This is a genomic window from Pseudomonas sp. TH39(2020) (genome assembly GCF_016650715.1).
Taxonomy (GTDB): domain Bacteria; phylum Pseudomonadota; class Gammaproteobacteria; order Pseudomonadales; family Pseudomonadaceae; genus Aquipseudomonas; species Aquipseudomonas mandelii_C.
This window is the reverse complement of sequence record NZ_JAEKFF010000003.1, coordinates 55,984-170,563: the sequence shown is the minus strand read 5'-3', so window position 1 is coordinate 170,563 and position 114,580 is coordinate 55,984. Positions and strand designations below refer to the sequence as shown.

General features: G+C 59.0%; 103 protein-coding genes and 4 pseudogenes (2 of these 107 running past the window's edge). 67 read left to right on the top strand and 40 right to left on the bottom strand.

The window, feature by feature from the left end:
• Together JFU47_RS03250 and JFU47_RS03245 are read left to right on the top strand one after the other, a co-directional pair.
• Nucleotides 1-1,091: the 3' portion of an AAA family ATPase gene (locus JFU47_RS03250; RefSeq protein WP_201180793.1), read on the top strand. Its footprint begins 2,551 nt before the window's first position; 1,091 of the gene's 3,642 nt are visible here — the last part of the coding sequence; its start codon lies off the left edge, out of view; its stop codon occupies nt 1,089-1,091.
• Nucleotides 1,088-1,684 carry a glutathione S-transferase gene (locus JFU47_RS03245; RefSeq protein WP_201180791.1) on the top strand — a complete coding sequence of 199 codons (597 nt, stop codon included), beginning with the start codon at nt 1,088-1,090 and terminating at the stop codon, nt 1,682-1,684. Before JFU47_RS03250 ends, JFU47_RS03245 begins: the two co-directional genes overlap by 4 nt.
• Before the next feature lie 181 nt (nt 1,685-1,865).
• Here JFU47_RS03245 and JFU47_RS03240 read toward each other — a convergent pair whose 3' ends face one another.
• Nucleotides 1,866-3,017 carry a PQQ-dependent sugar dehydrogenase gene (locus JFU47_RS03240; RefSeq protein WP_201180789.1) on the bottom strand — a complete coding sequence of 384 codons (1,152 nt, stop codon included), beginning with the start codon at nt 3,015-3,017 and terminating at the stop codon, nt 1,866-1,868.
• 51 nt (nt 3,018-3,068) lie between these two features.
• Entirely contained in the window at nt 3,069-3,425 is a 357-nt protein-coding gene (locus tag JFU47_RS03235) for a hypothetical protein (protein WP_201180782.1), read from the bottom strand.
• 203 nt (nt 3,426-3,628) lie between these two features.
• Between JFU47_RS03235 and ku the strand changes: the two genes are divergently transcribed.
• Nucleotides 3,629-4,477 carry a non-homologous end joining protein Ku gene (ku, locus tag JFU47_RS03230; RefSeq protein WP_201180779.1) on the top strand — a complete coding sequence of 283 codons (849 nt, stop codon included), beginning with the start codon at nt 3,629-3,631 and terminating at the stop codon, nt 4,475-4,477.
• Between the two features lie 120 nt (nt 4,478-4,597).
• Here ku and lpxO read toward each other — a convergent pair whose 3' ends face one another.
• Nucleotides 4,598-5,497, bottom strand: a complete 900-nt coding sequence (lpxO, locus tag JFU47_RS03225) for a lipid A hydroxylase LpxO (RefSeq protein WP_201180771.1) — start codon at nt 5,495-5,497, stop codon at nt 4,598-4,600.
• A 496-nt stretch (nt 5,498-5,993) separates the two neighbouring features.
• On the opposite strand from lpxO, the gene JFU47_RS03220 reads away from it, so the two are divergent.
• Nucleotides 5,994-7,583 (top strand): ABC-F family ATPase, encoded by a 1,590-nt coding sequence (locus JFU47_RS03220; RefSeq protein WP_123365020.1) that lies wholly within the window; start codon nt 5,994-5,996, stop codon nt 7,581-7,583.
• A 245-nt stretch (nt 7,584-7,828) separates the two neighbouring features.
• Nucleotides 7,829-9,016, top strand: coding sequence for an MFS transporter (locus tag JFU47_RS03215; RefSeq protein WP_201180769.1), 1,188 nt, complete (start codon nt 7,829-7,831; stop codon nt 9,014-9,016).
• 127 nt (nt 9,017-9,143) lie between these two features.
• On the opposite strand, the gene JFU47_RS03210 is transcribed toward JFU47_RS03215, so the two are convergent.
• Both JFU47_RS03210 and JFU47_RS03205 read right to left on the bottom strand, forming a co-directional pair.
• On the bottom strand, nt 9,144-10,181 hold the full coding sequence (locus tag JFU47_RS03210) for an alpha/beta hydrolase family protein (protein ID WP_201180768.1): 1,038 nt from the start codon (nt 10,179-10,181) through the stop codon (nt 9,144-9,146).
• A 179-nt stretch (nt 10,182-10,360) separates the two neighbouring features.
• Nucleotides 10,361-10,972: an FMN-dependent NADH-azoreductase gene (locus JFU47_RS03205; RefSeq protein WP_201180767.1), complete on the bottom strand. Its 612-nt coding sequence runs from the start codon at nt 10,970-10,972 to the stop codon at nt 10,361-10,363.
• 129 nt (nt 10,973-11,101) lie between these two features.
• Between JFU47_RS03205 and JFU47_RS03200 the strand changes: the two genes are divergently transcribed.
• A complete protein-coding gene (locus JFU47_RS03200) occupies nt 11,102-12,010 on the top strand; it encodes a LysR substrate-binding domain-containing protein (protein WP_201180765.1) in 909 nt (302 codons plus the stop codon).
• Nucleotides 12,007-12,366, top strand: coding sequence for an MmcQ/YjbR family DNA-binding protein (locus JFU47_RS03195; RefSeq protein ID WP_201180764.1), 360 nt, complete (start codon nt 12,007-12,009; stop codon nt 12,364-12,366). Before JFU47_RS03200 ends, JFU47_RS03195 begins: the two co-directional genes overlap by 4 nt.
• Here JFU47_RS03195 and JFU47_RS03190 read toward each other — a convergent pair.
• Both JFU47_RS03190 and JFU47_RS03185 read right to left on the bottom strand, forming a co-directional pair.
• Complete coding sequence (locus JFU47_RS03190; RefSeq protein WP_201180763.1) at nt 12,363-12,791, bottom strand: DUF1294 domain-containing protein; 429 nt, start codon at nt 12,789-12,791, stop codon at nt 12,363-12,365. The genes JFU47_RS03195 and JFU47_RS03190 overlap by 4 nt on opposite strands.
• A complete protein-coding gene (locus JFU47_RS03185) occupies nt 12,788-13,618 on the bottom strand; it encodes an undecaprenyl-diphosphate phosphatase (RefSeq protein ID WP_201180762.1) in 831 nt (276 codons plus the stop codon). The genes JFU47_RS03190 and JFU47_RS03185 overlap by 4 nt, the downstream gene beginning before the upstream one ends.
• A 293-nt stretch (nt 13,619-13,911) precedes the next feature.
• Between JFU47_RS03185 and JFU47_RS03180 the strand changes: the two genes are divergently transcribed.
• The 9 genes from JFU47_RS03180 (at nt 13,912) to JFU47_RS03140 (ending at nt 22,527) form a co-directional block, all read left to right on the top strand.
• The gene (locus JFU47_RS03180) at nt 13,912-15,546 is read left to right on the top strand and encodes a methyl-accepting chemotaxis protein (protein WP_201180761.1); all 1,635 of its coding nucleotides are present in this window, start codon (nt 13,912-13,914) and stop codon (nt 15,544-15,546) included.
• Nucleotides 15,547-15,689: 143 nt separating this feature from the next.
• Nucleotides 15,690-16,253 carry a nicotinamide riboside transporter PnuC gene (gene pnuC, locus JFU47_RS03175; RefSeq protein ID WP_201180760.1) on the top strand — a complete coding sequence of 188 codons (564 nt, stop codon included), beginning with the start codon at nt 15,690-15,692 and terminating at the stop codon, nt 16,251-16,253.
• Nucleotides 16,250-16,774: an AAA family ATPase gene (locus JFU47_RS03170; protein ID WP_140678541.1), complete on the top strand. Its 525-nt coding sequence runs from the start codon at nt 16,250-16,252 to the stop codon at nt 16,772-16,774. Before pnuC ends, JFU47_RS03170 begins: the two co-directional genes overlap by 4 nt.
• A 328-nt stretch (nt 16,775-17,102) precedes the next feature.
• Entirely contained in the window at nt 17,103-17,540 is a 438-nt protein-coding gene (locus tag JFU47_RS03165; protein ID WP_201180759.1) for a hypothetical protein, read from the top strand.
• A 1-nt stretch (nt 17,541) separates the two neighbouring features.
• Nucleotides 17,542-18,114, top strand: a complete 573-nt coding sequence (locus JFU47_RS03160) for an adhesin (protein WP_201180757.1) — start codon at nt 17,542-17,544, stop codon at nt 18,112-18,114.
• Nucleotides 18,115-18,165: 51 nt separating this feature from the next.
• A complete protein-coding gene (locus JFU47_RS03155; protein ID WP_201180756.1) occupies nt 18,166-19,683 on the top strand; it encodes a heme utilization protein in 1,518 nt (505 codons plus the stop codon).
• A 61-nt stretch (nt 19,684-19,744) separates the two neighbouring features.
• On the top strand, nt 19,745-20,425 hold the full coding sequence (locus JFU47_RS03150) for a C39 family peptidase (protein ID WP_201180754.1): 681 nt from the start codon (nt 19,745-19,747) through the stop codon (nt 20,423-20,425).
• 34 nt (nt 20,426-20,459) lie between these two features.
• Entirely contained in the window at nt 20,460-21,200 is a 741-nt protein-coding gene (locus tag JFU47_RS03145) for a hypothetical protein (protein ID WP_201180752.1), read from the top strand.
• A gap of 46 nt (nt 21,201-21,246) precedes the next feature.
• The gene (locus tag JFU47_RS03140; RefSeq protein ID WP_140678531.1) at nt 21,247-22,527 is read left to right on the top strand and encodes a transporter; all 1,281 of its coding nucleotides are present in this window, start codon (nt 21,247-21,249) and stop codon (nt 22,525-22,527) included.
• Between the two features lie 96 nt (nt 22,528-22,623).
• On the opposite strand, the gene JFU47_RS03135 is transcribed toward JFU47_RS03140, so the two are convergent.
• Nucleotides 22,624-23,949, bottom strand: coding sequence for a sigma-54 dependent transcriptional regulator (locus JFU47_RS03135; protein ID WP_123365003.1), 1,326 nt, complete (start codon nt 23,947-23,949; stop codon nt 22,624-22,626).
• A 342-nt stretch (nt 23,950-24,291) separates the two neighbouring features.
• On the opposite strand from JFU47_RS03135, the gene JFU47_RS03130 reads away from it, so the two are divergent.
• The 3 genes from JFU47_RS03130 (at nt 24,292) to nhaB (ending at nt 27,671) form a co-directional block, all read left to right on the top strand.
• Nucleotides 24,292-24,561 (top strand): hypothetical protein, encoded by a 270-nt coding sequence (locus tag JFU47_RS03130; protein ID WP_008149930.1) that lies wholly within the window; start codon nt 24,292-24,294, stop codon nt 24,559-24,561.
• A gap of 239 nt (nt 24,562-24,800) precedes the next feature.
• A complete protein-coding gene (locus JFU47_RS03125) occupies nt 24,801-26,090 on the top strand; it encodes a hypothetical protein (RefSeq protein ID WP_201180750.1) in 1,290 nt (429 codons plus the stop codon).
• Between the two features lie 78 nt (nt 26,091-26,168).
• A complete protein-coding gene (gene nhaB, locus JFU47_RS03120) occupies nt 26,169-27,671 on the top strand; it encodes a sodium/proton antiporter NhaB (RefSeq protein ID WP_201180748.1) in 1,503 nt (500 codons plus the stop codon).
• Between the two features lie 117 nt (nt 27,672-27,788).
• Here nhaB and JFU47_RS03115 read toward each other — a convergent pair whose 3' ends face one another.
• Genes JFU47_RS03115 through gnd form a run of 3 tightly spaced genes read right to left on the bottom strand, consistent with a single transcriptional unit; the run spans nt 27,789 to nt 31,107 of the window.
• The gene (locus JFU47_RS03115; RefSeq protein ID WP_201180737.1) at nt 27,789-28,610 is read right to left on the bottom strand and encodes an HAD family hydrolase; all 822 of its coding nucleotides are present in this window, start codon (nt 28,608-28,610) and stop codon (nt 27,789-27,791) included.
• Nucleotides 28,607-30,130 (bottom strand): glucose-6-phosphate dehydrogenase, encoded by a 1,524-nt coding sequence (gene zwf / locus JFU47_RS03110; protein WP_201180736.1) that lies wholly within the window; start codon nt 30,128-30,130, stop codon nt 28,607-28,609. The genes JFU47_RS03115 and zwf overlap by 4 nt, the downstream gene beginning before the upstream one ends.
• Entirely contained in the window at nt 30,127-31,107 is a 981-nt protein-coding gene (gene gnd, locus JFU47_RS03105) for a phosphogluconate dehydrogenase (NAD(+)-dependent, decarboxylating) (protein ID WP_201180731.1), read from the bottom strand. Before gnd ends, zwf begins: the two co-directional genes overlap by 4 nt.
• A 271-nt stretch (nt 31,108-31,378) precedes the next feature.
• On the opposite strand from gnd, the gene JFU47_RS03100 reads away from it, so the two are divergent.
• Together JFU47_RS03100 and JFU47_RS03095 are read left to right on the top strand one after the other, a co-directional pair.
• Nucleotides 31,379-31,561 carry a DUF6026 family protein gene (locus tag JFU47_RS03100; protein WP_008149922.1) on the top strand — a complete coding sequence of 61 codons (183 nt, stop codon included), beginning with the start codon at nt 31,379-31,381 and terminating at the stop codon, nt 31,559-31,561.
• 400 nt (nt 31,562-31,961) lie between these two features.
• Entirely contained in the window at nt 31,962-32,168 is a 207-nt protein-coding gene (locus JFU47_RS03095; RefSeq protein ID WP_201180723.1) for a hypothetical protein, read from the top strand.
• A 48-nt stretch (nt 32,169-32,216) separates the two neighbouring features.
• Here the strand turns inward: JFU47_RS03095 and JFU47_RS03090 are convergent, their stop codons facing one another.
• The 5 genes from JFU47_RS03090 to JFU47_RS03070 all read right to left on the bottom strand — a co-directional run bounded on the left by JFU47_RS03090 (nt 32,217) and on the right by JFU47_RS03070 (nt 35,677).
• A complete protein-coding gene (locus tag JFU47_RS03090) occupies nt 32,217-32,708 on the bottom strand; it encodes a GNAT family N-acetyltransferase (RefSeq protein ID WP_201180722.1) in 492 nt (163 codons plus the stop codon).
• 115 nt (nt 32,709-32,823) lie between these two features.
• Entirely contained in the window at nt 32,824-33,405 is a 582-nt protein-coding gene (locus tag JFU47_RS03085; protein WP_123364996.1) for a DinB family protein, read from the bottom strand.
• A gap of 16 nt (nt 33,406-33,421) precedes the next feature.
• Nucleotides 33,422-34,540 carry a cell division protein ZapE gene (gene zapE / locus JFU47_RS03080; RefSeq protein WP_201180720.1) on the bottom strand — a complete coding sequence of 373 codons (1,119 nt, stop codon included), beginning with the start codon at nt 34,538-34,540 and terminating at the stop codon, nt 33,422-33,424.
• Between the two features lie 26 nt (nt 34,541-34,566).
• Nucleotides 34,567-34,908, bottom strand: coding sequence for a nuclear transport factor 2 family protein (locus tag JFU47_RS03075; protein WP_140678508.1), 342 nt, complete (start codon nt 34,906-34,908; stop codon nt 34,567-34,569).
• Nucleotides 34,909-34,960: 52 nt separating this feature from the next.
• Entirely contained in the window at nt 34,961-35,677 is a 717-nt protein-coding gene (locus JFU47_RS03070; RefSeq protein WP_201180719.1) for an HTH domain-containing protein, read from the bottom strand.
• Nucleotides 35,678-35,881: 204 nt separating this feature from the next.
• Here JFU47_RS03070 and JFU47_RS03065 point away from each other — a divergent pair, with 204 nt between their 5' ends.
• The gene (locus JFU47_RS03065) at nt 35,882-36,934 is read left to right on the top strand and encodes an aldo/keto reductase (RefSeq protein WP_201180718.1); all 1,053 of its coding nucleotides are present in this window, start codon (nt 35,882-35,884) and stop codon (nt 36,932-36,934) included.
• Between the two features lie 115 nt (nt 36,935-37,049).
• Here JFU47_RS03065 and speB read toward each other — a convergent pair whose 3' ends face one another.
• Both speB and JFU47_RS03055 read right to left on the bottom strand, forming a co-directional pair.
• Nucleotides 37,050-38,009 carry an agmatinase gene (speB, locus tag JFU47_RS03060; RefSeq protein ID WP_140678502.1) on the bottom strand — a complete coding sequence of 320 codons (960 nt, stop codon included), beginning with the start codon at nt 38,007-38,009 and terminating at the stop codon, nt 37,050-37,052.
• A gap of 13 nt (nt 38,010-38,022) precedes the next feature.
• Nucleotides 38,023-39,114 (bottom strand): polyamine ABC transporter substrate-binding protein, encoded by a 1,092-nt coding sequence (locus tag JFU47_RS03055; protein ID WP_201180716.1) that lies wholly within the window; start codon nt 39,112-39,114, stop codon nt 38,023-38,025.
• A gap of 102 nt (nt 39,115-39,216) precedes the next feature.
• Between JFU47_RS03055 and JFU47_RS03050 the strand changes: the two genes are divergently transcribed.
• The 3 genes from JFU47_RS03050 (at nt 39,217) to JFU47_RS03040 (ending at nt 42,439) form a co-directional block, all read left to right on the top strand.
• Nucleotides 39,217-40,110 carry a LysR family transcriptional regulator gene (locus tag JFU47_RS03050; protein WP_140678498.1) on the top strand — a complete coding sequence of 298 codons (894 nt, stop codon included), beginning with the start codon at nt 39,217-39,219 and terminating at the stop codon, nt 40,108-40,110.
• Nucleotides 40,111-40,280: 170 nt separating this feature from the next.
• Nucleotides 40,281-41,729, top strand: coding sequence for a nucleobase:cation symporter-2 family protein (locus JFU47_RS03045; RefSeq protein ID WP_201180715.1), 1,449 nt, complete (start codon nt 40,281-40,283; stop codon nt 41,727-41,729).
• Nucleotides 41,730-41,782: 53 nt separating this feature from the next.
• Nucleotides 41,783-42,439, top strand: coding sequence for a TetR/AcrR family transcriptional regulator (locus tag JFU47_RS03040; protein WP_201180714.1), 657 nt, complete (start codon nt 41,783-41,785; stop codon nt 42,437-42,439).
• Between the two features lie 95 nt (nt 42,440-42,534).
• Here the strand turns inward: JFU47_RS03040 and JFU47_RS03035 are convergent, their stop codons facing one another.
• The 4 genes from JFU47_RS03035 to JFU47_RS03020 all read right to left on the bottom strand — a co-directional run bounded on the left by JFU47_RS03035 (nt 42,535) and on the right by JFU47_RS03020 (nt 48,402).
• Nucleotides 42,535-46,089: a molybdopterin cofactor-binding domain-containing protein gene (locus JFU47_RS03035; RefSeq protein WP_201180713.1), complete on the bottom strand. Its 3,555-nt coding sequence runs from the start codon at nt 46,087-46,089 to the stop codon at nt 42,535-42,537.
• A gap of 16 nt (nt 46,090-46,105) precedes the next feature.
• A complete protein-coding gene (locus tag JFU47_RS03030; RefSeq protein WP_140678490.1) occupies nt 46,106-46,582 on the bottom strand; it encodes a (2Fe-2S)-binding protein in 477 nt (158 codons plus the stop codon).
• Between the two features lie 161 nt (nt 46,583-46,743).
• The gene (locus tag JFU47_RS03025; protein WP_201180709.1) at nt 46,744-47,226 is read right to left on the bottom strand and encodes a MarR family winged helix-turn-helix transcriptional regulator; all 483 of its coding nucleotides are present in this window, start codon (nt 47,224-47,226) and stop codon (nt 46,744-46,746) included.
• A gap of 123 nt (nt 47,227-47,349) precedes the next feature.
• A complete protein-coding gene (locus JFU47_RS03020; RefSeq protein ID WP_201180708.1) occupies nt 47,350-48,402 on the bottom strand; it encodes a 2,5-dihydroxypyridine 5,6-dioxygenase in 1,053 nt (350 codons plus the stop codon).
• 312 nt (nt 48,403-48,714) lie between these two features.
• On the opposite strand from JFU47_RS03020, the gene JFU47_RS03015 reads away from it, so the two are divergent.
• From JFU47_RS03015 to JFU47_RS02980, 8 genes are all read left to right on the top strand, one after another.
• Entirely contained in the window at nt 48,715-49,863 is a 1,149-nt protein-coding gene (locus JFU47_RS03015) for an FAD-dependent monooxygenase (protein WP_123364983.1), read from the top strand.
• Nucleotides 49,860-50,666 carry an alpha/beta fold hydrolase gene (locus JFU47_RS03010; protein ID WP_201180700.1) on the top strand — a complete coding sequence of 269 codons (807 nt, stop codon included), beginning with the start codon at nt 49,860-49,862 and terminating at the stop codon, nt 50,664-50,666. The genes JFU47_RS03015 and JFU47_RS03010 overlap by 4 nt, the downstream gene beginning before the upstream one ends.
• Nucleotides 50,667-50,684: 18 nt before the next feature.
• Nucleotides 50,685-51,437 carry a maleate cis-trans isomerase family protein gene (locus tag JFU47_RS03005; protein ID WP_008149891.1) on the top strand — a complete coding sequence of 251 codons (753 nt, stop codon included), beginning with the start codon at nt 50,685-50,687 and terminating at the stop codon, nt 51,435-51,437.
• A gap of 12 nt (nt 51,438-51,449) precedes the next feature.
• Nucleotides 51,450-52,082, top strand: coding sequence for an N-carbamoylsarcosine amidohydrolase (locus tag JFU47_RS03000; protein ID WP_201180697.1), 633 nt, complete (start codon nt 51,450-51,452; stop codon nt 52,080-52,082).
• A 164-nt stretch (nt 52,083-52,246) separates the two neighbouring features.
• Nucleotides 52,247-53,557, top strand: a complete 1,311-nt coding sequence (locus JFU47_RS02995) for an MFS transporter (RefSeq protein ID WP_140678478.1) — start codon at nt 52,247-52,249, stop codon at nt 53,555-53,557.
• Between the two features lie 152 nt (nt 53,558-53,709).
• Entirely contained in the window at nt 53,710-54,789 is a 1,080-nt protein-coding gene (locus tag JFU47_RS02990; protein ID WP_201180695.1) for a nucleoside hydrolase, read from the top strand.
• 136 nt (nt 54,790-54,925) lie between these two features.
• Complete coding sequence (locus JFU47_RS02985) at nt 54,926-55,399, top strand: LEA type 2 family protein (protein ID WP_201180693.1); 474 nt, start codon at nt 54,926-54,928, stop codon at nt 55,397-55,399.
• A 27-nt stretch (nt 55,400-55,426) separates the two neighbouring features.
• A complete protein-coding gene (locus tag JFU47_RS02980) occupies nt 55,427-55,972 on the top strand; it encodes a GNAT family N-acetyltransferase (RefSeq protein ID WP_201180690.1) in 546 nt (181 codons plus the stop codon).
• 104 nt (nt 55,973-56,076) lie between these two features.
• On the opposite strand, the gene JFU47_RS02975 is transcribed toward JFU47_RS02980, so the two are convergent.
• Entirely contained in the window at nt 56,077-57,000 is a 924-nt protein-coding gene (locus JFU47_RS02975) for a carbon-nitrogen hydrolase family protein (protein ID WP_201180688.1), read from the bottom strand.
• An 85-nt stretch (nt 57,001-57,085) separates the two neighbouring features.
• Here JFU47_RS02975 and JFU47_RS02970 point away from each other — a divergent pair, with 85 nt between their 5' ends.
• Entirely contained in the window at nt 57,086-58,000 is a 915-nt protein-coding gene (locus JFU47_RS02970) for a LysR family transcriptional regulator (protein WP_201180686.1), read from the top strand.
• A 100-nt stretch (nt 58,001-58,100) separates the two neighbouring features.
• Here JFU47_RS02970 and JFU47_RS02965 read toward each other — a convergent pair whose 3' ends face one another.
• A complete protein-coding gene (locus JFU47_RS02965) occupies nt 58,101-58,352 on the bottom strand; it encodes a hypothetical protein (protein ID WP_008155229.1) in 252 nt (83 codons plus the stop codon).
• Between the two features lie 165 nt (nt 58,353-58,517).
• Between JFU47_RS02965 and JFU47_RS02960 the strand changes: the two genes are divergently transcribed.
• The gene (locus JFU47_RS02960; RefSeq protein WP_140678468.1) at nt 58,518-58,835 is read left to right on the top strand and encodes a DUF883 family protein; all 318 of its coding nucleotides are present in this window, start codon (nt 58,518-58,520) and stop codon (nt 58,833-58,835) included.
• Nucleotides 58,836-58,929: 94 nt separating this feature from the next.
• On the opposite strand, the gene JFU47_RS02955 is transcribed toward JFU47_RS02960, so the two are convergent.
• Nucleotides 58,930-59,970 (bottom strand): Ldh family oxidoreductase, encoded by a 1,041-nt coding sequence (locus tag JFU47_RS02955; protein WP_201180684.1) that lies wholly within the window; start codon nt 59,968-59,970, stop codon nt 58,930-58,932.
• A 232-nt stretch (nt 59,971-60,202) separates the two neighbouring features.
• Between JFU47_RS02955 and JFU47_RS02950 the strand changes: the two genes are divergently transcribed.
• Together JFU47_RS02950 and JFU47_RS02945 are read left to right on the top strand one after the other, a co-directional pair.
• Entirely contained in the window at nt 60,203-65,044 is a 4,842-nt protein-coding gene (locus tag JFU47_RS02950) for a dermonecrotic toxin domain-containing protein (protein ID WP_201180682.1), read from the top strand.
• Between the two features lie 98 nt (nt 65,045-65,142).
• Nucleotides 65,143-66,144 carry a FecR family protein gene (locus JFU47_RS02945; RefSeq protein WP_201180680.1) on the top strand — a complete coding sequence of 334 codons (1,002 nt, stop codon included), beginning with the start codon at nt 65,143-65,145 and terminating at the stop codon, nt 66,142-66,144.
• Nucleotides 66,145-66,199: 55 nt separating this feature from the next.
• Here the strand turns inward: JFU47_RS02945 and JFU47_RS33270 are convergent, their stop codons facing one another.
• Together JFU47_RS33270 and JFU47_RS02940 are read right to left on the bottom strand one after the other, a co-directional pair.
• The gene (locus JFU47_RS33270) at nt 66,200-66,328 is read right to left on the bottom strand and encodes a hypothetical protein (protein ID WP_274609980.1); all 129 of its coding nucleotides are present in this window, start codon (nt 66,326-66,328) and stop codon (nt 66,200-66,202) included.
• A gap of 17 nt (nt 66,329-66,345) precedes the next feature.
• Nucleotides 66,346-66,621 (bottom strand): annotated as a pseudogene (locus tag JFU47_RS02940) (penicillin acylase family protein); the annotation flags it as partial.
• Between the two features lie 271 nt (nt 66,622-66,892).
• Here JFU47_RS02940 and JFU47_RS02935 point away from each other — a divergent pair.
• Nucleotides 66,893-67,264: a fe2+ zn2+ uptake regulation protein gene (locus tag JFU47_RS02935; protein ID WP_123364972.1), complete on the top strand. Its 372-nt coding sequence runs from the start codon at nt 66,893-66,895 to the stop codon at nt 67,262-67,264.
• Between the two features lie 19 nt (nt 67,265-67,283).
• On the opposite strand, the gene JFU47_RS02930 is transcribed toward JFU47_RS02935, so the two are convergent.
• Complete coding sequence (locus tag JFU47_RS02930; protein WP_123364971.1) at nt 67,284-67,472, bottom strand: hypothetical protein; 189 nt, start codon at nt 67,470-67,472, stop codon at nt 67,284-67,286.
• Nucleotides 67,473-67,629: 157 nt separating this feature from the next.
• Between JFU47_RS02930 and JFU47_RS02925 the strand changes: the two genes are divergently transcribed.
• The 6 genes from JFU47_RS02925 (at nt 67,630) to JFU47_RS02900 (ending at nt 75,114) form a co-directional block, all read left to right on the top strand.
• Nucleotides 67,630-67,767 carry a hypothetical protein gene (locus JFU47_RS02925; protein ID WP_008155215.1) on the top strand — a complete coding sequence of 46 codons (138 nt, stop codon included), beginning with the start codon at nt 67,630-67,632 and terminating at the stop codon, nt 67,765-67,767.
• 246 nt (nt 67,768-68,013) lie between these two features.
• Nucleotides 68,014-69,255 carry an MFS transporter gene (locus JFU47_RS02920; protein ID WP_201180678.1) on the top strand — a complete coding sequence of 414 codons (1,242 nt, stop codon included), beginning with the start codon at nt 68,014-68,016 and terminating at the stop codon, nt 69,253-69,255.
• 21 nt (nt 69,256-69,276) lie between these two features.
• On the top strand, nt 69,277-70,407 hold the full coding sequence (locus tag JFU47_RS02915) for a LuxE/PaaK family acyltransferase (RefSeq protein WP_201180676.1): 1,131 nt from the start codon (nt 69,277-69,279) through the stop codon (nt 70,405-70,407).
• A gap of 1 nt (nt 70,408) precedes the next feature.
• Nucleotides 70,409-72,811: an acyl-CoA reductase gene (locus tag JFU47_RS02910; RefSeq protein ID WP_201180674.1), complete on the top strand. Its 2,403-nt coding sequence runs from the start codon at nt 70,409-70,411 to the stop codon at nt 72,809-72,811.
• Nucleotides 72,812-72,871: 60 nt separating this feature from the next.
• Nucleotides 72,872-74,161, top strand: a complete 1,290-nt coding sequence (locus tag JFU47_RS02905; protein ID WP_201180672.1) for an AMP-binding protein — start codon at nt 72,872-72,874, stop codon at nt 74,159-74,161.
• Nucleotides 74,161-75,114, top strand: a complete 954-nt coding sequence (locus JFU47_RS02900; protein WP_201180670.1) for a GNAT family N-acetyltransferase — start codon at nt 74,161-74,163, stop codon at nt 75,112-75,114. The genes JFU47_RS02905 and JFU47_RS02900 overlap by 1 nt, the downstream gene beginning before the upstream one ends.
• Here JFU47_RS02900 and JFU47_RS02895 read toward each other — a convergent pair.
• Complete coding sequence (locus JFU47_RS02895) at nt 75,103-76,029, bottom strand: LysR family transcriptional regulator (RefSeq protein ID WP_201180662.1); 927 nt, start codon at nt 76,027-76,029, stop codon at nt 75,103-75,105. The two genes, JFU47_RS02900 and JFU47_RS02895, sit on opposite strands and share 12 nt — an antisense overlap.
• Before the next feature lie 118 nt (nt 76,030-76,147).
• Between JFU47_RS02895 and JFU47_RS02890 the strand changes: the two genes are divergently transcribed.
• Nucleotides 76,148-77,143, top strand: coding sequence for an aldo/keto reductase (locus tag JFU47_RS02890; protein WP_201180661.1), 996 nt, complete (start codon nt 76,148-76,150; stop codon nt 77,141-77,143).
• 49 nt (nt 77,144-77,192) lie between these two features.
• Here the strand turns inward: JFU47_RS02890 and JFU47_RS02885 are convergent, their stop codons facing one another.
• Nucleotides 77,193-77,723, bottom strand: coding sequence for a hypothetical protein (locus JFU47_RS02885; RefSeq protein WP_140893029.1), 531 nt, complete (start codon nt 77,721-77,723; stop codon nt 77,193-77,195).
• Nucleotides 77,724-78,035: 312 nt separating this feature from the next.
• Here JFU47_RS02885 and JFU47_RS02880 point away from each other — a divergent pair.
• The 5 genes and pseudogenes from JFU47_RS02880 to JFU47_RS02860 form a co-directional block, all read left to right on the top strand.
• Nucleotides 78,036-78,230, top strand: a pseudogene (locus JFU47_RS02880) (hypothetical protein); the annotation flags it as partial.
• A gap of 263 nt (nt 78,231-78,493) precedes the next feature.
• A pseudogene (locus JFU47_RS02875) lies at nt 78,494-78,939 on the top strand (DUF411 domain-containing protein).
• Complete coding sequence (locus JFU47_RS02870) at nt 78,939-79,373, top strand: YqaA family protein (RefSeq protein WP_201180659.1); 435 nt, start codon at nt 78,939-78,941, stop codon at nt 79,371-79,373. The pseudogene JFU47_RS02875 and the gene JFU47_RS02870 overlap by 1 nt, the downstream one beginning before the upstream one ends.
• Before the next feature lie 85 nt (nt 79,374-79,458).
• A complete protein-coding gene (locus JFU47_RS02865; protein WP_201180657.1) occupies nt 79,459-80,484 on the top strand; it encodes an alpha/beta fold hydrolase in 1,026 nt (341 codons plus the stop codon).
• Nucleotides 80,485-80,497: 13 nt separating this feature from the next.
• Nucleotides 80,498-81,451, top strand: a complete 954-nt coding sequence (locus JFU47_RS02860) for a D-2-hydroxyacid dehydrogenase family protein (protein WP_201180655.1) — start codon at nt 80,498-80,500, stop codon at nt 81,449-81,451.
• A 120-nt stretch (nt 81,452-81,571) separates the two neighbouring features.
• On the opposite strand, the pseudogene JFU47_RS02855 reads toward JFU47_RS02860, so the two are convergent.
• Nucleotides 81,572-81,987: pseudogene (locus tag JFU47_RS02855) on the bottom strand (hypothetical protein).
• A 206-nt stretch (nt 81,988-82,193) separates the two neighbouring features.
• Between JFU47_RS02855 and JFU47_RS02850 the strand changes: the two are divergent.
• The 4 genes from JFU47_RS02850 to pncA are packed head-to-tail and all read left to right on the top strand — an operon-like array spanning nt 82,194 to nt 84,735.
• The gene (locus tag JFU47_RS02850) at nt 82,194-82,730 is read left to right on the top strand and encodes a tetratricopeptide repeat protein (RefSeq protein WP_201180653.1); all 537 of its coding nucleotides are present in this window, start codon (nt 82,194-82,196) and stop codon (nt 82,728-82,730) included.
• Between the two features lie 54 nt (nt 82,731-82,784).
• A complete protein-coding gene (locus JFU47_RS02845; protein ID WP_201181516.1) occupies nt 82,785-83,282 on the top strand; it encodes an RNA polymerase sigma factor in 498 nt (165 codons plus the stop codon).
• The gene (locus JFU47_RS02840) at nt 83,279-84,055 is read left to right on the top strand and encodes an anti-sigma factor family protein (protein WP_201180651.1); all 777 of its coding nucleotides are present in this window, start codon (nt 83,279-83,281) and stop codon (nt 84,053-84,055) included. Before JFU47_RS02845 ends, JFU47_RS02840 begins: the two co-directional genes overlap by 4 nt.
• A gap of 50 nt (nt 84,056-84,105) precedes the next feature.
• Nucleotides 84,106-84,735, top strand: coding sequence for a bifunctional nicotinamidase/pyrazinamidase (pncA, locus tag JFU47_RS02835; RefSeq protein ID WP_201180650.1), 630 nt, complete (start codon nt 84,106-84,108; stop codon nt 84,733-84,735).
• 81 nt (nt 84,736-84,816) lie between these two features.
• Here pncA and JFU47_RS02830 read toward each other — a convergent pair whose 3' ends face one another.
• Complete coding sequence (locus JFU47_RS02830) at nt 84,817-86,118, bottom strand: ATP-binding protein (RefSeq protein WP_201180649.1); 1,302 nt, start codon at nt 86,116-86,118, stop codon at nt 84,817-84,819.
• 4 nt (nt 86,119-86,122) lie between these two features.
• On the bottom strand, nt 86,123-86,824 hold the full coding sequence (locus tag JFU47_RS02825) for a response regulator transcription factor (RefSeq protein WP_008155184.1): 702 nt from the start codon (nt 86,822-86,824) through the stop codon (nt 86,123-86,125).
• Between the two features lie 266 nt (nt 86,825-87,090).
• On the opposite strand from JFU47_RS02825, the gene JFU47_RS02820 reads away from it, so the two are divergent.
• The 6 genes from JFU47_RS02820 (at nt 87,091) to JFU47_RS02795 (ending at nt 94,412) form a co-directional block, all read left to right on the top strand.
• The gene (locus JFU47_RS02820) at nt 87,091-88,248 is read left to right on the top strand and encodes an efflux RND transporter periplasmic adaptor subunit (protein WP_201180648.1); all 1,158 of its coding nucleotides are present in this window, start codon (nt 87,091-87,093) and stop codon (nt 88,246-88,248) included.
• A 14-nt stretch (nt 88,249-88,262) separates the two neighbouring features.
• Nucleotides 88,263-91,361, top strand: coding sequence for an efflux RND transporter permease subunit (locus JFU47_RS02815; RefSeq protein WP_201180647.1), 3,099 nt, complete (start codon nt 88,263-88,265; stop codon nt 91,359-91,361).
• A gap of 190 nt (nt 91,362-91,551) precedes the next feature.
• The gene (locus JFU47_RS02810; RefSeq protein ID WP_201180646.1) at nt 91,552-92,193 is read left to right on the top strand and encodes a DUF1345 domain-containing protein; all 642 of its coding nucleotides are present in this window, start codon (nt 91,552-91,554) and stop codon (nt 92,191-92,193) included.
• Between the two features lie 76 nt (nt 92,194-92,269).
• Complete coding sequence (locus JFU47_RS02805; RefSeq protein WP_201180645.1) at nt 92,270-93,109, top strand: AraC family transcriptional regulator; 840 nt, start codon at nt 92,270-92,272, stop codon at nt 93,107-93,109.
• 51 nt (nt 93,110-93,160) lie between these two features.
• Entirely contained in the window at nt 93,161-93,784 is a 624-nt protein-coding gene (locus tag JFU47_RS02800; RefSeq protein ID WP_201180644.1) for a LysE family translocator, read from the top strand.
• A 199-nt stretch (nt 93,785-93,983) separates the two neighbouring features.
• A complete protein-coding gene (locus tag JFU47_RS02795; protein WP_201180643.1) occupies nt 93,984-94,412 on the top strand; it encodes a hypothetical protein in 429 nt (142 codons plus the stop codon).
• 148 nt (nt 94,413-94,560) lie between these two features.
• On the opposite strand, the gene JFU47_RS02790 is transcribed toward JFU47_RS02795, so the two are convergent.
• The 3 genes from JFU47_RS02790 to JFU47_RS02780 form a co-directional block, all read right to left on the bottom strand.
• Nucleotides 94,561-96,930, bottom strand: coding sequence for an autotransporter outer membrane beta-barrel domain-containing protein (locus JFU47_RS02790; protein ID WP_240050496.1), 2,370 nt, complete (start codon nt 96,928-96,930; stop codon nt 94,561-94,563).
• 345 nt (nt 96,931-97,275) lie between these two features.
• Nucleotides 97,276-99,444, bottom strand: a complete 2,169-nt coding sequence (locus JFU47_RS02785; RefSeq protein WP_201180641.1) for a hypothetical protein — start codon at nt 99,442-99,444, stop codon at nt 97,276-97,278.
• 313 nt (nt 99,445-99,757) lie between these two features.
• Entirely contained in the window at nt 99,758-100,624 is an 867-nt protein-coding gene (locus JFU47_RS02780) for a hypothetical protein (RefSeq protein WP_140678409.1), read from the bottom strand.
• Between the two features lie 236 nt (nt 100,625-100,860).
• Here JFU47_RS02780 and JFU47_RS02775 point away from each other — a divergent pair, with 236 nt between their 5' ends.
• The 5 genes from JFU47_RS02775 to JFU47_RS02755 all read left to right on the top strand — a co-directional run bounded on the left by JFU47_RS02775 (nt 100,861) and on the right by JFU47_RS02755 (nt 106,198).
• Nucleotides 100,861-101,886, top strand: a complete 1,026-nt coding sequence (locus JFU47_RS02775; protein WP_274609979.1) for a LacI family DNA-binding transcriptional regulator — start codon at nt 100,861-100,863, stop codon at nt 101,884-101,886.
• Nucleotides 101,887-102,054: 168 nt separating this feature from the next.
• A complete protein-coding gene (locus tag JFU47_RS02770) occupies nt 102,055-102,837 on the top strand; it encodes a sugar phosphate isomerase/epimerase family protein (RefSeq protein WP_201180640.1) in 783 nt (260 codons plus the stop codon).
• Complete coding sequence (locus JFU47_RS02765) at nt 102,830-103,855, top strand: sugar kinase (protein ID WP_201180639.1); 1,026 nt, start codon at nt 102,830-102,832, stop codon at nt 103,853-103,855. Before JFU47_RS02770 ends, JFU47_RS02765 begins: the two co-directional genes overlap by 8 nt.
• Before the next feature lie 45 nt (nt 103,856-103,900).
• A complete protein-coding gene (locus JFU47_RS02760; RefSeq protein ID WP_140678402.1) occupies nt 103,901-105,199 on the top strand; it encodes an MFS transporter in 1,299 nt (432 codons plus the stop codon).
• A 21-nt stretch (nt 105,200-105,220) separates the two neighbouring features.
• Nucleotides 105,221-106,198, top strand: a complete 978-nt coding sequence (locus JFU47_RS02755) for an NAD(P)-dependent oxidoreductase (RefSeq protein WP_201180637.1) — start codon at nt 105,221-105,223, stop codon at nt 106,196-106,198.
• A gap of 121 nt (nt 106,199-106,319) precedes the next feature.
• On the opposite strand, the gene JFU47_RS02750 is transcribed toward JFU47_RS02755, so the two are convergent.
• The 4 genes from JFU47_RS02750 to JFU47_RS02735 all read right to left on the bottom strand — a co-directional run bounded on the left by JFU47_RS02750 (nt 106,320) and on the right by JFU47_RS02735 (nt 112,025).
• Nucleotides 106,320-107,507, bottom strand: coding sequence for a pyridoxal phosphate-dependent aminotransferase (locus tag JFU47_RS02750; RefSeq protein ID WP_201180635.1), 1,188 nt, complete (start codon nt 107,505-107,507; stop codon nt 106,320-106,322).
• A 41-nt stretch (nt 107,508-107,548) separates the two neighbouring features.
• Nucleotides 107,549-109,174 (bottom strand): methyl-accepting chemotaxis protein, encoded by a 1,626-nt coding sequence (locus JFU47_RS02745; RefSeq protein WP_201180632.1) that lies wholly within the window; start codon nt 109,172-109,174, stop codon nt 107,549-107,551.
• Between the two features lie 372 nt (nt 109,175-109,546).
• Nucleotides 109,547-110,689, bottom strand: coding sequence for a glycerate kinase (locus tag JFU47_RS02740; protein WP_140893053.1), 1,143 nt, complete (start codon nt 110,687-110,689; stop codon nt 109,547-109,549).
• Between the two features lie 223 nt (nt 110,690-110,912).
• Nucleotides 110,913-112,025 (bottom strand): sugar diacid recognition domain-containing protein, encoded by a 1,113-nt coding sequence (locus JFU47_RS02735; protein WP_201180631.1) that lies wholly within the window; start codon nt 112,023-112,025, stop codon nt 110,913-110,915.
• Nucleotides 112,026-112,195: 170 nt separating this feature from the next.
• Here JFU47_RS02735 and JFU47_RS02730 point away from each other — a divergent pair, with 170 nt between their 5' ends.
• The gene (locus JFU47_RS02730; RefSeq protein ID WP_201180629.1) at nt 112,196-113,506 is read left to right on the top strand and encodes an MFS transporter; all 1,311 of its coding nucleotides are present in this window, start codon (nt 112,196-112,198) and stop codon (nt 113,504-113,506) included.
• Nucleotides 113,507-113,704: 198 nt separating this feature from the next.
• A protein-coding gene (locus JFU47_RS02725) for an aldo/keto reductase (protein ID WP_111450105.1) crosses the window boundary here: on the top strand, nt 113,705-114,580 show its 5' portion. It continues 138 nt past the right edge of the window; 876 of the gene's 1,014 nt are visible here — the first part of the coding sequence; it begins with the start codon at nt 113,705-113,707; its stop codon lies beyond the right edge, outside the window.

The window sequence follows — 114,580 nt, the reverse complement described above, 5'->3', positions numbered from 1 at the left end:
AGCAACAGGCCTGCCAGCAAAAACTCACGCAATTGCTCGGCAAACACGCCAGCGCCGAGCAATGGCAGCAGCAACTGGATCAAGCCGTCGAACAGGCGCGCAATGCCGAAGCCACGGCCAATCAGGAACTGCAAACCGTGCGCACGCGGCTGGTGCAGCTGGGCGCCGAACTCAAGGCGCAGCAAGAACGCTCCCAGGCACTGGACACCGAAGATCGCGAGCTGAGCGGCAAGATTGCCGACTGGCGTGCATTGCATCCGGAACTGGATGACGGTGGTCTGGAAGATCTACTGACTGTCGACGACCAGCAGGTCAGCGAGCTGCGTCAGCAATTGCAGCAAAGCGAAAAAGCCATCGAACAGACCAAGGTTCTGTTGCAGGAACGCGATCAGCGTCTGCTCAATCATCAAGCACAGCACAACGGCAATCTCGACACCGAACAGCTGGCAACAGCGCTTGCCGAGTTGCAAAACCTGTTCACCGCCAGCGAACACCGTTGCGCCGAACTGCGCGCCGAACAGGCCGAAGATCAGCGCCGGCAAAACGCCAATCAGGCCCTCGCTCAGCAGATCGCCGACGCCTACACCGAATACCAGCGCTGGGCACGTTTGAATGCACTGATCGGTTCGGCCACGGGCGACACCTTCCGCAAGATCGCCCAAGCCTACAACCTCGACCTGCTGGTGCATCACGCCAACGTTCAGTTGCGGCAACTGGTGCGGCGCTATCGCCTCAAACGTGGCGGCAGCATGCTCGGGTTGTTGGTGATGGACACCGAGATGGGTGATGAACTGCGTTCGGTGCATTCGTTGTCCGGCGGCGAGACGTTCCTGGTGTCGCTGGCCCTGGCCTTGGGCCTGGCATCAATGGCATCGAGCACGCTGAAAATCGAATCGTTGTTCATCGACGAAGGCTTCGGCAGCCTCGATCCGGAATCCCTGCAACTGGCCATGGATGCTCTCGACGGCTTGCAGGCGCAGGGACGAAAAGTCGCGGTGATTTCACACGTGCAGGAAATGCATGAACGGATTCCGGTGCAGATTCAGGTCCGCCGTCAGGGCAACGGCCTGAGTACGCTGGAGGTGAAATGACTACGCTGTATTCTTTCCGCCGCTGCCCCTATGCGATGCGGGCGCGCATGGCCCTGCGCTACTGCGGCATAACGGTGAATATTGTCGAGGTCAGTCTGAAGGCCAAACCTGCCGAAATGCTGGCACTGTCGAGCAAAGGCACCGTGCCGGTGCTGAGCATCGACGGTCAGGTGATCGATGAAAGCCTGGCGATCATGCACTGGGCGTTGGCGCAGAGCGATCCGCAGGATTGGTTGCTCAAAGATGATCCTGTCGGGCAGCAACTCATCGCTGGGCTGATCGAAGAAAACGATCAGGTGTTCAAGGTGCATCTGAATCGCTACAAGTACGCCGAGCGATACCCCGAGCAGCCAATGGCGTTTTATCGCGCCGAGGGTGAAGTGTTTTTGCGCAGGCTCGATGAGTTGCTGGAGGGACGCGACTACTTGCTGGCCGCGCATCCGAGCCTGGCGGATGTGGCGCTGATGCCGTTCGTGCGGCAATTCGCCCATGTGGATCGCGAGTGGTTCGGGCAGTCGCCCTATCACCGTTTGCAGGCCTGGTTGCAGCGGTTTCTGGAGTCGGAGTTGTTTATTGGCGTAATGGTCAAGTAGCCGCACCGCCCCTGTAGCAGCTGGCGAAGCCTGCGTTCGGTTCGGGCCGCGTTCGGACGCAGCAGTCGCAAATCCGTTATGTCAGATTTATCTGGAAGACCGCGTGCTCTGGTTTCACGACTGCTGCGTCCGAACGCGGCCCGAACCGAACGCAGGCTGCGCCAGCTGCTATGGGAATCGGTTACTTCAGTCCGATCTTGTAAAGTGCCCCATCGTCCTCATCGGTCAGCACATACAAATACCCGTCCGGCCCTTGCCGCACATCGCGAATGCGCTTGTTGAGTTCACCGAGCAAGCGCTCTTCGTGAACCACCCTGTCGCCATCGAACTGCAAGCGGATCAACTCCTGGTTCACTAACGCGCCGATAAACACGTTGTGCTGCCAGGCCTTGAAACGGTCAGCGTCGTAGAACGCCATGCCGCTGAGGCCGGGGGACTTTTCCCAGACATGGTGCGGGGCGACGGTGCCTTCGGCGGACTTGCCCTTGGCTTCCGGTATCGGCTGGCCGGAATAGTTGATGCCATGGGTTGCCATCGGCCAGCCATAGTTCTTGCCTCGCTCGATGATGTTGATTTCATCGCCACCCTGGGGACCGTGCTCGTTTTCCCAGAGGGTGCCGGTCCAGGGATTGAGCGCCGCGCCTTGTGGATTGCGATGACCGTAGGACCAGATTTCCGGGCGTACGCCGGCCTGACCGACAAAGGGGTTGTCATCCGGCACCTTGCCGTCCGGGTAGATCCGCACGACCTTGCCTTGCAGCTTGTCGAGGTCTTGGGCGGTCGGCCGGTCATTGTTCTCGCCAAGGGTGATAAACAGATAGCCGTCGCGATCAAACACCAACCTGGAGCCGAAGTGGTTACCGACTGAAAGCTTGGGTTCCTGACGGAAGATCACTTTGAAATCCTTGAGGGCCGTCAGGTCGTCGGACAAATGTCCGCGCCCGACCGCCGTCCCGGCCTTGTCGCCCTCACCACCCCCTTCGGCATACGACAGATAGACTGTGCGGTCTTGCTTGAAGTCGGGCGACAACACCACATCCAGCAAGCCTCCCTGCCCTTTGGCCCAAACCTTTGGCACGCCACTGAGCGGAGCGGAAAGTTTACCGTCAGCGCTGACCACCCGCAGGTTGCCGGGCCGTTCGGTCACCAGCATCCCTTGGCGATCGGGAAGAAACGCCAAAGCCCAAGGATGTTCGAGCCCCTTGGTCATTGTCGTCACCTCAAGGGTGCCCTGTTCGCTTTTCAAATGCTGGGTCGGCGCCGCGAAAACGGGCGCCGCGACGATGATCAGTGCGCTGGCACACAGTGCGGCCAGAAGGGTTTTACGCAACATGCACGATTCCTTTTGTCGTTCGAATGGCTGGCAAGATCGCTGTCGTGCCGTTCAACGGTTGCTGGTGTCTGCGTCTCGATGAGGTGGGTTGGGAATGAATTTCGGTGGGGTGGCGGGAGGCGGCCGGTCCTGAGGATAACGGTTGCCGATGCCACCATTATCAAGGGTCGGTGGCCGCGGCATGGGCACTGTGTTCGGCCCACGAATGGCCGGCGCGCTGGGTTGCGTGCCTTGCATGCTGTTGGGATTGGCCCGGCGAATCGGGCTGTTGTAAGGATTGCTGGTCTGGCCCGTCGGGCTCTGGGCCAACAGCAATGAAGAAGGTGGCGATGCGGTGTCAGCCTGGGCCAGATCGCTCAGCACGCCACTCAACGCCAACGCGGTGCAGCCGAGCACAAATCTGTTCATGGGGAGCCTCTGGACATCAGCGTGGATAGGAACTTCGATATCACGCTACGCCCGGGGTTCGGATTTGTTAACTAAAACCTCCTTCACAAGATGTAACACGAGTTGACCCGACCGCCGATACGCCCGCAGGACCGGGTCGCAGCCCGCTGAAACTTTTGCACAGCGGCACGGGTCACCTGAACATCACTCGCGAGAAGACGACCATGGCACGGGCAATCTGGAAAGGCGCGATCAGTTTCGGTCTGGTGCATATCCCTGTGGCGCTGGTCTCGGCGACGTCCTCGCAAGGGGTGGATTTCGACTGGCTCGACAGCCGCAGCATGGACCCGGTGGGCTACAAGCGCGTCAACAAGGTCACCGGCAAGGAAGTGACCAAGGAACACATCGTTAAAGGTGTGCAGTATGAAAAGGGTCGGTATGTGGTCCTCAGCGAAGAGGAAATCAAGTCGGCGCACCCTCTGTCCACTCAGACCATCGACATCTTTTCCTTTGTCGACAGCGAGCAGATCCCCCTGCAAAACATCGATACGCCCTACTACCTCGCGCCGGATAAACGCGGTGGCAAGGTCTATGCGCTGTTGCGCGAAACGTTAAGCAAAACCAATAAAGTCGCCCTCGCCCATGTTGTGCTGCACACGCGCCAACACCTTGCCGCGCTCATGCCGCTGGAATCGGCGATGGTATTGGTGATGCTGCGCTGGCCTGCCGAAGTGCGAAGTCTGGATACGCTTGAGCTGGGCAGTGAAGTCACCAAGCCCGAACTGGCCAAAGGTGAACTCGACATGGCCAAACGACTGGTTCAGGACATGAGCGCAGACTGGAAACCCGAGGATTATCGCGACAGTTTTGAAGACAAGATCATGGCCTTGGTGGAGAGAAAGGCCAACGAAGGAAAAATCGAAGATGTCGAAACGGCGACTGGCGAAGAGGAGCGTAAAACTGCGGATGTTATCGATCTGACCGAGTTGCTTAAACGCAGCCTCGGCGGCAAGAGCACGGGAAAAACGAAGCCGGCCGCAAACAAAAAAGCCACGAAGTCTTCTCGTGGCTGATTGAAGGTTGTGCGGTGAATGTTAGGCCCTCTTCGCGAGCAGGCTCGCTCCCACAGGTGATCGCGATTAACTGTGGGAGCGAGCCTGCTCGCGAAGGCGTCATACGTCACGACACGGAAATCAGATCAAGACGATAATCGCCAGCAAGCCACCAAAAATCGCCCACTTTTCGAGGTAGTAAAGCTTGCGGTTACGCTTCTTGAGCGCTTTGCCGCGAAGGCGAATCTTGTAGATTTTGGCGAACAAGCGGTTGATACCGCCGGTCTTGTCACCCGTATCGTTCGGTGCGCCCGCCGCCGACATCACATTACGGCTGAACCAGCCATTGAACACCGCCGCCCAGCGATACTTCATCGGCCGCTCAACGTCGCAGAACAGAATGATGCGGTTCTGCTCGGTGGTGTTTTCGGCGTAATGAATGAAGGTCTCATCGAACATGACCGCTTCGCCGTCGCGCCAGTGGTAGTTCTCGCCATCGACGTTGATGTAGCAACCGGCAGAGTTCGGCGTTTCCAGACCCAGGTGATAACGGTAGGAACCGGCATACGGATCGCGATGACGGACCAGTTTGGAACCCTGTGGCAGCTCGGCGAACATCGCAGCCTTGACCGAGCCGATGCTTTGCACCAGTTCGGTGGTGCGCGGGCAAAGTTTCATGGCCGAAGGATGGCTGTCGCCGTACCACTTCAGGTAGAAACGTTTCCAGCCCGTCTTGAAGAACGAATTGAAGCCGACGTCGTCGTATTGATTCGAGCGCTTGATCTCCCCGGCCCTAAGCAGGTTCTGGCCCTCGGCGCGAATTTCTTCCCAATGGTCTTGCAACGGACTCAGATCGGGAAAGTCTGCCGGGTTCAGATAAGGCTTGTTGGGGATCTTCGAGAACAGATAAAGGAAGCAGTTGATCGGCGCCAGAAACGTCGAGTGGTCGCTCAACTGGCGGCCCAGCTTGTGGCGCACGCGTCCGCGCAGGTGGACGTATGCAATGGATACAACGTAAATAGCTGCAATGATCAATTTCACAAAAATCGTCACACGTCAGAAATGAACAAACTGCGTCCCTTGCCGGCCAATCAGCCCAAGGGTCTTGTGCAGTGTCTGAATACGAAACAACGGTCCCGATGGCGCGTCCTCGAGCCTATGCCGCCTGTCGGCATCGGGTGGATAGATGGCATTTTAGCCACAGTTTGTAACCAATAGTTAACCTTCAGATGTGAAAATCTGTCCACTGATGCTGCCAAAGTGGCCGTGCGGCCTTAACGCCCTATCGTTTAAAGAGCCAGACCAGTACAATCGCCGCCAAACATTACGCGCCCCCCTTGGTTGATGACGGGAATGAACCCCGTCTCAGCGCACTTCGACTCGGGCCAAGCGCTCCATATGCTGCTGTCCACTTATTGCCAGATGGACCTTCCGCTTCTGACCGGGATGCATTTCCTGTGGTTCGAATAACGGAAACGGGTACTGAATCGGTACTGCCGCAACCCTAGCTACTCTGAATGCTTCGCAGGAAAAACCTTTGATCTCTACAGCTAACATCACGATGCAGTTCGGCGCCAAGCCGCTATTCGAAAACGTTTCGGTCAAATTCGCCGCGGGCAACCGCTACGGCCTGATCGGCGCCAACGGTTGCGGCAAGTCGACTTTCATGAAAATCCTCGGCAATGACCTCGAGCCGTCCGGCGGCCAGGTCATGCTCGAGCCGAACGTGCGTCTGGGTAAATTGCGCCAGGACCAGTTCGCCTACGAAGAATTCACCGTGATCGATACCGTGATCATGGGTCACGAAGAGCTGTGGAAGGTCAAGGCCGAGCGCGACCGTATCTACTCGCTGCCGGAAATGACCGAAGAAGACGGCATGGCCGTTGCAGAACTGGAAACCGAATTCGCCGAAATGGACGGCTACACCGCCGAGTCCCGTGCTGGCGAACTGCTGCTGGGCCTGGGTATCGGCATCGAGCAGCACTTCGGCCCGATGAGCGAAGTGTCCCCAGGCTGGAAACTGCGCGTATTGCTGGCCCAGGCGCTGTTCTCCGATCCTGAAGTGCTGTTGCTCGACGAACCGACCAACCACCTGGACATCAATACCATCCGCTGGCTGGAAAACATCCTGACCCAGCGCTCCAGCCTGATGATCATCATCTCTCACGACCGTCACTTCCTGAACAGCGTGTGCACCCACATGGCTGACCTGGATTACGGCGAGCTGCGCCTGTTCCCGGGCAACTACGACGAGTACATGACCGTGGCGACCCAGTCCCGCGAGCAACTGCTGTCGGACAACGCCAAGAAGAAAGCACAGATCTCGGAACTGCAATCGTTCGTCAGCCGCTTCTCGGCCAACGCCTCGAAAGCCAAGCAGGCCACTTCCCGCGCGAAGGCGATCGACAAGATCCAACTGGCCGAAGTCAAGCCTTCGAGCCGTGTGAGCCCGTTCATCCGTTTCGAACAAACCAAGAAGCTGCACCGTCAAGCGGTCATCGTCGAGCGCATGGCCAAAGGCTTCGACGGCAAGACACTGTTCAAGGACTTCAGCTTCCAGGTTGAAGCTGGCGAGCGCGTGGCGATCATCGGCCCGAACGGTATCGGTAAAACCACCCTGCTGCGCACCCTGGTCAATGAACTGACCCCGGATGCCGGTACCGTGAAGTGGACCGACGCCGCGGAACTGGGCTACTACGCCCAGGACCACGCGCACGACTTCGAAGACGACTGCAACCTGTTCGACTGGATGGGCCAATGGACCCAGGGCGGCGAGCAAATCGTTCGCGGCACCCTCGGCCGTATGCTGTTCTCCAACGACGAGATCCTCAAGTCGGTCAAGGTCATCTCCGGTGGTGAGCAAGGTCGCATGCTCTTCGGCAAGCTGATCCTGCAAAAGCCGAACGTGCTGATCATGGACGAACCGACCAACCACTTGGACATGGAATCCATCGAGGCGCTGAACCTGGCGCTGGAGAACTACCCGGGCACGCTGATCTTCGTCAGCCACGACCGTGAGTTCGTATCGTCCCTGGCCACCCGCATCATCGAATTGAGCGCCAGCGGCGTGATCGACTTCAGCGGCACCTATGATGATTACCTGCGTAGCCAGGGCGTTGTGTTCTAAATAGCCCTGCAGCAACTGAAAAGCCCTGTCCTTGTGACGGGGCTTTTTGCATTCAAGGGTAAAGGGATACTTTGGTTCAGAAACCTTCGCGAGCAGGCTCGCTCCCACAGGGAAATGCGTTCCAACTGTGGGAGCGAGCTCGCGAAGAGGTCCTCAAACCCTACGAGTATAGTTAGCCTGCTTTCTTTTATTTAGCGCCCGCGCCATGATGCAGTTCTCCTACCGCCGCCCGCGAACGAGCCCTCATGTCCGTGCAGCAACTGCCACCGCAAAGCTCCATGACGATCACCCTACAGATCGTCTCCATCGTCTTTTATACCTTTATTGCCTTCCTCTGCATCGGTCTGCCGATTGCGGTGTTGCCGGGGTATGTCCACGAACAGCTGGGTTTCAGCGCGATCATCGCGGGGCTGACCATCGGCTCGCAATACCTGGCCACCCTGCTCAGCCGCCCGATGGCCGGGCGGCTGTCGGACAGCATCGGCACCAAGCGGGCGATTGTTTACGGGTTATCGGGGATTGTGTTGAGCGGCGTGCTGACGTTGATTTCAACGCTGCTGCAAAGCTTTCCGTTGCTGAGCCTGCTAATCCTGATCGCCGGCCGCTTGTTGCTGGGGATTGCCCAGGGCTTGATCGGGGTCGGCACCATCAGTTGGTGCATGGGTCAGGTGGGCGCGGAACATACCGCGCGATCGATCTCCTGGAACGGCATCGCCTCCTATGGCGCCATCGCCATTGGTGCGCCGCTGGGCGTGGTGATGGTTGGCGAGCTGGGATTTGCCAGTCTTGGGATCGCGCTTTCGGTGCTGGCGCTGGCGGCGTTGTTGCTGATCCGAAACAAACCCTCGGTGCCAGTGATTCGCGGCGAGCGCCTGCCGTTCTGGGCGGTGTTCGGGCGCATTGCGCCGTTCGGCGCGAGCCTGAGCCTCGCCTCCATCGGTTATGGCACGTTAACCACCTTTATTACCCTGTATTACGTCAGCCGTGGCTGGGCCGGCGCGGCTTACTGCCTGACGGTGTTCGGCGTATGTTTCATTCTGGCGCGACTGTTGTTCATCTCCAGCATCAGCCGTTTCGGTGGGTTCACCTCGGCCGTTGCCTGTATGAGCATTGAAACGGTGGGCCTGGTGTTGCTGTGGCTCGCGCCTTCGACCGGTTATGCGCTGATCGGCGCAGGCCTGACCGGGTTCGGTCTGTCGCTGGTGTATCCGGCGCTGGGGGTCGAAGCGATCAAGCAAGTGCCCAATTCCAGTCGCGGGGCGGGATTGAGTGCTTACGCGGTGTTTTTCGACCTGGCGCTGGCGATTGCCGGGCCGTTGATGGGCGCCGTGGCGTTGAATCTGGGGTACTCGTGGATTTTCTTCAGCGCGGCGTTGTTGTCGGTGACTGGCCTCGGTTTGACGTTGTTACTGAAACGCCGCGCGATGGCCTGACACTCACAATTCACTGTGGGAGCGAGCCTGCTCGCGAAGACGGAATCACATTCAACACATTAGTCGTCTGACACACCGCTTTCGCGAGCAGGCTCGCTCCCACAGGGGTTATGCAGTGTTCGATGCATTACTGATCGGCGGTCTGCATCCCGGCCCGGCTCGGCTTGGCAAGCGCGTGAGCGAAGAAACGCCCGGCCTCGGACACCATGGTGCGATGGATGTCTTTGCGGTCGACGCCATCGGCATCGGTGCACAGCGCCGGCATGGCGATGATTTGCTCTTCGTTGCAAGGCGCCAGGAACACGAAGTGCCCTGCCCCGGCCAGCAACTTGAAGTCCGGCGCGATCGGCAGTTTGCGCGCGAGGGCGGCGGCATTCTTGTCGAACGCCACCAGTTTGTCGCCGTCGCCGCTGTAGAGCAGCACCGGCACATGCACGTCGGCCAGGGTATGGCGGCCAAACTTCAGGCTCAGCGGCGCCATGAGCAGCAAGGCGCGAACCCGCGGGTCTGCCACCGGTTGCAAGTCATCACGGTCAGCAATCAATTCGCCTTGGGTGTTGCAGGCATCGCGGTCGTCCGGGCGTTCCTGACAATAGCGGCGCAGACGGTCCAGGTCTGGTGTCGCGCCGGACAGAATCAGCGCAGTCTCCCCACCCGCCGAATAGCCGATCACACCCACCTGATCGGCGTTGACGAAGGGCGCGAGCATACGGTCGCCCAGCGTCTCGGTAATGGCTTCGGAAATCTGGATGGGCCGACCATAAAGGTTACTTAACGTACCGAGACGGCTGTGGTCTTTGGAGTTGTCGCCGGGATGGATCACCGCCACCACCACAAACCCTTTGCGTGCCAGCGACGTGGCGAGGTCGTGCAAGGCCAGCGGTGTTCCGGTGTTGCCGTGGGACAGCATCAGCATCGGGAAACGACCGATGGCGACTCGGGTGTCTTCGCCCGCTTCGACCGTGTAGCCCTCGAGGATGCTGGAGTGCTCCTTGTCGCTGGAGGGATAGAAGGCGATGGCGCGCATCGGCTGCAAGTCCAGAGGGTCGAGAAAGCTCATCTCATGGAAGCCGACGCTCCAGTGAGGATGCGGCGCAGGCGCGGCGTGCACTGAGTTCAGGCTGCTGAGCAGGCAAATCAGTAAGGTTGCACAAAGACGCACCATGGAAGGCTCCACCTGGCTACTGACCGGGGACGTTAACCCTCGACTGCATAACTCGGGCCACTATTTAATGAAATTCAGAAACAGCCAGAAACAAAAAACTCCGCATCTGACACTTGCGTGATCAGAATACAGAGTTTTTTGGATGTTGCTCGAGCTGTTTGATTTTCTTTACACACGCCTTACGCGGCGGCGAACAGCTGCTCACTGATTTGTGTGTGTGCGTCGCTCATGGCTTTGGTGCGGACATCGTCACCGTAGGCCAGGCCATGGGCACGGACGAACTCGATGTCAGTGATACCGAGGAAGCCGAACAGGACTTTCAAATACTCTTCGTGTGCCACACCTGTTGCCTGACCAGCATGCAGACCGCCGGAAGTCGATACGATGACGACTTTCTTGCCACCGCACAGGCCTTCAGGGCCGGCTTCGGTGTAATGGAAGGTCTGACCGGCAACGGCGATGCGGTCGATCCAGGCCTTGAGTTGAGTCGGGATAGTGAAGTTGTACATCGGAGCTGCAATCACCACGGCATCGGCGGCGAGGAATTCGGCCAGGGTGGTGGCGCTCAGCTCGGCTTCGTGTTGCTGCGCGGCGTTACGCAGTTCAGCGGTGGTGCCGGCGGCAACCAGAGTCGTGGCGGAGAAATGGCTGATGGCATCGGCTGCCAGGTCGCGGTAGGTCACCACGGCAGTCGGCTCGGCGGTTTGCCAGGCTTTAACGACTTCGCTGCTCAGCTGACGGGAAGCCGAGTTGTCACCAAGAATGCTCGAATCGATATGCAGCAGTTTCATGTGGGATCTCCAGGTGAGGATCGCTACGAAGCGATCTGATGGGGAGAATCCTACAGGCGAAACCAATAGCTGATTAGACTGCAACAATGCGATAGTTCGTCCCACTGATAGAACAGTCGAGTTCCCACCATGCAAGACCTCAATGATCTCTACTACTTCGCCAAGGTGGTTGAAGCCGATGGCTTCGCCGCGGCCGGGCGTTTGCTCGGAATTCCCAAGTCGCGATTGTCGCGGCGCATCGCCGAGCTGGAAGAGCGTCTCGGCGCGCGCCTGCTGCAACGCACCACCCGACAACTCAAGCTGACCGCCGTGGGCGAACGTTACCTGCGGCACTGTCAGGCAATGCTGCTGGAAGCCGAGATGGCCGACGAAGCCGTTGCCAGTATGTCCAGCGAACCTCGCGGGCGTTTGCGGGTGTCCTGCCCCGTCGGGTTGGCCCACGAAATTCTGCCGCCAGTGATCAGCGATTTCCTTGAGAAGTATCCTCAGGTTCAACTGGAGGTCATGTTGCTCAACCGCCGCGTAGACCTGGTGACTGAGGGCGTCGATGTGGCGCTGCGGGTACGTGAGTTGGGCGATGAGGATCCGCTGTTGGTCACCCGACGTTTGCGCCAGGCGCAGATGGCGATGGTCGCCAGCCCCGGTTTTTTGCACGGACGTGAAATCAACCACCCCGAAGACCTGAAAAACCTGCCCGTGCTCGGCGCCCTGGAAGCCGACCGCCTGGTGCATATCCGCATGCTCGACCAACAGGGCAAAAGCTGCGATCTCACCCTCGAAGCGCGATTGGGCATCGATGACTTTATCGTGCGCAAGGCCTGCACCCTCGCTGGCCAGGGCTTTACCATGCTGCCGATGATGTATTGCGAGCAGGAACTGGAAAACGGCTCGCTGGTGCAGCTGCTGCCCGACTGGTCGTTGCCTGGCGGCTGGCTGCAAGCGGTCTACCCTCATCGACGCGGGGTGATGCCGGCCGTACGCGCCTGGCTCGACCATTTGATCGAATCTTTCAATGCCTGTGGGGACCGACTGATATGAAGGCTGGACGTATGAGCGAAGAGGATGTCGCGCAATTCTGTCTCGCGCTGCCGGGTGCGCGGGAAGATTACAAGTGGGGTGGCGTACGGGTGTTTTCGATTGCAGGGAACAAGATGTTTGCCTTGCAGAATCTGCGGGGCGAATCCCTGGCCTTCAAGGTCGACAAAGACTTGTTTCTCGGTCATTGCGACCGCCCGGGAATCCGCCCGGCGCCGTATCTGGCGCGGGCTCAGTGGATCATCATGGAAACGCCCTACCCGTTGGGCCTTGAAGAGCTGCAAGGATTGTTGCAGCGTTCCCATCAATTGGTGGTGAGCAAGTTGCCCAAGCGTGCCCAGGTCGGACTACTGCTTTAATACAGCGCCAGCAGATTTGCACCCAGAAACAATTGATCGATCCAGAACACCTGGTGCAGCAGCACAATCATCCAGAACAACAGCTGAAACGACACTTTGCGCGTCTTGTGCCGAAACAGCTGCTGCGCCAGCAAGGCTCCCGGCCAGCCGCCAGCGAGCTCTACCGCATGTAACACGTTCTCCGGTGTGCGCCAATGGTCGTCGCGCGCCTTGCGCTTGTCGCTCCAGTACAGCAAGAACGCCAGCAGGCTGACGACCCCGTACGCCGCCAGGGGAATCACGGAAACCCCACGCAGCCAAAACGACATCGAGCCGTACAGCGGCAGCGCGCACAGGACCGCAAACACCAGCAGTTTCAGCTGAAGATTGCGAATCTCTCCTGCGGGTTTGCGTCCGGGGTTGTTGCGCGCGCTGGCGTCATTCATGGCTTGACCGCGGCCCAGTCGACCCAGCCAAACTGCCAGGTGGCCAGGATGACCAGGCCGAATGCAATGCGATACCAGGCGAACGCTGCATAACTGTGGGTGGCGATGAACTTGAGCAAGCCCCTGACGGCAATCATCGCAAAGATGAACGCGGTGACGAAGCCAATCGCGAACACCGGAAAATCCGACGGGACGAACAGGTGGCGGTATTTGTAGCCCGAGTAAACGGCCGCAGCGACCATGGTCGGCATCGCCAGAAAGAACGAGAACTCGGTGGCGGTCTTGCGCGACAGCCCGAACAACAAGCCACCGATGATGGTCGAGCCGGAACGCGAAGTCCCGGGAATCATCGCCAGGCACTGGGCGAAGCCGACTTTCAGGGCGTCTTTCCAGGTGATCTCATCAACGGTTTCAGCATGCACTTCATGCTGACGCTTTTCGGCCCACAACATGATGATCCCTCCCACGACCAACGCCGCAGCGACGGTAATCGGGTTGAACAGGTACTCGTGGATCAAATCGGAAAAAATCACCCCCAGTACCACGGCCGGCATGAAGGCAATCAACAGGTTGGCGGTAAAGCGGCGAGCACTGGGCTGCGTCGACAAACCGGTCACGACATCAAGGATCTTGCGGCGAAACTCCCACACCACCGCCAGAATCGCCCCCAGCTGAATAATGATGTTGAAAGCGATAGCCCGTTCACCACCGAAGTTGAGCAAGTCCGCCACAATGATTTGGTGCCCGGTACTGGAAATGGGCAAAAACTCCGTCAGCCCTTCTACAACGCCTAAAATCAATGCCTGGAAGGCCGTCCAAAGATCCATCAATCCCCCAAAGGCAATGCGCAAAAGCATGCCCCATTAATATTTGTCTGAGCGTTTCACTGCGATCAGCGTAGCTGAATTCCCGCGCGCACAGGATCCAGACGAAACCGTAAAAATTCCGTGAAAAATCAATTTGGATTCAGGTTTTTCCGTGCGGGGCCGAAATCCTATCAGACAAGTCTGATTAACGCTCCCGCGTTATTGGACTTGGGTCGGATATGACCGATTGGCAAAGTGTGGTTGGATGCTGGCGATCATTTATTACAAGAAAAAGAAATCGGAGTGACAGCGTTATGAACAGCTTGCGCAGTATGTCGATCAGCCGACGTTTGTGGCTCATCTTGATCGTGGCCGTCCTGATGCTAATGACGTTGGGCGTCTTGATGCTCAAGCAGATTCACGATGACCTGTACCACGCCAAGGCCCAGAAAACCCAGCATGTGGTGCAAACCGCCAGTGGCATTCTGACCTATTACCACGACCTTGAAACCGCCGGCACGCTTACCCGCGATGCTGCGCAGAAGCAGGCACTTAGCGCCGTTCGCGGTCTGCGTTATGACCAGAATGACTACTTCTGGATCAATGACCTGACGCCGGTGATGATCATGCACCCGGCCAACCCGAAACTCGATGGCCAGAACCTCTCGGCGATCCGCGACCCCGACGGTTTTGCCCTGTTTAACGAAATGGTGGCCGTCGCCAAGACCAAGGGTGCCGGCACCGTCGACTATCGCTGGCCGAAACCGGGCGCCAGCGCGCCGGTAGAAAAAACCTCCTACATCAAACTGTTCGAGCCCTGGGGCTGGGTGATCGGTTCGGGTGTGTACATCGATGACATGCAGGCCGAGTTCTATGGCCAGGTCTGGAAGGCCTCGTTCGTGGGGCTGGTGATTGCCCTGATCATGGCGCTGCTGGTCATCCTGATTGCCCGCAGCATCGTGCGTCCCCTGCAGGAAACCGTGAACGCCATGGCCAACATCGCCAGCGGCGAGAGCGATCTGACCCGCAGCCTCGACACCCATGGCCAGGATGAAGTCACGGAACTGGCACGCCACTTCAACGCCTTCACCGCCAAGCTGCGACTGGTGATCAAAGAACTGCAAGTGTCCGCCAGTGCCCTGGGCCAGTCTTCCAGTGAACTGGGCAACGACGCCGCCCAGGCCCAGCAACGCAGTCAGCAACAGTCCCAGCAAATGGAACTGGTGGCCACAGCCATTAATGAAGTGACGTATGGCGTGCACGACGTCGCGAAAAACGCCGAGCACGCCGCCAGCGAAATGCGCGATGCCGAGTCTCAGGCGCAGCAAGGCCAGGTCAACATCGATGGCAGCCTGCAACAGATCGACAAGCTGTCGTCCACCATCGATCAGGCGGTGGAGGTGATTCGTACCCTGGCCGCCGAAAGCACGCAGATCGGCAGCGTTCTCGAAGTGATCCGCTCCATCGCCGAGCAAACCAACCTGCTGGCCCTCAACGCAGCCATCGAAGCCGCCCGGGCCGGTGAGCAGGGTCGTGGTTTTGCGGTGGTGGCCGACGAAGTTCGACTGCTGGCCCAGCGCACCCAGAAGTCCACGGCCGAGATCCAGTCGATGATCGAACGCCTGCAAAGCCACTCCGAAGCGGCGGTCAAAGTGATCGGCGACAGCAGCCGTGCATCGCAGTTGACCATCGAGCAGGCCGGCCTGGCCGGCGCAAGCCTGAATGCCATTGCCCAGGCGCTGCGCAACCTTAACGGGTTGAACGCCTCCATCGCCAGCGCGACTTTGCAACAGGCGCATGTGGTCGAGGACATCAACCAGAACGTCACCCAGGCGGCTGGTTTGTCCCACAGCACAGCGCTGGCGGCCGAACAGTCGAGCGTGGCCAGCGTTCATCTGAAGGAGTTGAGTGAGCAATTGAACGGGCTGCTCAAGCAGTTCCGGGTGTAACCCGAAAAGATCGCAGCCTGCGGCAGCTCCTACAGGGAAATGCGCTCGGCGTAGGAGCTGCCGCAGGCTGCGATCTTTTGATCTTCAAACTTCGCTCCTTCCCGTTACAATCCGCTCCTCTTCGATTTCCCCAAGGAACCTCCATGTCCGGGCTTGAACTGTTTGCCGCTGCCCTCGGTGTGATTGCCGTCTGGTTGACGGTCAAACAGAACCCTTGGTGCTGGCCGATCGGTCTGGTCATGGTGCTGCTCTATAGCTGGATCTTTTTTGAGGTGAAGCTCTACTCGGACATGCTCCTGCAGGTGATCTACGCCGCATTGCAGCTCTATGGCTGGTGGCAGTGGACGCATGCGGGGCGCGCGCGTCATGGTCGGCAGATCAGCCAACTCGACGGTAAATCGGTCGCTTTCAGTCTGGTCATTGGGGCGGTTGGCAGTCTGTTGCTAGGCGCTGCCATGGCGAACTGGACCGATGCTGCACAACCCTGGCTCGATGCGGCACTGACTGGCTTCAGCCTGGTGGCGCAGGTATGGATGGCGCAAAAACGCGTTCAATGCTGGCCGCTGTGGTTCACCCTGGATGTGATCTTCGTCGGGCTGTTTATCTACAAAGACCTGTACCTGACCGCCGGGCTCTACGCGCTGTTCGCCCTGATTGCCGTGCAAGGCTGGCGGGAATGGCGGGCCGATCCGGCGTTGCGCACATGAAAGTTCTGGTACTCACAGGCCCCGAATCCAGCGGCAAGAGTTGGCTGGCAGCCGAGTTACAACAGCATTTCAGCGGTGCCCTGGTAGACGAATATGTACGCTGGTTCATCGAACAAAACCCACGAGACACCTGCCTGGCCGACATTCCGGAAATCGCCCGAGGGCAGCTGAAATGGGAGGACGAGGCACGTGCCCGGCAGCCGCATTTGCTGATTCTCGACACTCACTTGCTGAGCAACATCCTCTGGAGCCAGACCTTGTTTGGCGCTTGCCCGACGTGGATCGAGCAAGCATTGCTGGCACGGCACTATGATCTGCATTTGCTGCTGAGCCCTGAAACCGTGGTCTGGCATGACGACGGGCAGCGTTGCCAACCGCAACTGGCAGAACGCCAAGCGTTTTTCCACGCCAGCCGCCAATGGCTTGACCTGCACCGCCAGCCTTGGCAGGTGCTGCAAGGTGATTGGCAACAGCGCAAGGACGCGGCATTCGAGGCTGTGACGCACTTGCTCAAGACCTGACAGCCCCCCCGCCCTGCCGAAAATGTCCATTCCTGAAACACCCACCTCCGCGCAAACCCGCGAGCTAAAGCGGCTCAAGCCCTCCAGCAAGAAAATGTTAAGCCACTGATACAACCTGCCTTCAGCGCCCTTAGCGAGCATTACCGCCAGCATCGACGGCGTTTTTGCGTGGCTCTGTCTCAGTGGCGTTACAAAACTTATTGACCACCTCGACAATTAAAGCCAACCAACTGTTTTTAAAAGAAAAACGAAAACCGGCACACCTTCTGCTCTCTACCTCGCAACGCTGATAAGGGCCAGCGTTCCACTTACAGAAGGAATTGCCGCCGTGGGGAAACTTGAAAACAACATTTATAGCCTCCTGCTGATCGGATGCGCACTGGGCTCAAGTGTGTGCCTGCCTGTACAAGCTGACAACGGCATCATCATTATCAAACGTGATGTCCAACCGCGCATGGCAACGCGTCCGTCGATGATTCCCGACCCTAGCCCCACGACCGCCAATGCCAACCCGTCCAAACAAATCATCAGTCAAACGAATGAGTTGAGCGACGGCGATTTTGCCGGTGTCGCCAGTGGTGCAGGCATCTCCAGCCTGGTTACTCAAAACACCAACAACCTGAGCGGCAGTATCAGCAACCAGACCCAGCTTTCCAACCTCCCCGCCGGACGTTCGGGAAATGCTGGCGGCGGTATTGCCAACATGGTCAATTCAAGCGTCCAGCAAGGCCTGGGGGCTCTGAAAGTCGTAACGGGAGACCGTTAAGATGAATCGTACGCTGCTGATAATCGCCATGTTTTGCAGTGCATCGACCTTCGCCCAATCCCCCGTCATCGATAACGCCAACATCGACGGTTCGGGCGCCCAGTACCAGGGCAACCTCGGGGTCAACCAGGCTGCCGGCGACCTGCAGCAGCAGGCGAACGCCCGGGCCATCGCCGTTGGCCATGAAGCCAGCGCGACCACACAGATTCGCCAACGGCTGCGTACGGTGGTCGACCCCAGGATCGATGCTCGATCCAGCATTCAAGGCGACTCCTTCAGCCACGGCAACGGCGTACTGGGCGTCAACCAGAGCGCGGGCGCCAGCAACCAGCAAGCCAATGCCCTGCGTATAAGCATCGGCACACAGCCGCAAAGTATCGACGACAGCGTCCTCAGGCAACAAAACGTGGCGCTGATCACTAACTCCGATCCAACTGACTCTGCACCAGGCTATCGCCAGGTCGCTACCAGCGATCAGGCCTTCACCGGTAGCCGTGGGGTGATCCAGTTGAATCAGAGCGCCGGGGTGGGAAACCGAACGGCCAATACCCTGAGCGTACGGGTCACGGATTGACCCAAACAGGTAGGTACAACACTTAACCTAAAATAAGTACGGAGAACCACCATGAAACCTTCGATGGCAATAAAACCTCTGGTTTTTGCAATCGCTGCGGTCTTGGCTGTTGCTGCACAAGCTGGACAGAACGATCGGCGTGGCCACCATAATGGTCATAACAACGATCATCACACTCCTCCTCCAACCTGGATCCATACCGACGCGACCGCCAATGCGAACGACAGGCAGAACAGCACCGGCAACCGCATCTACAACGAAGGGACTCAGAACTCAGCCGAAATGAGCAGCTCTGCCTCAGGCGCGAGCGGCAACGTCGGTGTCAACGTGGCAGCAGGCGCCGGCAACCAACAAGACAACGCGGCCGCCATCGCAAACGCTGGCTCCACCTCCAGTCTCGATAACAGCTTCGTGTTCGGCAATGCCGACGCCAGCGCTCGAGTCACGCAATACAGCAACAACAACAAGGTATGGAACTACGGCACCACAAACTCTGCGGTGATGAGTGGATCGGGCGATGGCAGCAGCGGCAACATGGGCATCAACATTGCTGGCGGCGACCTCAACCAACAGAAAAACACCATGGCAATTGCCAACTCCAACTCCCCACTGGGGAACGCATCGGCCACCGCCTCTGCCAATCAAAACGGTCCTGGCCTGACAGTGAATAACAACGCTGATCGGACCTACCGCGTCGATACGATTACGGTGACCAACACGGCCAGCGGTAGTTTCTCTAAAGATAAGTCGTTCGAGGCAAGCGGCAGTCAAAGCGCTTCTTCGAGCTGGGCCGCCGCCGGCTCCAGGAGCTCTGATTCCAGCGGTTCTCTAAGCATTGATGTAAGCGGTTCGAAGAGCAGCAATGCGAGCGGTTCCAATAGCAGTACTGCAAGTGGTTCTAACAGCAGTGCTTCGAGCGGTTCCAATAGCAGCAGTGCAAGCGGTTCCAACAGCAGCAGTGCTAGCGGTTCTTCGAGTGCATCGTTGAACGCTTCCTTGGGCGCTACTTTGGACGCCGCTGCGGCGACTTCCAGTTCCACTACCTTCAATAATGGCAATGGCGATCGCACCCGCAGCAGGAGTTCCGATGCATCGCTTACCGCATCGCTTGACGCAACGCTTGACGTATCGGTAGACAAATCGTTCGACAGATCGCGCGATTCCTCGTTCGACAGATCGCGCGACTCCTCGTACGACAGATCTCACGACTCCTCGTACGACAAGTCTCGCACCTCCTCGTACGACAAATCGCGCGATTCCTCGTTCGCAAAATCGTTCGATAAATCGTACGAGAAATCGTCCGCCTCCTCGTTCGAAAAATCGGGCTCGAAATCGTCCGAATCTGAGTACGCAAAAGCGAAAAGCTACAGTGAAAGCAGCTCGTATGATTTGAGCAACACCTACTCTTATCAAGTGCTGACTCCAACTGGCTGGGCAAACCCTGTGACCAACACTGCAACCCTGAGCGGTTCGGTGAATGGCGGCAGCGGCAACCTGGGCGTCAACGTGGCTGCTGGTGTGGGTAACCAACAAAGCAACTCGCTGTCCATTGCCAACCAGTCGTTCTAATTGCTGTCTCTGGAGGCCCCCTATGGGGGCCTTTTTCAACACAACCAGAAGGCATTCCACTATGCGCATTATCGCCTTGGCAATTTTGCTTTGCGTGGCCAGTGTGAGCGAGGCTGCACAACTGCCGTTTTCCGTCCTGCCGGGCGGCGCAGTGGTGTTCAAGCCGATCCAAAGTGTGCGTGAGCGCAAGTTTGCCGACCTGGTGCAACAGAAAACCGACTTCAGTTGCGGCGCAGCGGCGCTGGCGACGATATTGCGCCAGGCCTATTGGCTGGACGTGAACGAAGAACAAATCATCGAAGGCATGCTGTCACACTCCGATCAGGATCTTGTCCGCGTCCAGGGCTTTTCCATGCTCGACATGAAGCGCTACGTGGAAAGTCTCGGCATGCGGGCCCGTGGTTACCGGGTAGCGACGGAAACGTTGAGCGAGATCAAAATTCCGGTTGTGGTGCTCATGGATATCCGTGGCTACAAACATTTTGTGGTCATGCAAAGAGTCCATCAGGGCTGGGTCTATATCGGAGATCCGGTACTCGGTCATAAACGTTACAAAGTCGAAGACTTCGTAAAAGGCTGGAACGGCATCATCTTTGCCGTCATCGGCCAGGGCTACGACAAAGCCAATGCGTTGCTCGATCCACCCCTGCCACTGAGCGCAAAGAACCGCATCAACACCTTCAGCCCGGTGCAAGACGCAGAGTTGATGGATTTCGGATTCATCCAAAGCGACTTCTTCTAATAACAAGGGAGCACGACGCTCCGGGAGCATTCCAATGAAGACTCCAATCTGGCTGGCCGTGATTTGCCTGGCCGCCAGCCTGCCGACCCAGGCACAGCCCTTCAAACCCATCGAACTGAAAGATCAGGAATTGGCGACACTGCGAGGCCGCTATGTCATGCCGGGACGGATCGTCAGTTTCGGCATTGTCATGACCAGCACTTGGCAAAATGCCAACGGTGAAGTGATCGGGGCAACTTCCTCGATGCAAATTCAACAATCGACCATCCAGCCACAGTTCTATGTGTCGATCATCAATGAAAAAGGTAACGGCTCAGCGAGTTCGCAAGGCACCGGCACCGTCACTGGCGGTAGCGGCCTCAACAGCACCGAAGGCGTCACCCAAGTCGTGCGTGCTGCCGGCGACCATAACACTGCCTACAACAACGTTGATATCAACGTCACAAAGGCTAACCAAGCGCCGGATACGCAACAGCAGGGCCAGGCATTGGCCGCAGGCTCGACATTGGCCGACGCCAATGGCGCGGGTTCGCTGAGCATTTCCTCGACCGGTACGGGTGTGCAACTCAACATCGTGGCCAGCAACAACCAGGGCAGTACCGTACAACGCCTGGCCCAGGGTGGGCTGATGCAGAACACGACTTTGCTCGGTGGTGGCAACCAGGTCCGCAATCTCACGTCCCTCAATATCGTGCTGCGTGACAACGTGGCGACAGGCGGGTCGCTAAACGGCAATCTCGACCAGCTCAAAGGTCTTCGCACTCAAGGATTCTGATCTACGCTCAGTCTCATCAGATGAAGTCAGAAGGGACGGCTAACCCATGCACCGATCGTTAACGTTCAGAGCTATCGTTTGTTTGAGTAGCCTGGCCCCGGCGACACTGCTATACGCAGCACCGGACCCCCAGGTCGAGATACTAAAACAAGAACTCATGGAGTTGAAACAGCGTTACGAAGCACAACAGAACGCGTTGATGGTACTCGAGCAACGCGTTCGCCAAGTCGAAGAAACACCTGCAACACCGGCTCCCAAACGCCTGACCAAATCCCCTGCCGAAACGCCCAAGGGTGGCCAGACGGTGGCCGCCGGTGCGCCGGGAACAACAGGCAGTTCATACGGCCAATCGCTCAAGGATGATTCGGAGCCTGCGCAAAGCGTTTCCAACTTGTATGACGAAGCCAGCGGCTTCTTCGGTGGCGGCAAATTCAGCTTCGAAACCGGCATGACCTACACGCACTACGATACCCGTGCGCTGACGCTCAATGGCTTTCTGGCACTGGACTCGATTTTTCTCGGCAACATCAACATCGACCGTATCAAGGCGGATAACTGGACCCTGGACCTGACCGCCCGCTACAACACGGGACAACGCTGGCAGTTCGACATTAACGTTCCTGTGGTTTATCGCGAATCAACGTATTCCTCCGGTGGCGCCGGTGGCGCAGGACCGGTGACGTCGGACGCCACCGTTACCCGCGACCCGACCATCGGCGATGTGAACTTTGGTGTTGCTTATAAGTTTCTGGATGAGTCGGCCAACCTGCCCGATGCAGTCGTTACATTGCGCGTCAAGGCGCCGACCGGTAAGGATCCATACGGCATCAAGCTGGTCCAGGAACCGAACAACGATAACCTTGCGATTCCCGAGGACTTGCCTACTGGCAACGGTGTCTGGTCGATCACCCCGGGTATCTCGCTGGTCAAAACCTACGACCCGGCCGTGCTGTTCGGCAGCCTGGCCTACACCTACAACCTGGAAGACTCTTTCAGCGACATCAGCCCTCAGGTCAACTCCAAGGTGCCCGGGGACGTGAAACTGGGTAATTCCTGGCAGGTCGGCGCCGGCATTGCATTCGCCTTGAACGAGAAGATGAGTATGTCGTTCTCGTTCACCGACCAGTTCGCCCGCAAGAGCAAGATCAAGCCGGACGGTGGCGATTGGCAATCGATTACCAACAGCGATTACAACTCGGCCAACTTCAACATCGGCATGACCCTGGCAGCAACTAATAACCTGACGATCGTTCCCAACCTGGCCATCGGCCTGACCGACGACTCGCCAGACTTTTCCTTCAGCCTGAAATTCCCGTACTACTTCTAATCCGGTACCCACAAAAAACCCGCTTTTCAGGCGGGTTTTTTGTTGTTGATAGCTCCAGGTTTTCAGTCCTTTACCTTGCAGCTAAAAACATGCAGCTCAACGTATCTGATGCTTATGCAACAAACGGTAGAAGGTAGGCCTGGATATCCCCAGCACCTTGGCGGCGATGCTTAAATTATCGCTGTGGCGATTAAGTACATCGCACAAGGCCTGGCGCTCTGCCCGGTGCTTGTAGTTTTCCAGCGTGCCCATCGGCGCAGCAACGGCCTGCTGGCTGATCAGCCCCAGGTCTCGCGCTTCGATCTGCCGGCCTTCGGCCAGTACCAACCCGCGACGTACCCGGTTGGCCAGCTCGCGCACATTGCCCGGCCAGTCATGCTTGCCCATGGCAATCAAGGCGTCTTCACTGAAGCTGCGCGGACGGCGGCCGGTTTCATGGCTATAGAAATGGGAAAAGTGGTTGGCCAGCATCGACAGATCGCCATTGCGCTCACGCAGCGGCGCGGTCGCGACCTGCAACACGTTCAAGCGGTAGTACAGATCTTCGCGAAAGCGTTTCTTCTCGATCGCCGCCTCAAGATCGACATGGGTCGCGGCCAACACCCGCACATCCACGGGAATCGGCTGACTGCCGCCCACCCGCTCGATGTGCTTTTCCTGGAGGAAACGCAACAGGTTCGCCTGCAGCTCCAGGGGCAGATCACCGATTTCGTCGAGAAACAGCGTGCCACCGTTAGCCGCTTCGATCCGCCCGACCTTGCGTTGATGGGCGCCAGTAAAAGCCCCCTTCTCGTGGCCAAACAGTTCGGACTGGATCAAATGTTCCGGAATTGCGCCGCAATTGATCGCGACAAAAGGTTTGCTATGACGTTGGGATTGTCGATGGAGCGTGCGGGCGACCAGTTCTTTACCGGTACCGCTTTCACCACGGATCAAGACCGGAGACTCGGTAGGCGCCAGCTTGCTCAGCAACTTGCGCAGTTCGCGAATGGGTTTGCTGTCGCCAAGCAGTTCGTGTTCAGGTTGATCAATGTGAACCGTGCCCTGCCCACGCAGGCGTGCCATCCCGAATGCCCGGCCCAGCGTCACCTGAACCCGGGACACATCGAATGGCAAGGTATGGAAATCGAAAAACCATTCGCAGACAAAGTCCCCGACATTCTGCAATCGCAGGACTTCCTGGTTGAGTACGGCGATCCACTCGGTACCGCTACGGCTGATCAGCTCTTTGACGGCTTCCGGGCGTTCGAGGTGAAAAGGCTGCAAACGCAACAGGCCGACATCGCAGGTTTTGTCGGCAACGTTTTCCAGGGTACAGCTGTCAACGTCCCAACCCACAGAGCGCAAAACCGGCAGCAGACGATGACAGTCGTCGCAAGGGTCCACTACTAACAGACGTCGTAAGGCAGGCGCTTCGATCATGGCTGTTCCTTGGCGCCAAATTTATGAAATATTATTAAAAACAGTCGTTTGGCGGACCTGGCTGTAACGTTAGCAATAATTTGACGTGACCTTGTACCGTTTGACTATAGAGCAGTTGCGTTATTAGTTATAAGAAGCGACTTAGTTAGTTACCTAACGAGTCCTGCCTTTCATTCAGCTTTCAAACCCTGTCGAAACCTTGAGCCAATGAAAGAAAGTTGATATTTCTTTTAATTGTATGTGACCCGCCCCCCGGTTGCGGGCATCAGTACAAGTAACCAGCCGAACGGTAAGCCCAACCGACGGCACATAACTTGATTGGGCATACAGAGAGAAAACCCCATGAACGCCCCGCTCCGCATCAACGAAGCTCTTTTGATTGCCGACCGCGCATTCCAACCGTTCCAATGCGTGGCCTGGGCCCCACAAGACGGCAATGGCGAACTCAGCCTGACCGTTATCGATCGCACCAACACCCGCAGCATCGGCCGCAAGCAGATCCCAAGCAGTGCCTATACCGATCCTGCGCAACTTGAATGCCTGCTTGAAGCGGCACGTGCGGAATTGAGCGAGGAGGGTTACAAACTCCAATCGTGGTCGATGCCACACTAAGCGTTTTGCGGGTTACCAAACGGTAACCCGCGCCCTCCCCCGATTATTATTCGAACTTGTACGCGCCTAACTACTTGGCAGGCTTGTCAGTGGTTCGAAAAGACACTGTTCTGGCACACAGCGACCCTCCACCTGTTAGTTATGACAGTTGTGCATCCAGGCGTTCAGGGATTGAATGTTTCCTTATACAGTCGCCACCCAAACTCCCGGTTCAGGACGACTCGCAAGGAGCTGCGTGCATGTCAATCCAGACCGCGTTTGCATTACCGGCAACCCTGAACAACGCCGGCAAACTTGATACAACCTTTGCCTCGTCTGGCAAAACCCAGGTGTATTTCGCTGGCAGCCTCTCAAGCATGGCCAACGGGGTCGCGATTGATTCACGTGGCCGGTTGTTGGTGGCGGCGAAGGTCGGGACACCAGGCGGCAGCCGCTTTGGCCTCGCTCGGTTGCTTGAGGACGGCTCGGCAGATTTGGCGTTCGGTAATCAAGGCAGCGTCATCGGGCAGTTTGAACACGGCTTCGAGGCCATGGCCCGTAAAGTCCACGTACTGCCCGATGGGCACATTCTGGTGGCTGGCCTGCACTACGAAAATGCTCACCGGACACTGCCCGCCCTGGCCCTGTTTGATCAGCATGGCCGACCGGTTCAATGTTTTGGCGACAATGGCCGCTGCGTCGTGCGTCTGCCGGGCGATCTTTCCCAAGGCGTGCGTGACACCTGGCTACCACCCGGCGTACCGGGCGCAGAAGCCTGTGATGTCTGCGTGCAGGAGGATGGCCGAATCCTGCTGCAGGCCAATCATCACTTCGAACTGGCCGATCATGTCGGCATGCTGATACGGCTTAACACCGACGGTTCGCTGGACGATTCCTTTAACGGCCGTGGCTTCGTGATTGTCAGGCACTTGCTGATGAACACCTGGCTCAGCAGCCTGATGGTGCAACGAGACGGTCGGATCCTGGTGGGCGGGTCGATCAACTTCCCCGAAGAAGGTTTGCTGGCCCGCTATCACAGCGACGGCAGGCTCGACGATTGTTTCGCCGTCGATGGTTTCATGACCTTCAAGGCACGGGGGTATAGCGCTCAGGTCAGCCAGATCGTCCAACAGGAAAATGGCGATGTGCAGTGCTTTGGCAGCAGCCGCGACCCGATGCATTGCCTGGCACTGAAAGTACACAGCAACGGCCGCCCGGACATTCATTGCAATGGAGGTCAGGCCCAATTGCTGGAAATCGGTCACAGTGGCTGCCAGTGGAGCGACGCAAAGGCACTGCCGGACGGCAGCGTGGTGACGGTCGGAGCCACGATCGGCGGCGTCGAGGCGGATTTCATTCTGGCGCGGTATCTACCCGACGGGCAACTCGATCGCAGCTTCGGCAATGGCGCCGGCTGGGTTCGCACCCGCCTTGGCCGCAGCCTGGATACCGCGACTTCAGTGGTCCTGCAGGCCGATGGAAACATTGTCGTCGGAGGCTATTCACTGGACGGCAACTATCGAGCGATCGTCACACGCTATCTGGGGTAGGCCAGCACAGTTCTCCTACACTTGATCTTCCGTTCCGCTTACGGCAAGTTGCGCGCTTCTTAATACAAGGAGTAGCCGATGCCCGGTTCAATGGCTCAGGCGTTCGCGCACAATTTTCTCGGGCATTCACCCCGCTGGTACAAGGCAAGCATTGTCGGTTTCCTGATTCTCAACGCATTGACGCTGTGGACCGTAGGCCCGGTGGTGGCCGGCTGGCTGCTGGTGCTGGAGTTCATCTTCACCCTGGCCATGGCGCTCAAGTGTTATCCGTTAATGCCCGGCGGCCTGCTGTTGATCGAAGCACTGTTGCTGAAGATGACCACGCCCCAGGCACTCTACGACGAGCTGGTGCACAACTTCCCGGTGATCCTGCTGCTGATGTTCATGGTGGCCGGCATCTACTTCATGAAAGACCTGCTGCTGTTTCTGTTCTCACGGCTGCTGCTCGGGGTTCGCTCCAAGGCGCTGCTGGCGTTGATGTTCTGCTTCCTGTCGGCGTTTCTGTCGGCGTTTCTTGATGCCTTGACCGTGACCGCCGTGATCATCAGTGCAGCCGTCGGGTTTTACTCGGTGTATCACCGCGTCGCCTCCGGCAACGATCCGCGTCAGGACAGCGCGTTTGGCGATGACCAGCACCTGCCCACACTGCATCACGCCGACCTCGAACAGTTCCGCGCCTTTCTGCGCAGTCTGCTGATGCACGGTGCCGTGGGTACCGCACTGGGCGGTGTTTGCACATTGGTCGGTGAGCCGCAGAACCTGCTGATCGGCCACGAGATGGGCTGGCACTTTTCTGAGTTCTTTCTGAAAGTCGCCCCGGTTTCATTGCCGGTTCTGGTGGCCGGCCTGGTGACCTGCGTCCTGCTGGAGAAACTTCGCTGGTTCGGTTACGGCACGCTGTTACCGGACAACGTGCGTGCGGTTCTGGCCAATTACGCTACAGAAGACAATGCCGAACGCACCTCGCGCCAACGTGCAGCGCTCATCGTGCAGGGATTGGCAGCGCTGATTCTGATTGCGGGGTTGGCGTTCCATATTGCTGAGGTCGGCCTGATCGGCTTGATGGTGATCGTGCTGATCACCGCATTCACTGGCATCACCGACGAGCACCGTATCGGCAACGCGTTCAAGGACGCCATGCCGTTCACAGCGCTGCTGGTGGTGTTTTTCGCGGTGGTGGCAGTGATTCACGATCAGCAACTGTTCACGCCATTGATCCAGTGGGTGCTGGCGCTGCCAGCGGATCAACAGCCGGGCATGCTGTTTATTGCCAACGGCTTGTTGTCGGCCATCAGCGATAACGTGTTCGTCGCGACCATTTACATCACCGAAGTCAAACAGGCCTTCATCTCCGGCCACATGAGCCGTGAGCATTTCGAGACGCTGGCGATTGCGATCAATACCGGCACCAACCTGCCGAGCGTGGCGACGCCCAATGGTCAGGCTGCGTTTCTGTTCCTGCTGACCTCGGCGATTGCACCGCTGATTCGACTGTCGTACGGACGGATGGTGTGGATGGCGTTGCCGTACACCGTGGTGATGGGTGTACTGGGGTGGTATGCCGTGAGCTACTGGTTGTAACACCGACCAAAAAATGTGGGAGCGAGCCTGCTCGCGAAGAGGCCATGTCAGTCAACATTGATGATGAATGACACCGCCTTCGCGAGCAGGCTCGCTCCCACATTGGGTGTGGTGTGGTTATCGAGGGAGGATGTAGCGCTCGATTGCCTGGGCCGCACCGTCCTCGGTATTGGCGCCCGTCACCACGTCCGCCTGGCGCTTCACCGCCTCTTCCGACTGCCCCATGGCGATCGACAAGCCTGCGCGGTGAAACATCGCCGGGTCGTTGCCGCCATCGCCCAACGCCGCGGTCTGCTCCAGCGGCACACCGAGAAATTCAGCCAGTGTCGCCAGCGCTGCACCCTTGTTGGCTTGCATCGCGGTCACGTCGAGATAAATCGGCTGTGAACGGGAGACCTGTGCCTGGCCTTCCACTTTGGGCAGCAGGAGCGCTTCCAGCTCAATCAACAACTGCGTGTTGTTGCTGGTGGCGACGATCTTGTCGATGCGTTCCAGGTACGGCTCAAAACTCTCGACCACCACTGGCGGATAACCCAGGCCGTGCTGTTCACGAGGCACCATTGGGCCGTTCGGATCTTTGAGCAACCAGTCGCCACCACTGAACACCCAGATTTCGATGTCCGGACGGTCGGCAAACAGCGCCAATGCCGTCAGCGCAGCCGCCGCCGGCAAGTAATGCGCGACCAGCAAACTGCCGTCCGGATTGACGATGGTGCCGCCATTGAAGGCTGCCGTTGGCAGGTCGACGCCCAGGGCTTCAATCTGCTGCAACATGGCTTTGGGTGGACGGCCGGTGGCCAGGCTGAACAGCACACCCGCCTCGCGCAAGGAGCGGACCGCGGAGAGGGTGCGTTGGCTGAGGCTGTGATCGGGCAGCAACAAGGTGCCGTCCATGTCACTGAGCAGAAAACGGATGGGTTGCGACGTTGTATCACTCATCCGAGACCGTGCCAGACGCGACCATCGCGAGTCAGCAGATCTTCTGCAGCCTGCGGGCCGTCTTCGCCAGCGGCATAGCTCTGCACGCTCGAGTCCTGCTGCCAGGCGTCGAGGAATGGCTGCACGGCGCGCCAGCCATTCTCGATATTGTCGGCGCGCTGGAACAGCGTCTGATCGCCGGTCAGGCAATCGTAGATCAGGGTTTCATAGCCGGTGGACGGCTGCATTTCAAAGAAATCCTTGTAGGCAAAGCCCAGTTCGATATTGGCCATTTTCAAGGCCGGCCCGGGCCGTTTGGCCAGCAGGTCGAACCACATGCCTTCGTTGGGTTGAATCTGGATTCGCAGATAGGTCGGCTGCAACTCATCGACCTCGGTATCGCGAAACTGCGCATACGGCGCCGGTTTGAAGCAGATGACAATCTCGGTGTCGCGCACGCTCATGCGCTTGCCGGTGCGCAAGTAAAACGGCACGCCGACCCAGCGCCAGTTGTCGATCATGACCTTCAGCGCGACATAGGTTTCGGTATTGCTGTCGGGCGCCACGTTGTTTTCCTGGCGATAACCCGGCAATGGCTTGCCGTCGATTTCGCCGGGCGTGTATTGGCCGCGCACCGAATTGGCCAGCGCTTCCTCGACCGACCAGGGGCGAATCGCACCGACCACCTTGGCTTTCTCGCCGCGTACCGCATCGGCGCCAAAGGCGGCCGGCGGCTCCATCGCGACCATTGCCAGCAATTGGAACAGGTGATTGGGCACCATGTCCCGCAAGGCGCCAGTGTGTTCATAAAAACTGCCACGGGTTTCCACGCCGACGGTTTCGGCGGCGGTGATTTGTACGTGGTCGATGTAGTGGTTGTTCCAGAACGCTTCGAACAGGCTGTTGGAAAACCGGCTGATCAAAATGTTCTGCACGGTTTCCTTGCCCAGATAGTGATCGATCCGGTAGATCTGGTTTTCCGTCATCACCTTGAGCAAACAAGCGTTCAAGGATTCGGCAGTTGGCAAATCGGAACCGAAGGGTTTTTCGATCACTACCCTTCTGAACGCTTCTGGCGACTCTTGCAGCAAGCCGGCGGCGCCGAGACGACGCACCACTTCGCTGAAGAAACGTGGCGCGGTGGCCAGGTAGAAGACGGCGTTGCCAGTACCGCTGGCGGCGATTTTCGCCGCCAGCGCTTGATAGGTGCTGTCGTCCAGGAAGTCGCCCTGGACGTAGCTGATGCCTTTGGCCAACTTGGCCCACAAGTCCGGGTCAAGGGCTTGATCGCCCTTGCCGACCTTGGCGGCCACTTCGGCGCGAATGAAGTCTTCGAGTTTTTTCGCAAAGGCTTCATCAGTGATGGCGTTGTGGTCAACGCCGATGATCCGCAGTCCATCCCCAAGCAGACCGTCACGGCTCAGGTTGTACAGCGCAGGCATCAGCAGACGCTTGACCAGATCACCATGGGCACCGAATAGAAACAGCGTGGTCGGTGGTGCGGGTTCTGCCTTGGATTTATTGCGGATCAAGCGGGTCATTTTTTCGCAGTCTCCACATGGCCGCCGAAGCCGAAGCGCTGGGCCGAGAGAATCTTGTCGCCAAAGGTGCCTTGGCCGCGCGAACGGTAGCGGGAGAACAGCGAGTTCGACAGCACCGGTACAGGCACCGATTGCTCCATGGCGGCTTCGATGGTCCAGCGACCTTCACCGCTGTCAGCCACCGAGCCCGAGTAACCGTCGAGCTTCGGATCGCTGGCCAGCGCGTCGGCGGTCAGGTCGAGCAACCAGGACGACACGACGCTGCCACGACGCCAGACTTCGGCGATGTCGCCTACGTTCAGGTCGAAACGCTGGTCTTCCGGCAGGTTGGTGCTGGCCTTGGTCTTGAGGATGTCGAAGCCTTCGGCGAAGGCCTGCATCATTCCGTATTCGATGCCGTTGTGGATCATTTTCACGAAATGGCCCGAACCGGCCGGGCCTGCGTGGATGTAACCGCGCTCGGCACGATCGTCTTCGGACTTGCGGTCCTTGGTGCGAGGGATGTCGCCCAGGCCCGGTGCAAGGCTCTCGAACAGCGGATCAAGGCGTTTAACCACTTCGGCTTCGCCACCGATCATCATGCAGTAGCCCCGCTCCAGGCCCCAGACGCCGCCGGAGGTGCCGACGTCGACGTAGTGCAGGCCTTTTTCCGAGAGGGTTTTCGCCCGGCGGATGTCGTCCTTATAGAAGGTGTTGCCGCCGTCGATGATGGTATCGCCAGCTTCGAGCAAGGTGCTCAGGGTGTCGATGGTGTCTTCGGTCGGTGCGCCAGCCGGCAGCATGACCCACACCGCACGTGGTTTGGCCAGGCCAGCGACCAGCGCCGGCAGGTCGATGACGCCAGAGGCGCCTTCTGCGGCCAGGGTGTCGACAAAGGCGGTATTGCGGTCGTAAACAACGGTGGAATGACCGTTAAGCATCAGGCGCCGCGCAATATTGCCGCCCATGCGGCCCAGTCCAATAATCCCGAGTTGCATGTGCTGATGCTCCCTACTACAAATAATGTGTGTCAAAGGTTATAGCCCAACGCGACTCATTCGACTTAGTCCAGCGTTGGGGCACATAGTTTCCGGGCATTGTGCCCGATCAAGATTGATAGCGTCAGTAATCGCACCGAAGACACAACGACCATGAAAAATAAAAAAGTTCCCTTCCGGGGCAAAAGAAATCAAAATCAGCGCCGATAGTAAGTCAGCACCCGATTCCGGGGCAGGTTTACAGTTGAGGCAGCCATTTGCGAGGTGAGCAATGGGCACAGTACAAGCAGCACGGCCAGCACAAACCCTTTACGTCACGATCCGTCGTGATGAATTACGCCAGTTGAAAGACGAGCGCGACCAGTTGAAGCAGGAGCTCGCGCAATTGCGCTTGTTGACACAAAGCAATCAGGCCCAGCCTTTGCCCGTCACTCACCGTGTGCCTCACGCCTGATCCCTCGCTTGATTCGGGAGCAGCCCGCTGCTGCTTCCGACCCGCTGCCCCCCTTTACAAACCCAACAACTCCCCCCTTGGCCGACGCGGCGCCGCGCGAGCTGATCGTCGTGCATTCTGGTAAGTGGCAGTTTCTAGTCACGGCCATTGATGATCGGCAACCCTTTTGAGCGCGAGCAAAAGGCATTGATCGACTTCAGCCTGATGAAACCCAAGGCGGTGCCAGGCGCCCCGACAGTCGTTCAGAAGTAATCCTTTCAGGGGCCTGCGGACAATGACCCTGAGCCTGGACTGGAAGCTCCAGGCGCAGGTAATTCCCATTTGACGGAATCGGCGGATAATGTCCCTTCGACATTGCTTCATGGACGAAAGGACCCGACAACTCGTAGTGGGGCACACCATGAAACGTACAACCATGATCCTCGCCGGCCTGATGATGTTCAGTTCAACCGCTGCATTTGCCGAAGGTGGCGCTGAACGCATGCGGTACTACTTTGAGAGCCTGCGGTTCAGTCAACAACAGGCCCTGGGCCAGGTTACCCAGAGCAATGAACTCAGGGTTCCGGATGATCAAACCGCGCAAGTGACAGAGCACTACAAACCGTAACGACAAAGGGCGTCCTGATGGACGCCCTTTTTCTTTGCTCGTAATACCTTAAAGCGCCTTGGTCCAGAACAACATCCGACCGTGCGCCGGGTCGAACATGCCTGCGGCAAAACCGAACTTGCCATAGGAAGCCTGGGCGACTGCATTACCTTCCAGCACCTCCAGCGTGATTTTGCAGCAGCCGCGCTGGCGGGCGATGTCCTCGACCTTTTGCAGCATCTTCTGGCTCACCCCCAAGCCGCGAAACTTCTTCACCACCGCCACATCGTGCACGTTGACCAGCGGTCGACAGGCGAAGGTCGAGAAACCTTCAAAGCAATTGACCAACCCGGCCGGCTCGCCACCGACAAACGCCAGAACGCTGAACGCGTGGGGACGTTTGGCCAGCTCCGCCGGCAGTTGCTTCAACAAATCGGCGGGCAACGAGTGGCCGCCACCCATCGGGTCTTCGGCGTAAGCATTCAGCACCAGCCCAATCGCCTCGGCATGCACCGGGTTGGTGTAGCTGGCCTGAAGCACAAGAATTTCTGGGGATTCCATTTCCACCCTCGTTCGCACATTAATTTACCCCAGCACGCATCTCGCACTGAAAAGCCGACCGACAATATCGCGGGCACAGCCGTGTCGACAACCCGACCCTGCTGTAATTTTTCGCTCAAGCGCCCCAGATCAGCGCCTCGGTCCACCCCAGCTCGGCAAAATCCTCAACCCTCAAGCCTGACTCACCAGCACAGAAAAACTCGTCCAGTTGCGGCGGTTTGACCGAGGTGCCGCTGAGCATGGCGTGAACCTGTCCGCGATGATGAATCTGGTGCTCGAACAGATGGGACAGCAGGCGCAAGCGGCTGTCATGTTGCGGCGTGTCCCGGGCGATGGTCACTATCTTGCCGAGGTCGGCGTCGCGCATTTGCTCGCAGTAGGCGATCAGTCGAAGGTCCACCAGGGCTTGTTCGCGCTTGAGGTCTACTGCGTGCGTAAACGGCTCGTCCTGGTTGAAAAACACATAGCATTCGGGATGCGGGTCATCGCCGCGCAACTCCCGCTCCAGCGCATCCAGGTAAAACCAGTCGCAGGTCAGGATGTGATTGAGGGTAGCGCGCAGACTGGGAAAGAAGCTGACCCGCGGTGCCGCCAGCTCGGCCGGGCTCAACTGGCTCCAGGCCTTGGCGAGGCGATGATTGGCCCAGGCGTTCTGATAGGCCATGGTCAGCAAATGGTGCGACAGAGGCTGATTCATGTTCGCGGCTCCTTGTTCAAGCTTCGGCGAAACGTTGCAGCTGCATTTCCTGTAAACGGCTGAGGGTGCGGCGGAACGGAAACTCCAGATAACCCTCGGTGTACAACGATTCCATGGGCACCTGCGCTTCGAGGCACAGCGGCACCTTGCGGTCGTAGCACTCGTCCACCAGGGCGATGAAACGCCTTACACCGTCGTCATGCACCGACAATTGTGGCAACTCGCGATCGCCCGCCACCACCCGCTCGACGCCATCTTCAGTGCCTCGGGCAATGCGCCCTTCGCGCTTTTGCGCGCTGAGGTTGGGCACGTCACTCAACAGAATAGCGCTGAAGGTGTCGCACAGGGCGATGAAATCCATGGCGGCAAACGGCTGTTCACAGAGGTCGGCGTAACGAGTCCAGAGTACGGTTGGACTGGCCTGCACGACATTGAGTGAGCGGTAGCCCACCTTGACCGGGTCACTGGACACCGATTGGCCGACGGTCAGTGCCTTGAACACTTCACCCAGAGCGCTGGGTTGCCCCGGTGCCGACACCCAGTAACGTTGCAAACCTTTGCCGGGGTGCAGGCGATGATCTTCGCCGCCATCCACCGCAATCACCTGCATATGTTTCTTGATGGCTTCGATGGCCGGCACGAACCGGTCGCGGTTGAAGCCATCGGCGTACAGCTGGTCCGGTGGCTGATTGGAGGTGCAGACCACCACCACGCCCTGCTCGAACATCACCTGAAACAAACGCCCGAGAATGATCGCGTCGCCAATGTCGTTGACGAACAATTCGTCAAAGCACAGGACCCGCACTTCCTCGCTCAGTTCGCGAGCCAGCGCCTTCAACGGGTCGGCGGTGCCGGTCAGTTGAAACGAACGCTGATGCACCCAGCCCATAAAGTGGTGGAAATGTTGGCGACGGGCCGGGACCTTCAGGCTTTGGTAAAACTGGTCCATCAACCAGGTCTTGCCGCGCCCGACCGGGCCCCAGAGGTACACGCCAGTGATCGGCGTGCGCCCTTCATGCAGCGCTTCATAGCATTTCTGCAGCGCCCACACGGCATGTTCCTGGGCTTCGTCCTGGACGAAGCCCTTCTGTTCGATGGCCTGTTGCCAGGCGCTTAAGGGGGAGTCGACATTCATGCGCGGCAGTATGCCACGCGGTCTGGTTAGAGAGAGATGTCTAGCCGGGCAATCTTGCCCTGTTCATTCAGGCGAAACATGTAACGCAATTCCAGCGGGCTGCCGGGAAACGTTCCGGAGATCAGGTTATGCACCAGCACTTTGCCGGTGCGTAGTTGGACGTCGAGTACTTCAACCCGTGGCTGGTAACGCTGGGCAGTGTCTTGCATCCATTGCGCGATGGCGTGAGTGCCGACCTGGTGCTGGCCTTCATCGAACACATTGGCATCCTCAGCGAAAAAACTGGCGACCCGCGAGGTGTCGCGGGCGTTGGCGGCAGCAATGTAGGCGGCGATGGCGGGTGCCAGTGAAGAGGTGGGATTGGACATGGTTACGGCTCCTTGTTTGTTGATTCTGGAGCCATGCTAAAACAAGCCTGTGTCAGTTCTTGTCAGGAGTGAAGCGCCCTGCTTCGTCCAGTTGCATCTGCTTGCGCCAAGTGCGCAGCAGGTCGCTGCGCCGCCCCGGATAACGCTCGCCCTGCTCGTTCGCTGCCGAGATCCGGTCAGTGCGAAAGGTGCGATAGGCGCTGCGCAATTCACACCAGGCGACGATGATTCGCACCTCGTTCAGAAACCCCAGGGCCAGCGGCCAGATCAGCCGTTGACTCGGCACCTGATGGACGTCCGCATAATCGATGTGCAGCTTGATCTGATCGCGGATGGCCTGGCGAAACACATTCAGTGGCACCGCATTGGGCGCAAAGCCATAGCCGGGCGGTCCCGGCAACACCGTCGGGTTGCGTAACGCGTCCAGCGCTTCAGGCGCCAATACCGCCGCAATCTTGGCCAGCGCATCCGCCGCAGCCTTGCTCAACACCTCATCCCCGCGCTGATCCACATAGCGTAAACCCAGCACGATGGCTTCGGTTTCATCGGCGTTGAGCATCAACGGCGGCAGAAACAAACCGCTGCGCAGCACGTAACCGATCCCTGCTTCGCCGTAGATTGGCGCTCCAAGGGCGGTGAGTTCGGCGATGTCGCGGTACAGCGTGCGCTCGGAAATCCCCAATTCGCCGGCAAGCGTCGCCGCGGTCACCGGACGACTTTTGCCGCGCAGCACTTGCAACAAGGTCAGTAAACGAGTGGTACGCGACACGATCGGCAGGCTCTGTCCGTAAAAGTTGTCGGAGCTTAGCAGAGGACCCTGTCAGAAAGTGGCAGTAGCGTTGTGGCCGGTGGTCGGCCCTTTTTTTGCGAATGGAGAAGTACCTTGACGCCAGATATTACCGGCATCATATTAAATACATGTCGATAGACATTTATATTCGACCCCAACGTCTTTCCCTTCAGGAGTCATCCCATGCATTACAAAGTCTTCGGTCGCAAAACCGGCTTGCGGGTCTCGGAACTGGCGCTGGGCGCCGGTAACTTCGGCACCGGTTGGGGCCATGGCGCCGAGCGCGACGAAGCCAAACGCATTTTTGATGGCTACCTGGAGGCCGGCGGCAATTTCATCGACACCGCCAACGGCTATCAGGCCGGCCAGTCGGAAGCCATGCTCGGCGAGTTCATCGCAGCGGAACGGGATCGCCTGGTCATCGCCACCAAATACACCCTGGGGACCACGCCGGCTGCGGGCATTTCCCACACCGGCAACAACCGCAAGAACATGGTTCGCGCCGTGGAAGAAAGCCTGAAACGACTCAACACCGACCACATCGACCTGTTCTGGGCCCACATGAGCGATGGCGTGACACCGATGGAAGAAATCCTGCGCGGTTTCGACGACCTGGTGCGCGCCGGCAAGATTCATTACGCCGGGCTGTCGAACTTCCCGGCGTGGCGTATCGCTCGGGCCGACCTGCTGGCCGAGGTTCGCGGTTTTTCGCCGATTGCTGCGATTCAGGTGGAATACAGCCTCGCCGAACGCACCGCCGAACGTGAACAGCTGCCGATGGCCGAAGCCTTGGGCCTGGCCGCGACATTGTGGTCACCGTTGGGTGGCGGGTTCCTCACCGGCAAGTACCGCACCAACGATGGCGACAACCGCGCCGCCAAACTCGGCATGCTGATCCACGCTGAGAAAAGTGCCCGTGAAACCGCCCTGCTCGACACCTTGCTGGCCGTCGCCGCAGAACTGGGCGCCAGCCCGACGCACGTGGCCATTGCCTGGCTGCGGGAAAAAGCCAAACGTTCGACCACGGCACTGATTCCGATTCTCGGCTCTCGGACCCGTGAACAATTGGATGCGACCTTGGGTGCGTTGACTGTGCAATTGAGTGCGGAACAGGTGTCGCGGCTTGAGGGTGTCAGCGCTGTGGCGATGGGCGTGCCCCATGAATCCATTGCCGGGTCGACGGCGCGATTTACTGGAGCTGAAACTCTAGACCTGCCGATCATCCCAGTGGCCTGACACAGTTCAAATGTGGGAGCGAGCTTGCTCGCGATAGCGGCCTTTCATTCAACACATCTGTTGCATGTGCCGGCCCCATCGCGAGCAAGCTCGCTCCCACATTTTGTTTTGTGTATTACCGGTCGACCTTATGTTTAGCCGCATACAAACAAAGCATTTCCATCGCCAACGTCGCCGCCGCCAGTGAGGTAATGTCCGCACTGTCGTAGGCCGGCGCCACTTCCACAACGTCCATCCCCACTAGATTAATCCCGCGCAAGCCACCCAGGATTTCCAGCGCCTGCACCGTGCTCAAGCCGCCGCACACCGGCGTCCCGGTGCCTGGAGCGAAGGCCGGATCGAGGCAATCAATGTCGAACGTCAGGTACACCGGGTTATCACCGACCCGCGCGCGAATGGCCTCGACAATCGCATCAACACCACGTCGATGCACTTGCCGCGCATCCAGCACTTGAAAGCCCTGGTGATCGTCATTGGTGGTGCGCAAACCGATCTGCACCGAACGCGACGGATCCACCAACCCTTCCTTGGCCGCGTGCCAGAACATCGTGCCGTGATCGACGCGCTTGCCGTCTTCGTCCGGCCAGGTGTCGCTGTGGGCGTCGAAGTGGATCAACGACAGCGGACCATGTTTACGCGCATGGGCTTTGAGCAGCGGATACGTGATGAAGTGATCCCCGCCGAACGTGAGCATCGCGCTACCGGCGTTGAGAATGTGTTCGGCATGGGCTTCGATGCTTTCCGGCACCGACTGCGGAGTGCCGTAATCGAAGTCGCAATCGCCGTAGTCGATGACCGCCAGATGGTCGAACGGGTCGAACGTCCACGGCCAGTGACGTTCCCAGGCAATTCCGGTGGACGCGGCACGAATGCCGCGCGGTCCGAAACGCGCACCGGGGCGGTTGCTGGTGGCGGTGTCGAACGGGACACCGCTGACCGCTACGTCGACGCCGCGCAAGTCGCGACTGTAGCGACGACGCATGAAACTGGTGATACCGGCGTAGGTACTTTCGGCGGCAGTGCCATAGAGGCTGTCGCGGGTCATGGCCTGATCGTTTTGCATCGGGACGTCCATCTCAGGTTCCTTATTATTGGCGGCTACGGAAAGTGGTCCACAAGCGAGTGCGTTGACGCAGGTCCTTGAGGCTCATGCTGCGGTCGGCGTACAGCAGACCGCGAACGTCGGCGGGTGGGTAAATGTCCGGGTCGGTGCGAACCGCCTCATCCACCAGCGGCGTTGCTGCCTGGTTGGCTGTGGCAAAGAACAGGGTGTTGGTCAGCGCCGCGACGGAATCCGGGCGCAACATGAACTCGATAAAGGCGCGGGCCGCTTCGGGGTGTGGGGCGTCCTTGGGGATTGCCAGGTTGTCCTGCCAGACCAGCGTGCCCTCTTTCGGAATCCGGTACGCCACTTCGAACGGTTTATTGGCCTTGCGCGCCTGATCGGCCGCCATGCTGGCGTCGCCGTTGTAAGTCAACGCCAGGCATACGCTGCCGTTGGCCAGATCGCTGATCTGCCGACCGGTCGCGACGTACAGCACATTGGGTTGCAGCTGATGCAACAACGCCTCGGCAGCTGACAGATCAGCCTTGTCGGTGCTGTAAGGATTTTTACCCAGGTAATGCAGCGCCAGGCCGACTACTTCCTGGGGCGAATCGAGAATGGCGATGCCGCAATCTTTCAGTTTGCTGGCGTACTCCGGTTTAAACAGCAGGTCCAGGCTGTTGAGCGGCACGTCCGGCAAACGCTGTTTCACGGCTTCGACATTCATCCCCAAACCCAAGGTGCCCCAGGTGTAGGGCACGCCATAACGGTTGCCGGGGTCGACGGCGGCGAGTTTTTCCAGCAAATCCGGATCGAGGTTGGCGTATCCCTTGAGGCCTTCGTGGGGAATCTCTTTCAACGCTCCGGCTGCCAGTCCGCGGGCCAGCACACTGGACGACGGCACGACCACGTCATAACCGCTGCCACCGGTGAGCAACTTGGTTTCGAGCACCTCCGAGGAATCGAACGTGTCATAACGCACGTGGATGCCGGTTTCCTGCTCGAACCGCTGCAAGGTTTCAGGCGCTACGTAATCGGACCAACTGTAGAGATTCAGGACTTTTTCCTCGGCTTGGGCCGATACGGCCATGGCGAGGAACAGCGCGGGGAAACACAGCTTGAACATGGGAGCCATGACGGAACACCTGACCAGATGAAGTGGATGCAGAATGCGCCGTCGGATACATTGGAAAAATACCAAGTTAGTTATCCTGACTTTATCCAGGAGTAATGTTTGATGCTCAGCCAACTCCACGATCTCGATCTGCAACTGCTGCGCCTGTTCGTCAACGTGGTGGAGTGCGGCGGCTTCAGCGCGGCTCAAGGGGAGTTGGGCTTGAGCCAGTCGAGCATCAGCCAGCAAATGGCCAAACTGGAAACCCGGCTCGGTTATCGGCTGTGCAGTCGCGGTAAGGGTGGTTTCAAGATCACGCCCAAGGGTGAACAACTGCTGAGTGCGACTCGCAGCCTGTTCGAGTCGATCGAAGCGTTCCGTCATCAATCCAATGGTGTGGCCGGGCGCTTGATCGGCGAGGTTCGTCTGGGGCTGTCCGAAGCGCTCGATCAATCCGTGTTGCAACGGGTGGCCGATGCGATCCGGCGCTTTCGTGAACGGGACGAATCGGTACGTATCGAATTGATCAGCGCCATGCCCGGCGAAATGGAACGGTTGCTGCTGCAACAACGCCTGGACCTGGCGATCGGCTATTTCTCACAAGTGCAAAGCGCTTTTGACTACCGCGAACTGTTTACCGAAACCCAGCACCTGTATTGCGCCCCCGGACATCCGCTGTTCACCGACGATGCGCCTGATGATCTAGCGCTACAGGCTTGTGATCGGGTCGATCACCCTTACCGTTTCCTGCGCAGCGACGAGCCCTTCCAGGGGAAGATGTGTTCGGCGCGCTCGGAGCAAGTCGAAGGCACCCTCGCCTTCATTCTTTCCGGTAAGCATGTCGGTTATCTGCCCAGCCACTTTGCCCGCAGCTGGGTAGACAAAGGATTACTGCGGGCCGTGCGCCGTGGAGATATGAGTTTCGACGTGGCGTTTCATTTGGCCCGCCATCGCGCCCTGGTACCGGGGGATGCGCAAAAGGCCTTTGAAGAGGATTTGTTGGCGGCGTTCGCCTGAAGATCAAAAGATCGCAGCCTTCGGCAGCTCCTACATGAGATTGGCGTAGGAGCTGCCGAAGGCTGCGATCTTTTGATCTTGCTTCGATCGTTTTTTTGCCGTGGCCCGACCGTTCTGGCATCCTGCGCCTCCATTTTTGACCCGGCCCGCCTTCTGGCATGCACACCACCATGACCGCCTCTGAAAAAGCCCCTGCCCCGCGCAATAACGACCTGATTTACGGCCTCGACGATCGCCCGCATCTGACCGCCACCGTCTTCGCCGCCCTGCAACACGTGCTCGCCAGTTTCGTCGGCATCATCACCCCGACCCTGATCATGGGCGGCGCTCTCGGCCTGCAAAGCGAAGTGCCCTACCTGATCAGCATGGCGCTGTTCGTCTCGGGGCTGGGCACGTTTGTTCAGGCGCGACGTTTCGGCCCGATCGGCTCCGGCCTGCTGTGTCTGCAAGGCACCAGCTTCTCATTTATCAGCGTGATCCTCAGTGCCGGTTTCATGGTCAAGGCCCGGGGTGGCGGCACCGATGAGATCCTCTCGACGATCTTCGGTGTGTGCTTTTTCGCCGCCTTCATCGAAGTGGTGTTGAGCCGGTTCATCGGTAAATTGCGGATGCTGATCACCCCGGTGGTGACCGGCACGATCATCACGCTGATGGGCCTGTCCCTGATCAAAGTCGCCATGACCGACATCGCCGGCGGCTTCGGTGCGGCGGACCTCGGCGCGGCCAGTCATCTGGCCCTGGCGGCCCTGGTGCTCGGAACGATTGTGGTGTTGAACCGGGTCGATGTGCCGTTCCTGCGCCTCGGTGCGATCGTCATCGGCCTGACCCTCGGTTACGTCGTGGCCTGGCTGATGGGTGACGTCAATTTCGCCAGCCTGCCCGACGTACCGCTGATGAGCGTGCCGGTGCCGTTCAAGTACGGCTTTAACTTCGACTGGGTGGCGTTTGTGCCGGTGGCGGTGATTTTCCTGGTGTCGCCGCTGGAAGCCGCCGGTGACTTGACCGCCAACTCGATGATTTCCCGGCAGCCGGTCAAAGGCCCGATCTACATCCGCCGGATCAAGTCCGGCCTGCTCGCCGACGGCCTCAACTCGGCCATGGCCGCCGTGTTCAACAGCATGCCGATGGTGACCTTCGCCCAGAACAACGGCGTGATTCAGCTCACTGGTGTGGCCAGCCGCTACGTGGCGTTCTTCATTGCCGGTTTGTTGGTGGTACTGGGGCTGTTCCCGATGATCGGCGCAGTGCTGCAACTGATGCCCAAACCGGTACTCGGCGGGGCTGAACTGGTGATGTTCGGCACCGTCGCCGTCGCCGGGATCAAGATCCTCGCCGAAGCCGGCCTGCACCGGCGCAACATGCTGATCGTGTCGATTTCCCTCGGCATGGGCCTGGGTGTCGCGGCGGTTCCGGAAGTGTTGCGCGAGTTGCCGAAGGCGCTGCACAACATTTTCGAATCGCCGATCACCGTCGGCGCGTTGTGCGCAATCGTGCTGAATATCTTCCTGCCCGAAGAGTTCATTGAACTGGAAGAAGATGACTTCGATCCCGAAGCCTCGATCCTTCGGGTCATGGAAAATCCGCCGGCCACTGAAACAGCCGCCAGCCTGAACCGCTGAAGGGACCGTGCTACATTCGTTGCGACTCCGCTTGGTAGAAGGTTGATCGCACGTTGAACAAGAAAACCGGCATCCGGGCCGCTCAGGCCCTTCAAACCCGAACCCGGATTCTCGAAGCGGCCGTGAAGGTGTTCACCCGCGACGGCTACTCCGGGGGACGGGTGGAGAGCATTTCCCGCGAGGCCGATTCCAACGACCGCATGCTCTATTACTACTTCGGCAGCAAAGAGCAGTTGTTCATCTGCGTGCTGGAACACACCTACGAGCAATTCAATAAAGCCGAAAGCCAGCTCAAGCTGGACCTGAGTACGCCACTGGTGGCCCTGCAGGATCTGGTGGCGTTCGTCTGGAACTACTACGTCGAGCACCCGGAATTCGTCGCCATCCTCAGCAACGAAAACCTGCACAACGGCAAGCACGCCCAACAGTCCAGCGAATTACGCAGGTTGTCGGGAGAAGCGGTCGGTGTGTTGCGGCCAATCATTGAGGCGGGTCAGGTGCAGGGATTGTTTCGTCAGGATCTGGACATCAAGCATGTGTATCTGATGATCGCCTCGCTTTGCTACTTCTATAACTCCAACCGGCACACCCTCAGTTCCTTCCTGGGAGAGGATCTGGCGGACAAGGGTCAGCAGCAGGATTGGTTGGGGTTTATCAAGGATCTGGTGGTGCGGGGAGTGATGCGGTTGCCGGAGCAGGATCAGCGGTGACCGCGCCGGCCTCTTCGCGAGCAGGCTCGCTCCCACAAGGGTTGCGCTGAACCTGTGGGAGCGAGCCGGCTCCGGGCGGCGATCCGACAAAGCTTTTAATGGGTGCCCGGATTCGCCCGCAGATGCGCAACCTTCTGTTCCAACCCTTCCCAACCCGACGCATTTGAAGCAAACCGATGACGCAAGTACGCCGCCAGTTCCGCCACCTGCGTATTGGACAAGCTGTCCTTGAAACCGGGCATGTAGCCCAGGTCCTTGGTGGCCGGAGTATCGATACCTTGCAGGATGACCTTGATCAGGTTGTCCGGTTGGTCGCTGTGCACATTGGTATTGCTCGCCAGAGACGGACTCACGCCAAACAGTTTCGGCCCCAGGCCATCCGCGTGACAGGCCTTGCACGAACCTTCGAACACCCGCTGACCGTTGCTCAATGACAGGCTCGCGACCGGCGACGGCCGGGTGGCTTTCTCCACCACTTGCGCTTCAGTCTGCGCGCCGTTGAGTGACGTCAGGTACACCGCCATCGCCCGGATATCCGTCCTGGGCAATTTCGCCAGTTCACTGACCACCGGCCCCATGGGCCCGGTCGCCACGCCATGGGCATCGGAATAGCCGGTGCTGAGATAGTCGAACAGCTGATTCTCCGTCCACGGCGTTGGCGCTTTCGACAAACCGTTCAGCGCCGGCGCTTCCCAGCCATCGACCGTGCCGCCAGCCAGGAACGATACTCCGCCCTTCTCCGCTCCCATCAAATTGCGTGGCGAATGGCAGGCGGCGCAGTGCCCCAGACCGTTGACCAGGTAGGCGCCGCGATTCCATTGCTCGCTACGTTCTGGCTGCACGCTGATTTCACCTTTACGCAGAAACAACGCATTCCACCCGGCCATCAACGGCCGCAGATTGAAAGGAAAACGCATGTCGTTGGCTGTCGCCGGTTGGCTGACCGGCGCTTGCGACATCAGGTACGCATACAGCGCCTGCATGTCGGCATCGTTGATATTGCGAAACGCGGTGTAGGGAAACGCCGGGTACAGATTGCGCCCGTCGCGACCGATGCCATCGCGCATCGCCCGTTCGAACGCCGGGTACGACCAGTTGCCGATGCCGGTCTTCACATCCGGTGTGATGTTGCTGCTGTAGAGCGTGCCAAACGGCGTCTGCATCGCCAGGCCTCCGGCATTGGTCGCGCCGCCGGGCGCAGTGTGGCAAACCGCGCAATCGCCGACCGCCGCCAGCAACCGTCCGCGCTCCAGGGTTGCTGCCGACCAGGTGCCAGCACTTGGCGGGGCAATCGGCGCGATTTCACCGTGAAATGGCCACGCCGTCGCGGCCATACCCAGCACCGCGCCGAACGCGGCAAACAGCGAACCGAACAGCCACTTCGAGCGTTTGGCCGGCGACTTCGGTGGCTCGTCACAAGTGCCGGCATTCAGCGCCGCCAGCACCCGCTCCGGGGTAATCGGCAGTTCGCGAAAACGAATCCCGGTGGCGTCGTAAATGGCGTTGGCAATCGCCGCCGCACTCGGCACCGAGGCGGACTCACCGGCGCCCATGGGCGGTTGGTCCTGACGCGGCATCATCATGACGTCGATCTGCGGCACTTCAGGGAAGGTCAGGATCGGATAACCGCCCCACTCCTTGCTGGCGACGGTGGATTCCTCGAAAGTCACCCGTTCCTTGAGCACCCGACTGGTGGATTGAATGACATTGCCGTGGATCTGATGCTGTACGCCCGCCGGGTTGATCATCATCCCCGAGTCATGACCGATCACCACCCGCGTGACCGACACATCACCGGTCTGGCGATCCACCGCCACGTCCGCCACCCACGCGGCCCACGCCGCACCGAAACCGGGGAACTTGCTGTGGATGTAGCGCGCGTAGGCAAAGCCACGACCGCGCAGGAACTGATCGTCGTTCGGGGTTTGCATCGGCGCGGTACGCGGGGTCCAGGCGGCGCGCTCGGCGGTGGATTTCACCAGGTCAATGGCGCGCTCATCGCGCAGATAGCGCAGTCGATACTCCACCGGATCCACGCCCGCCGCGAACGCCAGTTCATCGATGTACGACTCGTGGGCGAAGGTGTTGGGCAGCGCCGACACCCCGCGCATCCACGAAGCGCGGACAATCGGCGCCATGTCATTGATGGTGACGCGCATGTGCTCGAAGTCATAAGGCGGGATCGACGTGCGATCGCCCATCTCGAACATCGCCGCTACCGGCTCGACCCGTCCGGTCAACAGCAAGGCCAGGGTCGGCGCGCCGTTCGATGGGTAGCTGGTCTGGAAATCATAAGCGGCGACGCTGCCATCGGCGTTCAAGCCACCATCGACATCCATCAGTTGCGCGGTGCCCTTGGGTTCCCACAGGTGCTCCTGCTCGCGAGTCAATTGCACCCGCACCGGTTTGCCTACGGCGCGGGACAACAGCAAGGCATCAGCGCAGACATCGTCGGCACAGTTACGCCCATAACAGCCCGACGCTTCCATGCGAATAATCTCGATCGATTCTTCCGCGCACTCCAGCAGCCAGGCGAGATCCGCTCGCAGCAAATGCGGATTCTGGCTACCGGACCACACGCGGGAGCCCGACGGCTGATAGTCCGCCAACCCGCAAGACGGGCCGATGGAGCCGTGCATCTGATACGGCCACAGATACGTGCGCGGCATGCGTTGATGGGCCCCGGCCAAGGCGTCATCGACGTTGCCCTGGTCTAGGACGACCCGCTGCACTCTCGGGTTGTCGCGGATCGCCTGTTCGACATCGCTCATGTCCGGCAGCGCATGGTTCCAGGCTTTCCAGCTGATTTTGAGTGCCTGGGCCGCTTTGATCGCCTGTTCTTCGCGCAGGGCCACGACGCCGACGAAATCACGGATCACCACCACCGCGACGATTCCGGCGATATGGGCGATGGAGGATTCATCGACTTCCAGCAGGCTGTTGCCGACGAAGTCGCCGCAATCGAGCCCGGCATAAGGTGGGCGAATCACCCGGCCGTGGAGCATGTCCGGCACCCGCATGTCGTGGACGTAAGTCAGTTCACCAGTGGCTTTGGCCGGAATATCCACACGCGCGGCGCCCTTGCCGACCAGCCGATAATCCTCGGCGGGTTTGAGGGGTGCGCTGCCGGAGATGCGCAGTTCAACGTGGTCACCCCGGACCAGATCGGCGTAGGCCGTGGTGCGTCCGTCCGCCGCGACAATTATCCCAGCCTCGACCTTCAGGCTGCCCGCCTCCACCGACCAGCGTTCTGCCGCCCGTTCCAGCAGAAACCGCCGGGCCTCGGCAGCGGCGTTGCGCAGCGGGATTGCGGAAATCTGCAGGGTGGCGCTGGCGATGGTCGCGCCCTGATTGGGCACACGCTCGGTGTCGCCCAGCACCATGCGCACCTGCTCCAGTTGCAGGTCCAGTTCTTCGGCGACGATCTGCGCCAACGAGGTTCGGATGCCGGTGCCAAGGTCGACATGCCCGTTGAAGGCATACACGCGCCCGTCGTCGCTGATGGCGATGAACAACCCAAGCTCCCTGGGTTTGATCAGCGGCGTACCGCCCTTGGCCACAGGGCCTGATGGCGGCAGGATGTCGTCGACGATCAGCAGAACGCCGGTCTTGGCCAGCCATTGGTCGCGGGTGGGGATTGCGTCAGTCATGGTCATCGATCCACGTTCAAGGCGTTTGACGGGCGGCACGCAGCACCGCGCGGAGGATTTCGATATGGGTGCCGCAACGGCAGAGGTTGGCCGAGAGTTCGTTGCGGATCTGGGTTTCGCTAGGGTGCGGGATGCGGTCGAGCAAGGCCTTGGCGGTCATGATCATGCCATTGAGGCAGTAGCCGCATTGCGCCGCCTGCTCATCGATAAAGGCTTGTTGCACCGGGTGCGGATCGGCTCGGTTACCGAGCCCTTCGAGGGTGACGATCTGCCGGTCCACGGCGCCGGCCAGCGGAAACACGCAGGAGCGAGCCGCCACGCCATCGATGATCACCGTGCACGCGCCGCACTCGCCCAGGCCGCAACCGTACTTGGGGCCGTTGAGTTGCAGGTCATTGCGCAGGATCAGCAATAACGGCGTGTCCGCCATCGCGGTGACGGTGGTGGTGTGGCCGTTGACCTCAAGCGCAACCGTGATTTCCTGGCTTGTCATTCGCTTCGCCCGCTTCAGTTGATGAAGTATCCACTACACCAAAAGGTCGAAGAAAAGGTCGCGGGCCAATATCAGTTTGTGGCGTCGCGACACACTCGAGTGGTGAAGTGGTTACTACATGAAAAGAGAGCAAAAACGATGCCAGAGACTTGAACCAGTGATCAGTCCTGTGGGTCGTCGATCATTTTGCGCAGCAAAAACAGCACGGCAACCTGCTCTGCCGGGTTGAGGTTGCTCATGGTCAGCTCAGTGATTTTCCCGGCACAGGGCACGGTTTGCTGCACCAGTTGATCGCCGGCTTCGGACAGGCCGACAATGACTTTTCGTCGGTCCTGCGGGTCGGGTTCGAGGGTGATCAGTTCCCGGGCCTTGAGTCGCTCGACGATGCCGCGAATGGTTGCCTGGTCCACGGCGGTGGCTTTGACCAGTTCAGTCAACGAACTGGGGCCGTGATCACGCACGGCGCACAGGGTGACGAACTGCACCGCGGTGAGCTGGGAGTCGCCGACGTTCTGCTGAAAAATCGCCATGTGCCGTTGATAGGCCTTGCGCAGCAAATGCCCGACTTGCTCGGAGAAAACGTAGGAGGAATCAGGGGTTTCAGGCACGGCAGACTCGAAAGACGATGTGTAGTGGGAAGGCATGATGGACAGGTTGGGAGGCGGACTCAAGAGTGACGTTGGCCGGACACACGCCTTCGCGAGCAGGCTCGCTGCCACAAGGGTTATGCGATCCCCTGTGGGAGCGAGCCTGCTCGCGAAAAGGTTTCAGCGAACTCGGGAAGCCTCGGGTGCGACTACATCCCCACCGATCAACACCGTCTGATCATCCAGGTACACATCGCAATGGCGCAGCGGAATATCCAGGTGGCACGGGGTTTTGCGGGTGCCACCCACTTCGGTATTCGGTCCGGTGGAGAACAGGAAGTTGCCGTAGAACGCCCGGGCATCCATGCACATGCCATCGTTTTTGTCGTGCAGCCCCATGGCCGTCCACTGCGCCCGTGGCTGCAAGCCCCAGCCAATGTGGGAAATGCCGTAGACCTCTGGATCGTTGAAGTACTTCATGTAGTCACGCAGGTAGTCGGCCTCGAAACCGCCGTGGATTGAAGTGATGAAGCCCTTCTCGATTTCCAGGGTGATTTTCTCCCGGGTGTAGGTCTTGAACGGCAGCAGAATATCGCCGACATCCAGCACCAGCACGCCCTCGGCCGTTTCTTCGTTGGGCCAGGAGAACAGAAAACCGCTGGGCCAGTGGTCCCAGCGTCCCGGTTCATCGGCGAAACCGTACTCGGTGACTGAAGGATATTGCCCCAGCGCAGCACGGAAATCGCTGCCGGCCTTTGATTTGACGTGAATCGAGCGCGCCTGCCTGAGCAGCGTTTCCGCCGCCATCACCCGCACCTTATCGGCCTCGGTCGGCAGCATGCGCGCCAGGACTTCCGGGGGCTCCACGGCCAGCAGAATCCGCGTGCCGGTCTTGAGGATCTGTTCCTGTTCCGGCGAGTGCAGCAGCATCATCGTGTCGACGATCAGGTCCGCCGCTTCAAGCGCCCGCTGCGCCGCGATATTGCCGGTCAGCGCGGTGTCGCCGCAGTAGGCCGTCATGTCATTGCCCATGGCCGTCGGATGGTTGAACGAAGGCAACTCCACCGCATAAACCTTGGCCCCCAGCCGCTGGGCCGCCTCCATCGCCGCACGCACGGTGCGCGGGTTCGAATAATGGCTCTTGAGCACGGCGACGCTCTGGGTCGGGTCGACCTTCGACAGCTTCAACACGTGCTCAAACATCTGGGTCAATTCGCAATCGCTTACCGGCATTTTCCTGTCTCCTCGATCGTCTGCTTCGCACCAAGTCGAGGCGCCTCGCCTCACTCCAGTGCATTTTTATAGCGTATACGCCATTTGTATACGATAAGACCCTAAAAGAAGGCTGACTGCAAGCGTCGGACCATAACGTTACCAACCCACACAAAACCAATATTTGCTGGTTACATTTGGTGACTGCCGAGAAATATGGGTAAAAATTGTTTTTTCCAAACGGCACTTTCTTTTTGAAATTTATAGCGTATACACTTTAAAAACCTTGCGACGACACAGCCAGCGACTATTCGAAGAAGAGGAACAAGCCCCATGGCAAGAACACAGAAAATCGCCATCGTCGGTGCAGGTCTGGGCGGTGCCGCCGCTGCGACGCTGCTGCAACAAGCCGGGTTTGAGGTGGACATCTACGAACAGGCCCCCGAGTTCTCCCGCCTCGGCGCCGGGATTCACATGGGGCCCAACATCATGAAAATCTTCCGGCGCATGGGCATCGAGCAACAGCTCGACCTGATGGGCTCACATCCGGACCACTGGTTCAGCCGTGACGGTTTGAGTGGCGATTACCTGTCACGCATTCCATTGGGCGATTTCGCTCGCAAGGAATACGGCGCGTCCTACATCACCGTGCACCGCGGCGACCTGCACGCCCTGCAGATGTCGACGATCAAACCCGGCACCGTGCACTTCAACAAACGCCTGGAAACCCTCGAGGAAACCGACAGCCAGGTGCGCCTGACCTTCAGCGATGGCGAAGTGACCTACGCCGACATCGTCATCGGCGCCGACGGGATCAATTCGAAGATTCGTGAAGAGTTGCTCGGCGCGGAAAAACCGCTGTACAGCGGCTGGGTGGCGCACCGCGCGCTGATCCGTGGCGATCAACTGGCCAAATACGATTTGAAGTTCGAAGACTGCATCAAGTGGTGGACCGAGGATCGGCACATGATGGTCTACTACACCACCGGCAAGCGCGACGAGTACTACTACGTGACCGGCGTGCCACACCCAGAGTGGGATTTCCAGGGCGCGTTCGTCGACAGCAGCCGCGAAGAAATGTTTGAGGCGTTCCAGGGCTATCACCCCACCGTTCAGGCGCTGATCGAATCCACCGAAAGCGTCACCAAATGGCCGTTGCGCAACCGCAACCCGTTGCCGCTGTGGAGCCGTGGGCGACTGGTGCTGCTGGGTGACGCTTGCCACCCGATGAAACCGCACATGGCCCAGGGCGCCGGCATGGCCATCGAAGACGCCGCGATGCTCACCCGCTGCCTGCAGGAAACCGGGCTCGGCGATTACCGCACCGCGTTCGAACTGTATGAAGCCAACCGTAAGGAACGCGCTTCCCGCGTGCAATCCGTATCCAACGCCAACACCTGGCTGCGCACTCAGGAAGATCCGGCCTGGGTGTACGGTTATGACCTGTATGCCCAGTCGCTGAAATCGGGGGTGGCCGCGTGAGTACGTTCATCCATGGCGGCAACGTCCAGGCCAACGGCATTCGCCAGCACTACCTGCGCTATGGCGGTAAAGGCCCGGCGCTGATTCTGATTCCCGGGATCACCAGCCCGGCGATCACCTGGGGGTTTGTCGCGGAACGACTCGGCGAGCATTTCGACACTTACGTGCTGGACGTTCGCGGTCGCGGCCTCTCCTCCACCGGCCCGGAGTTGGACTACAGCGCTGACGCCTGCGCCAACGACATCGGCGCTTTCGCCAAAGCCATGAAGCTGAACAGCTACAACCTGGTCGGCCACTCCATGGGGGCGCGGTTTGCGGTGCGCAGTGCTGTGCTGCATCCGGTCGGGGTGAACCGCCTGGTGCTGATCGATCCACCGGTGTCCGGCCCTGGCCGCCGTGAGTACCCGAGCAAACTGCCGTGGTATGTCGATTCGATCCGCCAGTCCTTGGTCGGGATGAATGCCGAGGCCATGCGCGCTTTCTGCGCCACCTGGACAGACGAGCAACTGCAACTGCGCGCCGAATGGCTGCACACCTGCTACGAACCGGCAATCGTGCGGGCTTTCAACGATTTCCACGACGTGGATTTCCATCAGGACCTGCCAAAACTCCAGGCCCCGGCGTTACTGATGATCGCCGGCCGTGGTGGTGTTATTCAGCCCGAGGACGAAGCGGAAATCCTCGACCTGCAACCGAATATTCGCAGTGTCCACGTCAAAAACGCCGGGCACATGATTCCCTGGGATGACCTCGACGGCTTCTTCAGCGCCTTCGGTGATTTCCTCGGCCCACGCCTGAACTAAACGAATCCGGAGACTTTTATGCTCACGCCTTACCGCATCGGCCAAATCGTGCCGAGCTCCAACACCACCATGGAAACCGAGATCCCGGCGATGCTCACCGCGCGTCAGTTGATCCGCCCGGAACGCTTCACCTTTCACTCCAGCCGCATGCGCATGAAGCAAGTGCGCAAGGAAGAACTGGCGGCGATGGACGGCGAATCCGACCGCTGCGCCGTGGAATTGTCCGACGCCAAGGTCGACGTATTAGGTTACGCGTGCCTGGTGGCGATCATGGCCATGGGGCTGGGTTATCACCGTAAATCCGAGCAACGGCTGCGCAAGGCCACCGCCGATAACGACGGCAACGCGCCGGTCATTACCAGCGCCGGCGCCTTGATCGAAGGTCTGAAAGTGCTGGGCGCCAAACGCATCGCTATTGTCGCGCCGTACATGAAACCCCTCACCGAACTGGTGGTGGATTACATTCGCGCAGAAGGCTTCGAAGTCGTGGACTGGCGCGCGCTGGAAATTCCCGACAACCTCGCCGTGGCCCGTCACGATCCGGCGAATCTGCCGGGCATTGTGGCCGGCATGAACCTGGAAGGCGTCGACGTGATCGTGCTCTCGGCCTGCGTGCAAATGCAGTCACTGCCCGTGGTGGCGCAAGTCGAAGCGCAAACCGGTAAACCGGTGCTCACCGCCGCCATCGCCACCACCTACGCCATGCTCAAGGCCCTGGACCTGGAACCGATTGTTCCTGGTGCGGGCGCCCTGCTCTCCGGCGCCTATTGAGAGGTGAGCGACATGAGCGAACAAACGGCCAACGACAACTATCAGGGCGTGTGGGGCCAGCGCATCGGTTTCGGCCAGAAAGCCGCGTTGCTGATGATCGATTTCATGCGTGGCTACACCACCGAAGGGGCGCCGCTGTTCGCACCCGGCGTGGTCAGTGCCGTGGCCGAAAGTGTTGAACTGTTGGCCAGCGCCCGTCGTCAGGGCATCCCGGTGGTGCACACCAATATCCGCTACCATCCCGGCCATTTCGCTGACGGTGGCATCTGGGTTAAAAAAGCCCCGGTGATGAAAGACATGGTCGAGGGCAACCCCTTGGCGGCGTTTTGCGAAGAGGTACTGCCCCAGGAAGATGAAGTGGTGATCAGCAAGCAATACGCCAGTGCCTTTTTCGGCAGCAGCCTGGCCCCGATGCTGCACGCCCAAGGCGTCGACACCGTGGTGCTGGCCGGTTGCTCCACCAGCGGCTGCATTCGGGCGACGGCGGTGGACGCTGTGCAACACGGTTTTCGCACCATCGTCGTGCGCGAATGCGTCGGCGACCGGCATCCGGCGCCCCATGAAGCCAACCTGTTCGACATCGACAGCAAGTACGGCGATGTCGTCAGCAAACAGGAGGCAATCGCACACTTTGAGCAGCAGTAATATCGAACAAAGAACCGCGCCATAGAGCGCAGGTCTTCGATAAAAACTGAGGGTACGCCCTCAGTCTTCTGACACTGCCTTTGGACGTCGCTTGCTACAGCGCGCCAGAGCGCTGGAAAAAAGCGGCTGTATAAAAACCATAAGTCACCGCCAGGAGACACCCGATGCCCATTGCGAATGCAGCACCTGCGACCACGGTCGCCGACCCGATTCAAGCGCTTTACCACAAGATCACCTGGAAGTTGATCCCGTTCCTGTGCTTCTGCTACCTGGCCGCGTACCTCGACCGGATCAATATCGGCTTCGCCAAACTGCAGATGCTCGATCAACTGCACTTCAGCGAAACCGCCTTCGGCCTCGGAGCCGGACTGTTTTTTGTCGGCTACATCCTGTTCGAGGTGCCGAGCAACCTGGTGCTGGAGAAAGTTGGCGCCAAGATCTGGATCGCCCGCATCATGATCACCTGGGGCCTGCTGTCGGCCTGCACCATGCTCGTGACGTCCACCACGCAGTTCTACATCCTGCGCTTCTTGCTCGGCGCCGCCGAAGCAGGCTTTCTGCCAGGCGTTCTGTATTACCTGACGACCTGGTTTCCGACCTATCGACGGGGCCGCATCATCGCCTTGTTCATGATCGGCCTGCCACTGTCCAGCGTGATTGGCGGCCCGCTGTCCGGTTGGGTCATGGGTTATTTCGATAACTTCGGCGGCCTGCATGGCTGGCAATGGCTGTTCCTCATCGAAGCGGTACCGAGTGTCATGCTCGGCGTGCTGACCTTCTGGGCCCTGCCCAACAACTATCGCCAGGCCAAATGGCTCAACGACGATGAAAAAAACCTGCTGGAGCAAGAACTGCGCGCCGATGAGGCCGGTGGCGGGGACAGCAAGCACAGTTTTCGCGATGGCTTCTTCAACCTGAAGGTCTGGATGCTCGGCGGGATCGACTTCTCGATCCTGCTCAGTGCCTATGCCATGGGGTTCTGGATGCCGACCTTCATCCGCAATGCCGGCATCATCGACACGTTCCACATCGGCGTACTCACGGCGCTGCCGAGCATCGCCGCGTTGTTGGGCATGCTGTTGATCGGCGCCAGCTCCGACAAACACCGCGAACGTCGCTGGCACATCATCGTGCCGTTTCTGGTGGGCGCTGCCGCCATGGCCAGTGCGCCGTTCTTCGTCCACAACGTGGTGGCGACCGTGGCCCTGTTCGCCATCGCGTCGGCGGCGATCATCGGCGCGGTGCCGGTGTTCTTCAGTCTGCCGGCAACCTTCCTCAAAGGCACCGCGGCGGCTACCGGCTTCGCCCTCGCCTGCTCGTTGGCGAACATCGCCGGGCTGGTCAGCAACTCGTTGATGGGGGTCGCCATTGACGTCACCGGCAGCAGCGCCGGCGCACTGTGGTTCTTTGCCGGCTGCCTGATTCTCAGCAGCTTTCTGGTGATCGCCTTGCCGGCCAAACTGGTCAACCGCTGACACCACACTGCCCCCCTGTGGGAGCGAGCCTGCTCGCGAAAGCGCTGGATCAGTCAACATTGATGTTGAATGTTGGGCCGCCTTCGCGAGCAGGCTCGCTCCCACAGGGAATTTCAGCAGCCGAATATTCCGATTATCAGGTGAGAAAAACCATGCAAGGTTTGATCAAACGCTGTGCCCTGCTTGTCGCCGCCGGCCTCTGCGCCGGTTCTCTGCAAGCGGCGGAAAAAGTCATCTTCGACACCGACTTCAACGTGCTCAACGATGATGGCCAGGCCTTCATCATGCTCGCCCAACTCCACGCCCAGAAACGCATCGACCTGCTCGGCATGACCCTGGTCAGCGGTAACGCCTGGGTCGACCAGGAACAGGTGGATGCCCTCAAGGCGGTAGAGCGCATGGGCGTGGAAAAGGACGTCGGCGTGTATTCCGGCGCGGCTTACCCGCTGCTTCATGACTTCGCCACCTACCCCCAGGAACAGGCCCTGTTCGGGGCCGGCTGGCCGGGAGCTTTCAAGGCGCCGCGTCCGACGTCCGCCGCGCAACTGATCGCCCCGCCGGATGGCCTGGCGACCCACACCGCATTGCGCAAGGAAACCGCCGCCCAGTTCATCGTCGACAGCGTGCGCGCCAATCCCCATGAAGTGACGTTGCTGGCGGTCGGCCCACTGACCAACATCGCCCTGGCCATCCGCTCCGCCCCCGACATCGTGCCGTTGATCAAACGCATCGTGTACATGGGCGGGGCCATCGAGATTCCGGGCAACACCACACCGGCCGCCGAATTCAACTGGTGGTTCGACCCCGAGGCGGCGAAGATCGTCCTGCGCTCACCCATTGAACACGTTATTTTTCCCAACGATGTGTGCGAAAAGGTCACCTTCGATGCCTCGATCTACCAGCGCGTCATCGCCCGGCCGGGACCGATTGCCGATCTGTACACACACGAATTCGCGCCGTTGTTCAGCAAGGACCCCGGCTATCACAGTTTTACCTGGGACAGCCTGCCGGCCCTGTTTCTGGTCGAGCCAGGCATCGTCACCGAATCCCGCGAGCTGTGGGTCGATGTCAATGCTCAGTTCGGCGCCGACTACGGTCGTGCCCTGGGTTACAAGAAAAGTCCACCCGTGGGCACGCAAAAAGCCAAGGTGGTGTTTGCCATCGACCAGAAGCAGTTCTGGAATGACTATGTGAATCTTGTGACCTTGCCGACGCCGGTCAAAGGCAGCTGATGCCGCGCCGCTCATGAAGAAGTGACAGCGTGCGGCGAACCCCTCACAGTGAGCGTGGTCGCACAGGTGAACCGCTGAACGTTGCTCAAGGGTCGAGCCGTCAGCGGTTCGGTCCCTTTTCTGTCGAGAGCCCTTCATGCGCAGACTCCTCGCTTTATCCCTCTCATTGCTGTTGCTGTCCCTGAGCGCCTGCGCCCTGCTGCCCAATCGCGACCCGCTGAACATCAACGTGGTCGGCTTCGAGCCGTTGCAAAGCCAGGACATGGAAGTACGCTTTGCCGTGAAAATACGGGTGCAAAATCCCAACGAGACCACCATCAATTACAACGGCGTCGCCCTTGACCTGGAAGTCAACGGCCAGCCACTTGCCTCCGGTGTCAGCGATCAATCGGGTTCGATTGCACGCTTTTCCGAAACCGTGCTGACCATTCCGGTGAGTGTTTCGGCGTTCTCCGTGCTGCGCCAGACACTGGGCCTGAGCAAAACCCAAACCCTCGACAACCTGCCCTACGTCCTGCACGGCAAACTCGCGGGCGGCTTGTTCGGCACGATGCGTTTCGTGGACAGTGGCAAACTCAGCCTGCCAACGTCGACGACCGGCACTTGGTAAGTCACGATTCAAGGAGCGACAAAGAACATGGAAGCCACACCCACGCTCTACACCGAACGTTTAATCCTGCGCCCACTGGAATTGGCCGACGCCGAAGCCATCCAGCAACAGTTTCCGCACTGGGAAGTGGTGCGTTATCTCAACGCCTTGGTACCTTGGCCGTACCCTGCCGACGGCGCACTGACCTATTTGCGTGACATCGCGTTGCCGGCGATTGCCGCCGGCAAAGAGTGGCACTGGTCGATTCGTTTGAAGTCGGCGCCGGAGCAACTGATCGGCAATATCAGCCTGATGGATGAGCAGGACAACAACCGCGGCTTCTGGCTCGGACCAAAATGGCAAGGCCAGGGCTTGATGACCGAAGCCAGTGCGGCGGTCACCGAGTACTGGTTCGAATCCCTCGGCCGGTCAGTACTGCGGGTACCGAAAGCGGCGCCCAACCTCGGCTCGCGCAAACTCTCGGAACGTACGGGTATGCGCTTGATCCGTAGCGATGAGGATGATTTTGTCAGTGGGCGATTCCCCAGAGAGCTCTGGGAAATCACCCGTGCAGAGTGGTTACAGCAACGATGAATATCCCATTGTGGGAGCGAGCCTGCTCGCGAATGCGGTGTGTCAGAAAACATATGTATTGACTGACACTCCCTCTTCGCGAGCAGGCTCGCTCCCACAGGTGGTTATGTGTTGAAGCGGATGCCGGGTTTAGGCCGCTCATCTACGGTCAGCTCAAACACGTCCGGGCGCGCGTAGTGCCCGACCACGTCGTAGTCGTAACGGGCACGGATCAGGTCATCGGTGTCGATTTCTGCGGTGAGCAAACCGGCGCTGTCACGCAGCGGCCCCGCCAGAATGTCGCCCATCGGCCCGACGATCACGCTGCCACCGGCAATCAATGGGCGGTCCGATGGCCAGTTGGCGATCTCCACGCCCAAGGCGTGCGGTGAATCCTGAACCTGACAGGCGCTGACCACAAAACAGCGTCCTTCATGGGCGATATGGCGCATGCTGACCTGCCACATTTCCCGCTCATCCACCGTTGGCGCGCACCAGACCTCCACGCCTTTGGCGTACATCGCGGTGCGCAGCAGCGGCATCATGTTTTCCCAGCAAATCACCGCACCGATCCGCCCGACCTGACTGTCGATCACCGGCAACGTCGAGCCATCGCCTTTGCCCCAGATCAACCGCTCGGTGCCCGTGGGCATCAGTTTGCGGTGCTTGGCGACCAGCCCTGCCTGCGGATCGAAATACAACGCGGTGCAGTACAACGTGCTGCCGGCGCGTTCGATGACACCGATCACCAGGTTGGCACCGGTGCGCACCGACAACCCGGCCAACGCTTGGGTTTCCACGCCTGGCACGTCGATCGCGTTGGCAAAGTACCGGGCAAAGGCTTCACGCCCTTCCGGCAGGCGATAACCCAGCCGAGTGCCAAAGCCCTCACCTTTGGGGTAACCGCCGAGCAACGCTTCGGGCATGACCACCAGCGCCGCGCCGGATTCGATAATCGCGTTTTCCCAAGAAAGGATCTGTTCCAGGGTCTCGGCCTTGCCACCGGGCAAGGCGCCGATCTGCAGTGCAGCAACAATTGACTTGGGCATCGCAGTAACTCCGAAAGCAATGAGGTGTTGCTCATTCTCCGGCGCCACGGGATCATGAATAAAGCCCTGTTTGCTGCTGAATGATATGAGCCAAATGAATATCGCCACCGTCGATCTCAACCTGCTGAAAGTCTTCGAAGCGCTCCACGAGGAGTCCAGCGCCAGCCGGGCCGCGTTGCGTCTGGGCGTGACGCAATCGGCGGTCAGTGCCGCGTTGCGTCGGCTTCGCGAGGTGTATGGCGATCAGTTGTTCGTGCGCACCGGCCGCGGACTCGCGCCCACGCTCAAGGCCAACCAGTTGAAACCGGTGGTCAGCGACGCCCTGAACAAATGCCGGCAGAGCCTGGCGATGGTGGACCCGGCCGCCCACCATTACGATGGGCGCTCGGTGACCGTGGGCATGTCCGATGATTTCGAAATCGCTTATGGGCGCCGGCTGATCGAAGAAATCGCCCGCGTGGCGCCGAAGCTGCGGCTGATCTTTCGTCAAACCCACAGTCAGATCGTCGCGCAAGCGTTGATGGAACGCAGCATCGATCTGGCGATCACCGCCGGTGGGTTTGCCGAGCGCTTGCTCAGCCGTCAGGTGCTGGGAGAAGGCGGTTATCTGTGCCTGGTAGACCCGCTCAGCCTGGCCGAGGGACAACAGACCCTCAGCCTTGAGGCGTTCGTCGACCGCGAGCACATTCTGGTGTCGTCGGGCGGCTTTATCGGGATCACCGATGAGGGGCTGGCGGCGCTGGGATTGAGTCGGCGGGTATGCGCTTCGACCACACACTTTGCCGCGTTGCCGCACTTGCTCAAGGGCAGTCAGGCCGTGGCGACCATTCCGGCCCATGCGGCCCAAAGCATTGCAGCGCTCAGCGGACTGGCACTGCTGCCCTGCCCTCTGGCGTTGCCGCGATACCCGATCGAACTGGGCTGGCGCACCAGTACGCAGCTCGATCCGGTGGTGCTGAAAGTACGGGAAGCGATTGTCGTGAGCTTTGCGAGCGCGTAGGAGCTGCCGAAGGCTGCGATCTTTTGATTTTGCTTTTTAAAACAAGATCAAAAGATCGCAGCCTGCGGCAGCTCCTACAGAGATGTGTGTCGAGTTCAGGTTACTTGGCAGCCATCAGGCGATTGACTTCGCTGCGCACCATGTTCGCGAATTCCGGGGGCGACATGCCGTCAAGTTCGGCACGGACCCACTCGGCCCATTTGCCTTTGCGCTTGGCGCGTTCACCGAACAACCGCGCGGCTTCGCCCTTGGACTTGCCCAGGTTGCTTTGCCATAGATCGAACAGACGGGATTTCTCATCTTCCAGCGCAGCGCGCTCGGCAAGGGGTTTGTCGGCCAGATTGAAGCTCATGGGAGTTACCTGCTGCGTAAAATAGGCGACATCTTACACTGTAGGAGGAAATGTCCGACCCAGGATTTTTCCTCAGGGTCGGGTCAACGCGAAAATCCACTGCAACTTTTTCGCTGACGGCAGACTCCATTGTTCACTGTCCATTTATCTGCAAGGAGTACCTCAATGGCCCGGAAAACCGCCGCACAAGTCGCCGAAGACCAGATCAAGGATCAAGCCTTCAGCGAACTTCAGGCTCTGATCGAAGAATCGGAAAAACTGTTGAAAAGCAGCGCCTCACTGGTGGGTGAGGAAGCGGACACACTTCGTGGGCAAATCGCTCAGAAACTGCAGCAGGCTCGGGACTCCGTTACCAACGTTCGTGACCGAACCAAACCTGCGGTTGAAGCCACTGAAACCTACATCGGTGGCCATCCGTGGCAAACCGTGGCGATCTCTGCCGGTTTCGGCCTGGTAGTCGGGTTGTTGCTGGGGCGGCGTTAAACGACCCCGTTTTAATCAGTACCCAGCAAAAAGGCGAGCACGCAGCTCGCCTTTTTCATGCCCGGCTTTTATGCAGACTGAGAGTATGCAGACCTCAGAGCCCGGCCAAAGCCCGCAAACTCGCCAATGTCTGCGCGTCGAACGGGATGCCATCGGTGCTGGCCTTGGCCCGCTGTTGGTGACGTCGATCACCCGGCAAACGCTTGAGCCCCACACCGTGCATCTGCCGGACCAGTTCCTGACTGCGCTCGGCAAAATTCTGCCCGGCCGCCTTGCTCGGGTCGATCACGATCAGCAGTTGGCCCGTCCATGGCGTCTTGGCCCCCGGATGGTTCGACCAATCGAACTCGAAGGAAAAATTGCCACCGGTCAACGCCGCCGCCAACAGCTCGACCATCATCGACAGCGCCGAACCTTTATGGCCGCCAAACGGCAGCAACGCGCCGCCCTCAAGAATCGCTTTCGGGTCCTGGGTCGGCTGGCCGAGACCGTCCACCCCCATGCCTGGCGGCAAACGCTCGCCCTTGCGCGCGGCGATCTGCACATCGCCATGAGCAATGGCGCTGGTCGCCAGGTCGAAGACAATCGGATCGCCGTCAGCCCGAGGGGCGGCGAAAGCAATCGGGTTGGTCCCGAACAGCGGACGATCGGCACCGTGCGGCACCACACAAGTCATGCTGTTAACCACGCTCAGCGCCACCAGGCCTTCATAGGCGAAGGGCTCGACATCCGGCCACAAGGCTGCGAAATGGTGGGAGTTACGAATCGCCAGCACCGCAATGCCGGCACTGCGGGCTTTTTCCACCAACAAACCGCGTGCTGCCGCGAGGGCTGGTTGGGCGAAACCATTACCGGCGTCGACCCGGACAAAGCCCGAAGCCACGTCCTCGACCACCGGCACGGCCTGGCCATTGACCCAGCCGCTCTGGAGCGTCGACACGTAACCGGGAATGCGGAACACGCCATGGCTATGGGCGCCATCGCGTTCGGCACCGGCGCAGTTGAGGGCCAGTGTCCTGGCGACATCGGCGGAGGTGCCATGACGCTGAAAAATCTGCTCAAGCAAAAGAACGAGCGCGTCGAAATCGAGCGTTTGAGTGTTCGAACTGACGGCCACTTTGGGCGTTGCGGTCATCTGAAGCTCCAGTTTTATTATTGAGTACGGGCAACAGGGTGAAGCGAGGTTGCAGAGCAACCCAAAACAGTTGTCGATTAAGCGCTGTTCTACCGGCTTCCTGTCAAGTCTCGACAGCCTGTTCGGCTCAAGCAATATGTACCGCACTCGAGCCTGCCACTGGCCGTACTGTTTTTTCCTCAATCCAACGACCGGCGATTACCCCCCGGTCGTAGCGCATCGAGGAAAAACCATGATTGCTCCCCCACTGCCGTATTTTTTCGACGAAGCAGCACTTACATCCAAAGCCAAACAGCCCGGTGAACGCGAAAAGGCACTGTCCTTCACGCTTGATAACCTGAAGTGGTTGAACGCTGTTTATCTGGCGACGCATGAAGCCCGTATCGCCAATAGCGTGTCCATGCACGTCGACCAGCTGCTTTTAAGCGTACCTGATGCGCCAGGCATCCCCCTGGCCGGCGCTTTTGCCATGAGCCGGCCCAACGATGGAGAAGTCACGCTCTACACACCGTGGAAAGGCCTGATGAAATTCGCGGACATGAAGGGCCTCAAAAGCAAACTCAAGGAATGGTTGGCACAGCCCACTGGCAAGCGCGAGTTATTGCGTTTTCTCTCCATCGAACAACGCAGCGCTCTACCCGCCGCCAGTGCGCAAGACTTTGCCACGCAAAAAATCGAAGGTGCGGTGTTCCAGGACCAGGAACTCACCCTCGAGCGCAATCAGGCTCAGAACATCAGGACGATGATGGGCGAGCTGCTCAAGCTGCCAACGCTGCAATCGATGCTGGACGAGACCCTCAAGAACGCGCTGCATAAACCGTTCCCCAAACTGGACCAACGCCTTACCCGAATGAAGAGCTCCGTTATCGATAGCGATGGCCAACAATTGCTTTCCTCGCATTCACTGAGCGATACCCTGCTGCATTACTACCTGACCAACCAGTGGCCGACTGGCGATTCCAGAGTCTTTTCCAATCCCCGACACAGTGTGAGCAGCGACGCCGACAACCAGGCTTGGGAAAGCGCAATCAAAGAGATCGCACAAACTTTTACCCCTCTCTTGCAAGGCCTGCTCAAGACGTTCTGGAATACACCGATGAACAATGGGCAGTCACGCCGGGAGGTTTTTGCCGAGGGCTTGCGCGATACCTTTCACGTGAAGCTTTTGCTTCAGCGTCAACAAGGTGTTCGAACGACGCAGGAATACCTGCGACTGATGAATCTCAGCCTCGAACCTGACACCGACGATCCTCTTCGTATCGAAACAGTACGTGTCACCGCCCCCTTCAAGCATTACGTGGAGCTCGCCTCGACCGTGATGATCGGCAGCAGCGACACGCCGGGCTTTCTGTACACCCCGTCCAGAGGCATCGAGGCAACGAGCGACCTGTCCGCTGTCAGGAACATCGTCGCGCAGATGTTGAAAAGCGAAGGGCACGAAGACACGCTGCTCAACTTCATGTCCTTGGACGAACGCGCTACGTTTCTTTCAATGGCGCCGGATGAACAAGTGATTGTCGGTGAACCGATCATCGGCCCGGTGTTTGAACAGTTGATGACCGCCATCCTTGGCAAGCAACGAGAGAATCTGTCCGATGCGCTGAACCGTTACCGTGAAAGCGAAGGCACACAGGATCCCCGGGCCTTGTTCGACAAGGCACTGGATGTCCGGGGACTGATCGACGATCGACTGCTGGCGGCCGATGCTGCAGGACGCTGGAGTACACACGCAGACCGGCGCCTGAGCGCGCAACCTGCCACCGCTCGTGGCGAGTCGGCCAAAGAGCAACTGGCCCTTCTCTCCACCGTTAAGCGACCGCTCGACCTACTCCTCGAAAACCACCCGGTCATTCCCGCAACAACCCGTACCCTTGACGAAGTGCTGCGTATCGTCAGTTCTTCACTCGGAAGCTTGCAATCGCGTTTCACCCACACCCTGTCAACGGCATTGCGCAGTGAATTGGAGCTGCACGCCGTCATGCGCACCTTGGGTGCGACGGAACAGGCGATCATCAAATCCGTACTTGATACTCCGGTACGCTTGCAGCGAGCTGCATTGAACGGCTTTTTACCGGACGTGTTTTCCTTGGCGCTGAAGGCAGGTGACGCTGCTGAGCCGTTGAAACTGGCCAGTTGTTTTGTGCTGACCGAACGAGGTGGCCTGGACCCTGAGCATTCGGGCAAGGCGATCTTGTGGACGCCGGCGTCGGGATTTGAAGCCTTCAAGACATTGACATCTTTACTGACCGGGCTGGAGCAACGCCTCAAAGACGCCGATGATCGCACCGCCCTTCTGGAGAACCTTGGACGCAGCGAGCGATTGCCTGGCAAGCACTACACCCTCGCCCCACTGCAGCGAATAGATGAGCATTTTCTCGATCACGTGCAAAAACCCTATGCCCAGCTGGACCGAGCGTGCGTCACCCGTGCGCTGGCCACGAAGCTTCCCGCGACGACCCAGGCCAGTCTTCTGAAGCTGGTGGCGTTACGCCAACCGATGACCGGGTTAGACCGTGCGACGGACATTGCCCAATCCCTGACGACCCAGCAAAAACTGCCGGCATGGCTGGCCAAGGCGTCCATTAAAGACCAGATACTGCATGGGGAGTTGCTTCAGCAATACCTCAACAACGTCACCGACGACCAGGACTACCTCACCGGCATACGCTCCCTGGCGCGCACGGCGCACCATGAACTTGAAAAACAACTCAAGGCTGACACCTTCGACATCGATCCGGACAATGTCCAGATACAAATCGACAGAAGTTCGAGGTCTGCGGCCAGCACCCAGACCCTGACCGACTTTGCACTGACCCATTTCAAGGATCTGGATAGAACCCATTTCAAACTGGTGTCGCTTGATACCACCGAGATTCCCGAGGACATGGACCAAAGCTACATCAGAGACCTGATACGAGACTTGAAGTTGGGCGAACATCAGCAGAACACATTGAACGAAGCCTTTGCAGACACCCAAGCGAACGCAAAGGACCGCAGGAAGCGGTTTTACACGCAATTACCCTGGCAGCTAATGCATTACGCCCACACGGAAAAACTGCAGGAGCGCCTGAGCGAGACGGGATTTGATCTGATCCAGCAAGTCATGGATATGCCCGACGCCATCGCCCGCGCGGCAGTCGACGGCGCCCACGCGATCATCCGCCCACTTGAGCTCCTGGGCATCAAGAGTGGACAGGCTGTCAAAGTGCCGGGCGTCTATCTGATTGGCTCATCGGCCGATAGCACCGCGCCACAGGTCCTTGTCGCGCCTCATAGCCCTCGGCACGGGGTGAAAGAATATGAAAACGAGAAACAATTGCTGACAGAGCTGAAGACCCGCGGTTCGCTGCTCGATTGGGTACTCATGAATCTGCCGCAGCCTGACCGGATGCTGTTGGAAAACCGGATGGCGACCAGCAGCACCCGTGTCGCCAGAGCCGCACCGCCGACCAACGTTAATCGCGAAACCGATGTCACATTGGCGTCCAACCCGATCAAGGGGAGCCTGTTCAAGCACTTGTTCGATGATAACGCCGCGCTGTTGGCCCGATTGCTCGGTTGCCAGTCCGATGACAAAAAGCAGGGCGAATGGGCAACCATCAAGGGCGTGCTGGGCGAAGACCTGCACGAGGCATACTCGTTCTTCATCGGCAAACTCGCCTACCCCATCACCGTGTGGCGCAGTTATCGCGACATCAAGCAATCCGCCGAAGACCTTCAGATGCACAAATGGGGGCCCGCGATAAAAGAGTTCATCAGCGGCATTGCACAACTCGCCACGTTGCGACAATCGCTGGAAGCGCAAGCGAAGCCATCGTCTACGCCAAGTACACCTGCGCCAGAAACGCCCAATACCCGATTCAAATGGCAGAACGTTGCCATTACAGCCCCCGAACGTACGCAGTTGAAGCGTCATGAAAGCATGGACGTCGATCTGAATTCGCTCACATTAAACTCAAGTCTTGGGCTCTATACCCATCCGACGACAAAAAAAACCTACGCACCGGTTGAAGGAAAGGTATATCCGGTCGCAAAGCTCGGCAAACACTGGCGCATCGCCGACACAAAAATTCGTGGTCCTCGGCTGAGTCAGAAAGTGTCGAAACAATGGGTTCTGGATAGGCAAACGCCAGCGCCCCGTTTCAGCATCGGCAATCGGTTGCACACCGCATATTCGGTCTGGGAGGGCATGAACGTCGATGCCACTGGAATGCCCGAAATCCGTCGACTGTTTCCGCAAAAGGCTCGTCAGATTGACGAAGCGCTGGACCTGGCAACCACCTATGCCTGGAACTGCTTTCAAAACCTGCAATTGCTGAAGTCTTCCGACAAAACGGTGACACCCGTGCATCAACTCATCATGGATTTTATTGATGTGCCGCAAGTGCAGTCCACGCATGTGGAGCAGCTTGAAAAAGTCATGACTGACATTTTTGCGGCCTTGTTGGACCCCTCACTGAGAAAGCCGAAGACCAATCGTTTTGCAATCGCCAGGGCGGTCAGTGGCGCGGCAACTACATTCGGCTTCACCGTTCCAAAGGATGCAAAGCGGAAAATTTATCTGGCAGAAAAATTCTTCGACACCGGTTTCGACATTTACCGCCCACATCTTACCGACCCTGCCTTCCCTATCAACACGCATGCCCGAGCAGTAACCCTTATTCATGAGCTTTCCCATCTCATCTGCAACACCGAAGACATTGCTTACTTCGATCCCGGCAGACCATTCCCCCATCTGATCGATACGACCAGCACAACCGCCAGTGATCTCAAGGACGCGTTGACCACGCTTCAGGACACCGCACTCTCGATCAAGACCCCCCTGACTCAGCTGTTCATGACCGAGGATCCTGATACCGGTGTGTGGGAGGATCCGGGCAGCACTTCTTATGAAAATACTGATCGGGTAAAAGCGCATATTTTGACCTTGACCGGCGGAGAAAACCTGAGCGGTGCCCGCAAAATTTACAAGAGAGATCCATTGGTCAGACTCAAGGTGCAACTCGGCAACGCCGACAGCGTTGCATGGCTCATCAGCCAAATGGGGCGCCAACTGCACACCAGCACCCCGTGAATCAGAAAAACAAACTCCCATTTGATGGGTAATTGCCATGACGGTTGTTCTCGCAGACTTCCTCACAAGGTTAGAATGCAGGAAATCAGGATGAGTCAATGACCGACAACCCTCTCTCGCCAGCCGAATACGACGCTGTCACCGATGCCGCTGCGCATTGGTGCATGCGTCTGCACGCCAACGATTGCACTGCTGAAGAGTGGCTGGCGTTCGAGCAATGGCATGACGCTCATCCGCTTCACGCGTTCGAATACGAGGCCATGCTGGAGATCTGGGATGTCGCGGGTGACCTGCCACGTCCAGAAACCATGGTCCCGATGGTCCGCACCAAACCTGCTACGCCTTGGCGCACCTTCGGTATCGCCGCGGCGGTTTGCGCCATGGCATTGCCACTGGCGGCCTATAGCGGCTGGAACCTGGGCTGGCTACCCAATTCCTATCAACATTTCGAGGCGGACGACAATGTCCGCCAAGTCACCCTGAGCGATGGCAGTCAGGTAGAACTGAACCTGGGCAGTGAGCTGACGTTCAGCAACTACAAGGATCAACGTCGGATTACGCTGAAAAAAGGCGAAGCCTTCTTCAGCGTCAGCCATGACACTCGACACCCCTTCATTGTCAAAGCGGCCGAAGGCAGGATTCGAGTTACCGGAACCAAATTCAACGTCTGGACGTATGAAGATCAGGTACGCGTGAACCTGATAGAAGGTTCGGTGCTGGTGAGCAGTAATGACGCCGTTGCGGGTGACGGTTTGCGCCTCGAGCCAGCGATGCAGGCTAGCTATAGACGCGGCGACTTCACTCCCCGGATCAGTCAGACCTACGACAATGACAATTCACTGGCCTGGCGCAGCGGAAAACTGGTGCTCGATGATCTGGCGCTGACCGACGCATTGCCATTGATCAATCGCTACTTGAGCAAACCGGTGATGGTGGCCGACAACAGCACTGGCTCGATTCGCATCGGCGGCATCTACAACATCAAAGAGCTCAACAACCTGGTGGCTTCCCTGCCCAAGGTGTTACCGGTCTACCTGACCCGCAACAAGGATGGCAATCCGGTCCTCAATTCCATTCCGCAACAAGCCCCAAAAAGCTGAAGGCCGCGACCTTTGCAAGGTGCGGCCTTCATTTTTCGTTAAAACACCATCTGCGTTACTGTACGGCCACCTTCCCGGCTTTTTCTTCCTGCTCGCGGATCGTCTGAACCTGGTACTTTGGATCGGGCGTGATCTGCCGTTCGGTGAACGGCAACACACTCAACTGCTTCCTGGAAAATGCCACGGTCTGATCTCTGGAGTATCGCTGACCAGGTTTTCGCATTCTTCGACCGTGAACTGATCCGGGCCGAAATAGCGTGAACGCTCGCCGTTCACGGTAGTGATCTCATTGGCCAACAGGCACAGGTTGTCCTGAGCGTAGGCGTAACCAATGCCATGACCGAGCCCGCGCTCGTTGTCGGCACGGATATTCGGCACGCCGAAACTGGTCCGACGAATGTCGGCGCTCGCCTGCTCCGGCTGGCTGCGTGCGTTTGCCGCAAGACTTAAGCCCGCCAATACGCCTGCAAGGCTCAACCGGGTTAACTACCTGGAAATAATCACGCTCGCTCCTGATCGGAAAGACAAACACCCTGCGTCATACACGCACTGCGCCTTCCCCTGGAAACGAAAGAAATGACAAAAATTCAGGCTGTGAAAGATGCTTTTCACGGGTATCTCACAGGCCGCTGACGTGATGGCGACAAAATTTCTACATTCGGGGCTTCAATATTTGCCCTGCTCGTACGTCTGATTGAATGAGAGCACTCATCACATTTCCTGGCCGTCTCGGAAAAGGAGTTTTTGCATGTACAACTCGCAACTGCCAACGGACGGTAGCAATGCACCAAAGGGCTCTGCCATGGGCTCCGGTGTTTTCAGTCAACGGGGCGAGCGCAATGGCAACGAGCGGATCAGGCTGCTGCTCAAAAGCTATGGTCTGCGAACCAGTCTGATCCGTCTCAAAGTCATCGACGCCTTGCTGACCGCCGCCGAAAGCGACCGTAGCCTTGGCGTGCGCGGCGTGCACAGCCACTTGCTGGACCTGGATATTCCCCTGTCTTTTCTGAGTGTGCGGGAAGTATTGAAACGCTTGTGCAGTGAAGGTGTGATCACGCTCAATGCGGACAAAAGCTACAGCCTGCATCCGCACGCCGTAGCCATGCTCCATCGCGAGTGATCACCTTAAGGTGTGTCGTTCAGGGTTTGACCTTGCGACGCATTACGCCATTGATCACTACCACGACCACCGCTACGCCGATGGCGATGTACTGAAACAGCTTCTCGCTGATGACGCCTGCGTTTTGCAGATACGAAAGGCCGAACATGATCCCCAACACCACGAGGGAGATCAGAATCGAGTATTTCAAACGTTGCGACTGAGTCATTGCGAGTTCCTGAACCTGAAAAATGTATCCGATTTGTATCAGAACGCATGCCAAGCCCCTACCTTTCTCCGGGGATGGGACGCTACAAACGGGGTCTCATGTTACAGCCGATGAAGAGTTTTGGCTTCATAGCGGCGATAACCATGAGGATTTTGAAATGTTCCGTCGAATCACACTGCTGATTCCCCTGCTCGCTCTCCTGACACTGAGCGGCTGCATCGTCTTCCCCCACGGCGGCTGGCACGGCGGCCACCATTACGACCGTGGCGGGCCGGGTTATTACCAGCATCGATAACGTGAATAATTGAACCTTCATTCGTAAGTTAAGTACCCCATCCCGATAACTGTTAAATAAATGCCCGCCCTGTCGCGGGCATTTTTCGTACGTGCATATTTACCTCTTCCTACCCATCGAACATCGAAACATAGCGAAAACTATTGAAACCTTGAGTCTCAATAGTTCATTGGAGCTATTCATATTCAATGATTAGTCTCGGTGCATCGCAACAACCCCGAAATTTCGCGCAAGAACAGGGATGCCATGCACAAGCCTTTAATCAATATCAGCCCTCACCACTTACTTGGTTTTTGCCTTGCAATTACTTTTTTCGAACTTCTGACGTATATGGCCAGCGACATGATCATGCCCGGCATGTTGACCGTCACCCGCCAACTGGATGCCAGCCCCGACCATGTTCCCTACGCCTTCAATCTTTATCTGGCAGGCGGCATTCTTCTGCAATGGCTGATTGGCCCGCTGTCTGATCACTTCGGCCGCCGCCGGATGTTGCTCATCGGGTGTGCGGTATTCGCCCTGGCCTGTGCCGCCGCGTTCAACGTGCAAAGCATTTATGCGTTCAACGGCTTGCGACTGATTCAGGGCATGGGGTTGGGGTTTGTCATCGCGGTCAGCTACCCGGCCCTGCAAGAAGTTTTCTGCGAAGCCGACGCGGTCAAAATCATGGCGTTGTTGGGGAACGTTGCACTGCTCTCCCCGCTTCTGGGGCCGTTGCTCGGCAGTCTGCTGCTGGAATGGTTGTCCTGGCGGGAATTGTTTTTACTGCTGGGTCTCGGCGGCGTGATGGTCTGGCTCGGGCTTTACCTGTTCATGCCGGAAACCGTGGGCACCCTGCGCCACGACGGTCAGCGACTGGAAGCCGTGCGCTTTGAATGGCACAGCACTCTGCGCCGCTATGCCGCGCTGCTGACTAACCCGCGATTCCTTTGCGCCGCAGTCGCGCTGGGCGTGATGAGCCTGCCCTTGATTGCCTGGATCGGGTTGGCGCCGCTCTTGCTGATCCACAACCAGGGGCTTTCAACGCTGCACTATGGCCTGTGGCAAATCCCGGTGTTCGCGGCCGTCATTCTCGGCAATCTGATCCTCAACCGACTGATTGCCAATGCTGAATTGCCACAACTGATTCGATACGCGCTTTGGCCGTTTTGCGGCGGGCTCATCGCGTTAGTCGCCATCAGCGTCTACGGCGCTTCGACAGCAGTGCTGATCAGCTGCCTGGCGCTTTATGCCGTGGGGCTTGGCATGAGCAATGCCGCGCTGTACCGGCTTGCGCTATTTGCAAGCGACGACAGCAAAGGTCTGGTCTCGGCCATGATCGGCATGATCTCGATCGCCGTCATGGGCGGCGGCGGCTCGCTTATCGCGGCCGCCGGTGCCGGTGACAGCCACGAATCGTTCGCTCTGATGGCGGGTATCGCGGGGCTTCTGAGCCTGACGCCCCTACGCCTGTTTCTGCGGCGCTCTCACACCGCGCTTGCCGTCTGACACCACACAGCAGGTCCTTTGATGATCCATTTACCTCACACCAATGCGCTCTGCGCGTTAACGCAACCCTATTGCCTGGATTCCGTACCCGAGGGCCTGTTCGACCAGGCAATGGGAGAAATCAGCCTGTTTCATTGTCACCACACGCCTGGCTACGAGCGCTGGCTAAACGCCAACGGGCTCGATGCAAAGGACCTGGAGACACTGGATGACTGGTCCAGGTTGCCACCGATTTTCGCCAACTATTTCAAACGTCACTTGTTGTTCGGCCCCACCGGCGAAGGCGCGCTGGAGCTGACATCGTCTGGCACCAGCGGCCAGAAGAGTCGCATGCGATATGACTCCCGCAGCATGGCAGCGGCTCAGGGCATGGTGAGCCACATTTTCCGGCACTTCGGCTGGGATACTCCGCAAAGCCCCTGCAATTATTTGCTCCTGAGTTACGAGCCCGAGGCTGCCATCACCTTGGGCACCGCTTACACCGACCAGTTTCTCTGCAGCTATGCGCCCGTCAATCGGGTCGTCTACGGATTGCGCCTGACCGGTAACAGTCACGAGTTCGACCTGTTTGGCGTGATTCGCGCCTTGCAGGAGTTTGCCGACGAGGGATTGCCCGTGCGGATTCTCGGATTTCCTGCGTTTCTTTCACATGCGCTACAGCACATGGAAAACACCGGCGCACCGAATCTCGAGCTACCCGCCCAGTCATTGGTGTTTTTGGGGGGTGGCTGGAAAACCCAGGCAGCACAAGAGATTCCCCTGCTTGAGTTGTATGCCCGAATCAATCGGCAATTGGGGATCGACCTGTCCCGCTGTCGGGATGGCTACGGAGCCGTCGAGCATGCCGTGCCCTATATCCAATGTGCCCACCATCATTTTCATGCCCCCATTTACTCGAAGGTTTTCGTGCGCAACCCATCCGATTTTACGGTCCAGCCATACGGCCAGCGCGGCTTGCTGGAATTCGTCTCCCCGTACATTTCGTCAAGCCCTGCTCATGCGGTGGTCATGGGCGATCTGGCGACATTACACCCCGGCGCACAGTGCGGATGCGGCCTGACGACCGATTGGTTCGAGCTGCACGGACGCGCTGGCACCACCGCCAGTCGCAGCTGCGCCATGGCGGCTTCCGAATTGCTGGGAGGAGCTTGATATGTACCTCATCAATGGCCAACTGCGTGACGACGTTACCCCGGAAAGCGCCCTCGAGCGCCTTCAAAAACAATTGCCCGGATTGCTTTCTGCACCGATCGACAGCGAGACCGTTATCGAAACCGCGGCTCGTTTCGCCACGCAACTACAGACTCGCAGCCTGAACCTGCCTCTGGACGACGATCAATGTCAGGGACTGATCGAGTTCTGCCAGCGCAGCAACCTGAGCAGGAAGCTTGAGCGAGAACTGGGTTCGCAACCCCGTTCGCTGAGGCGTATCGACTACCAGCAGCCACACTTCGAAAGCTGGCACCCGTTGGGACTGGTGGTGCATGTGACGCCAGGCAATGCGCCGATGCTGGCGTTCTGCGCGGTTCTCGAAAGCCTGCTGGCCGGCAACATTAACTGGTTACGCCCCAGCGCCAGCGATGCGGGTTTGACCGCGCAATTGCTGGCCGCCCTTGTGCAGTGCGACACCAGCGGCAGGCTTGGCGAATTCGTCGCGGTGCTGCCCGTGGGCACTTCCCGGATAGCGGAACTCTGCGCTCAGGCCGATGGCGTGTCAGCCTGGGGCGGTGAAAAGGCGCTCAAAGCAATTCGTCAGCAGATCCCCGCCGGATGTCGCTGGATCGATTGGGGGCACAGGATCAGTTTCGCTTATCTGTCGCCTGACGCGGCCAGCCCTTCGGCGCTGGATGCATTGGTGGATGAGGTGTGCAGTCTGGATCAGCAGGCGTGTTCCAGTCCGCAATGGGTGCTGGTGGACAGCAACGATCCGGCGACCCTGCAGGACCTGGGTGAGCGTTTGGGCGAAGCCTTCAAGCGTCGTGCATCGCACTGGCCGGCGCTGGTGCCCACGGATCAGGAAGCGTGCGAGATCACCACCCGCACGGCCATGGCGCAACTGGATTACTGTTTTGCGAACCAGAGCGGCCAGGTCTGGGCCGGCCACGGATGGCGGATCATCTGGGAACACCATCAGACGCTCGCGCCTTCGCCGCTGTTTCGTACGGTGCTACTCAAACCCGTACCGCAACACTTGATCGCCGAGACGCTGTTGCCCTGGCGCACTGTCCTGCAAAGCTGCGCACTGATTTGCTCTGCGACACAAACGCCAGGACTTGTGCGAACGCTGGTCAACGCTGGGGTCACCCGTATTGCGCCTTGCGTGGGAATTCATGACGGCTACGCCGGTGAGCCCCATGATGGCGTCTACGCATTGACGCGTCTGAGTCGCCGCCTCTCGGTGAGTCTGTCGCCGGATGTTTTGCCTGGCCGGGCAACGCTCGACCCGGTCCCGCCCGCACCTGACACCGCCCATGCGCCGATCATGGACAAAAACACCTTCACGACCCAGCCTATGGGCGCCGCGGCGCAATTGTATTTTCGCTCAGGAGGGAGCAGCGGCACTCCGGCCCTCGCCGGTTTCAGCTATCACGACTTTCAACGGCAGATGCGCGCAGCGGCCGATGGCCTGTTCGCCGCCGGGCTCGATCCTTCACAGGACCGGGTCATGAACCTGTTTTACGGCGGCAGCTTGTACGGAGGTTTCCTCAGTTTTACCAAAATACTGGAACAGATGGGCGTCACACATTTCCCCATGGGTGCGCCCCAGGACGATGACTTCAGCGAAATCGCCCAACTGATCGTTGACCAGCGTGTCACCGTACTGATAGGTATGCCGAGCACCTTGCATCGTCTGTTCTTCAACGAACAGACCCGGCTCCGAGCGTACGCCGGTATCAGCAAAGTATTCCTCGGCGGCGAACATCCGGGCCAAACCAGCCTGAGCCTCATGGAAAGCTGCGGGGTCTCGATGATCCGCTCGGCGATCTATGGTTCCGTCGACGCAGGTCCCTTGGGACATGCGTGCGCAGCCACCGCGAACGGGGTGTTTCACTTGATGTGCGATACCCAGCATCTGGAAATCGTGCAGATCGAACAGGATGTACCGGTTGAGGCCAATGAGATCGGTCGCCTGTTGTTCACTTCACGAGCACGGCAAGGCCAAACCGTGCGCCGATATGACGTGGGCGACACCGGTCGCTGGATACCCGGAGCCTGTCCGTGCGGGCTGGACTCACCCCGATTCGAACTGCTCCAGCGCCACGGAAAACTGGTGCGAATGGGCACGGAGTTCATTTCGCCGTCGGCTTTGCAGGATAGCGTCGGCGCGCCCATTCAGATTGTTCTGGACCACGCCCCTGATGGCGTCGAGCGACTCAAACTTCTAACGGATGCAGACATCAACCAGGTTCGCAACGCATTGCTGAGCCATGAAGCGCTGGCAAATGCCGTAAACGCCAACCTGTTAACTGTCGAAGTCCAAGTGTGCACGGATCAAGCGTTCACTCGAAACAAACACAGCGGCAAAACACCGTTGGTTATTGATAAAAGAAAATAAAAACTAACTACACAGCTTGTCTTAAACCGCCTAGACCCCTGATAAAAAAAAGAGAATCCAGTGAAATCAACTTATTCGCTCGAACAACTGCTGCCTTATATACGGCAACATTCAAACTTCTACCGCCAGCAACTGGAACACTTACCGCCGCAGGGCATTACGTTACAAGATCTACCGCTCACCAACGCCGTGGACTATTGGTCTGACAGCAATGACTTGAGTCATTGGCCGGTCCTGACCGGAAAGGTCGACGATGCGCTGGTGTTTAAAACCGGCGGATCGACCAGCCAAGGCAAACTGGCGGTTTATACCTATAACGAATGGAAAGAACTGGTCAGTACGTTCGGAGAAAGTTTCTCCTCTCAGCTGAACGACGGCGACCGTGTCGCCAATCTGTTTTTTTCCGGTGATCTTTACGCCAGTTTTCTGTTTATCCACGACTCACTGGCGCACGTCAGGCGATCGATCTGCGAGTTTCCATTTACCGGGCAAGTCGAACTGGACGTACTGGCCGATGCGATTGATCAGCATCGGATCAACGTGCTGGTCGGCGTACCGGCACAGTTGCTGCGACTCGCTGCCTACCTGAACCAGCATCGGCGAGTACTGCGCGGGGTTGAGACGTTGCTGTATGGCGGCGAAAGCCTGTTTGTCCCGCAGGTGGCAATCCTCACCGACGTGTTTCCCAACGTGCGCATTGCTTCCATTGGCTACGCCAGTGTAGACGCCGGCCTTATTGGGGCCAGCGGTCGCGACTGCGCCTTGGGCGAGCATCGGGTGTTTGATCCACAAACCTTGCTGGAGATCGTCGATGAACTCACCGGTGAAGTCATCGAAGAATGCGATCGCACTGGATTATTGGTGGTGACCAATCTGACTCGCCGGCTCATGCCTCTGCTGCGTTATCCGGTGGGTGACCGCGCGTGCTGGCGCGAACCCGGCTCAACGCCGAAGCGCAAATTCGCCCTCAAGGGACGTAGCGTGCACAGCCAGCGAGTGCGAGTCGGGGTGCTGTCGCTGCTGATCGATGACATCCAGCAGATCGTCCAACGCATTGCCCACAACGACCAATGGCAATTGCTGATCGAACATGACGGATACAAAGATATTTTGAGTGTGAAGTGGGTTCCCTCGGCGCTATCAATGGCCACCGTACCGGTGTGCCGAGCATTGTACGAGGCACTGGTTGAACACTATCCCGGCATTGAGGAACTGAGCCGCGAGGGTCTGTTGGAGTTGCGAGTGTTGTCCTGTGGGGTCACCGCATTGAAGCTTCACCCACGCTCCGGCAAACAACTGCGGGTCCTGGACTTGCGGGTGTATGACGCACCGTCGCCGGAGCCCGCATGATGCCGCATTTGATTTTTCGACCTTATCGGCCATCCGACGCACGTGCCGTGAGCCAGTTGTTTCGCGAGGTCTATGGCGATCATTACGTTCAGCCGGATGTTTACTTGCCGAATATGATCAATCAGCACAATGCCGAGGGGCGCTGGAAGTCGATGCTGGCGGTGGACGACGTACGCGTTCTAGGGCATGCCGCGTTGTGCCATGACACACCTGCGGACACCACCGAGCTGGCCCTCAGTGTGGTGCATCCCGCCGCGCAGGGGCAGAGTATCGCGACCCGTCTGGGCCGGGAGTTGCTGTCGCGGTCAGGTTCCATGGGGTTCAAGAGCGTCTCGATCAAACAAGTGACACACCATCCCTACACGCAACGCATGGCAGCAAACATCGGCTTCCGCAGCACGGGTTTGCTTCCTGACTACGTCCCTTCGCCCTTCGCTGAGCCGCTGCCGGAAACCATCGTGATGGGTTGTTACGTCGTCGAAGGACATACGCGTCCACTCCCCGACATCCCATGGCCTGACAGCTGCCGGGGGTTTATGCAGCACGTGTGTTCCGTGTTCGGGACTCATCCGGGCACGACGCCGTTGCCTTCCCTGCCCTTGCAAATCAAGCAACACCATCAAAGATTCGAAATGGTCATTCAGCGTTTGACCAAACGTCTGCTTGAGCAGATCCGGCAATTGCCCAGCCACTGGCTGATCTCGGCCAAACTTCAGATGTCACGGCATTTTGCCCAGGACTTGCGCAATTTGGCGGCCCTTGGCTTCACCTTTACCGGGCTGATGCCTGCATCAAACACCCATGGGTGGTTCGCCCTGTTTCATCGAGGGGTGCAGGCTCGACACCTCAATCTGCATTGCCCGCACATGCAACGTTTGCATGACGATTTACAGCAAAACGCCAACACGCAAAGTAGCGCCCAAGCGCTGAACAGAGACCGTTCAGCCGCGTGAGTCTTTTCGATCAAAGTCATTGCCCGGCTGCGCGCAAAGCTCCACCAGCCAGTCGACAAATACCCTTACCCGCCGGGACAACTGACGGTGTGGCGGGTAGAGCGCCGTCAGCGGCATCCCCGGTGTTGGCACCGTCCTGAGGACTTCACACAAACGGCCTTCGCCCAGCTGGCGGGCTACGTGGTAATACGGGGTCTGGACCAGACCATACCCCGCCTCACAAGCGGCCAGATAACCATCGGCGCTGTTGACCGAGACTTGCTTGGGCAGATTAATGGCCTGAACCTGATCATTGACCATAAATTCAAGCCCATAACGCTTGCCATTGCTGCTGGAGAAGTATTCCACCATCTGATGGCCTTCAAGGTCAGCCAGACACTGAGGCGTTCCGAATCGCTTCAAGTAGTCGGGGCTCGCGCACGTGACCTGGTCCAGCATGGCCAACGGCCGCGCCACCAGTGAATCGTCCAGTGAGTCGCCGCCGCGCAGCACGCAATCGACGCCTTCGCGTATCAGGTCGACTGGCCGGTCATTCAAGCCGATTTCCAGCTCGATCAAGGGATATCGAGCAGTAAATTGCGGTAATGCCGGGATCACCATCAAGCGTCCCACGCCCGCCGGCATGTCCACGCGCAACAGCCCCTTGGGGTTGTTGCGAGCAGCGCTGAACACCGCTTCGGTTTCCTCCAGGTCCGCCAGCAACCGGACGCAACGAGGGTAATAGGCCGCACCGTCGAGCGTCAGACTGATCTGCCGCGTCGTGCGTTGCAGCAGCTGCACACCGAGATGCGCCTCCAGCTGCTTGATCAGAATGGTCACTGAGGCCCGGGGCAACTGCAGGCTATCCGCCGCCTTGGCAAAGCCTCCCAGCTCGACGATTCGGGTGAACACGCGCATCGCGTTAAAACGGTCCATTGTTTTTGCTTACCGGCTGATTATTTAGAAATTACGAACAGTGATAGCAGTTTTAGCCGGTTTATCTTGTTTCTGTCGAGGTCAACAATGGACTCCACATTCACAGGGAGATGATTTCATGCAAACACGTCAACTGGGCAAAAACGGTCCACTCGTAAGCGCGATGGGTCTGGGCTGCATGGGCATGACCGATTTCTACACGACTGGTGTGGACATCCGCGAAGCCACGGCCACTCTGCACCGCGCGCTGGAGCTGGGGATCAACCTGCTCGACACCGCCGATATGTATGGCCCGCACACCAATGAAGCACTGATCGGCAAAGCCATTGTCGGCAAGCGCGACCAGGTGTTTCTGGCCAGCAAATTCGGCATCGTCCGCGACCCGGCCGATCCGGTTGCGCGAGGCGTCAACGGCCGACCGGAGTACATTCGCGCCGCTATCGATGGCACCCTCAAGCGCCTCGGTGTCGAGACCCTGGACTTGTACTACCAGCACCGCATCGATCCGCAGGTGGCCATTGAGGAAACCGTCGGCGCCATGTCCGACCTGGTGAAAGCCGGCAAGGTTCGGTACCTGGGTTTGAGCGAGGCCTCGGTCGCGACGCTTGAGCGGGCACACAAGGTTCATCCGATCAGTGCGCTGCAGAGCGAGTATTCGTTATGGAGCCGTGACCAGGAGGAAAACGGTTGTCTGGCCGCGTGTCAGCGCCTGGGAATTGCCTTCGTCCCTTACAGCCCTTTGGGTCGTGGCTTTCTCACAGGAGCGCTGAAAAGCCCTGATGATTTCGCGGCAGACGACTACCGGCGCTTCAGCCCGCGTTTTCAAGGCGAGAATTTCGCCAAAAACCTGTTGTTGGTGCGGCAAGTGCAGGACCTGGCTGCAGAAAAAGGCGTGACCGCCGGCCAACTGGCGCTCGCATGGGTACTGGCTCAGGGTGATTACGTGATCCCGATTCCGGGAACCAAACAGCGTAAATACCTGGAAGAAAATGTGGCCGCGCTGGATGTGAAGCTCAGCGGCGAAGACTTGCAAGCGCTGGAAGCGATATTCCCGGCCAATGCCACGGCCGGTTTACGTTACCCGGAAGAAGTCATGGAGTTACTTGACCGATAACCGACACCTGGCCCATTCGACAAGTTGAGTGAGCCAGGACAATCGGGCGTCACGCCTTGGAGCTGACGCCCTTGTCGGTCGGCACCGTCGTGCCGTTACCCTTGCCGTAAGTGTGTAAATTTTGCAGCACGTAGATCGCCGTCTTGTATTCCGGGATCAGGCCCACAGCGTACTTGTCACCCCTGATACTGTTGTTCTGAATAGTGTCCAGTTGCGTGGCGAAATACTCCAGTGCGTTGAATTTCGCATCCGGGTCTTTCTGAACCCCAAACCGGTCAAACTTGTCACCGGCATTCATTAGCGTCATCGACGTAATATCGGAAATCAGGCCTTTACCTCTCAAGAAGGCGCTGAGATTGCCCAGTTGTTTGGCGGTGACATTTTCCGGGTCGAAACCTTTGATGTTCCTGTGCAGTTTCTGTTCATCCATTTTCGCGGTGTTCAGCAAAGTTGGATTGGTACCCACCAATGCCAGCATCTGCTTGACCCTGGCGCTGTGCGTCACGGGCTTGCCGGCTCCCGTATCCTTGACCAACAACCCTGCCTTGGCCGTCCAGGCCCCGGTATAGCCGATAGTCATGACCGAACTCCCGACTGCGTTACCTGATGCAGACGTCCATGTAAGGCGACCATAAAAAGTTCCTTGTTTGATCTGGTTTAGAGCGGGCGAGTATCAACTTGGCCACTAGCCACACCAACAATTATTTCCGACTTTTTACAATTCTCGTACATTTACGATACAACCGGGCAAGCGCCCTGTTTCATTGGTCTATGCATTACTTTAGAAAGTGCTACAGACACTAAATATGTACTACTAACCTGTTGGTTAGTTAGTTTGTATCCATTACGACACCTCGACAGCGCCGCCATCGACACCGTCCTGCCGGGTCGCCTCAGCACCCAGATCGCCACGGCCGCCGAGCAGTAAAGCGCGGTGACCGAAGAGATCAACCCCAGCATGGTGCAAATCCGCCACATGGTCGAAGAACGGGTGAAAAGCGGTCAGGCCAGCGAGCTCAACACCCAACGACTGCTGGAAGCTAACAGTCGTGTGAGTGCGATCATGGGGCGGTTCAAGGTTCGTTAACTTTTTTGAGTTCAGACATGTAGCAGCTGGCGAAGCCTGCGTTCGGCTGCGAAGCAGTCGCAAAATCAGAGCTCACGGTGCATCAGCCAGACCGCGTAAGCCGAATTTACGACTGCTTCGCAGCCGAACGCAGGCTTCGCCAGCTGCTACAAAGAATGCGTGGCTGCTGAAACTCGTATTACTTCGAAACAATCTCCTGCCTCGATGCTGGCTAAAATGGTCAGAATGCATTTTTTTGGCCGCCATTCGAAACGAGATTCCCCATGCGAACCCACCTGCGTCTGGTCGCCCTGAGCGCCCTGTTCATTTCCTCCCTGGCCCAGGCCGCCGAGCTGATCCCGATTGAAGTTCACCGCGATGCCAATTGCGGTTGCTGCAAAAAATGGATCAGCCACCTGGAGGCCAACGGCTTCAAAGTCGACGATCACGTCGAAGCCAATATGAGCGAATTCAAGCAACAGCACGGCGTGCCTCCGCGTCTGGCGTCGTGCCATACCGGCTTGATCAACGGCAAATTCGTTGAAGGTCATGTCCCCGCCGATCAGGTGCTGGCCTTGAGCAAGCGCGACGATCTGTTGGGCGTTGCCGCCCCCGGCATGCCCATGGGTTCACCCGGCATGGAAATGGACGGCATGAGCGATGCGTATCAAGTGATCGGTCTGAAAAAGACGGCACTGACGTAGTGGTGGCGGACTACCCCGCCCATTGATGTTCGGTGCGTACATCGGGCTGTTCTTCGCCGCATTCGGTGCGGCAACCTTGCTGCCCTTGCAGTCCGAAGCGGTGTTGGTGGGGCTGTTGCTCAGCGGCAAGTACTGGCTCTGGTCGCTGCTCGCCGTGGCGACATTGGGCAATGTTCTGGGGTCGCTGGTGAACTGGTGGCTGGGGCGCGGCATCGAGCGGTTTCGTGATCGGCGCTGGTTTCCGGTCAGCTCGCGCCATCTGGAAAAAGCCCGAGTCCATTATCAGCGTTACGGTCATTGGTCGTTGCTGCTCAGCTGGGTGCCTGTGATCGGTGATCCGCTGACCCTGGTGGCCGGCGTGATGCGCGAGCCGCTGGGGCGATTCCTGCTGATCGTGACCCTTGCCAAAGGCGCCCGTTATGGTGTGTTGGCCATGGCCACAGTGGGCTGGATGGGTTGAACGATCATCCACGGCGATTGCCTGTGTTTAATGTCGCCCTAATCATGCCGATCCAGCATCGGCCGATTTCCAATGGAGTTCCCCCATGTCCCTCACCCGCTCCCGCTGGCTGCCCGGCCTGCTGCTGACCGCTGCATTGCCTGTCATTGCCCACGCCGAAGGCCCGGAATACGGACCTCAGCTGCAAGGTTTCGAGTACCCCTACACGGTCAAGCATTTCGCCTTTGAGTCCCAGGGCAAATCCCTGCAAATGGGTTACATGGATATCGCCGCCCACGGCAAGGCCAATGGACGCAGCGTGGTGCTGATGCACGGCAAAAACTTCTGCGGTGCCACTTGGGACACTTCGATCAAGGCCCTGAGTGAAGCCGGTTACCGGGTCATCGCTCCGGACCAGATCGGTTTCTGCACCTCCAGTAAACCCGACCATTATCAGTACAGCTTCCAGCAACTGGCGACCAACACCCAGCAATTGCTCAAGGCCCTCGGCATTCAAAAGGCCAGTGTTCTCGGGCATTCCACCGGTGGCATGCTCGCTACCCGTTATGCGCTGCAATACCCCGATCAAGTCGAACAACTGGCACTGGTCAACCCCATCGGCCTGGAAGACTGGAAAGCCCTCGGCGTGCCCTATCGCACGGTTGATCAATGGTATGAGCGCGAGCTGAAACTCACCGCCGACGGCATCCGCACCTATGAACGCAACACCTATTACGGCGGCCGCTGGAAGCCGGAATTCGATCGCTGGGTAGACATGCTCGCCGGGCTGAACAAAGGACCGGGGCATACGCAGGTGGCGTGGAATTCGGCGCTGATCTACGACATGATCTTCACCCAACCGGTGTACTACGAGTTCAAGGACCTGAAGATGCCGACCCTGCTGCTGATCGGTACATCCGACACCACCGCCATCGGCAGCGACATCGCACCGCCCGAGGTCAAGGCAAAACTCGGTCATTACGACGTCCTCGGCAAGCAGGTGGCGAAACTGATTCCCCGGTCGACGCTGGTCGAGTTCCCCGGCATGGGCCACGCGCCGCAAATGGAAGAACCGGCGCAATTCCACCAGGCCCTGCTCGCCTGGCTGAACAAAACCAACCCCGTTCATTGATGAGGTAAGGCTGATGGCAGTGCAGATTGCGGTGATTGATGACTGGCAGGACGTGGCCCGTGACGTGGTGGACTGGTCGGTTCTGGACCCCATCGGCCAGGTAAGTTTCATCCATGACTACCCTGCCGACAACGACACCCTGGCGGCACGGTTGGGCGAGTTCGAGGTGATCTGCGTGATGCGCGAACGCACCCGGTTCGACGAGGACCTGCTGCGGCGCTTACCGAAACTCAAGCTGCTGGTCACCGGCAGCATGCGTAACGCCGCCCTGGACCTGAAAGCCGCCGCCGCGCAGGGTATCCAGGTTTGTGGCACTGACAGCTACAAGCACGCCGCGCCGGAACTGACCTGGGCGCTGATCATGGCGGCGACCCGCAACCTGGTGGTCGAAGCCAACGCCCTGCGCGCAGGTGTATGGCAGCAAAGCCTGGGTGGCGACCTGCACGGCAAGACCCTGGCGATCCTGGGGCTGGGCAGCATTGGCACTCGCGTTGCCCAGTTCGGTCAGGTGTTCGGCATGCGGGTGATTGCCTGGAGCGAGAACCTGACCGCCGAACGCGCAGCCGAAATCGGCGTGACCTGCGTCAGTAAACAGGAACTGTTCGAACAGGCCGATGTGCTCTCGGTCCATCTGGTGCTCAGCGATCGTAGCCGAGGCTTGGTGGACGCCCAGGCGCTGGACTGGATGAAGCCCACGGCGCTGCTGGTCAACACGGCGCGCGGCCCGATTGTTGATGAGTCCGCGTTGATCAAGGCATTGCAGAAGCGGCGACTGGCAGGCGCTGCGCTTGACGTCTTCGAGCAGGAACCCTTGCCGCCTCATCATCCGTTCAGAACCCTGGACAATGTGCTGGCCACGCCCCACGTCGGGTATGTCAGCCAGCAGAACTATCACCAGTTCTTTTCGCAGATGATTGAGGACATTCAGGCCTGGTCTGCGGGAGAGCCGATTCGGCTATTGAGCTGATACCGCGTCATCGTTCTTCGTCGGAACGCCGCCCGGAGCAGGCTCGCTCCCACATTTGATCTGTGTCATTCACAAAATCAATGTGGGAGCGAGCCTGCTCGCGAATGGCCTCCCTACCGACTAACTGCTCTTCACTGCCACGAATGCCGCCGTGACATAAGGCACCGTCACGACCTCTTTGCCACGCAGTTCAGGCTCCCGAGCGATCATTGCCCGTATCTGCTCATCAACCTTCGCCCGCTCCTCCGCCGGTAATGCCGCAACAAAACTGGTGGAGCGCACGCGATTGAAAATCACATCCTCAGGCGAACCTGTGTGGCCATGGCTGTAGCGCTGTTCCTGCAGCGGCCCGAACGCCGGATGCGGAAACGCCTGTCGCCAGGCCCCTGTGTAATAGCGGCTTTGTCCGCGTTCAAACCAAGGGTGCCCGTCAGCCAGTCGGCCACTTGCGGCGGATAATCCGGACGACCGCGAACGTAGGTATCAGCGCCGGTTTTATAGCCAGCGGCCGCCGAGTGATGGACCTGATCTTTCATGGCCGTGTTCCAGATCGACAACGAATGCTGTCGAGCATAGCGCCTCGATTTGAGCTTTCCTTGCACAGACCGCCAGAAAGTAATGAATAATTGTTCACCCTGTGGTGTTCACCTTACATCGCCCCTGAGAATTGCCCATGAAAAACCCAAACCTGAAGCCGGGGCGTGGTACGAACTGAAGCGAATTAACCTGTGGAGCATCGCCCATGAAAACCCGTTTCGCTGTGTTAACCGTCCAGTTGTTGCTGGCAGTCGCATTGTCCAGCTCGCTTGCATTCGCCAATGGTGGTGGCGATGACGCCCCTGCAAGACCCAGTTGCCCCAAAGGGCAGGTCTTCGACTCCCGGTCGCAAAAATGCCTCAAGCAAACCAGCAGTCTGGTACCGGACGCCGACCGCACCAATTACGCTTATCGCCTGGCCAAGGACGGTCGTTATGAGGAAGCGCTGGCCTTGCTCGACACCCTCAAACAGCCAAACACCGCCAAGGCCTTGAACTATCGCGGCTACGCTACGCGTAAACTGGGGCGCACCGACGAAGGCATCGGTTATTACCTGCAATCGGTCAAACTTGACCCGCACTACGCGCAAGTTCGCGAATACCTCGGCGAAGCGTATGTGATCAAAGGTCGGCTGGACCTCGCACAGGAACAGTTGCAGCAGATCAAATCCATCTGCGGCAGCACCACCTGCGAGGAATACCAGGACCTGGCCGAAGCCATCAACGATTCATCGAAAACCTGACACACCGAGCAGACGGAGGTCGCCATCGCCAGCGATCAGGCAATACGGGCAGAGCTGGGCCAGCACCTGGCGCGCTTATGGCGCTACGGCTTGCTGTTGTCCCGGCAACGGCATGTCGCCGAAGACCTGGTGCAGGCGACCTGCGTGCGGGCGCTCGAGCGTGCCGGGCAGTTTGTCCCGGGCACCCGCATGGACCGCTGGCTACTGAGTATTCTGCATTCGATCTGGCTCAACGAAGTTCGCTCCCGAAGGGTGCGTCATGGACAGGGGCTGGTGGATGCCGACAACGCCTTGTCGTTCGACGGTGAATACGCGGCGCAAACCCATGTCCTCGCGGCTCAGGTGATCAGGCGTGTGGATGCCCTGCCCGAAGCCCAGCGCGAAACGGTGTTTCTCGCCTATGTCGAAGGTTTGTCCTACCGCGAAGTGGCCGACGTGCTGGACGTGCCCATCGGCACCGTCATGAGTCGCCTGGCCGCTGCACGCGCGAAACTGGCCGAATACCCGCCATTGCACGCCGTGCCGAACCCTTCCACTGGAGAACGTCGATGAACGATCACGCACGCCCGACGATACCTTCGGATGAGCAACTGGTGGCCTACCTCGACGACCAGCTCGACAGCGAACAGCGCACTCGCATCGACGCGGCCATTGCCGAGGACCCGACGCTCAACCTGCGCCTGCAATGGCTGGCCCGCAGCAGCCTGCCGTTCAAGGAGGCCTACGATGAGTTGGGTCGCCAGGCGCCCGTGGACCGCTTGCAATCGATGCTCGACACCTTGCCTTCACCTGAACGCCCGGCCATGAATCGGCGCTGGTTCCTCGCGGCGGCCGCCGGGTTGGTGGTGAGTGGTGTGGTGGCGGATCGGCTGTTTCTCGGTTGGCAGTTGAGCCAGCAAAAGGAAAACTGGCGCGGGCTGGTGGCCGAGTACATGTCGCTTTACGTGCCGCAAACCCTGGACCACTTGCCCACTGACGAAGCCACTCAGCGAGCGCAACTGCGGACCATCGATGCGCGTCTGGGCCTGAATCTTATGCCGGAGCAACTGGCCCTGCCACGCACCGAGCTCAAGCGCGCGCAAATCCTCGAGTACGACGGCGTCGCCATTGCCCAAATCACCTACCTGGACCCGGCACACGGCCCCATGGCGCTGTGCGTCACTCGCTCCAACAGCGGCAGTCGGCATTTCGCCCAGGAGCGCCGGTACGGGATGAACATTGTCTATTGGGCTGACATGCAACATGCCTGGATGTTGATCGGGCATCACCCAGTGGCGGATCTGGAGGACATGGCGAAATTGTTGAGAAGTCGGCTGAGCGCGTGATCCAGTTTGTCACTATGCTCGGTGTCTCAATTCCAAGGAGGAACCTTCCCATGCCGATTGCTTCACGCACTGCTTTGCTGGTCATCGACGTACAGAACGACTTCATCCCCGGCGGCCAGTTACCGGTACCCGAAGGGGACCTGATCGTCCCGTTGATCAATCGCCTCGGCGCCCGGTTCACTCAAGTCATCATCGCCCAGGACTGGCACCCGGCCGGACACGCCTCGTTCGCCTCCAGCCACCCGGGCCGCGCGCCATACGACGTGACTCGACTGCCTTACGGCGAGCAGACGCTCTGGCCGGACCATTGCGTGCAGGCCACGCCCGGTGCCGAGTTGCACAAGGATCTGCACTTGCCCCACGCCCAACTGATCATCCGCAAGGGCTGCAACCCGGACATCGACAGTTACTCGGCGTTTCTGGAGGCGGACCGAACGACCACCACGGGCTTGGCCGGGTACTTGAAGGAACGCGGTGTCGACACGGTTTATCTGGTTGGGCTGGCGCTCGATTATTGTGTGATGTTCTCTGCGCTGGATGCGCGAGCGGCAGGGTTCAAGGCGTTTGTGGTGATGGATGCGTGCCGGGCGATTGATCTGGGCGGCTCACTGGCCGCGGCGATCGATCGGATGCAGGGAGCTGAGGTTGGGTTGATTCAATCCACCCAAGTGCCAGGTTAACCCCCTGTAGCAGCTGCCGAGCAGCGCGAGGCTGCGTTCGAGCCGGGGTCGCGCTGCTCGGCAGCTGCTACAAAGAATGCGTCAGACTGAGGTGGGCAACCACAAACGGAACCGTGCCCCACCCAGCGGCGATGCTTCAACGGTGAGCGTGCCGCCCTGAGCTTCCAACGCCCGACGACTGATTGCCAACCCCAGACCAAACCCGCCAGTGGCCCGGTCCCGGCTTCGATCCAGCCGATAGAACGGTTCGAAAATCCGCTCACGCTCCTCATCCGGAATACCGATCCCATCGTCGTCCACCCAGATTTCAGCGCCCTTGGCACACACCCGCACACCAATCTGAATGCGTTTTTCGCAGTAGCGCATCGCATTGCGTAGCAGGTTCTGAATAGCGCGGGCAGTCAGCCTTGGGTCGAGGGCGAAGCGTTCAAGTTGTCCGTGCAGAAGCACATCGATAACGATGTCCGGGGATTCCAGTTCTTCGTCGACGCTGCCAAGGATGCTGTCGATAAACTCATCCAGCGACACCTCGACCCGCTCCGACAACCGCGCCGGGTTTTGCAGACGGCTGTAGGACAACAGTTCGAGCACCAGCTCGTCGAGCTCGCGAATGTGCGCGACCAGACCTTGCAGACGCTCGCGGCTGGCGGCGGGCAAATCGTCGGATAACGCCAGCGCCAGGCCGAAGTCCAGTCGTGTCAGGGGCGTGCGCAACTCGTGAGAGACGGCATTGAGCAGGTCCCGCTGCTGGTTGAGCAGGTTCTCGATATCGCCAGCCATGGTGTCGAAGACGTTGGCCAGGCTACCGATGTTGGAGCTTTTGGAAATCTGTGTGCGCTCGCTCAAGTGGCCCTTGCCGAAACGCTCAGCCGTACCTTTGAGACGTTCCAGGTCGCGCCAGTGCGGGCGCAGCCACAGCAACAGGCAGGCAAGCATCGTTGCGCCGATCAGCACGTTGATGCTCCAGTACAACAGGCTGACGTCCATCGGGTCCGGCGGCACGACCATCTCCACCACCGTCCGCTCGTTAAGCGGCGACACCGCCAGGGTGCGCCAGCCCCAGTCGCCAATGCGCACGACGTTCTCGCCACGCTGCAAACGCTCGCGCTCATCAGGGGTGAAATCGGCATCGTCGTTACCGGTCAGGACGATGTGCAGCGGCTGGAATTCCTTGTCCATCTCCGCAGCCAATGCCGGCCACTGTTCCGGGGGCACGGCATGAAACTGTTTGACGATGAGGGTTTGCAGCCCGCGCGAATAATCGAGGTTGTAGGTGACAAAGCGCTCCTGGAAGACCTTGATCACCACGTCAGGCACCAGATAGATCGCCGCGCTGTACGAAACGATGGTCACCAGGTACAGGCGAAACAGGATTCTGAACATCGACTCAGCATTCCCACTCGGATCGGCTGAACAGGTAACCCTTGCCCCACACGGTCTTGATCTTGCGTGCCTCGCCGGCGTGATCGTCGAACTTGCGCCGCAGCTTGGAAATCGCCACGTCCACCGAGCGGTCGGTGCCATTGAACTCGATGCCGCGCAGGCGTTGCAGAATCTGGTCGCGACTGAGCACTTCACCGGCATGCCGGGCCAGCACCACCAGCAGGTTGTATTCACCGCTGGACAGTTCGACCAATTGCTCGCGCCAGGTCACGGTGCGCTCGGACAGGTCGATGCACAGATTACCCATCAGAATGCGGTCGTTGGCCGTCTGCGGCTCAGTCAGGCTGCTGCGCCGCAGCAACGTCCGCACTCGGGCCAGCAACACGCGCGGCTCGCAAGGTTTGGTGACGTAGTCGTCGGCGCCCATCTCCAGACCCAGCACCTGATCGTGACTGTCGTCGCGGGCGGTGAGCATCAGGATCGGCAACGTGGCCGAGTCGGCGCGCAGCAAGCGGCAGACTTGCAGGCCATCGAGCCCCGGCAGCATAAGGTCGAGGATCACCAGGTCCGGCGGATTGACCCGCGCACGTTCGCGCACATGGTCACCACGGCTGATCACGCTGACGCTATAGCCGTTGCGTTCCAGGTAACTGGCAATCAGTTCGGAGAGCGCGGTGTCGTCTTCGACCAGGAGGATGTTGGGCATGGGGTGTTCCAGAAAGTGCAGTGGCGTTTGACAGACCGCTTTCGCGAGCAGGCTCGCTCCCACAGGGGACCGCATTTCAACTGTAGGAGCGAGCCTGCTCGCGAAAGCAATCTAACAGTCGCAATAGAAATCGAGGCGTGAAGGATATACGCCCTCGCCCGTGCCTGAGTAAAACCCTTACACAATTTCACACAGCGCCTACAAAGCTTCACCGCTACCCTCGTCGCCTCCCCGTAGGATGCGGGGGGTCATTATTGGGGTATTACATGTCAAATAATCTGCTTGCCAGGCTCAGCCTGATTGCACTGGCGGCGACGCTGAGCGCTTGTGACAAGGCCTCGACGGCCGAAGAACAGACGCCTCTGGCCACGGTTCGCATCGAAACCATCCAGGCCAGCCCCCTGTCGATCACCAGTGAACTGAGCGGGCGGATTGCCGCGCCACGCATTGCCGAAGTACGCGCCCGGGTTGCCGGGGTGGTGTTGCAACGGGCGTTCCGTGAAGGCAGTGATGTGAAAAAAGGCGAAGTGTTGTTCCGTATCGACCCGGCGCCATTCAAGGCAGACCTGGACAGCGCTGAAGCGGCGCTGCGCAAGGCTGAAGCCAATGCGTTCCAGGCGCGCCTGCAAGAGCAGCGTTACGCGCAGTTGATCGAAGGCAATGCCATCAGCGGTCAGGATTATGACAACGCCCGGGCCAGTGCCCGGCAAACGGCTGCCGACGTCGCCGCGAACAAAGCCGCCGTGAAACGGGCGAAACTCAACCTGGGTTACGCCACGGTCACGGCGCCGATCTCCGGGCGCATCGGCCGCGCACTGGTGACCGAAGGCGCACTGGTCGGGCAGAACGAAACCACGCCGCTGGCATTGATTCAGCAACTGAACCCGATTCACGCCGACCTTACCCAATCGACCCGCGAACTCAACGACCTGCGCCGGGCGTTCCGTTCCGGCCAGTTGCAGCAGGTCGGTCAGGACCAGGCCAAAGCCACGCTGATCCAGGACGACGGCAGTCTCTATCCGTTGCCTGGCAAATTGCTGTTCGCCGACATCACCGTCGACCCGGGCACCGGTCAGATCATTCTGCGCAGTGAATTCCCCAACCCGGACCTCGACTTGCTGCCGGGCAGCTTCGTGCGCGTGCGTCTGGAGCAAGCGGTCAATCAACAAGGCATCAGCGTGCCGCAACGGGCCATTCAGCGTGACAGTGCCGGCATCGCCCACGTGCTGTTGCTCGACGCCGAACAGCGGGTCGGCCAGCAACCGGTCGAACTGGGCGCCGTGCAGAACGATCGCTGGATCGTCACCGGCGGCCTCAAGCCCGGTGACCGCATCGTCACCGAAGGCCTGCAGCACGCCCGTCCCGGCGAAAAAGTGCAGATCGACGACACCCCTCTTCCACTTGCCCAGGCTTCTGGTCAGTAAGCAGGACGCTTTTTATGCCGCAGTTCTTTATCGACCGCCCGGTGTTCGCCTGGGTGGTTGCCCTGTTCATCCTGTTGGCCGGCGCCCTGGCCATTCCACAGTTGCCAGTGGCGCAATACCCCAACGTCGCGCCGCCGAAAGTCGAAATCTACGCCGTGTACCCCGGTGCTTCGGCGCAGACCGTGGACGAAAGCGTGGTCAGCCTGATCGAGGAAGAACTCAACGGCGCGGACCACCTGCTGTATTTCGAATCCCAGAGCAGCCTTGGCAGTGCCACCATCACTGCGACGTTCCAGCCGGGCACTGACCCGGAAATGGCTCAGGTCGATGTGCAAAACCGCCTGAAAGCGGTCGAGTCGCGTCTGCCTCAAGCGGTGACACAGCAGGGTTTGCAGGTGGAGAAAGTCTCCGCCGGTTTCCTGCTGCTGATCACCCTCACCTCCAGCGACGGCAAGCTCGACGACGTGGCGCTCAGCGATTACCTGGCGCGCAACGTGATGAACGAAATCAAGCGCCTGGACGGCGTCGGCAAGGCGCAGCTGTACGGTGCCGAACGCGCCATGCGGATCTGGATCGACCCGCAGAAGCTGATCGGTTTCAACCTGACCCCGGCCGACGTCAACGCCGCCATCGTCGCGCAGAACGCACAAGTCTCGGCGGGCAGCATCGGCGACTTGCCGACCCGCACCACCCAGGAAATCACCGCGACCATTCTGGTCAAAGGCCAGTTGTCGACGCCGGAAGAATTCGCCGACATCGTCCTGAAAGCCAATCCCGATGGCTCCACTGTGCGCATCAAAGACGTGGCGCGCGTCGAGATCGGCAGTCAGGAATACCAGTTCTCCACGCGCCTCAACGGCAAACCGTCGACCGCCGTCAGCGTGCAATTGGCGCCGGGCGCCAATGCCTTGAGCACTGCCACGTTGGTGCGGGCGAAGATGGACGAACTGGCGCGCTACTTCCCGGCGGGCGTCGAGTACAAGATCCCGTACGACACCTCGCCCTTCGTCAAAGTCTCGATCACCAAAGTGGTTTACACCCTCGGCGAGGCGATGTTGCTGGTGTTCGCGGTGATGTTCCTGTTCCTGCAAAACATCCGCTACACGCTGATTCCGACCCTGGTGGTGCCGGTGGCGCTGATGGGCACCTTTGCGACCATGTTGGCGCTCGGGTTTTCGATCAACGTGCTGACCATGTTCGGCATGGTGCTGGCGATCGGCATCCTGGTGGATGACGCGATTGTGGTGGTGGAAAACGTCGAGCGAATCATGGCCACCGAAGGCCTGTCGCCCAAAGAGGCAACGCGCAAGGCGATGAAGCAGATCACCGGGGCGATCATCGGTATCACGCTGGTGCTGGTGGCGGTGTTCATTCCGATGGCGTTCATGCAGGGTTCGGTCGGGGTGATTTACCGGCAGTTCTCTTTGTCGATGGCGACTTCGATTCTGTTCTCGGCGTTCCTCGCCCTGACTTTGACCCCGGCGTTGTGCGCGACGCTGCTCAAGCCGATTGCCAAGGGCGAACATCACGAGAAGCGCGGGTTCTTTGGCTGGTTCAACCGGCGTTTCGAGCAACTGACCGAGCGGTATCAGGGCTGGGTCGCCTATGCGCTGAAACGCACGGGACGTTACCTGCTGATCTATGGCGTGCTGCTGATCGGATTAGGCGTGTGCTTCAGTCGACTGCCTTCCTCGTTCCTGCCGGTGGAGGATCAGGGTTACACCATCACCGACATTCAGCTGCCACCGGGTGCAAGCAAGAACCGGACAGTGCAGGTGGTCGAGCAGATCGAAGCCCACAACGCCACTGAACCCGGCGTCGGCGACAGCACGGTGATTCTCGGTTTCAGCTTCTCCGGTAGCGGGCAGAACGCCGCGTTGGCGTTTACCACGCTCAAAGACTGGTCTGACCGGGGTAGCGACGACTCGGCCAGTTCCATTGCCGATCGCGCCAACATCGCGTTGAGCCAGATCAAGGGCGCTGTAGCGTTTGCGGTACTGCCGCCGCCGGTGGATGGCCTTGGCACCTCCAGCGGTTTCGAGTTCCGCTTGCAGGACCGTGGCGGCCTCGGTCATGCCACGTTGATGCAGGCGCGTAGTGAATTGCTCGCGGCTGCCGAGAAAAGTCCGATCCTGATGAACGTGCGCGAAAGCGCCCTGGCCGAAGCCCCGCAGGTGCAACTGGAAGTCGACCGCAAACAGGCCAACGCGCTGGGCGTGTCCTTTGCCGACATTGGCAACGTGCTGTCCACCGCTGTCGGCTCGGCCTACATCAACGACTTCCCCAATCAGGGGCGGATGCAACGGGTGGTGGTGCAGGCTGAAGGCGATCAGCGCAGTCAGGTCGCCGATCTGCTGAAGATTCACGTGCGCAACAGCGCCGGGAAAATGGTGCCGTTGTCGGCCTTCGTCCAAGCCAAGTGGACTCAGGGGCCGGCGCAATTGACTCGCTACAACGGCTACCCGGCAATCAGCATTTCCGGCGAACCGTCACCCGGTCACAGCACCGGCGAAGCCATGGCGGAAATCGAGCGTCTGGTGGCGCAAGGGCCGGCAGGGTTGGGGCAGGAATGGACCGGGCTGTCATTGCAGGAACGCTTGTCCGGCAGTCAGGCTCCGATCCTGCTCGGTTTGTCGTTGCTGATCGTGTTCCTGTGTCTGGCCGCGTTGTATGAGAGCTGGTCGATTCCGACCTCGGTGCTGCTGGTGGTGCCGCTTGGCGTGCTCGGCGCGGTGCTGGCCGTGACCTTGCGCGGAATGCCCAATGACGTGTTCTTCAAGGTCGGGCTGATCACCATCATCGGGCTGTCGGCGAAGAACGCGATCCTGATCATCGAGTTCGCCAAGAGCCTGTACGACGAAGGCCATGACCTGATCGACGCCACGCTGCAAGCCGCGCGCCTGCGACTGCGGCCGATTGTGATGACGTCGCTGGCGTTCATCCTCGGCGTGGTGCCACTGGCAATTGCCACCGGGGCCAGTTCGGCGAGCCAGCAAGCAATCGGCACCGGGGTGATTGGCGGGATGATCACCGCGACGCTGGCGGTGGTGTTTGTGCCGGTGTTTTTTGTGGTGGTGATGAAATTGGTGCGCAAGCGCCATAAAAGTAACTGAGCAAACACACATCAATTGTGGGAGCGAGCCTGCTCGCGAAAGCGGCGTAACAATCAATGGGTATGTTGAATGTGATGGCCTCTTCGCGAGCAGGCTCGCGCCCACAAGGGTTGCGTCGATCTCAGGGTTATGGTCACAACCGAGTGCGCTGGGCTAAGGTGTTTGCATACCCTGGCCCCATCGAGTTCACATGCCCCTCCTCGCCCGCACCCACCCTCGCCTCTCCTCCGCCGCCGCGCTTGGCATTGCCGTGGGCATTTTGACTCCAGCCGACTCGATCATCAGCAAAATCCTCTTCGGCTGGAACGCCGGCGTCTGGGCTTACCTGGTCCTGATGCTCTGGCTCACCGCGCGTGCCAAAGCACCGGATGTGAAACGCATTGCCGAGGTCGAAGACGAAAACGCCGGGCTGGTGCTGTTTGTTGTATGCATCGCCGCAATAGCGAGCCTGGCGACCATCGCCTTTGAACTGGCCGGCAGCAGGGAACTGGAAACGACCCGCAAACTGTTGCACTACGGCTTTACTGCATTGACCGTGATCGGTTCATGGCTGCTGATCGGGGTGATTTTCAGCGTGCACTACGCCCGTCTGTTCTACACCTGGGGCGGCAAAGACCCCGCACTGCGTTTTGCTGAAGGCCTGACAACGCCCAATTACTGGGACTTCCTGTATTTCTCTTTCACCATCAGCGCGGCGGTCCAGACGTCCGATGTTGGCGTGGCGACTCGGAATTTGCGCAAGATTGTCCTGGCGCAGACGCTGATCGGCTTTCTGTTCAACACGGCCATTCTCGGGTTCTCGATCAACATCGCGGCGGGACTGTTCAACTGATCCCTGCACAAACGTTCTAGTCATCACCCTCGGCGCGGGCGTTAAATAAGCCGGCTATCCGTCTCACAGGTGCAGCATGACGACTCACAACTGGATCGACCTGGCCCAGGACGCCGACACCGGCATCGAGACCCTGCGCGCGCATTTCGAAGGCCATGCCTACGACCCGCACTGGCATGACAGCTATCTGGTGGGCGTCACCGAACAAGGGGTTCAGCAGTTTCACTGTCGGCGAGCAAAGCACCAAAGCACGCCGGGCAAGGTGTTTCTGCTCGAGCCGGGTGACATCCATGACGGTGAAGCGCCGACCGAAGACGGTTTCACCTACCGCATGCTGTACCTCGACCCACAGTGGCTGAAACGTGAACTCAGTGCAGTCTTCGAAAATGCCCCCGACAACAGTCAATTGAGTTTCGCCAACACCCTGGCCAGCGACTCGCGACTGGCCCACGCCACCAGTCTGGCGTTTCAAACCCTGCATCACGGTGAGCTGAAAATCGTCCGCCAGACCGCCCTCGACGGTTTGCTCGAACGCCTGACCAGCCATCTGCACTGGCGCGCTCGCTATGGCGAGGATCCGCGCCTGCCGCTGGTGGCGCAGAAGGCACGGGAGTACCTGCACGCCAATGCCCGTTTTGATATCGGCCTCGACCAGATAGCCGCCGCAACGGGCGTCGATCGCTTTCGCCTTACCCGCGCCTTCAAGGCTGCGTATGGCATGGCACCCCACGCCTACCTCGTGCAATTGCGCCTGGCGACCGCCCGGCGAATGCTGGCCCGTGGCGAGCAACCGGCGACAGTGGCGATGGAACTGGGGTTTGCCGATCAGAGTCACCTGGGCCGCTGGTTTGTCCGGGCGTATGGTTTGACGCCGGCGTTGTATCGCAAGCGCTGCTCAAATCTTCCAGACGCATGACCCGGACTTTGTGAGGATCGGCTCCTGAGATCATTCACGGAGTCCGCTGCCATGTTGTCCACCTTCCCCACGCTGCTGCCATTTTTGCTGTTCGCTTTCGTCGCCTCCATTACGCCGGGGCCGACCAATATTCTGGTGTTGAGCAACAGCGCGAGGTACGGTTTCAAAGCCGCATTGCCGATCATTTTCGGAGCTTGCATCAGTGCCGCGATGATTGTCTGGCTGGTGGGCAACGGGTTTGGCAAAGTGCTGAATACATACCCGGGAATTGGAACGGCGACGCAGGTAATCGGCAGTGTCTGGTTGACATACCTGTCCTGGCAGATTTTTTGCGCGCCGCTCGACTCAATGGTTCGGACCAAAAAACCGTCCGTGCAGCCACGACGACCAGGCTCGGTGGATGCTGCTGCCCTGCAGTTGATCAATCCCAAGACCTGGATGATGGCGCTCGCAGTGGTCAGTGTATTTGTGCCAGGCGACAGTGAGAAAAGCACCGCGGTGTTGCAGCTCTCCGTGATCTTTTTTCTGGTGGCCCTTCCCTGCCTGGGTGCTTGGGCGGTAGTGGGCGTTCAGGTGGGTACTCGGCTACGTTCCCCCCACGCGCAGAAGTATTTCAACCGAGCGATGGGAATTCTCCTTTTAGGTGCAGTCTGGTTACCGCTGTTAATGATATAGACGACATCGCTATAACGGCGTTAATCACTTCCCCAATACAACTTAAAAGCACTTCACACTCACAGATACGACCTCTTGTAAACTGTCAAGCATGACAGTTTACAAGAGCCCCGAAGCACGCTCTTATGTGACATCCAGAGTAAGGCTATCCTTTCCGAACTTTGGATAACTTACTTCACGAATAACGGAGAGCGAATCCATGAACGCAGTCGTTAAACGAGTCAGCTTTGCTGAAGGAAATTTTGTCACCGCTTCAGCTCAGGGCAACAGTAACTTCCCGGAATTTATTGCCACTTCGCGATTGATTGAAAAAATCAAAATCGGCAGCGAAGAAGTTCTGTTGCTCACGGCCATTGAGCGAGTAAAAGACAATCCGCTTCGGGAAATCTACATCAGCATTCCCGCCACTCTTGCGCCGCAGACTTATAACGTCCAGAACAATCCTTTAGTGTCCTTCGGTCTAAAAATCGACGACAAAATTTATGAAAGCGTCGCCGGTGAGATCACCCTCAACCCGCCCCTTGACGACAAAAACATGGCCGGTAGTTTCAAAGTAGAAGTAGAAGTGCCTGACAGTGATGGCAAGACCTTTGTTGTGAAAGGTAACTTTCAGGTGTTGAAGGCGTAAGCGGCCCTGCAACAGAGCCATTGAAAAGGGAAGCTATTGCTTCCCTTTTTTTCTGCCTTTTTAGTCCAGCTCATTCTGCACACACATAAAAACGCCCGATGCAATGCACTGGGCGTCTGGCACTACCTGCCTGTTCCTGCGCCGAGGGTCAGAAACTGTAATGTGCCCCCATATTCACACCAAAGTCTTTGGTTACGTTATCTCCTTTGCTGGTGTCTAGTTCGGCATGCAACTGCCAACGGTCGTTTAATGTCCAGGACGCCCCGGCGGCAACTTCGAATCGAGTACCGGACAGGTCATTATTGAACTTGCTATCGTTGACTCGCACTTCGTTGTTTTTGACAAATTCCTGGACGACCGCTGCACGAATATGCGGTTGCAATTTGCTGCCATTGGCCAGTGTCATACCGCGTCCCAAGGTCACACCTGCCTTGCCTAGCAAGGAACGCGTGGTATCGGCGTCCGCCTTCAGCCCATTGTCCAGACTGAATTCTTTGCCTTGTGCCACTGCCGCTTGCCACTGAGTGAACGGTTCGATGTAGTAACCGTTCTCGAACTCGATGTGTTTGCCGAACTCGACCGACGTACTGGCACCTAAGTTGTTGTAGTTGCCTTTGGTCTTGGTGCCATCGCTGACGGTAACGTCGGCCTTGTTACGGAAGTGATTGAGTTTGGCCAACGTATCCAGGTAGTAACCACTGTCGCCCAGCCAGGTGCCGTAAACACCCAGCGATGTGCTGCCGATGTCCCCTGAGCTACCGCGCTTCAAGTCCAGGCTGGATTGGCTGTAGCCGGCAAAAACACCGAGCAATACTTTCTCGCCGGCGATCTGTACCGGCGTGTCGACACCGATCGACAGACCGTATTGGTTTTGGGTATAGCCATCCCCATACGCATTGTTACTGATGGTGTATTTGCTGCCGAATGTGCGAGCCCAGCCGCCCGTCTGGCCGCCATTGACCCGCAAGTCCCCCATGCGGTTGTTCAGCAACACCATCTCGCCGTAGCTCACGGTAGGCGCGGTGCCGAATATCGCCAATATCGAACGCGTCGGGGTACTCACCTGGTCTTTGTTCGGCTGCAGATACCAATCATTGCCTTCCTGGACCAAACCATAAGTGAAGGCGCCCACGTCAACCGGCCCATTGGCCAGGCCAAACTGAGCACTGCCACCGGCGGTTTGCACCACTTTGATCGGTGTATCAACCACCGGATCCGCGCCGCTGCTGGCGACCAGCAACTGGTGACTACCGGCCGCGCTGCCCGTGACGTTCAACAGGTCGCTGGTACCCGTGTTGAAGTCAGTACCCATCTCGAACGTACCGCTGCCAGACAGGTTGGCGACGTTCAGTTGGAAGTATTGCGCGTTAGTGCCAAAACCGACACGACCACCATTGAGTGCAAGGCTGTTGACCGACTGACTGTCGGTCATCTGCCACAGGGCCTGATTATTGATCGAGAGGCTGGCGACGTTATTGATCTGACCAGTGAGTACAGAACGGTTATCCAATGTCAGCGTGGAAACGCTGCCTGGCGCAGCGGTCACATTGCCGGTCATGTTGCTTTGGTTATTGATCGACACTCTGGCGACACTCTCCAGGTCACCGACAAGTGTTGAAGCATTGTCGATGATCAGACTGGATGCACCCACGACATTGCCGGTCATACGCGCCTGATTATTGAGAGTCGCGGTATTGACGTTTTGCAAGTTACCGACCAGCGATGCATTGTTTTGCAACGTGACGTTAGCGGTACTTCCGGAAGTGGCCACAACATTGCCACTCAACGCACTGTTATCCACCACCAGGTTGGCCGTGGCGCGATTGTTGATGGCCACGAGGGTGCCATTACCCGCGATCAGCGTCGACCCGTTACGGACCATCAGGTTTGCCGAGGTCGGTACGAGCGAGTTGTTCAGGCCAACAACAATGGCTGAGCCAGTCGAGCCCTCCACCCGCGTGCTGTCCAAAGTAATCGTCGAAGGAACTAACGCTGTCGGGAGTGAGTCGGTACCAATCGTCAACCCGTCCCGGCCACCGATAATCGTGGTGCTGCTGGCATTGAGGGTTCCCTCAAGCAGGCGTACACCGAAACTGTTCGCCCCGGTACCTTGCACTGTGGAGTTGTTAAGGTTTAATTCGCTGAAACGATTACCCGCAATACCACCCAGTAAACCGCGAACAACACTGCCGTTATTTAGCGTTACGGTTGAACCACTGGGGACTGCCACGTTGCGTACGGCGGATATACCGATGTCGTTGGTGCTGATAACGGTTGAATTGTTCAGTGTCGCACTGGCATTGGTTAACACAATACCTCTGGTCAGCCCACCTTCTCCCGAAGAAGTAGCCGTCGAGTTGGTCAGGTTGATGACACCGCCGGCACTACTTGTTATACCGAAGGTGATAGCCCCCGTGCCTGTTAGCGTGGCGTTGTCTCCAAGCTGCCAGAAATCCTGTGCAGTGGTGTTATCAAGTGTCTGGTTGCCCCCAGGTAAAACAATGGCTGCCTGCGTCATTGACGCACTCATGGCGAACAAGGACGAAGACACCCAAAGACTGATGTGTTTTCGTTTTAAACAACTAACTGACTGTAATGTCATTTTGGATTTCCCGCTCTAATACATTCCAAGACAAACAAGTCAACGACTCCGGAAGTTAATTAGTCGGACTATCGAAAGGCCGCCAGACTACTATTTATCCGCACCTTGTTATGTAGGATTAATCCTGCGAGACGTATGAAAAATCCTCAACCGTTGTGATGATTTCGAAAAAATAATGTAGGAGATTCACTCGAAACCTCCCCGTGTGGGCGACAGTTCTTATCGCCCACACGGAGAAGGATTACTGACTTAACAAGCCGATCAAGGTACTTCCGGGCGTTCTATTTCGCAGTACACCAGGCTAGAGTTCAGCAGCGCGACCGGCACGATCACCGAAGACTCCGTTCCGTTGACGGTATACGCAATGCGCGCATAACGGGTAGCGGGTCGCGTCGGCGGATTGCCCGTGGGAGGCAGTTGAATCTCGCGCATGGCCGCGTAGTTGGTTAATCGGAACTCAAGATCACCCGTCGCCGGCATCGGCAACGACGCTTCGATCAGAGTATTGGGAATCACCGGAGCTCCCACTGTGTTGGTTGTCTGCCCCTCAAACCGCAGATTGACCGTCGCGCCGGTGGGAATATTGGTATCGCGTCTGACTCTGATCCGCAGGGCCCGGGGCTCATAAGTTGCTGGCGGCCGCGGCCCCGCTGTCAATTGATGATTCAGGCTCGGACAATTGAGCACGGTCCCAACGCGCTCCGGTGTCGTGCCGAAACCTGAAACAATGATTTGCGGCACAGGCAAGTTAATGACAATAGCCGTGACATCAACATTGGTAGCAACCGCTTGTTTCATTGGATTGGCGCCGCCAGGGAACCCGACCGTCACATAGGCTTTTCGGGCGTTCACACCAGTACCGTTATTCTCTGCCAGAATCGTCGCCCACGGCAGTGTAGTCGTGACCTCAGCGTCGCCAGCTCGTACCGGGATGGGTGCTCCGACCTGTTTGTCCTGATAGTAGAACGTGACAATCTCACGCCCGGTCACCGGCCGGGCCGGGTCTGCGAGCCAAAGTGGCCAAGTCATCGTGGCGTTCAAAAGGGCTTGCTGTGGCCCCAGTGTGTTGGGGGCGGGTGTTGGCGTTCCCGCGCCTTGGACCACGACCGGAGGGATATTGATGTTGTCCTCACCGGGCAGGTTGGGTTGCTCTGGACCCGCATAGGCGAATTCAAGAGTCGCTGTTCGCACCGGAGAAACAGGGGGCACCGGAATCGTTGAACGCACCAACTCGTACGTATAGTCGATCAATACTTCATCAGCGCTATTGGGGTCGCCAAAAAGCGGCGCCAGGACGTTTTCATAATCCAAAACGAAGCGCAGAGGGCCGGGTGTTCCAACCGGCGGTATCATCTGCTCCGGCAGAAAGACATCATCGAAATCTGAACGCAGGTGCGGAACAATCCTGTCCCCCGGCAGCGAATTGAGCGGAAAATCAATTTCCATCACCACTCGGCTAGGCGCAGGGTCTCTTACGGTCGCGAAGGTAATCGGCGTAAGGCCGTCAGCGCCCGTGACAGGAATTCTTGGTGCTGCCAGAACAGGTGCAGGGGCTTTGACCACCTGGAACATGGTGGTAATGGGCGAGTTGCTGCTGATATTGCCCGGCAAGTCCCGAAGGTTATAAGCGTAATAGTGCGTCCCCTCGGGCAGCCCGCGCAGGAAGGCCAGCGAGATATTGATAATGCCACTGGCGGGTAATACACCGCTGAATGCCGGCAGCTCACTTTGCATCAGTGCAAAAGTCGTTCGCAGGGAAATGTAGAAGTTGATGAAGTCCAAACCTGCTTCAAACTTGGTGTAGGCGGTGGGAACGGGCACGTTCAAACCACCGGCATTGGCAGGGTCGGCGAGCCAGGCGTCGTTGATGATCACATTGGGCACTGTCGCCAGCGCAGGCCGCGTCCCTGTGCCATTGCCCCGCCCCGGCTGAGCCTGATACGGTGCAGTAAGGTCCACCAGTGGCCGTACAAAGTTAGCCACGGCCGTTGTATCCGGGTTTTCGAACTCGTCATAGACCGCAAACCCGAAGTAATAGGGCGCGTAGTCGCCCGTTGCATGGAAGCGATCCACCATCAATGCCCCAAGAGTCGGGCTATCGGTTCTATCACCGACCCGATCATCGAGGCTGACTGTAAATTCAATAATTGCCGGCCAGACACCTCCTGGCTGATCGACTAACAACTTGGGATTCCCGACCCGGCTGGATTTGTTCGTATCATCGAAGTTTGGGGCCGCGGGTAAAGTAGCTTCCGTAAAAAAATGAAGTTCCACCGAAGCACTGTTCGGGTCCGTGATTGTTGTCAGTTGTACGGTGAACGTTCTCGCCACCCTCAATTGCTCATACGTAAACCTGCGGTCGGCGGTCAAACCGTCAATCACCGGCGTCACAGCCAAAATGCCACCGCCCATATTTGCCTTTACGTTCATTTTCAGAGACTCCAGCCAAGCGTTGATTATTGACTTGCGCTTACTTATTGAGCCGGCAGAGAGCTTCGCGACAACAGCTGCATGCTTCATGCACTGCAAGTGCAAAAAATCCGGCTTTGAAGCGGCACAAGATGTACGGGACGAGCGTTAAAATATCTACCAATTACAACTCCCCTGATTTCCTTCAAAGCGGCATGCTTCGACAACGCCTAGTTGCAGCGTCAATCAGGGTTTACGGCCAATAAAACCTATCAAAACCTCAAGCATTCAAATCACTTACTTCCAAATCACATCTTCTGGTTCTTTAGCATTTCTACTTTTTACAGGTGTCATGTTCATCATCACAATGAAAGCTTTCACCTGGAACAACCCGGTCAAACTTAGCCAGACCTACAGTGGATCGGCCTATCGCAATTCCACCGCGATAAAGTGTGTAACTTGCCTTCGCCGAACCTGTCGTGCCATCTGGCCTTGGCTCTTTCTTGCCCATTGGTGCGATGTATTGTTCAAATTTGTCAGCCCCCAAAACAAAATCGAAACCGATGGGGGAGTCGGCATCCTGTTCAGTTAGCGTCTTTACAAACCGGCCCACGGTACCGGGGATTGCTCTAACGGCGTTTAGTGTGTAGAAACCCTCCCAATCCAGCACGCACTCATCATCTTTGGAAAACCGCCCGGGTTGCGCCGGAACGCGCACTAATAATTCGACCCACATTCGCGGCACTGAACAACAATGGAAGTACCCCCAGGGTGTTGCATTGGGGAACACCGGTTTAGCCAAATTGGTCGGCACCTGACGCTTCAAGGTGAACCGTTGTGGCAACGCTGTGTCCTCGTTGCCGTTATCTCCCAATGTCACCCGGTACCGCAGGCTGATCTCACCTTCACGTTGCAGGTACTGTGGCGGCAGATGGAACCGTGCTGGAATTGTTACCGGGACAGGAAAAGCATTGCTATAGAAACGCGTTTCATCCGTAACGCCCGGCTCCAGCACCCAGATTTCCAATAAGTCGCTGTTTCCAGCCTCTATGGATGGCGAATCCCACAGGGGTATGTTCAGGTACACGCCATTGGTCGATGCATCAGGCGGCAACTGCGCCGTCGGGTCGCTTGGATCCACTCCCTCCACAGTGAACGGTCGGGCCAACACACCAATCTGGGCATTTGTTGTGGAAGCCATCTGCTGTTCTCCGGTTCAAAGCAACCTGTTGCGTATGGAAGAAATTAGACCCGCTTATCTCATTGCCGCCTACTGTCATATTTGACAGGTATCGCGACCGCTCGTCGGAATATCAACGTTTAGCGCGGTGGATCGCGGCACGACTTGCTTGACGGACGACCATTAATGGAGTTTCCTGAAACCGGTTTCAGTGCAGTGTGCTCGAACCTAATAATTCCAATAGAAAGGTCGAACCTTTGAACGATTTCTCCGCCGCCCAGCGCAGCCGCGTGACGATGCTCGACGTCGCCGAACACGCCAAGGTCTCCAAGGCCAGCGTCTCGCGCTTCATCGGCGATGACCGCGCCCTGCTCTCCGATGCCATTGCCCTGCGCATCGAGCAGGCGATTGCCGAACTGGGCTATCGCCCTAACCAGATGGCCCGTGGCTTGAAGCGCGGGCGCACTCGCCTGATCGGCATGCTGGTGGCCGATATCCGTAACCCTTATTCGATTGCCGTGATGCACGGGGTGGAAACCGCCTGCCGTCAGCACGGCTACAGCCTGGTGGTGTGCAACACCGATCGCGATGACGAGCAGGAACGCCAGCACCTGGCCCTGCTGCGCTCCTACAACATTGAAGGGCTGATCGTGAACACCCTCGGCCATCACCGTGATGAATTGCGTGAACTGCATCGGGAAATGCCGCTGGTGCTGGTGGATCGCAAGGTCGAGCAGCTGGAGAGTGATCTGGTCGGGCTGGACAATCCGGCAGCGGTCGAACTCGCCCTCACACACCTTGAAGAGCGCGGCTATCGAGACGTGCTATTGGTGACCGAGCCGTTTGACGGCACCAGTTCACGGATCGAGCGGGTCAGCAGCTTCAAGACGCAGATCGAACAACGCCCGACCCTGCGCGGCACCCTCGTCGAAACCGGCAGCGAGCTGACCGCCAAACTGAAAACCTTCCTCGAAACGCCAGGCCCCGGCCCGAAAGCGCTGTTCTGTGCCAACGGAATCGCCGCGCTAGCCAGCACCCATTCGTTGCGTGAGTTGAAGTGCAACCTGTTCGAGGACGTCGGTCTGATAGCCCTTGATGATCTGGATTGGTATCCGTTGGTAGGCAGCGGCATCACTGCCCTCGCCCAGCCGACGGCCGAAATTGGTGCCAGTGCGTTTGAGTGTTTGCTCAAGCGTTTGCGCGGTGATGACGGGCCGGTGCGGAACATGGATTTTTCGGCGCGGTTGATTGTGCGTGGGTCGACTCTTGGGAATTTGCGGTGAAAGTTATGGCCTCTTCGCGAGCAGGCTCGCTCCCACAGGGGGCCTACGGCGCTCACAAAACCAGTGTGGGAGCGAGCCTGCTCGCGAAGAGGCCCTCAAGAACACCGCACCACCCACACAGCCATTTTTTTTGAACAAAAATGAAACCGGTTTCAGAGGTATACAACAATGAATAAACCACCCGTTTCCATCAGCCTGTCGAGCTACGGCGCCGACCTTGTTCGCCAGCGCGGCCAGGGATCGTTTATCGACGTGTTGGCCGCCGCAGGCGCCACGCGCATCGAATGGCGCGAAGAACTGCTGACCGTCGAAGACCCCGCGCAACTGGCCGACGCCACCCAGGCCCAAGGCCTCGAAAGCGTGTATTCCTCGCCGATGGAGCTGTGGCTGGCTGGCCAGTCCAAACCCAATCCCGAACTGATCTCTGCTCTGCAGCGCGCCCAGGCATTCGGTGCCAAATGGCTGAAAGTGTCCCTGGGTTATTTCACCGACAACAGCGACCTCCAGACCTTGTCCCGCGTACTGGGCAAAAGTACTGTGCAGTTGCTGGTGGAAAACGATCAAACCTTGCACGGTGGCCGCATCGAGCCGTTCCAACGGTTTTTCACTGAAGTCGAGCAACACAACCTGCCGGTCAAAATGACCTTCGACATCGGCAACTGGCATTGGCAAGACCAGTCCGCCGCCAGCGCCGCGCGGTTGCTCGGTCGTCACGTCGGCTATGTGCACTGCAAAGCCGTGACGCGCCGGGCTGACGGCAAACTGGTCGCCATACCGCCGGCCGCCAGTGACTTGCATCTGTGGGAACAACTGCTGCGGCACATGGCCCAAGGCGTTATGCGAGCGGCAGAATACCCGCTGCAAGGCGACGACCTGGTGCAGTTGACCACCGAAACTGTCGCCACCCTCGCCCGCCTCGGTCAAACCCGGTTGGAGAGCGCTCATGTCTGAGATCGATATTTTGTCGTTCGGCGAAACCATGGCGATGTTCGTCGCCGAGCACAACGGTGATCTGGCCGATGTCGGCCACTTCCACAAACGCATTGCCGGGGCCGACAGCAATGTCGCGATTGGCTTGTCGCGGTTGGGTTTTAACGTGGCCTGGTTGAGCCGGGTGGGCGCTGATTCGCTGGGCCGGTTCGTCATCGACACCCTGGAAAACGAAGGCCTGGATTGCAGTAACGTCGCCATCGACACCGCGCACCCCACCGGCTTTCAACTCAAGTCTCGCACCGACGATGGCAGTGATCCGGTGGTCGAGTACTTCCGCCGTGGGTCGGCGGCGAGTCATCTGTCGCGGCAGTCAATCGCGCCTGAATTGCTGAACGCCCGGCACTTGCACGCCACCGGCATTCCCCCTGCGCTGTCCGAAACGGCCCGGGAAATGTCTTTCGAATTGATGACCCGCATGCGCGATGCCGGGCGCAGCGTGTCCTTCGACCCGAACCTGCGCCCGAGCCTGTGGGCCAGCGAACAACAGATGATTAGCGAGATCAACCGCCTCGCCGCCCTCGCCCATTGGGTGCTGCCGGGGTTGAGCGAAGGCCGATTGCTGACCGGTTTCGAAGACCCGGCCGACATCGCGGCGTTCTACCTCGATCAAGGCGCCGAAGCCGTGGCGATCAAACTGGGCCCGCACGGTGCGTATTACCGCACCCATCTGGACCAGGGTTTCGTGGCGGGCGTGCAGGTGGAAACGGTGGTTGACACCGTCGGTGCCGGCGATGGATTTGCCGTCGGCATGATCAGCGCCCTGCTGGAAAACCACAGCTTTGCCGACGCCGTGAAGCGTGCCAACTGGATTGGCAGCCGCGCGGTGCAGAGCCGTGGGGATATGGAGGGGTTGCCGACCCGATCCGAGATGTATAGCGAATTTGAGGCCGCCTTCGCGAGCAGGCTCGCTCCCACATTGGATCGTGTGGGAGCGAGCCTGCTCGCGAAGAGGCCGGAACAGTCACTGAAGATTTAACCCGTTACCTGCTGCGACAAAAACAACAAGCTCAGGAGCACCACTATGAAAACCGCAACACTCGCCGCCCGCCGCTGGTGGTACATCATGCCCATCGTATTCATCACCTACAGCCTGGCGTACCTGGACCGCGCCAACTACGGGTTCGCCGCCGCCTCCGGGATGGCCGCCGACCTGATGATCACGCCGGGCCTGTCGTCGATGCTCGGCGCGCTGTTCTTCCTCGGCTACTTCTTCTTCCAGGTGCCGGGCGCGATCTACGCCCAGAAGCACAGCGTGAAGAAGCTGATTTTCGTCAGCCTGATTCTCTGGGGTGGCCTGGCCACGTTGACCGGGATCGTCTCCAACGCCTACTGGCTGGTCGTTATTCGCTTCATGCTCGGCGTGGTCGAAGCCGCAGTGATGCCGGCGATGCTGGTGTACCTGTGCCACTGGTTCACCCGTGCCGAACGCTCACGGGCCAACACGTTCCTGATCCTCGGCAACCCGGTGACCATGCTCTGGATGTCGGTGGTGTCGGGCTATCTGGTGCAGCATTTCAGCTGGCGCTGGATGTTCATCATCGAAGGTTTGCCGGCGGTTATATGGGCATTTATCTGGTGGCGTCTGGCCGATGATCGTCCCGCTCAAGCCAAGTGGCTGAGCGATCAAGAGAAGCAGGATCTGCAAAGCGCCCTGGCGGCCGAACAGGTCGGCATCAAAGCGGTGAAGAACTACGCCGAAGCCTTCCGCTCGCCGAAAGTGATCATCCTCGCCTTGCAGTTTTTCTGCTGGAGCATCGGCGTCTATGGCTTCGTGTTGTGGCTGCCGTCGATCCTCAAGGCTGGCGCGCAAATGGACATGATCGAGGCCGGCTGGCTTTCGGCGCTGCCGTATCTGGCGGCGGTGATCGGCATGCTGCTGGTGTCCTGGGGCTCGGACAAATTGCAGAAGCGCAAACGCTTTGTCTGGCCGCCGCTGCTGATTGCTTCGATTGCGTTTTATGGTTCCTACGCCCTGGGCGCTGAACACTTCTGGTGGTCCTACACCTTGCTGGTAATCGCCGGCGCCTGCATGTACGCACCTTACGGGCCGTTTTTCGCCATCGTCCCGGAAATCCTGCCGGCCAACGTCGCGGGTGGCGCCATGGCGCTAATCAACAGCATGGGCGCGCTCGGTTCGTTTGGTGGTTCGTATCTGGTGGGCTACTTGAACAGCTCAACCGGCTCGCCGGGTGCTTCTTATCTGTTGATGAGCGGCGCGTTGATGCTCTCGGTGGTACTGACGATTTTCCTCAAGCCCGGCGCCAGTGACCGGGTCGTGGCCAAGGCCGTTGTGCAACGGTCGACGGCCGCTCATTCCTGAATTGAAGTTGAGATGATGACGATGAAAAAGCAGGTTGTGCTGTACAAGAAACTCTCGCCGCTGCTGATGGCTCGCCTGCATGAGCAGACCGAAGTGACGCTGATCGACAACCTCAATGCCGATGGCCTGACTGCGCTGCGCGAGGCCCTGCCCCGGGCCCACGGGTTACTCGGTGCGAGTCTGAAACTGGATGCCGGATTATTGGATCTGGCACCAGACCTGGAAGCCATCGCCAGCGTCTCCGTAGGGGTCGACAACTACGACATTGACTACCTGACCGAACGACGCATCCTGCTCAGCAACACCCCGGACGTGCTCACCGAAACCACTGCCGATACCGGTTTCGCGCTGATCCTGGCGACCGCCCGGCGCGTGGTGGAACTGGCGAACATGGTTCGCGCCGGTCAGTGGAAACGCAATGTCGGTCCGGCGCAATTCGGTACCGATGTGCACGGCAAAAACCTGGGCATCATTGGTATGGGGCGGATCGGTGAGGCCCTGGCCCAGCGTGGGCATTTCGGGTTTGGCATGCCGGTGATTTACCACAGCCACTCGCCAAAACCGGCGGTCGAGCAGCGGTTCAACGCGCAATACCGTAGCCTGCCGGAGCTGTTGCAGCAGGCGGATTTCGTTTGCCTGACCTTACCGCTGACCGCTGAAACCGAAGGGCTTATCGGCGCAGAGCAATTCGCCCTGATGCGCCCCGAAACCATCTTCATCAACATTTCACGGGGCAAGGTGGTGGACGAGGCGGCGCTGATCCAGGCTTTGCGTGACGGGCAGATTCGCGCTGCGGGGCTGGATGTGTTCGAACGCGAGCCGCTGAACACTGACTCGCCGCTGTTGCAGCTGAACAACGTGGTGGCGACGCCGCACATTGGCTCGGCGACGAATGAGACGCGGGAGGCGATGGCCACGTGCGCGGTGGACAATCTGCTGGCGGCGCTGGCGGGTGAGCGGCCGAAAAATTTGGTGAATACGCAGGCGTGGAAATCCTGAGAAGAAGATCGTTCCCACGCTCCGCGTGGGAATGCAGCCCGTGACGCTCTGCGTCACAGGGGACGCGGAGCGTCCCTAGAGGCATTCCCACGCAGAGCGTGGGAACGATCAGACTGTGGAATCAGGCCCGACGAGCCTCCAGAAGGTCCGCCGCACACAACGCAATCCGCTGGCACGCATCCGCCAGCCTCAACTGATCCACCACCAACCCCAACCGAATATGCCCCGCCGCACTCGGGCCGAACGCTTCACCGGCCAGCACTGACACGCCATAACCTTCCAGCAGCCGCTCGGCAAAACTCTGGGCACACAACCCGGTCTGGCGTACATCGATCATCACGAACATCCCGCCATCAGGCCGGATTGGCCGGATGCCCGGGCAATCACTCAGGCTCGCGCACACCAGGTCGCGACGCTGGCGATACTCCTCGCGCATCAGCGCCACTTCCGGCAGATCCTCATCCAGCGCCAATTGCGCGGCGTTCTGGATGAAATCCGGAATGCCAAACAGCATGCACAACGACAGGTGCACCAAGTGTTCGGCCAAAGGTTTCGGCCCGATCACCCAGCCCACGCGCCAACCGCTCATGGCGTGGGATTTTGACAGGCTATTGATGGTCGCGGTGCGCTCGGCCATGCCCGGCAGGCTCGCCGGGCTGATGTGCTCGCCTTCATACAACAGATCGCTGTAGACCTCGTCGCTGATCAGCCACAGGTCGTGACGAACACACAGCGATGCCAGTTCCTGCCAGACCATCAGCGGCAAACTGGCGCCGGAAGGATTGTTCGGACTGTTGAGCACGATGGCGCGGGTTTTCGGCGTGATCAGCGCCGCGACATCCGCTGGATCGACCCGAAAGCCGTTCTCGGGGCGCACCGCCACCGGCACCACTTTGGCTGCGCAGGCACCGAACACGCCTTCATAGGTCACGTACATCGGCTCGGCGACGATCACTTCATCGCCCGGGTCGAGCAGGCATTGCGCGACCGAATACACCGCACATTGCGCGCCCGGCAGCACGATCACATGATCGGCATCCACCGCTTGACCACTGCGACGTCGATGACGGTTGGCAATGCTATCGCGCAATCCCCGACTGCCACGGACTGACGGGTAGTGGGTGTCACCGGCCAACAAGCTATCGATGCACGCCTGAACGATGGGCTGCGGCGTATCGAAGTCGGGATCGCCGATCGATAGCAGCAGCACATCAACGCCTTGCTCAATTAATTCCAGTGCTCGGTCGTGAATTTGCCAGGCCGCTGCGCCGTCACCGGCAATTCGTTTGGTCAAGGCTGAATAGCGCATGTAATTCTCCAGTCGCGCGGGTTCCAAGCCACAACCCTATCTCAAATCACGAAACGCGCCACCATGGCATTTAAATCCACGGCCAGGCGCGACAGTTCGTGCGTCGCGGCGCTGGTCTGGTTGGCGCCAGCGGCAGACTGGGTGGCCAGGTCGCGAATGTTCACCAGGTTGCGATCGACTTCGCGGGACACCTGAGCCTGTTCTTCGGACGCGCTGGCGATCACCAGGTTGCGCTCGTTGATCAATTGGATCGACTGAGTGATCTGCTCCAGCGCAACGCCGGCGGCGCGGGCCATTTCCAGGGTGCTTTGGGTGCGTTGATTGCTTTGCTGCATTGAGGAGACCGCTTGGCCGGTGCCGTTCTGGATGCCGGCGACCATTTTTTCGATTTCCTGGGTCGATTGCGCGGTGCGATGGGCCAGCGCCCGGACCTCGTCCGCCACCACCGCGAAACCGCGCCCGGCTTCACCGGCACGGGCGGCTTCGATTGCAGCGTTAAGCGCCAACAGGTTGGTTTGCTCGGCGATGGCGCGGATCACGTCCAGCACCTTGCCGATGTCGCGCCCCTGAGCGGCCAGGCCTTCGATCATCACCGAGGTGTTTTGCACATCGTGGGTCATGGTCTGGATCGCGCCGACGGTTTCCACCACACGGTCGCGCCCTTCGCGGGCGGCCTGGGTCGACTGATTCGAGGCTTCGGACGTCGACACTGCGTTGCGCGCCACTTCTTCCACAGCGGCGGTCATTTCGTTGACCGCGGTGGCGGCCTGTTCGATTTCGTTGGTCTGCTGTTGCAGACCGCGGGACGCTTCTTGGGTGACCGTGCTGAGTTCTTCAGCGGCGGCACCCAGTTGGGTGGCGGAACCGGCGATCTGTTCGATGGTTTTGCGCAGGCTGGCCTGCATCGCGGACAAGGCACCGAGCAAACGGGCCGGTTCGTCCTTGCCGTCGACCTCGATGACATTGGTCAGGTTGCCGCCCGCAATGGTTTGCGCCGCCTGCAACGCACGGTTCAGCGGTGTGACGATGCTGCGGGTCAGCAGCCAGGCCAGTAGCACGGTCAGCAGCGCCGCGATGACCGCCACGGCGATGATGCCGGTAATCGCGCTGCGGTACTGCTCGCCCGCTGCGGCCGAGGCTGCTTTCGCAGCGGAATTATTCAGCGCCACCAGTTTGTTCAGTTGCTCGCCCATCTGGTCCGTACCGTCCTTGATCCGGGTGTTGATCAGCGAGCGCATCTCATCGAGCTTGTTCTGTCGCGACAGCTCCAGCATCTGGGTCTGGGCTTGCATGTAGCTGTCCAGCGTTGCCGTGAACGTCTTGTACAGCGCGGCCTCTTCCGTGGTGGCCGACAACGCGGCATAACTCGATTGTGCGCTGCGAACCTTGTCGACCAGCACGCCGATACGCGTCTGGGCTTCCTGCAACGCGGCCGGATCACGGTTGACTAACACCCGGAACGAAAGAATGCGCAGGCGCAGGACGTTTTCCGTCAAGTTACCGAGAAACCCTACGCTGGGCAGCTGCGTGGTTTCCATGTCGATGGACGCTTGGTGGATGGTCGTCATGCGGTTCACGGCAAACACTCCCAGCACGATGACGAGCAAGGCAATGAAGGCAAACCCCAGGAAAGCTCGAGGCGCGATATTCAGATTACGCAGTGACATAGAATGATTCTCGGGTGATGGGGCTACGAGCATCCTTGCGTGATCACTGAATGGCGGGCGGCGGCGCACGCGCTTTCAGTTTGGCGCCACTGTTGGAATAGGTTTGTGTGGGCCTATTGGGTGTATCGGCCGAAGATGAGGTTTTCTGCGGGGATTGGAGAAATAAATTTCAGGAGGGTGCGAGTGTTTCAGCGGTGAAACACTCGAGCTCAATGTAGCAGCTGCCGAGCCTGCGAGGCTGCGTTCGGCTGCGAAGCAGTCGTAAATCCGGCAACCGGTTTTTCCTGACACACCGCGCCGCATGACTTCACGACTGCTTCGCAGCCGAACGCAGCCTCGCAGGCTCGGCAGCTGCTACAGGATCGCGGGGGGTCAGGTTTTGCGAGCTGCCACCCGCCAAACCCGCGCAACATCACTCGCCCGCTCCCGCAACAACCGCGGTGCCTCGGCACACGCCTGCTCCAGCGTCATCGGTCCACTGGCCAAGGCAAACGCGGCATCGATGCCATGTTCGTACAGCGCCTGATAACCCTCACCCAATGTTCCCGCGAGGACGATCACCGGCACGCCGTGCTGCCGAGCAATACGCGCCACACCAAAGGGCGTCTTGCCACGCAGGGTCTGAGCATCGAAACGACCTTCACCGGTGATCACAAGGTCGGCGCCTTCGACCGCATCCTCCAGGCCGACCAGTTCGGCGACCACTTCGACCCCGGCCTTGAACTGCGCCCCCAGAAACGCCTTGGCAGCAAACCCCAGGCCGCCTGCCGCACCGCTGCCTGGTTCGTCACGTACGTCTTTGTTCAGGACCTGAGCGCACCGTTCGGCAAAGTGCCCGAGCGCGCGATCCAGTTGTTGGACTTGCTCGGGTGATGCGCCTTTTTGCGGGCCGAAAATTGCTGAGGCACCGTGAGGTCCGCACAGTGGATTATTGACGTCGGCGGCGATGTCGAATTGCACCGCGGCCAGACGCGGATCGATTTCACTCATGTCGATTCGCGCCAGTTGCGCGAGGGCCAAGCCGCCCGGTGCCAGTATTTGGCCTTGGGCGTCCAGCAGTTTGACGCCCAAGGCTTGCATCGCACCCGCCCCGCCGTCGTTGGTGGCGCTGCCGCCAATCGCCAGAATGACCCGTTGTGCCCCGGCATCGAGCGCCGCGCGGATCAACTCGCCGGTGCCGAATGTACTGCTGATGCAGGCATCACGCTTGCCCGGCGGAACCAGTTGCAAGCCACTGGCCTCGGCCATTTCAATGATCGCGGTGTGGCTCTGGGGCAACCAGCCCCAAGTGGCCTCAACCGTTGCGCCGAGCGGCCCACGGACTTGGGTGCGGTGCAATTCGCCCTCGCACGCCGCCAGAATAGACTCGACGGTCCCCTCCCCGCCGTCCGCCATCGGGCATTTGACCAGGAGCGCATCGGGCCAAACCTGCGCCAACCCCAGAGCAATGGCATCAGCCACGCCCTGGGCACTCAGGCTGTCCTTGAACGAATCGGGGGCGATGACGATTTTCATGCGAATTCTCCAGTTCCAATGCGTTCCATGCTGCCAGCAGGCAAGAACAATAACGCCGGTCCGCTGCACAAGCGGCCATGACGATTATTGTTCATTTCCACAAAACCGACATTGTGATGCCTGGGATGGCCCCTTCGCGAGCAGGCTCGCTCCCACAGGGGGAACGCGTTCAAAATGTGGGAGCGAGCCTGCTCGCGAAGGCGTCCTTGCAGTCGCCACATCTCTATTCAGTTTGCGGAAGCAGTTGCACTCCAAGGTACAAAGCGAGCATCCCGTCCAGCTTCAGCGGATCAACACCACTGAGCTCGGCAATCCGCTCCATCCGGTAACGCAGGCTATTGCGATGGATGCCCAGCGCATCGGCACAGGCCTGACTCTGACCATCGTGATCGCACCAGCTGCGCAGGGTTGCCAGCAGTTGGCCGTTGCCATCCTTGGCGATGACTTTGCGCAGCGGTTTGAGCAACTCGTCCAGCGCGTCGTCGTTGCGGTGCCGCCAGAGCATCACCGGCAACCGATAACGGTTGAGCGTCAGCAAACGGGAGTGCGGCAACACATCTCGCCCATAGGCCAGCAAATCGCCGACGCGTCGATAGCAACGACGCAGCCCGGACAATCCATCCGCCTGCCCACCCACGGCGATGCGCAGAATGTTCCAGCCGAGGCCGTCGAGTTTTTCCAGCAACCGGTCATTCTCAATCGCCTGCGCCGCCGGTCGGCACCAGAGCAACGATGACTTGGCCGAACTCACGCACCAACTGTCCGGGTAGCGCGAAGTCAACCAGGCGCTGAGCGCCTCGACGGTTTGCCCCGGACCGTGTTCCATCCCTAACTCGAACAGGTACGGCACCCGCGTCATCTGCGGCTTGAGCCCCAGTTGTTGCGCTTCATCGATCAGCCGCGGCGAATCCCCGGCCTCGCTGAGCAGCAACGCCAGCAGATCGTCGCAACGCTGGCGCCGCCATTGCTGTTCGGCCTGCTGATTGCGCTGGCCGACCAGCATCTCGGCGGTCATCCGCACCAGTTCGGCGTAGGTGCGCAATTGCTCGGGTTCACCGGTGATGCCCAGCACGCCAATCAAGCGCTGATCGAGCAACAACGGCAGGTTGATGCCCGGCTGCACGCCTTTGAGATGGATCGCGGTTTGCGCGTCGATCTCCACCACCCGCCCGTTAGCCAGCACCAGTTGCGCGCCTTCATGCCGGGTGTTGACCCGCTCCGGTTCGCCGCTGCCGAGAATCAGGCCCTGGCTGTCCATGACGTTGACGTTGTACGGCAGGATGGCCATCGCCCGGTCGACGATGTCCTGGGCCAGGTCGTGATCGAGTTCGAACATAGCGGGGTTCCTTGAAAGCGCGATGGAGCGGATTGTTCACCCGCACAGGCCTTGGTTGCAAACCCTGTGCTCAGGCACAAAGACAATGACCCGAGCGTTGGCCGAGACTCACCGGGCGGTCAACGTTACCCTTTGCATCGCAAAAAATCATAATAAAGAGAGAGCCCGCCATGTCACAGAGCGCCGCCGCTACCCAGGCCATCGTTGACGAAAAAAACGCCGTCTACAAACGCATTACCCTGCGTTTGATTCCCTTCATCTTCATCTGCTACCTGTTCAACTACCTCGACCGGGTGAACGTTGGATTTGCCAAGCTGCAGATGCTCGATGCACTGAAATTCAGCGAAACCGTGTACGGCCTCGGGGCCGGGATCTTCTTTATCGGTTACGTGTTGTGCGGCGTCCCCAGCAACCTGGCCCTGACCAAATTCGGCCCGCGCCGCTGGATCGCACTGATGATGATCGTCTGGGGCGCGCTCTCGACCTGTTTGCTGTTCGTCACCACACCGACCGAGTTCTACACCCTGCGCCTGTTCACCGGCGCGGCTGAAGCCGGGTTCTTCCCGGGCGTGGTGCTTTATCTTTCGCAGTGGTTTCCGACCTTCCGCCGTGGCCGCATCATGGCGTTGTTCATGTCGGCGATCCCGGTGTCCGGCCTGCTCGGCAGCCCGTTTTCCGGCTGGATTCTCAATCACTTTGGCGCAGGCCAGGCAGGTTTGGCTGGCTGGCAGTGGATGTTCCTGCTGCAAGGCATTCCGACGGTGATCCTCGGCGCGCTGGCGTACTTCCTGCTCAGCGACAGTTACGCCAACGCCAAATGGCTCACGCCGTTCGAGCGCTCGGTGCTGGAAGCCGACCACGCTATCGATCTGGCCAACAAACCGAAAACCACCACGGACTCGCTGCTGGCGGTGTTCAAGAACCCGGCGATCTGGGCGTTTGGTCTGATCTACTTCTGCATCCAGAGCGGCGTCTACGCGATCAACTTCTGGCTGCCGTCGATCATCAAGAACCTGGGCTTCAGCGATAACCTGGTGATCGGCTGGCTCAGTGCGATTCCGTACCTGCTGGCGGCGCTGTTCATGTTGATGGTCGGCCGCTCCGCCGACCTGCGCAAAGAACGCCGTTGGCACTTGGTGGTGCCGATGCTCATGGGTGCGGTCGGTTTGTTGATCGCTGTGAACTTTGCGACTACGCCGGCCATCGCCATCCTCGGCCTGACCATCGCCACCATGGGCGCCCTCACCGGCCTGCCGATGTTCTGGCCGGTGCCGACTGCGCTGCTCAGTGCGGGTGCGGCTGCCGGTGGGTTGGCGTTGATCAACTCCATGGGGCAGATGGCCGGGTTCCTGAGTCCGTATCTGGTGGGCTGGGTCAAGGACAGCACCGGGTCGACCGATGCCGCGCTTTACCTGCTGGCGGGCGTGATTGTTTGCGGGAGTTTGTTGGCACTACGTATGACTCGCCCCCTGCGCGTCTGATCACCGCAAATCCCCTGTGGGAGCGAGCCTGCTCGCGAAAATGGAGTGTCAGTCGGCATCATGGTTGCCTGGCACACCGCTTTCGCGAGCAGGCTCGCTCCCACATTTGATCTTAGGGTGTTTGATATTTGCGTTTGCGCCTGGCGGCTGTTCTGGTATTTGATTGAGCCTTTCTCCCACCGGTAAAAGGATTTCGTCATGAGCTATCGCACGCTGGGTCATTCGGGTTTGCAGGTATCCACCCTGACCCTGGGCACCATGATGTTCGGCGAACAGACCAGCACCGAAGATTCCCTGCGGATCATCGACAAGGCCTGGGACCAGGGCATCAATTTCATCGACACCGCAGACGTTTACACCAACGGCCGCTCTGAAGAGATCGTCGGCGAAGCGATTGCCGGTAACCGTCACGAATGGGTGCTGGCGACCAAGGTCGGTTTCGGCCCGGTGGACGGCGTTCCGAACCGCAGCGGTCTGAGCCGCAAGCACCTGTTCAATGGCATCGACGCCAGCCTGACGCGTTTGGGCACCGACTATCTCGACATCTATTACCTGCACCGCGAAGACCACAACACGCCGCTGGAAGTCACGGTGTCGGCCATCGGCGATTTGATCCGCCAGGGCAAGATTCGTTATTGGGGTTTGTCGAACTACCGTGGCTGGCGCATCGCCGAGGTGATTCGTGTGGCCGATCAACTGGGCGTCGACCGGCCGGTGATCAGTCAGCCGCTGTACAACATCGTCAACCGTCAGGCGGAAACCGAACAGATCACCGCCGCACAAAACTATGGCCTGGGCGTGGTGCCTTACAGCCCGCTGGCTCGTGGTGTGCTCAGCGGCAAATACGCGCCGGACGTGAAGCCGGATGCCAACAGCCGCGCCGGCCGCGCAGATAAACGCATTCTGGAAACCGAATGGCGCGTCGAATCCCTACGCATTGCTCAGCAGATCCAGCAGTACACCCAGGGTCGCGGCGTGGGCATTGTCGAATTCGCCATCGCCTGGGTGCTGAACAACAGCGCCGTCACCTCGGCCATCGTAGGGCCGCGCACTGAAGAACAATGGGACGCCTAT

What these genes read in the sequence shown, in the direction of transcription:
- JFU47_RS02735 (WP_201180631.1), bottom strand. Translation starts at nt 112,025, where the DNA reads ATGTTCGAACTCGATCACGACCTGGCCCAGGACATCGTCGACCGGGCG.
- JFU47_RS02760 (WP_140678402.1), top strand. Translation starts at nt 103,901, where the DNA reads ATGAAAACCGCAACACTCGCCGCCCGCCGCTGGTGGTACATCATGCCC.
- JFU47_RS03115 (WP_201180737.1), bottom strand. Translation starts at nt 28,610, where the DNA reads ATGAGTGATACAACGTCGCAACCCATCCGTTTTCTGCTCAGTGACATG.
- JFU47_RS03155 (WP_201180756.1), top strand. Translation starts at nt 18,166, where the DNA reads ATGAAACCTTCGATGGCAATAAAACCTCTGGTTTTTGCAATCGCTGCG.
- JFU47_RS03235 (WP_201180782.1), bottom strand. Translation starts at nt 3,425, where the DNA reads ATGAACAGATTTGTGCTCGGCTGCACCGCGTTGGCGTTGAGTGGCGTG.
- JFU47_RS02925 (WP_008155215.1), top strand. Translation starts at nt 67,630, where the DNA reads ATGTTCCGTCGAATCACACTGCTGATTCCCCTGCTCGCTCTCCTGACA.
- JFU47_RS03200 (WP_201180765.1), top strand. Translation starts at nt 11,102, where the DNA reads ATGCAAGACCTCAATGATCTCTACTACTTCGCCAAGGTGGTTGAAGCC.
- JFU47_RS02915 (WP_201180676.1), top strand. Translation starts at nt 69,277, where the DNA reads ATGATCCATTTACCTCACACCAATGCGCTCTGCGCGTTAACGCAACCC.
- JFU47_RS02830 (WP_201180649.1), bottom strand. Translation starts at nt 86,118, where the DNA reads ATGTTCAGAATCCTGTTTCGCCTGTACCTGGTGACCATCGTTTCGTAC.
- JFU47_RS02980 (WP_201180690.1), top strand. Translation starts at nt 55,427, where the DNA reads ATGGAAGCCACACCCACGCTCTACACCGAACGTTTAATCCTGCGCCCA.
- JFU47_RS03100 (WP_008149922.1), top strand. Translation starts at nt 31,379, where the DNA reads ATGGGCACAGTACAAGCAGCACGGCCAGCACAAACCCTTTACGTCACG.
- JFU47_RS02910 (WP_201180674.1), top strand. Translation starts at nt 70,409, where the DNA reads ATGTACCTCATCAATGGCCAACTGCGTGACGACGTTACCCCGGAAAGC.
- gnd (WP_201180731.1), bottom strand. Translation starts at nt 31,107, where the DNA reads ATGCAACTCGGGATTATTGGACTGGGCCGCATGGGCGGCAATATTGCG.
- pncA (WP_201180650.1), top strand. Translation starts at nt 84,106, where the DNA reads ATGCCGATTGCTTCACGCACTGCTTTGCTGGTCATCGACGTACAGAAC.
- JFU47_RS02865 (WP_201180657.1), top strand. Translation starts at nt 79,459, where the DNA reads ATGTCCCTCACCCGCTCCCGCTGGCTGCCCGGCCTGCTGCTGACCGCT.
- JFU47_RS02745 (WP_201180632.1), bottom strand. Translation starts at nt 109,174, where the DNA reads ATGTCACTGCGTAATCTGAATATCGCGCCTCGAGCTTTCCTGGGGTTT.
- JFU47_RS02770 (WP_201180640.1), top strand. Translation starts at nt 102,055, where the DNA reads ATGAATAAACCACCCGTTTCCATCAGCCTGTCGAGCTACGGCGCCGAC.
- JFU47_RS02920 (WP_201180678.1), top strand. Translation starts at nt 68,014, where the DNA reads ATGCACAAGCCTTTAATCAATATCAGCCCTCACCACTTACTTGGTTTT.
- JFU47_RS03025 (WP_201180709.1), bottom strand. Translation starts at nt 47,226, where the DNA reads ATGCCTTCCCACTACACATCGTCTTTCGAGTCTGCCGTGCCTGAAACC.
- JFU47_RS02780 (WP_140678409.1), bottom strand. Translation starts at nt 100,624, where the DNA reads ATGGCTTCCACAACAAATGCCCAGATTGGTGTGTTGGCCCGACCGTTC.
- JFU47_RS03240 (WP_201180789.1), bottom strand. Translation starts at nt 3,017, where the DNA reads ATGTTGCGTAAAACCCTTCTGGCCGCACTGTGTGCCAGCGCACTGATC.
- JFU47_RS02815 (WP_201180647.1), top strand. Translation starts at nt 88,263, where the DNA reads ATGCCGCAGTTCTTTATCGACCGCCCGGTGTTCGCCTGGGTGGTTGCC.
- JFU47_RS02810 (WP_201180646.1), top strand. Translation starts at nt 91,552, where the DNA reads ATGCCCCTCCTCGCCCGCACCCACCCTCGCCTCTCCTCCGCCGCCGCG.
- JFU47_RS02885 (WP_140893029.1), bottom strand. Translation starts at nt 77,723, where the DNA reads ATGACTATCGGCTATACCGGGGCCTGGACGGCCAAGGCAGGGTTGTTG.
- JFU47_RS02890 (WP_201180661.1), top strand. Translation starts at nt 76,148, where the DNA reads ATGCAAACACGTCAACTGGGCAAAAACGGTCCACTCGTAAGCGCGATG.
- JFU47_RS02950 (WP_201180682.1), top strand. Translation starts at nt 60,203, where the DNA reads ATGATTGCTCCCCCACTGCCGTATTTTTTCGACGAAGCAGCACTTACA.
- JFU47_RS03050 (WP_140678498.1), top strand. Translation starts at nt 39,217, where the DNA reads ATGCTCAGCCAACTCCACGATCTCGATCTGCAACTGCTGCGCCTGTTC.
- JFU47_RS02990 (WP_201180695.1), top strand. Translation starts at nt 53,710, where the DNA reads ATGCAAGGTTTGATCAAACGCTGTGCCCTGCTTGTCGCCGCCGGCCTC.
- JFU47_RS03130 (WP_008149930.1), top strand. Translation starts at nt 24,292, where the DNA reads ATGAACGCCCCGCTCCGCATCAACGAAGCTCTTTTGATTGCCGACCGC.
- JFU47_RS02790 (WP_240050496.1), bottom strand. Translation starts at nt 96,930, where the DNA reads ATGACGCAGGCAGCCATTGTTTTACCTGGGGGCAACCAGACACTTGAT.
- JFU47_RS03210 (WP_201180768.1), bottom strand. Translation starts at nt 10,181, where the DNA reads ATGGTGCGTCTTTGTGCAACCTTACTGATTTGCCTGCTCAGCAGCCTG.
- JFU47_RS02740 (WP_140893053.1), bottom strand. Translation starts at nt 110,689, where the DNA reads ATGAAAATCGTCATCGCCCCCGATTCGTTCAAGGACAGCCTGAGTGCC.
- JFU47_RS03170 (WP_140678541.1), top strand. Translation starts at nt 16,250, where the DNA reads ATGAAAGTTCTGGTACTCACAGGCCCCGAATCCAGCGGCAAGAGTTGG.
- JFU47_RS03075 (WP_140678508.1), bottom strand. Translation starts at nt 34,908, where the DNA reads ATGTCCAATCCCACCTCTTCACTGGCACCCGCCATCGCCGCCTACATT.
- JFU47_RS02945 (WP_201180680.1), top strand. Translation starts at nt 65,143, where the DNA reads ATGACCGACAACCCTCTCTCGCCAGCCGAATACGACGCTGTCACCGAT.
- speB (WP_140678502.1), bottom strand. Translation starts at nt 38,009, where the DNA reads ATGGACGTCCCGATGCAAAACGATCAGGCCATGACCCGCGACAGCCTC.
- JFU47_RS03085 (WP_123364996.1), bottom strand. Translation starts at nt 33,405, where the DNA reads ATGAATCAGCCTCTGTCGCACCATTTGCTGACCATGGCCTATCAGAAC.
- JFU47_RS02895 (WP_201180662.1), bottom strand. Translation starts at nt 76,029, where the DNA reads ATGGACCGTTTTAACGCGATGCGCGTGTTCACCCGAATCGTCGAGCTG.
- JFU47_RS03055 (WP_201180716.1), bottom strand. Translation starts at nt 39,114, where the DNA reads ATGGCTCCCATGTTCAAGCTGTGTTTCCCCGCGCTGTTCCTCGCCATG.
- JFU47_RS03215 (WP_201180769.1), top strand. Translation starts at nt 7,829, where the DNA reads ATGTCCGTGCAGCAACTGCCACCGCAAAGCTCCATGACGATCACCCTA.
- JFU47_RS02805 (WP_201180645.1), top strand. Translation starts at nt 92,270, where the DNA reads ATGACGACTCACAACTGGATCGACCTGGCCCAGGACGCCGACACCGGC.
- JFU47_RS02870 (WP_201180659.1), top strand. Translation starts at nt 78,939, where the DNA reads ATGTTCGGTGCGTACATCGGGCTGTTCTTCGCCGCATTCGGTGCGGCA.
- JFU47_RS03095 (WP_201180723.1), top strand. Translation starts at nt 31,962, where the DNA reads ATGAAACGTACAACCATGATCCTCGCCGGCCTGATGATGTTCAGTTCA.
- JFU47_RS03125 (WP_201180750.1), top strand. Translation starts at nt 24,801, where the DNA reads ATGTCAATCCAGACCGCGTTTGCATTACCGGCAACCCTGAACAACGCC.
- JFU47_RS02730 (WP_201180629.1), top strand. Translation starts at nt 112,196, where the DNA reads ATGTCACAGAGCGCCGCCGCTACCCAGGCCATCGTTGACGAAAAAAAC.
- JFU47_RS03030 (WP_140678490.1), bottom strand. Translation starts at nt 46,582, where the DNA reads ATGACAAGCCAGGAAATCACGGTTGCGCTTGAGGTCAACGGCCACACC.
- JFU47_RS02900 (WP_201180670.1), top strand. Translation starts at nt 74,161, where the DNA reads ATGCCGCATTTGATTTTTCGACCTTATCGGCCATCCGACGCACGTGCC.
- JFU47_RS03065 (WP_201180718.1), top strand. Translation starts at nt 35,882, where the DNA reads ATGCATTACAAAGTCTTCGGTCGCAAAACCGGCTTGCGGGTCTCGGAA.
- zapE (WP_201180720.1), bottom strand. Translation starts at nt 34,540, where the DNA reads ATGAATGTCGACTCCCCCTTAAGCGCCTGGCAACAGGCCATCGAACAG.
- JFU47_RS03005 (WP_008149891.1), top strand. Translation starts at nt 50,685, where the DNA reads ATGCTCACGCCTTACCGCATCGGCCAAATCGTGCCGAGCTCCAACACC.
- JFU47_RS02755 (WP_201180637.1), top strand. Translation starts at nt 105,221, where the DNA reads ATGAAAAAGCAGGTTGTGCTGTACAAGAAACTCTCGCCGCTGCTGATG.
- JFU47_RS03145 (WP_201180752.1), top strand. Translation starts at nt 20,460, where the DNA reads ATGAAGACTCCAATCTGGCTGGCCGTGATTTGCCTGGCCGCCAGCCTG.
- JFU47_RS02930 (WP_123364971.1), bottom strand. Translation starts at nt 67,472, where the DNA reads ATGACTCAGTCGCAACGTTTGAAATACTCGATTCTGATCTCCCTCGTG.
- JFU47_RS03140 (WP_140678531.1), top strand. Translation starts at nt 21,247, where the DNA reads ATGCACCGATCGTTAACGTTCAGAGCTATCGTTTGTTTGAGTAGCCTG.
- JFU47_RS02765 (WP_201180639.1), top strand. Translation starts at nt 102,830, where the DNA reads ATGTCTGAGATCGATATTTTGTCGTTCGGCGAAACCATGGCGATGTTC.
- JFU47_RS03045 (WP_201180715.1), top strand. Translation starts at nt 40,281, where the DNA reads ATGACCGCCTCTGAAAAAGCCCCTGCCCCGCGCAATAACGACCTGATT.
- JFU47_RS02995 (WP_140678478.1), top strand. Translation starts at nt 52,247, where the DNA reads ATGCCCATTGCGAATGCAGCACCTGCGACCACGGTCGCCGACCCGATT.
- JFU47_RS03020 (WP_201180708.1), bottom strand. Translation starts at nt 48,402, where the DNA reads ATGCCGGTAAGCGATTGCGAATTGACCCAGATGTTTGAGCACGTGTTG.
- JFU47_RS02975 (WP_201180688.1), bottom strand. Translation starts at nt 57,000, where the DNA reads ATGCCCAAGTCAATTGTTGCTGCACTGCAGATCGGCGCCTTGCCCGGT.
- JFU47_RS02965 (WP_008155229.1), bottom strand. Translation starts at nt 58,352, where the DNA reads ATGAGCTTCAATCTGGCCGACAAACCCCTTGCCGAGCGCGCTGCGCTG.
- JFU47_RS02820 (WP_201180648.1), top strand. Translation starts at nt 87,091, where the DNA reads ATGTCAAATAATCTGCTTGCCAGGCTCAGCCTGATTGCACTGGCGGCG.
- JFU47_RS03135 (WP_123365003.1), bottom strand. Translation starts at nt 23,949, where the DNA reads ATGATCGAAGCGCCTGCCTTACGACGTCTGTTAGTAGTGGACCCTTGC.
- JFU47_RS02970 (WP_201180686.1), top strand. Translation starts at nt 57,086, where the DNA reads ATGAGCCAAATGAATATCGCCACCGTCGATCTCAACCTGCTGAAAGTC.
- JFU47_RS03035 (WP_201180713.1), bottom strand. Translation starts at nt 46,089, where the DNA reads ATGACTGACGCAATCCCCACCCGCGACCAATGGCTGGCCAAGACCGGC.
- zwf (WP_201180736.1), bottom strand. Translation starts at nt 30,130, where the DNA reads ATGACCCGCTTGATCCGCAATAAATCCAAGGCAGAACCCGCACCACCG.
- ku (WP_201180779.1), top strand. Translation starts at nt 3,629, where the DNA reads ATGGCACGGGCAATCTGGAAAGGCGCGATCAGTTTCGGTCTGGTGCAT.
- pnuC (WP_201180760.1), top strand. Translation starts at nt 15,690, where the DNA reads ATGTCCGGGCTTGAACTGTTTGCCGCTGCCCTCGGTGTGATTGCCGTC.
- JFU47_RS02860 (WP_201180655.1), top strand. Translation starts at nt 80,498, where the DNA reads ATGGCAGTGCAGATTGCGGTGATTGATGACTGGCAGGACGTGGCCCGT.
- JFU47_RS02960 (WP_140678468.1), top strand. Translation starts at nt 58,518, where the DNA reads ATGGCCCGGAAAACCGCCGCACAAGTCGCCGAAGACCAGATCAAGGAT.
- JFU47_RS03245 (WP_201180791.1), top strand. Translation starts at nt 1,088, where the DNA reads ATGACTACGCTGTATTCTTTCCGCCGCTGCCCCTATGCGATGCGGGCG.
- JFU47_RS03180 (WP_201180761.1), top strand. Translation starts at nt 13,912, where the DNA reads ATGAACAGCTTGCGCAGTATGTCGATCAGCCGACGTTTGTGGCTCATC.
- JFU47_RS03190 (WP_201180763.1), bottom strand. Translation starts at nt 12,791, where the DNA reads ATGAATGACGCCAGCGCGCGCAACAACCCCGGACGCAAACCCGCAGGA.
- JFU47_RS03185 (WP_201180762.1), bottom strand. Translation starts at nt 13,618, where the DNA reads ATGGATCTTTGGACGGCCTTCCAGGCATTGATTTTAGGCGTTGTAGAA.
- JFU47_RS02935 (WP_123364972.1), top strand. Translation starts at nt 66,893, where the DNA reads ATGTACAACTCGCAACTGCCAACGGACGGTAGCAATGCACCAAAGGGC.
- JFU47_RS03015 (WP_123364983.1), top strand. Translation starts at nt 48,715, where the DNA reads ATGGCAAGAACACAGAAAATCGCCATCGTCGGTGCAGGTCTGGGCGGT.
- JFU47_RS02800 (WP_201180644.1), top strand. Translation starts at nt 93,161, where the DNA reads ATGTTGTCCACCTTCCCCACGCTGCTGCCATTTTTGCTGTTCGCTTTC.
- JFU47_RS02825 (WP_008155184.1), bottom strand. Translation starts at nt 86,824, where the DNA reads ATGCCCAACATCCTCCTGGTCGAAGACGACACCGCGCTCTCCGAACTG.
- JFU47_RS02840 (WP_201180651.1), top strand. Translation starts at nt 83,279, where the DNA reads ATGAACGATCACGCACGCCCGACGATACCTTCGGATGAGCAACTGGTG.
- JFU47_RS03205 (WP_201180767.1), bottom strand. Translation starts at nt 10,972, where the DNA reads ATGAAACTGCTGCATATCGATTCGAGCATTCTTGGTGACAACTCGGCT.
- nhaB (WP_201180748.1), top strand. Translation starts at nt 26,169, where the DNA reads ATGCCCGGTTCAATGGCTCAGGCGTTCGCGCACAATTTTCTCGGGCAT.
- JFU47_RS02850 (WP_201180653.1), top strand. Translation starts at nt 82,194, where the DNA reads ATGAAAACCCGTTTCGCTGTGTTAACCGTCCAGTTGTTGCTGGCAGTC.
- JFU47_RS03160 (WP_201180757.1), top strand. Translation starts at nt 17,542, where the DNA reads ATGAATCGTACGCTGCTGATAATCGCCATGTTTTGCAGTGCATCGACC.
- JFU47_RS03090 (WP_201180722.1), bottom strand. Translation starts at nt 32,708, where the DNA reads ATGGAATCCCCAGAAATTCTTGTGCTTCAGGCCAGCTACACCAACCCG.
- JFU47_RS02955 (WP_201180684.1), bottom strand. Translation starts at nt 59,970, where the DNA reads ATGACCGCAACGCCCAAAGTGGCCGTCAGTTCGAACACTCAAACGCTC.
- JFU47_RS02750 (WP_201180635.1), bottom strand. Translation starts at nt 107,507, where the DNA reads ATGCGCTATTCAGCCTTGACCAAACGAATTGCCGGTGACGGCGCAGCG.
- JFU47_RS02785 (WP_201180641.1), bottom strand. Translation starts at nt 99,444, where the DNA reads ATGAACGTAAAGGCAAATATGGGCGGTGGCATTTTGGCTGTGACGCCG.
- JFU47_RS02795 (WP_201180643.1), top strand. Translation starts at nt 93,984, where the DNA reads ATGAACGCAGTCGTTAAACGAGTCAGCTTTGCTGAAGGAAATTTTGTC.
- JFU47_RS02985 (WP_201180693.1), top strand. Translation starts at nt 54,926, where the DNA reads ATGCGCAGACTCCTCGCTTTATCCCTCTCATTGCTGTTGCTGTCCCTG.
- JFU47_RS03000 (WP_201180697.1), top strand. Translation starts at nt 51,450, where the DNA reads ATGAGCGAACAAACGGCCAACGACAACTATCAGGGCGTGTGGGGCCAG.
- JFU47_RS03195 (WP_201180764.1), top strand. Translation starts at nt 12,007, where the DNA reads ATGAAGGCTGGACGTATGAGCGAAGAGGATGTCGCGCAATTCTGTCTC.
- JFU47_RS03150 (WP_201180754.1), top strand. Translation starts at nt 19,745, where the DNA reads ATGCGCATTATCGCCTTGGCAATTTTGCTTTGCGTGGCCAGTGTGAGC.